The sequence below is a fragment of the Pseudoalteromonas sp. GABNS16E genome (assembly GCF_028598715.1).
GTDB lineage: Bacteria > Pseudomonadota > Gammaproteobacteria > Enterobacterales > Alteromonadaceae > Pseudoalteromonas > Pseudoalteromonas atlantica.
The window spans coordinates 1-115,343 of the sequence record NZ_JAQREZ010000006.1 but is presented as its reverse complement, the minus strand read 5'-3'; the positions used below and the strand labels follow the sequence as shown (position 1 = coordinate 115,343).

General features: G+C 41.8%; 95 protein-coding genes, 13 tRNA genes, 1 other RNA gene and 4 pseudogenes (1 of these 113 running past the window's edge). 47 read left to right on the top strand and 66 right to left on the bottom strand.

Annotation, left to right across the window (positions count from 1 at the left end):
- From lolB to PSI06_RS04430, 14 genes are all read left to right on the top strand, one after another.
- A protein-coding gene (lolB, locus tag PSI06_RS04495; protein ID WP_004588834.1) for a lipoprotein insertase outer membrane protein LolB crosses the window boundary here: on the top strand, positions 1 to 234 show its 3' end. The gene continues 354 nt to the left of window position 1, outside the view; 234 of the gene's 588 nt are visible here — the last part of the coding sequence; its start codon lies off the left edge, out of view; it ends in the stop codon at positions 232 to 234.
- Positions 235 to 236: 2 nt separating this feature from the next.
- Positions 237 to 1,094: a 4-(cytidine 5'-diphospho)-2-C-methyl-D-erythritol kinase gene (gene ispE, locus PSI06_RS04490; RefSeq protein WP_004588833.1), complete on the top strand. Its 858-nt coding sequence runs from the start codon at positions 237 to 239 to the stop codon at positions 1,092 to 1,094.
- A 90-nt stretch (positions 1,095 to 1,184) separates the two neighbouring features.
- The gene (locus tag PSI06_RS04485) at positions 1,185 to 2,132 is read left to right on the top strand and encodes a ribose-phosphate pyrophosphokinase (protein WP_004588832.1); all 948 of its coding nucleotides are present in this window, start codon (positions 1,185 to 1,187) and stop codon (positions 2,130 to 2,132) included.
- A gap of 151 nt (positions 2,133 to 2,283) precedes the next feature.
- Entirely contained in the window at positions 2,284 to 2,898 is a 615-nt protein-coding gene (locus PSI06_RS04480) for a 50S ribosomal protein L25/general stress protein Ctc (RefSeq protein ID WP_004588831.1), read from the top strand.
- A gap of 18 nt (positions 2,899 to 2,916) precedes the next feature.
- Positions 2,917 to 3,501: an aminoacyl-tRNA hydrolase gene (pth, locus tag PSI06_RS04475; protein ID WP_024033868.1), complete on the top strand. Its 585-nt coding sequence runs from the start codon at positions 2,917 to 2,919 to the stop codon at positions 3,499 to 3,501.
- 33 nt (positions 3,502 to 3,534) lie between these two features.
- Positions 3,535 to 4,626 carry a redox-regulated ATPase YchF gene (ychF, locus tag PSI06_RS04470; RefSeq protein ID WP_004588829.1) on the top strand — a complete coding sequence of 364 codons (1,092 nt, stop codon included), beginning with the start codon at positions 3,535 to 3,537 and terminating at the stop codon, positions 4,624 to 4,626.
- A gap of 748 nt (positions 4,627 to 5,374) precedes the next feature.
- Positions 5,375 to 5,451, top strand: a tRNA-Met gene (locus tag PSI06_RS04465).
- Between the two features lie 67 nt (positions 5,452 to 5,518).
- Positions 5,519 to 5,603: transfer RNA gene (locus tag PSI06_RS04460), tRNA-Leu, on the top strand.
- A 36-nt stretch (positions 5,604 to 5,639) separates the two neighbouring features.
- Positions 5,640 to 5,714 (top strand) — tRNA-Gln (locus tag PSI06_RS04455).
- Between the two features lie 5 nt (positions 5,715 to 5,719).
- Positions 5,720 to 5,796: transfer RNA gene (locus tag PSI06_RS04450), tRNA-Met, on the top strand.
- A gap of 94 nt (positions 5,797 to 5,890) precedes the next feature.
- A tRNA-Leu gene (locus PSI06_RS04445) sits at positions 5,891 to 5,975 on the top strand.
- Between the two features lie 40 nt (positions 5,976 to 6,015).
- Positions 6,016 to 6,090, top strand: a tRNA-Gln gene (locus tag PSI06_RS04440).
- Positions 6,091 to 6,213: 123 nt separating this feature from the next.
- Positions 6,214 to 6,298, top strand: a tRNA-Leu gene (locus tag PSI06_RS04435).
- Positions 6,299 to 6,337: 39 nt separating this feature from the next.
- Positions 6,338 to 6,412, top strand: a tRNA-Gln gene (locus PSI06_RS04430).
- Between the two features lie 4 nt (positions 6,413 to 6,416).
- Here PSI06_RS04430 and PSI06_RS04425 read toward each other — a convergent pair.
- From PSI06_RS04425 to PSI06_RS04415, 3 genes and pseudogenes are all read right to left on the bottom strand, one after another.
- Positions 6,417 to 7,331: an EAL domain-containing protein gene (locus tag PSI06_RS04425; RefSeq protein WP_337943950.1), complete on the bottom strand. Its 915-nt coding sequence runs from the start codon at positions 7,329 to 7,331 to the stop codon at positions 6,417 to 6,419.
- Positions 7,305 to 7,807: pseudogene (locus tag PSI06_RS04420) on the bottom strand (GGDEF domain-containing protein); the annotation flags it as partial. The pseudogene PSI06_RS04420 and the gene PSI06_RS04425, both read right to left, overlap by 27 nt.
- A gap of 354 nt (positions 7,808 to 8,161) precedes the next feature.
- Positions 8,162 to 9,343, bottom strand: coding sequence for an FAD-dependent monooxygenase (locus tag PSI06_RS04415; protein ID WP_273603212.1), 1,182 nt, complete (start codon positions 9,341 to 9,343; stop codon positions 8,162 to 8,164).
- A 244-nt stretch (positions 9,344 to 9,587) separates the two neighbouring features.
- Here PSI06_RS04415 and miaB point away from each other — a divergent pair, with 244 nt between their 5' ends.
- The 5 genes from miaB to lnt are packed head-to-tail and all read left to right on the top strand — an operon-like array spanning position 9,588 to position 15,053.
- Positions 9,588 to 11,036 (top strand): tRNA (N6-isopentenyl adenosine(37)-C2)-methylthiotransferase MiaB, encoded by a 1,449-nt coding sequence (gene miaB / locus PSI06_RS04410; protein ID WP_029774570.1) that lies wholly within the window; start codon positions 9,588 to 9,590, stop codon positions 11,034 to 11,036.
- A gap of 57 nt (positions 11,037 to 11,093) precedes the next feature.
- On the top strand, positions 11,094 to 12,152 hold the full coding sequence (locus PSI06_RS04405) for a PhoH family protein (protein WP_055253090.1): 1,059 nt from the start codon (positions 11,094 to 11,096) through the stop codon (positions 12,150 to 12,152).
- Positions 12,153 to 12,156: 4 nt separating this feature from the next.
- Positions 12,157 to 12,615, top strand: a complete 459-nt coding sequence (gene ybeY / locus PSI06_RS04400) for an rRNA maturation RNase YbeY (protein ID WP_024033864.1) — start codon at positions 12,157 to 12,159, stop codon at positions 12,613 to 12,615.
- A gap of 22 nt (positions 12,616 to 12,637) precedes the next feature.
- Positions 12,638 to 13,522: a CNNM family magnesium/cobalt transport protein CorC gene (gene corC, locus PSI06_RS04395; protein WP_004589463.1), complete on the top strand. Its 885-nt coding sequence runs from the start codon at positions 12,638 to 12,640 to the stop codon at positions 13,520 to 13,522.
- Positions 13,503 to 15,053: an apolipoprotein N-acyltransferase gene (lnt, locus tag PSI06_RS04390; RefSeq protein ID WP_273604986.1), complete on the top strand. Its 1,551-nt coding sequence runs from the start codon at positions 13,503 to 13,505 to the stop codon at positions 15,051 to 15,053. Before corC ends, lnt begins: the two co-directional genes overlap by 20 nt.
- A gap of 89 nt (positions 15,054 to 15,142) precedes the next feature.
- On the opposite strand, the gene PSI06_RS04385 is transcribed toward lnt, so the two are convergent.
- The 7 genes and pseudogenes from PSI06_RS04385 to PSI06_RS04355 form a co-directional block, all read right to left on the bottom strand.
- On the bottom strand, positions 15,143 to 15,487 hold the full coding sequence (locus PSI06_RS04385; RefSeq protein ID WP_126007659.1) for a 2OG-Fe(II) oxygenase: 345 nt from the start codon (positions 15,485 to 15,487) through the stop codon (positions 15,143 to 15,145).
- Positions 15,488 to 15,530: 43 nt separating this feature from the next.
- Positions 15,531 to 15,872, bottom strand: a complete 342-nt coding sequence (locus tag PSI06_RS04380; protein WP_273603209.1) for an FxLYD domain-containing protein — start codon at positions 15,870 to 15,872, stop codon at positions 15,531 to 15,533.
- Positions 15,873 to 16,066: 194 nt separating this feature from the next.
- Complete coding sequence (locus tag PSI06_RS04375; RefSeq protein ID WP_273603208.1) at positions 16,067 to 16,918, bottom strand: alpha/beta hydrolase; 852 nt, start codon at positions 16,916 to 16,918, stop codon at positions 16,067 to 16,069.
- 82 nt (positions 16,919 to 17,000) lie between these two features.
- A complete protein-coding gene (locus PSI06_RS04370) occupies positions 17,001 to 17,291 on the bottom strand; it encodes a type II toxin-antitoxin system RelE family toxin (RefSeq protein ID WP_064386099.1) in 291 nt (96 codons plus the stop codon).
- Positions 17,281 to 17,532 carry a type II toxin-antitoxin system Phd/YefM family antitoxin gene (locus tag PSI06_RS04365; RefSeq protein ID WP_004586953.1) on the bottom strand — a complete coding sequence of 84 codons (252 nt, stop codon included), beginning with the start codon at positions 17,530 to 17,532 and terminating at the stop codon, positions 17,281 to 17,283. The genes PSI06_RS04370 and PSI06_RS04365 overlap by 11 nt, the downstream gene beginning before the upstream one ends.
- Positions 17,533 to 17,615: 83 nt before the next feature.
- Positions 17,616 to 18,697: pseudogene (locus PSI06_RS04360) on the bottom strand (RDD family protein).
- A gap of 186 nt (positions 18,698 to 18,883) precedes the next feature.
- Complete coding sequence (locus PSI06_RS04355; RefSeq protein WP_273603207.1) at positions 18,884 to 19,969, bottom strand: alkene reductase; 1,086 nt, start codon at positions 19,967 to 19,969, stop codon at positions 18,884 to 18,886.
- Between the two features lie 216 nt (positions 19,970 to 20,185).
- Between PSI06_RS04355 and zigA the strand changes: the two genes are divergently transcribed.
- Both zigA and PSI06_RS04345 read left to right on the top strand, forming a co-directional pair.
- Positions 20,186 to 21,385, top strand: a complete 1,200-nt coding sequence (zigA, locus tag PSI06_RS04350; RefSeq protein WP_273603206.1) for a zinc metallochaperone GTPase ZigA — start codon at positions 20,186 to 20,188, stop codon at positions 21,383 to 21,385.
- An 86-nt stretch (positions 21,386 to 21,471) separates the two neighbouring features.
- Positions 21,472 to 22,074: pseudogene (locus tag PSI06_RS04345) on the top strand (DUF1826 domain-containing protein).
- Between the two features lie 26 nt (positions 22,075 to 22,100).
- Here the strand turns inward: PSI06_RS04345 and PSI06_RS04340 are convergent.
- The 3 genes from PSI06_RS04340 to PSI06_RS04330 form a co-directional block, all read right to left on the bottom strand.
- Complete coding sequence (locus tag PSI06_RS04340; RefSeq protein WP_273603205.1) at positions 22,101 to 24,860, bottom strand: response regulator; 2,760 nt, start codon at positions 24,858 to 24,860, stop codon at positions 22,101 to 22,103.
- Between the two features lie 562 nt (positions 24,861 to 25,422).
- An RNA gene (gene ffs, locus PSI06_RS04335) (signal recognition particle sRNA small type) lies at positions 25,423 to 25,519 on the bottom strand.
- Between the two features lie 138 nt (positions 25,520 to 25,657).
- Entirely contained in the window at positions 25,658 to 26,533 is an 876-nt protein-coding gene (locus PSI06_RS04330) for a DUF3014 domain-containing protein (protein ID WP_273604985.1), read from the bottom strand.
- Between the two features lie 222 nt (positions 26,534 to 26,755).
- Between PSI06_RS04330 and PSI06_RS04325 the strand changes: the two genes are divergently transcribed.
- Positions 26,756 to 27,901, top strand: coding sequence for a patatin-like phospholipase family protein (locus tag PSI06_RS04325; protein ID WP_004586945.1), 1,146 nt, complete (start codon positions 26,756 to 26,758; stop codon positions 27,899 to 27,901).
- A gap of 135 nt (positions 27,902 to 28,036) precedes the next feature.
- Here the strand turns inward: PSI06_RS04325 and PSI06_RS04320 are convergent.
- Positions 28,037 to 30,010 (bottom strand): annotated as a pseudogene (locus tag PSI06_RS04320) (monovalent cation:proton antiporter-2 (CPA2) family protein).
- A 133-nt stretch (positions 30,011 to 30,143) separates the two neighbouring features.
- On the opposite strand from PSI06_RS04320, the gene PSI06_RS04315 reads away from it, so the two are divergent.
- Positions 30,144 to 31,040 carry a GGDEF domain-containing protein gene (locus PSI06_RS04315; RefSeq protein WP_273603204.1) on the top strand — a complete coding sequence of 299 codons (897 nt, stop codon included), beginning with the start codon at positions 30,144 to 30,146 and terminating at the stop codon, positions 31,038 to 31,040.
- Between the two features lie 67 nt (positions 31,041 to 31,107).
- Here the strand turns inward: PSI06_RS04315 and PSI06_RS04310 are convergent, their stop codons facing one another.
- From PSI06_RS04310 to lpxB, 6 genes are all read right to left on the bottom strand, one after another.
- On the bottom strand, positions 31,108 to 31,446 hold the full coding sequence (locus tag PSI06_RS04310) for a hypothetical protein (RefSeq protein WP_055253102.1): 339 nt from the start codon (positions 31,444 to 31,446) through the stop codon (positions 31,108 to 31,110).
- The gene (tilS, locus tag PSI06_RS04305) at positions 31,447 to 32,751 is read right to left on the bottom strand and encodes a tRNA lysidine(34) synthetase TilS (protein WP_273603203.1); all 1,305 of its coding nucleotides are present in this window, start codon (positions 32,749 to 32,751) and stop codon (positions 31,447 to 31,449) included.
- A gap of 91 nt (positions 32,752 to 32,842) precedes the next feature.
- Complete coding sequence (gene accA / locus PSI06_RS04300; protein WP_273603202.1) at positions 32,843 to 33,799, bottom strand: acetyl-CoA carboxylase carboxyl transferase subunit alpha; 957 nt, start codon at positions 33,797 to 33,799, stop codon at positions 32,843 to 32,845.
- A 16-nt stretch (positions 33,800 to 33,815) separates the two neighbouring features.
- Positions 33,816 to 37,307 (bottom strand): DNA polymerase III subunit alpha, encoded by a 3,492-nt coding sequence (dnaE, locus tag PSI06_RS04295; RefSeq protein ID WP_273603201.1) that lies wholly within the window; start codon positions 37,305 to 37,307, stop codon positions 33,816 to 33,818.
- A gap of 3 nt (positions 37,308 to 37,310) precedes the next feature.
- Entirely contained in the window at positions 37,311 to 37,913 is a 603-nt protein-coding gene (gene rnhB, locus PSI06_RS04290; protein ID WP_273603200.1) for a ribonuclease HII, read from the bottom strand.
- Positions 37,903 to 39,060, bottom strand: a complete 1,158-nt coding sequence (gene lpxB / locus PSI06_RS04285) for a lipid-A-disaccharide synthase (protein ID WP_024033822.1) — start codon at positions 39,058 to 39,060, stop codon at positions 37,903 to 37,905. Before lpxB ends, rnhB begins: the two co-directional genes overlap by 11 nt.
- Positions 39,061 to 39,351: 291 nt before the next feature.
- On the opposite strand from lpxB, the gene PSI06_RS04280 reads away from it, so the two are divergent.
- From PSI06_RS04280 to cydC, 5 genes are read left to right on the top strand one after another with little or no spacing between them, the layout of a single operon-like run.
- Positions 39,352 to 40,935: a cytochrome ubiquinol oxidase subunit I gene (locus PSI06_RS04280; protein WP_004586936.1), complete on the top strand. Its 1,584-nt coding sequence runs from the start codon at positions 39,352 to 39,354 to the stop codon at positions 40,933 to 40,935.
- Entirely contained in the window at positions 40,932 to 42,071 is a 1,140-nt protein-coding gene (gene cydB, locus PSI06_RS04275; RefSeq protein ID WP_024033821.1) for a cytochrome d ubiquinol oxidase subunit II, read from the top strand. Before PSI06_RS04280 ends, cydB begins: the two co-directional genes overlap by 4 nt.
- Positions 42,072 to 42,083: 12 nt before the next feature.
- Complete coding sequence (cydX, locus tag PSI06_RS04270; protein WP_004586934.1) at positions 42,084 to 42,248, top strand: cytochrome bd-I oxidase subunit CydX; 165 nt, start codon at positions 42,084 to 42,086, stop codon at positions 42,246 to 42,248.
- A complete protein-coding gene (gene cydD / locus PSI06_RS04265; RefSeq protein ID WP_273603199.1) occupies positions 42,238 to 44,010 on the top strand; it encodes a thiol reductant ABC exporter subunit CydD in 1,773 nt (590 codons plus the stop codon). Before cydX ends, cydD begins: the two co-directional genes overlap by 11 nt.
- Positions 44,003 to 45,745 carry a thiol reductant ABC exporter subunit CydC gene (cydC, locus tag PSI06_RS04260; RefSeq protein WP_004586932.1) on the top strand — a complete coding sequence of 581 codons (1,743 nt, stop codon included), beginning with the start codon at positions 44,003 to 44,005 and terminating at the stop codon, positions 45,743 to 45,745. The genes cydD and cydC overlap by 8 nt, the downstream gene beginning before the upstream one ends.
- On the opposite strand, the gene PSI06_RS04255 is transcribed toward cydC, so the two are convergent.
- From PSI06_RS04255 to rpsB, 14 genes are all read right to left on the bottom strand, one after another.
- Positions 45,728 to 46,120, bottom strand: a complete 393-nt coding sequence (locus tag PSI06_RS04255; RefSeq protein WP_004586931.1) for a septal ring lytic transglycosylase RlpA family protein — start codon at positions 46,118 to 46,120, stop codon at positions 45,728 to 45,730. The genes cydC and PSI06_RS04255 overlap by 18 nt on opposite strands.
- Positions 46,121 to 46,258: 138 nt before the next feature.
- Positions 46,259 to 47,029: an acyl-ACP--UDP-N-acetylglucosamine O-acyltransferase gene (lpxA, locus tag PSI06_RS04250; protein WP_004586930.1), complete on the bottom strand. Its 771-nt coding sequence runs from the start codon at positions 47,027 to 47,029 to the stop codon at positions 46,259 to 46,261.
- Between the two features lie 2 nt (positions 47,030 to 47,031).
- Complete coding sequence (fabZ, locus tag PSI06_RS04245) at positions 47,032 to 47,484, bottom strand: 3-hydroxyacyl-ACP dehydratase FabZ (protein WP_004586929.1); 453 nt, start codon at positions 47,482 to 47,484, stop codon at positions 47,032 to 47,034.
- A gap of 26 nt (positions 47,485 to 47,510) precedes the next feature.
- The gene (gene lpxD, locus PSI06_RS04240) at positions 47,511 to 48,533 is read right to left on the bottom strand and encodes a UDP-3-O-(3-hydroxymyristoyl)glucosamine N-acyltransferase (RefSeq protein WP_004586928.1); all 1,023 of its coding nucleotides are present in this window, start codon (positions 48,531 to 48,533) and stop codon (positions 47,511 to 47,513) included.
- Between the two features lie 7 nt (positions 48,534 to 48,540).
- Positions 48,541 to 49,059, bottom strand: a complete 519-nt coding sequence (locus PSI06_RS04235) for an OmpH family outer membrane protein (RefSeq protein WP_004586927.1) — start codon at positions 49,057 to 49,059, stop codon at positions 48,541 to 48,543.
- 11 nt (positions 49,060 to 49,070) lie between these two features.
- Positions 49,071 to 51,542 carry an outer membrane protein assembly factor BamA gene (gene bamA, locus PSI06_RS04230; RefSeq protein ID WP_024033814.1) on the bottom strand — a complete coding sequence of 824 codons (2,472 nt, stop codon included), beginning with the start codon at positions 51,540 to 51,542 and terminating at the stop codon, positions 49,071 to 49,073.
- 102 nt (positions 51,543 to 51,644) lie between these two features.
- A complete protein-coding gene (gene rseP, locus PSI06_RS04225) occupies positions 51,645 to 52,997 on the bottom strand; it encodes a sigma E protease regulator RseP (RefSeq protein WP_273603198.1) in 1,353 nt (450 codons plus the stop codon).
- A gap of 1 nt (position 52,998) precedes the next feature.
- Entirely contained in the window at positions 52,999 to 54,204 is a 1,206-nt protein-coding gene (ispC, locus tag PSI06_RS04220) for a 1-deoxy-D-xylulose-5-phosphate reductoisomerase (protein WP_273603211.1), read from the bottom strand.
- On the bottom strand, positions 54,201 to 55,067 hold the full coding sequence (locus tag PSI06_RS04215; RefSeq protein ID WP_004586923.1) for a phosphatidate cytidylyltransferase: 867 nt from the start codon (positions 55,065 to 55,067) through the stop codon (positions 54,201 to 54,203). The genes ispC and PSI06_RS04215 overlap by 4 nt, the downstream gene beginning before the upstream one ends.
- 21 nt (positions 55,068 to 55,088) lie before the next feature.
- Entirely contained in the window at positions 55,089 to 55,868 is a 780-nt protein-coding gene (locus tag PSI06_RS04210; RefSeq protein WP_273603197.1) for an isoprenyl transferase, read from the bottom strand.
- An 81-nt stretch (positions 55,869 to 55,949) separates the two neighbouring features.
- Complete coding sequence (gene frr, locus PSI06_RS04205) at positions 55,950 to 56,507, bottom strand: ribosome recycling factor (protein ID WP_004586921.1); 558 nt, start codon at positions 56,505 to 56,507, stop codon at positions 55,950 to 55,952.
- A 13-nt stretch (positions 56,508 to 56,520) separates the two neighbouring features.
- On the bottom strand, positions 56,521 to 57,270 hold the full coding sequence (gene pyrH, locus PSI06_RS04200) for a UMP kinase (RefSeq protein ID WP_039972186.1): 750 nt from the start codon (positions 57,268 to 57,270) through the stop codon (positions 56,521 to 56,523).
- A gap of 159 nt (positions 57,271 to 57,429) precedes the next feature.
- The gene (tsf, locus tag PSI06_RS04195; protein ID WP_004586919.1) at positions 57,430 to 58,281 is read right to left on the bottom strand and encodes a translation elongation factor Ts; all 852 of its coding nucleotides are present in this window, start codon (positions 58,279 to 58,281) and stop codon (positions 57,430 to 57,432) included.
- Between the two features lie 105 nt (positions 58,282 to 58,386).
- A complete protein-coding gene (gene rpsB / locus PSI06_RS04190; protein WP_004586918.1) occupies positions 58,387 to 59,115 on the bottom strand; it encodes a 30S ribosomal protein S2 in 729 nt (242 codons plus the stop codon).
- A gap of 238 nt (positions 59,116 to 59,353) precedes the next feature.
- Here rpsB and map point away from each other — a divergent pair, with 238 nt between their 5' ends.
- The 4 genes from map to PSI06_RS04170 all read left to right on the top strand — a co-directional run bounded on the left by map (position 59,354) and on the right by PSI06_RS04170 (position 66,254).
- Positions 59,354 to 60,172: a type I methionyl aminopeptidase gene (map, locus tag PSI06_RS04185; RefSeq protein ID WP_223230592.1), complete on the top strand. Its 819-nt coding sequence runs from the start codon at positions 59,354 to 59,356 to the stop codon at positions 60,170 to 60,172.
- 267 nt (positions 60,173 to 60,439) lie between these two features.
- Entirely contained in the window at positions 60,440 to 63,058 is a 2,619-nt protein-coding gene (gene glnD / locus PSI06_RS04180) for a [protein-PII] uridylyltransferase (RefSeq protein WP_273603196.1), read from the top strand.
- A 9-nt stretch (positions 63,059 to 63,067) separates the two neighbouring features.
- A complete protein-coding gene (dapD, locus tag PSI06_RS04175; RefSeq protein ID WP_064386073.1) occupies positions 63,068 to 63,895 on the top strand; it encodes a 2,3,4,5-tetrahydropyridine-2,6-dicarboxylate N-succinyltransferase in 828 nt (275 codons plus the stop codon).
- Between the two features lie 328 nt (positions 63,896 to 64,223).
- Complete coding sequence (locus PSI06_RS04170) at positions 64,224 to 66,254, top strand: BCCT family transporter (protein ID WP_004586914.1); 2,031 nt, start codon at positions 64,224 to 64,226, stop codon at positions 66,252 to 66,254.
- Positions 66,255 to 66,341: 87 nt separating this feature from the next.
- On the opposite strand, the gene PSI06_RS04165 is transcribed toward PSI06_RS04170, so the two are convergent.
- The 8 genes from PSI06_RS04165 to pspA all read right to left on the bottom strand — a co-directional run bounded on the left by PSI06_RS04165 (position 66,342) and on the right by pspA (position 72,952).
- Entirely contained in the window at positions 66,342 to 66,686 is a 345-nt protein-coding gene (locus tag PSI06_RS04165) for a 4a-hydroxytetrahydrobiopterin dehydratase (RefSeq protein ID WP_004586913.1), read from the bottom strand.
- A 38-nt stretch (positions 66,687 to 66,724) separates the two neighbouring features.
- Entirely contained in the window at positions 66,725 to 67,522 is a 798-nt protein-coding gene (phhA, locus tag PSI06_RS04160) for a phenylalanine 4-monooxygenase (RefSeq protein ID WP_004586912.1), read from the bottom strand.
- 237 nt (positions 67,523 to 67,759) lie between these two features.
- Complete coding sequence (megL, locus tag PSI06_RS04155) at positions 67,760 to 68,941, bottom strand: methionine gamma-lyase (RefSeq protein WP_273603194.1); 1,182 nt, start codon at positions 68,939 to 68,941, stop codon at positions 67,760 to 67,762.
- A 145-nt stretch (positions 68,942 to 69,086) separates the two neighbouring features.
- On the bottom strand, positions 69,087 to 70,115 hold the full coding sequence (locus PSI06_RS04150; RefSeq protein WP_273603193.1) for a YcjF family protein: 1,029 nt from the start codon (positions 70,113 to 70,115) through the stop codon (positions 69,087 to 69,089).
- A complete protein-coding gene (locus PSI06_RS04145; protein ID WP_273603192.1) occupies positions 70,112 to 71,536 on the bottom strand; it encodes a YcjX family protein in 1,425 nt (474 codons plus the stop codon). The genes PSI06_RS04150 and PSI06_RS04145 overlap by 4 nt, the downstream gene beginning before the upstream one ends.
- Before the next feature lie 57 nt (positions 71,537 to 71,593).
- On the bottom strand, positions 71,594 to 71,995 hold the full coding sequence (gene pspC / locus PSI06_RS04140) for an envelope stress response membrane protein PspC (protein ID WP_273603191.1): 402 nt from the start codon (positions 71,993 to 71,995) through the stop codon (positions 71,594 to 71,596).
- Positions 71,992 to 72,225 carry an envelope stress response membrane protein PspB gene (gene pspB / locus PSI06_RS04135; RefSeq protein WP_004586907.1) on the bottom strand — a complete coding sequence of 78 codons (234 nt, stop codon included), beginning with the start codon at positions 72,223 to 72,225 and terminating at the stop codon, positions 71,992 to 71,994. Before pspB ends, pspC begins: the two co-directional genes overlap by 4 nt.
- A gap of 67 nt (positions 72,226 to 72,292) precedes the next feature.
- The gene (gene pspA, locus PSI06_RS04130; RefSeq protein WP_004586906.1) at positions 72,293 to 72,952 is read right to left on the bottom strand and encodes a phage shock protein PspA; all 660 of its coding nucleotides are present in this window, start codon (positions 72,950 to 72,952) and stop codon (positions 72,293 to 72,295) included.
- Positions 72,953 to 73,138: 186 nt separating this feature from the next.
- Here pspA and pspF point away from each other — a divergent pair, with 186 nt between their 5' ends.
- From pspF to PSI06_RS04100, 6 genes are read left to right on the top strand one after another with little or no spacing between them, the layout of a single operon-like run.
- Positions 73,139 to 74,203 (top strand): phage shock protein operon transcriptional activator, encoded by a 1,065-nt coding sequence (pspF, locus tag PSI06_RS04125; protein ID WP_055253116.1) that lies wholly within the window; start codon positions 73,139 to 73,141, stop codon positions 74,201 to 74,203.
- A 15-nt stretch (positions 74,204 to 74,218) separates the two neighbouring features.
- Entirely contained in the window at positions 74,219 to 75,826 is a 1,608-nt protein-coding gene (locus tag PSI06_RS04120; protein ID WP_273603190.1) for an ABC transporter substrate-binding protein, read from the top strand.
- Entirely contained in the window at positions 75,826 to 76,860 is a 1,035-nt protein-coding gene (locus PSI06_RS04115) for an ABC transporter permease (protein WP_004586903.1), read from the top strand. Before PSI06_RS04120 ends, PSI06_RS04115 begins: the two co-directional genes overlap by 1 nt.
- The gene (locus tag PSI06_RS04110; protein WP_024033801.1) at positions 76,847 to 77,740 is read left to right on the top strand and encodes an ABC transporter permease subunit; all 894 of its coding nucleotides are present in this window, start codon (positions 76,847 to 76,849) and stop codon (positions 77,738 to 77,740) included. The genes PSI06_RS04115 and PSI06_RS04110 overlap by 14 nt, the downstream gene beginning before the upstream one ends.
- Positions 77,741 to 78,733 (top strand): peptide ABC transporter ATP-binding protein, encoded by a 993-nt coding sequence (locus PSI06_RS04105; protein WP_004586901.1) that lies wholly within the window; start codon positions 77,741 to 77,743, stop codon positions 78,731 to 78,733. It abuts the gene before it with no gap.
- On the top strand, positions 78,733 to 79,494 hold the full coding sequence (locus tag PSI06_RS04100) for an ATP-binding cassette domain-containing protein (protein WP_004586900.1): 762 nt from the start codon (positions 78,733 to 78,735) through the stop codon (positions 79,492 to 79,494). Before PSI06_RS04105 ends, PSI06_RS04100 begins: the two co-directional genes overlap by 1 nt.
- A gap of 113 nt (positions 79,495 to 79,607) precedes the next feature.
- Here PSI06_RS04100 and PSI06_RS04095 read toward each other — a convergent pair whose 3' ends face one another.
- The 11 genes from PSI06_RS04095 to PSI06_RS04045 all read right to left on the bottom strand — a co-directional run bounded on the left by PSI06_RS04095 (position 79,608) and on the right by PSI06_RS04045 (position 89,063).
- Positions 79,608 to 81,509 carry a SurA N-terminal domain-containing protein gene (locus tag PSI06_RS04095; protein ID WP_273603189.1) on the bottom strand — a complete coding sequence of 634 codons (1,902 nt, stop codon included), beginning with the start codon at positions 81,507 to 81,509 and terminating at the stop codon, positions 79,608 to 79,610.
- Positions 81,510 to 81,681: 172 nt separating this feature from the next.
- Positions 81,682 to 81,981 carry an HU family DNA-binding protein gene (locus PSI06_RS04090; RefSeq protein WP_286247754.1) on the bottom strand — a complete coding sequence of 100 codons (300 nt, stop codon included), beginning with the start codon at positions 81,979 to 81,981 and terminating at the stop codon, positions 81,682 to 81,684.
- A gap of 183 nt (positions 81,982 to 82,164) precedes the next feature.
- The gene (gene lon / locus PSI06_RS04085; protein ID WP_004586897.1) at positions 82,165 to 84,525 is read right to left on the bottom strand and encodes an endopeptidase La; all 2,361 of its coding nucleotides are present in this window, start codon (positions 84,523 to 84,525) and stop codon (positions 82,165 to 82,167) included.
- 150 nt (positions 84,526 to 84,675) lie between these two features.
- A complete protein-coding gene (gene clpX, locus PSI06_RS04080) occupies positions 84,676 to 85,959 on the bottom strand; it encodes an ATP-dependent protease ATP-binding subunit ClpX (protein WP_004586896.1) in 1,284 nt (427 codons plus the stop codon).
- A gap of 135 nt (positions 85,960 to 86,094) precedes the next feature.
- A complete protein-coding gene (clpP, locus tag PSI06_RS04075; protein WP_055253119.1) occupies positions 86,095 to 86,712 on the bottom strand; it encodes an ATP-dependent Clp endopeptidase proteolytic subunit ClpP in 618 nt (205 codons plus the stop codon).
- Positions 86,713 to 86,875: 163 nt separating this feature from the next.
- Positions 86,876 to 88,180 carry a trigger factor gene (gene tig / locus PSI06_RS04070; protein WP_004586894.1) on the bottom strand — a complete coding sequence of 435 codons (1,305 nt, stop codon included), beginning with the start codon at positions 88,178 to 88,180 and terminating at the stop codon, positions 86,876 to 86,878.
- Positions 88,181 to 88,535: 355 nt separating this feature from the next.
- Positions 88,536 to 88,612: transfer RNA gene (locus PSI06_RS04065), tRNA-Pro, on the bottom strand.
- Positions 88,613 to 88,663: 51 nt separating this feature from the next.
- A tRNA-Pro gene (locus PSI06_RS04060) sits at positions 88,664 to 88,740 on the bottom strand.
- A gap of 15 nt (positions 88,741 to 88,755) precedes the next feature.
- Positions 88,756 to 88,831 (bottom strand) — tRNA-His (locus tag PSI06_RS04055).
- Positions 88,832 to 88,855: 24 nt separating this feature from the next.
- Positions 88,856 to 88,932: transfer RNA gene (locus tag PSI06_RS04050), tRNA-Arg, on the bottom strand.
- 54 nt (positions 88,933 to 88,986) lie between these two features.
- Positions 88,987 to 89,063, bottom strand: a tRNA-Pro gene (locus tag PSI06_RS04045).
- Positions 89,064 to 89,404: 341 nt separating this feature from the next.
- On the opposite strand from PSI06_RS04045, the gene folD reads away from it, so the two are divergent.
- Positions 89,405 to 90,259, top strand: coding sequence for a bifunctional methylenetetrahydrofolate dehydrogenase/methenyltetrahydrofolate cyclohydrolase FolD (gene folD / locus PSI06_RS04040; RefSeq protein WP_273603188.1), 855 nt, complete (start codon positions 89,405 to 89,407; stop codon positions 90,257 to 90,259).
- 72 nt (positions 90,260 to 90,331) lie between these two features.
- Here folD and cysS read toward each other — a convergent pair whose 3' ends face one another.
- Complete coding sequence (gene cysS, locus PSI06_RS04035) at positions 90,332 to 91,711, bottom strand: cysteine--tRNA ligase (RefSeq protein ID WP_256851488.1); 1,380 nt, start codon at positions 91,709 to 91,711, stop codon at positions 90,332 to 90,334.
- A 100-nt stretch (positions 91,712 to 91,811) separates the two neighbouring features.
- Complete coding sequence (locus PSI06_RS21645; protein ID WP_353848405.1) at positions 91,812 to 91,976, bottom strand: hypothetical protein; 165 nt, start codon at positions 91,974 to 91,976, stop codon at positions 91,812 to 91,814.
- Positions 91,977 to 92,124: 148 nt separating this feature from the next.
- On the opposite strand from PSI06_RS21645, the gene PSI06_RS04030 reads away from it, so the two are divergent.
- From PSI06_RS04030 to PSI06_RS04020, 3 genes are all read left to right on the top strand, one after another.
- Complete coding sequence (locus tag PSI06_RS04030; RefSeq protein WP_024032242.1) at positions 92,125 to 92,616, top strand: peptidylprolyl isomerase; 492 nt, start codon at positions 92,125 to 92,127, stop codon at positions 92,614 to 92,616.
- An 84-nt stretch (positions 92,617 to 92,700) separates the two neighbouring features.
- Entirely contained in the window at positions 92,701 to 93,438 is a 738-nt protein-coding gene (locus PSI06_RS04025; RefSeq protein ID WP_055253121.1) for a UDP-2,3-diacylglucosamine diphosphatase, read from the top strand.
- Positions 93,439 to 93,490: 52 nt separating this feature from the next.
- Positions 93,491 to 94,291, top strand: coding sequence for a substrate-binding periplasmic protein (locus tag PSI06_RS04020; protein WP_004586889.1), 801 nt, complete (start codon positions 93,491 to 93,493; stop codon positions 94,289 to 94,291).
- A 32-nt stretch (positions 94,292 to 94,323) separates the two neighbouring features.
- On the opposite strand, the gene miaE is transcribed toward PSI06_RS04020, so the two are convergent.
- Positions 94,324 to 95,094 (bottom strand): tRNA isopentenyl-2-thiomethyl-A-37 hydroxylase MiaE, encoded by a 771-nt coding sequence (miaE, locus tag PSI06_RS04015; RefSeq protein ID WP_064386050.1) that lies wholly within the window; start codon positions 95,092 to 95,094, stop codon positions 94,324 to 94,326.
- A gap of 215 nt (positions 95,095 to 95,309) precedes the next feature.
- Here miaE and PSI06_RS04010 point away from each other — a divergent pair, with 215 nt between their 5' ends.
- Positions 95,310 to 95,909 (top strand): Yip1 family protein, encoded by a 600-nt coding sequence (locus PSI06_RS04010; protein ID WP_004586887.1) that lies wholly within the window; start codon positions 95,310 to 95,312, stop codon positions 95,907 to 95,909.
- 98 nt (positions 95,910 to 96,007) lie between these two features.
- Here PSI06_RS04010 and purF read toward each other — a convergent pair whose 3' ends face one another.
- From purF to fabB, 10 genes are all read right to left on the bottom strand, one after another.
- Positions 96,008 to 97,534: an amidophosphoribosyltransferase gene (purF, locus tag PSI06_RS04005; protein WP_004586886.1), complete on the bottom strand. Its 1,527-nt coding sequence runs from the start codon at positions 97,532 to 97,534 to the stop codon at positions 96,008 to 96,010.
- Positions 97,535 to 97,552: 18 nt separating this feature from the next.
- A complete protein-coding gene (locus PSI06_RS04000; RefSeq protein ID WP_004586885.1) occupies positions 97,553 to 98,047 on the bottom strand; it encodes a CvpA family protein in 495 nt (164 codons plus the stop codon).
- A 171-nt stretch (positions 98,048 to 98,218) separates the two neighbouring features.
- Positions 98,219 to 98,854, bottom strand: a complete 636-nt coding sequence (locus PSI06_RS03995; RefSeq protein WP_273603187.1) for an SPOR domain-containing protein — start codon at positions 98,852 to 98,854, stop codon at positions 98,219 to 98,221.
- A gap of 11 nt (positions 98,855 to 98,865) precedes the next feature.
- Positions 98,866 to 100,131, bottom strand: coding sequence for a bifunctional tetrahydrofolate synthase/dihydrofolate synthase (gene folC / locus PSI06_RS03990; RefSeq protein WP_055253124.1), 1,266 nt, complete (start codon positions 100,129 to 100,131; stop codon positions 98,866 to 98,868).
- A gap of 25 nt (positions 100,132 to 100,156) precedes the next feature.
- Entirely contained in the window at positions 100,157 to 101,032 is an 876-nt protein-coding gene (accD, locus tag PSI06_RS03985) for an acetyl-CoA carboxylase, carboxyltransferase subunit beta (protein ID WP_273604984.1), read from the bottom strand.
- 140 nt (positions 101,033 to 101,172) lie between these two features.
- Positions 101,173 to 101,967 (bottom strand): tRNA pseudouridine(38-40) synthase TruA, encoded by a 795-nt coding sequence (gene truA / locus PSI06_RS03980; RefSeq protein ID WP_055253125.1) that lies wholly within the window; start codon positions 101,965 to 101,967, stop codon positions 101,173 to 101,175.
- Between the two features lie 271 nt (positions 101,968 to 102,238).
- Positions 102,239 to 106,357: a FimV/HubP family polar landmark protein gene (locus PSI06_RS03975; protein ID WP_273603186.1), complete on the bottom strand. Its 4,119-nt coding sequence runs from the start codon at positions 106,355 to 106,357 to the stop codon at positions 102,239 to 102,241.
- 352 nt (positions 106,358 to 106,709) lie between these two features.
- Positions 106,710 to 107,726 (bottom strand): aspartate-semialdehyde dehydrogenase, encoded by a 1,017-nt coding sequence (locus tag PSI06_RS03970; RefSeq protein ID WP_273603185.1) that lies wholly within the window; start codon positions 107,724 to 107,726, stop codon positions 106,710 to 106,712.
- A 45-nt stretch (positions 107,727 to 107,771) separates the two neighbouring features.
- Entirely contained in the window at positions 107,772 to 108,893 is a 1,122-nt protein-coding gene (locus PSI06_RS03965) for a 4-phosphoerythronate dehydrogenase (RefSeq protein WP_004588394.1), read from the bottom strand.
- 112 nt (positions 108,894 to 109,005) lie between these two features.
- The gene (gene fabB, locus PSI06_RS03960; protein WP_004588393.1) at positions 109,006 to 110,220 is read right to left on the bottom strand and encodes a beta-ketoacyl-ACP synthase I; all 1,215 of its coding nucleotides are present in this window, start codon (positions 110,218 to 110,220) and stop codon (positions 109,006 to 109,008) included.
- A 181-nt stretch (positions 110,221 to 110,401) separates the two neighbouring features.
- Here fabB and mnmC point away from each other — a divergent pair, with 181 nt between their 5' ends.
- From mnmC to PSI06_RS03940, 4 genes are all read left to right on the top strand, one after another.
- Positions 110,402 to 112,411: a bifunctional tRNA (5-methylaminomethyl-2-thiouridine)(34)-methyltransferase MnmD/FAD-dependent 5-carboxymethylaminomethyl-2-thiouridine(34) oxidoreductase MnmC gene (gene mnmC, locus PSI06_RS03955; RefSeq protein WP_273603184.1), complete on the top strand. Its 2,010-nt coding sequence runs from the start codon at positions 110,402 to 110,404 to the stop codon at positions 112,409 to 112,411.
- A 269-nt stretch (positions 112,412 to 112,680) separates the two neighbouring features.
- The gene (locus PSI06_RS03950) at positions 112,681 to 113,004 is read left to right on the top strand and encodes a hypothetical protein (RefSeq protein ID WP_029772569.1); all 324 of its coding nucleotides are present in this window, start codon (positions 112,681 to 112,683) and stop codon (positions 113,002 to 113,004) included.
- A 169-nt stretch (positions 113,005 to 113,173) separates the two neighbouring features.
- Positions 113,174 to 113,809: an NAD(P)-binding oxidoreductase gene (locus tag PSI06_RS03945; RefSeq protein WP_055253132.1), complete on the top strand. Its 636-nt coding sequence runs from the start codon at positions 113,174 to 113,176 to the stop codon at positions 113,807 to 113,809.
- Positions 113,810 to 114,164: 355 nt separating this feature from the next.
- On the top strand, positions 114,165 to 115,253 hold the full coding sequence (locus PSI06_RS03940; RefSeq protein ID WP_273603183.1) for a hypothetical protein: 1,089 nt from the start codon (positions 114,165 to 114,167) through the stop codon (positions 115,251 to 115,253).
- Positions 115,254 to 115,343 lie beyond the last annotated feature (90 nt).

The following is a 115,343-nucleotide window of genomic DNA, read 5'->3' as shown; positions in this document are numbered from 1 at the left end:
CCAGTTGATAACGCCGATAACTGGTTAAAAGGCACATTAACGTCGCAAACATTAAAAGTAGACGAACTTGGCCGTGCACAACAAGTTATTTGGTACGATAACAGCAATAAAAAGTGGCAAATAACGTATTCAAATTATAAACAGCAAGGTGGCTTTTGGGTTCCTGGCAATGTCACGCTAAAACATCAGCAAATTAAAATCAAAATTCAACTCTACAATTGGCAATTTAATTAAGTATGAATACTAAAACAGCTTTTTCGGTCATTGCACCGGCAAAACTTAACTTATTTTTACACATCAATGCGCGCCGTGATGACGGTTATCACGAACTAGAAACCTTATTTACCTTTTTAAATTTTGGCGACACACTCGACTTTTCAGTTAACGAAGCGCCCACTATTTTAATAACGGGTGATACGAAAGGCATAGCAGATTGCGATAATCTCATCTATAAAGCCGCGTTATTGCTTAAAAATCACTGTGGCATTTCATCAGGTGTAAAAATAAATCTCACTAAACGTTTACCTATGGGTGGCGGTGTAGGAGGCGGCTCATCTGATGCAGCCACCACGTTACTTGCACTTAATAAAATGTGGAATACACAACTAAATATTGATGAATTAGCAAACTTAGGCCTGCAATTAGGCGCCGACGTGCCGGTATTTATTCGTGGTAAAAGCGCCATAGCACACGGTATTGGCGAACAATTGGTTGACGTAGAGCTTGAACAAAAATGGTATTGCGTTGTGCACCCTAATCAGCATGTCAGTACCGCTAAAATATTCACTCACCCAGATTTAAAACGCGATACACCAAAAATTTCAGGTGATTGGCGAACCCATAAATTAACCAACGATTGTGAGCCTTTAGTTAAAAAGCTCTGCCCCGAGGTTGAAAAAACCCTGCAGTGGTTGCTAAAATACGCCCCGTCGAAGATGACCGGAACAGGTTCATGTTGTTTTGTCGAATTTGCTAGCCAAGTTCAAGCACAAGATGTACTTGATAACCTCCCCCATACTTGGCAGGGTTTTGTTGCTTCTAGCGCAAATGTCTCACCTGCTCATACGGAGCTTGCCGCCATATTCGATCAATGAAGTAACGTACAAGTAATCATAAGTTAACGCGTAGTGGGTTTTACCTATTTACCCGTTAGTCCAAAAATTCAGTGCCTGAGGAACCCTACCGTGCCTGACATGAAGCTCTTCGCTGGTAACGCAACACCTGAGTTAGCTCAAAAAGTTGCAAAACGTTTGTATATTGAATTAGGCGATGCTGTTGTTGGCCGTTTTAGCGACGGTGAGATCAGTGTTCAAATAAATGAAAATGTTCGTGGCTCGGATGTTTTTATCTTGCAATCAACCTGTGCCCCTACTAACGATAACCTAATGGAACTTATCGTTATGGTTGATGCTCTACGTCGTGCATCAGCAGGTCGTATTACTGCCGTCATTCCTTATTTTGGTTATGCACGTCAAGACCGTCGAGTACGTTCTGCGCGCGTTCCAATTACCGCTAAAGTTGTTGCCGATTTCTTATCAAGTGTAGGTGTTGACCGCGTTCTTACGGTTGATTTACACGCTGAGCAAATACAAGGTTTCTTTGACGTACCAGTAGATAACGTATTTGGTAGCCCTGTATTACTTGAAGATATGGAAGAGCGTGAGTTTGAAGACGTTGTTGTAGTATCACCAGATATTGGTGGTGTAGTACGTGCCCGTGCTATTGCAAAATTACTTCACGACACAGACCTTGCTATCATTGATAAACGTCGCCCTCAAGCTAACGTTTCTCAAGTAATGCATATTATTGGTGATGTTGAAGGCCGCGACTGTATTATCGTAGATGATATGATTGATACCGGTGGTACTTTATGTAAAGCCGCAGAAGCACTTAAAGAACACGGTGCTAAACGCGTATTTGCCTATGCAACGCACCCTATTTTATCTGGCAAAGCTGCAGAGAACATTCGTAACTCAGTAATTGATGAAGTAATTGTAACTGACTCAATTCCGTTATCTGATGAATTAAAAGCGCTTGATAAAGTAAAAGTACTAACTCTTGCTGACATGTTAGCCGAAACAATTCGTCGCATCAGCAATGAAGAATCTATTTCAGCGATGTTTGAACACTAAAATCATACATTCGCTGGAACATATAAGCGCCTTTTGGCGCTTTTTTTGTATATGTTGTTTATTTTATCGGGGGGCGGTGTTATGATAGCGCGCCTTTTGGGTAGGGACCTTGGTCGCAAAGGCCCTAACACTTTTAATTATTGGAGACATTATGTCTAACGAAACTTATACTTACAACGCTGAACTTCGCGTAGAAACTGGTACTGGTGCGAGCCGCCGCCTACGTCGCGAAGACAAAGTACCTGCTATCCTTTACGGTGCAGATAAAGAAGCGGTATCGCTTACTCTTGCTCATAAAGACATGATCAAAGCACAAGAAAGCGAAGGTTTTTACACGCACATTCTTACGCTAAATGTTGGCGGCGAGTCTGTTGAAGCTATCTTAAAAGATATTCAACGTCACCCATTCAAGCCAAAAATCACTCACCTTGATTTCCAACGTGTAGATGCAACTCACAAATTAGTAACTAAAGTTCCTCTTCACTTCATCGGTGAAGAAGCAGTTACTAAAGCTGGCGCAACTGTTGTTCACCAGTTAACTGAAGTTGAGATTTCTTGTCTTCCTAAAGCACTTCCAGAATTCGTTGAAGTTAACGTTTCTAATTTAGTAGTTGGTGATTCAGTTCACATTTCTGACCTTGAACTTCCTTCAGGTGTTCAGTCTGTTGAACTAGGTAAAGGCGAAGGCCACGACCTGTCAGTAGTTACAATCAAAGCTAACAAAGCAGCTCCTACTGAAGAAGAAGCTTCAGACGCTGCTGAATAATATTTAAGGTCTTGCACCTTGAATTCTATTCAAATGCTTGTGGGCCTGGCTAATCCAGGCCCCGAATACGCAAACACACGCCACAATGCAGGTGCTTGGTTCATTGAAGAACTCGCAGCACGCTACAACTGCACGCTCAAACACGATCCTAAATATCACGGCCTAACTGGCAAAGTGATCATCCAAGGCCAAGAATTCAAATTATTGATCCCCACCACCTACATGAACTTAAGTGGTAAAGCGGTCGGTAGTTTAGCCAATTTTTTCAAAATCCCCGTGGAAAACATACTTGTTGCCCATGACGAAATGGATTTAGACCCAGGCGTTGCCAAACTTAAAAAAGGTGGCGGTCATGGCGGTCATAATGGCTTAAAAGACATTATTGCAAAAATGGCAAACCAAAAAGATTTTATGCGTTTACGCATAGGTATCGGTCATCCAGGGCATCGTGAAATGGTTACCGGTTGGGTGCTTGGAAAAGCAGCCAAAGAAGACCAAGAAAAAATGGATGCAGCGGTTGATGAAGCAGTTCGTTGTATGGAAATACTTGCAAAAGATGGTGTGTTAAAAGCACAAAACAGACTACATTCTTTTAAACCATAATCGTTTAAACGAATCTTAACAAGGTATCTTACTATGGGTTTTAAATGTGGCATCGTTGGCTTGCCTAATGTTGGTAAATCAACGCTTTTTAATGCACTAACTAAAGCGGGTATTGAAGCCGCTAACTTTCCTTTTTGTACCATCGAACCTAACACAGGTGTAGTACCGGTACCCGATCCTCGCTTAGACGAGCTAGCAAAAATTGTAAATCCTCAACGTATTCTACCTACCAGTATGGAATTTGTTGATATTGCTGGTTTAGTAAAAGGCGCATCAAAAGGTGAAGGTTTAGGAAACCAATTTTTAGCAAACATTCGTGAAACGGATGCAATTGGCCATGTAGTTCGCTGTTTTGAAGACGAAAACGTAATTCACGTTGCAGGTACTATTGACCCTGCTGACGATATTGACGTTATCAATACCGAATTAGTACTTGCCGATATGGACAGCGCTGATAAAGCAATTTTCCGTAACGCTAAAAAAGCGAAAGGCGGCGATAAAGACGCTAAAGAGCAAAATGCAGTACTTGAAAAAGTAAAAGTACACTTAGACGAAGGGTTAACACTTCGCTCTTTAGAGCTTACTAAAGAAGAAAAAGCAGCAATTAGCTCAATTAACTTCTTAACTATTAAGCCTACTATGTACATTGCTAACGTAGCTGAAGATGGCTTTGAAAATAACCCACACCTTGACCGTGTACGTGCTATTGCAGAGTCTGAAGATGCTGTAGTAATTCCGGTGTGTGCTGCAATCGAATCTGAGCTTTCTGAACTAGATGAAGAAGACAAGCTTGAATTTATGGCAGACCTAGGTTTAGAAGAACCAGGCCTAAACCGTGTTATTCGCGGTGGTTACGAGCTATTACATTTACAAACCTACTTCACTGCAGGTGTAAAAGAAGTACGCGCGTGGACTATTCCAGTAGGTGCAACTGCGCCGCAAGCGGCTGGTAAAATTCACACCGACTTTGAACGTGGCTTTATTCGCGCACAAACCATTGCTTATGACGACTACATTGCCTTTAATGGCGAAGGTGGCGCTAAAGAAGCCGGTAAAATGCGTCAAGAAGGTAAAGAGTACATTGTTAAAGATGGCGATGTAATGAACTTCTTGTTCAACGTATAATTACGCCTAAACAATCTGTTTATAAAAGCCCGCTTAATGCGGGTTTTTTTATGCCTTTATCCAAATAAGTTTTATCCCAAAAGATAAATGGCCTTAATCACTCTTAGCCTTTTATAGCAATCCGCATAATTAAGCGATCTATTTTGAGAATAGAAAAACCTGTTGATAGCTAGAAAAAATTCGCTATTTAGTTGTTCTGAATGAGAATTTTTTAACACAGATAGCGACATGTTTAGTCCCGCAAAATGATATAAGTATTATTACGGATTGGTATGATACTAACGAGCTAAGCTAAATACTTTATTTAACGTAAGAAATACGCATCAGTAATAAGCAAATTACCCTACCAACTACCCCCACGCGGTGATTAATATGTAATTTTTAACGCAACTAGCGCAAGTTATGCCTACTTAAAATGATTGCATAACCTGGTTATTAAGTATCATAGCTTCATTCAATAGCTAAAATACTCAATAAACTCGGTTTTAATACAACTTGATCACAAAGCGACTGCATAAATACTCAGCAGTTTTTATATTAACGGTTTTAAGTTGTTATTACTTAGTGTACTTTGACAGTTGATTTACAGTTAAAAAAACAGCAAATTTATTAAAATTTAGCCTCTTAGCTTAATTTTCCTGCAAACAAACCCTGTTAAGTGTTTTTTTGCAAAAAAGGTGTTGACGGATTTGGGTCATATCAGCATAATACGCCCCGCACTCAGCGATGAAGTGATAACAAAAGAGATGGCTAAGTAGCTCAGCTGGTTAGAGCACATCACTCATAATGATGGGGTCACAGGTTCAAATCCCGTCTTAGCCACCATTTTTCTTTTGTTGCTCAATGAAGAGTTTAAAATAATTACCTTCCTTTGATTATTCAAAGTGAAAATGCGGGAGTGGCGGAATTGGTAGACGCGCTGGATTTAGGTTCCAGTATCTTAGGATGTGAGAGTTCAAGTCTCTCCTTCCGCACCATGTTCTGATATGAACTAAACTATCAATTTTTTCTGTTGGGATATCGCCAAGCGGTAAGGCACCAGGTTTTGATCCTGGCATTCCCAGGTTCAAATCCTGGTATCCCAGCCAACAATGGCTAAGTAGCTCAGCTGGTTAGAGCACATCACTCATAATGATGGGGTCACAGGTTCAAATCCCGTCTTAGCCACCATTTCTTTTTTAGAAGTGGCTCTGCAAGAGTTAAATTGCAGCTCAATGAAGAGTTTAAAATAACTACCTTTCTTTGATTATTCAAAGTAAAAAATGCGGGAGTGGCGGAATTGGTAGACGCGCTGGATTTAGGTTCCAGTATCTTAGGATGTGAGAGTTCAAGTCTCTCCTTCCGCACCATGTTCTCGATAAGAACTAAAATAATCAGCTAATTCTTTGTTGGGATATCGCCAAGCGGTAAGGCACCAGGTTTTGATCCTGGCATTCCCAGGTTCAAATCCTGGTATCCCAGCCAATTTCTTCTACCAAAGAAATTGCTATAAAGAATGACCATATGCGGGAGTATCGGAATTAGCAGTTGTCTTGAATAAGACACTGGATTTAGGTTCCAATACATTAACACCTGTGTATGTTAAATGCGGGAGTGGCGGAATTGGTAGACGCGCTGGATTTAGGTTCCAGTATCTTAGGATGTGAGAGTTCAAGTCTCTCCTTCCGCACCATGTTCTTACCTAGAACTAAAACTATTCCAAATTTAGCGTTGGGATATCGCCAAGCGGTAAGGCACCAGGTTTTGATCCTGGCATTCCCAGGTTCAAATCCTGGTATCCCAGCCAATTTCTATATTATCCTGTACTCTTCCTCATTAGCATATTTGTGTATAAACTCATTAATGTTTACTGGCTTGCTAAAATAATACCCTTGCAAATAATCACAATCCATTAGCGTTAATGTTTGTTTAAGATCGTTATCTTCTATTCCCTCTGCCACCACTTTACAATTAAGTCGTGTCGCTAAAAACAATGTCGATTCAACAATCGCATAATCTGCTATTTGAGTCAGCATGTCTTTTATAAATGATTGATCTATTTTTATTTGGCTTATTGGTAATTCTCGCAGTAATACCAAAGAAGAAAAACCCGTACCAAAATCATCTACACTAAATTCAAACCCTCTGCTATTTAGTTTTTGCATCATAGTGCGGGCGGCTTCTAGGTTTGTCATCATGGCGCATTCGGTTATTTCAAAAATAATTGCGTCGCTTAACGTTGGGTCATGCTTTACTAGTTCTTCAACAAACTCATAAAACTCCGGGCTTTCTAAATCTTTAGTAGAAAGGTTTACATGCAACGAACCTATAAACCCAGCTGCTTTTAACACCTTTAAATGCTTTATTGTTTCTAGTAGCACCCATTTAGAAATATTTAATATCAACCCACTTTGCTCGGCAATGCCAATAAATACCTCGGGGCTAATAAAAGAGCCATCACTTTGCGGCCAGCGTATTAACGCCTCTGCTCCATGTACTTCATCGGCTCTGGCATCAAAAATAGGCTGTAAATAAAGCTCAAATTCGTGGTTTTTAATGGCGTGCTTAATACGTGAGGTCATATTTGAAAGCTCATTTGCTCGGGTGCTCAGCGCCTCAAAGTAATGTACATACAGTTGCTGTGTGTCTTTAGCCTCATGCAGTGCTAAGTCTGCTTGCTTTAATAGCTCATTAGCGTGCGACGAGTGATTCGCAAAGGTTGTTATTCCCACAGTCACGTGTACACGTAAGCTATGCTCGTAAATATGAAATGGGTGTTTAGTTGATTTTTTATGGCTTCAATACATAAATTAACTGCCTCGTTGGCTGAGTTATCAACAATAAGTGCAAATTCATCGCCGCCTAAACGGTACAGCTTGGCTATCCCCACAATATTATGGCTGAGAGTTTTTGAAAAAATGCTTAACAGCATATCCCCTACTTTATTGCCGTATGAGTCATTAATCGATTTAAAGCGGTTTAAATCTATAAGCATTAAATAAAACGAAGGCTCGTACTTAACTTGTTTGTTAAGCACCTGAAAAAACTTTTTTCGATTAGGGAGGCCGGTTAAGCTGTCGTTTTCGGCAAGGGTTCGTTGACGTTTTGCAAAGCGGTCTATTTTTAAAATACTTTTATAACTGAGCTGAATAACTAAATAAACAAAAGCGCCGCCGCCAAATAAAATAAGCGATACGCTCATAGCAATAAATCCGGCTATATCGTTATTTACAAAATAATAAAGTACATACCAATAACCCACTATAAAGCTAAAAATAAGCGCCAGTAGCAAAATCCACGAAACACGGTTAGTTTTTTTACAAATTTTTATTGTTGGCACAATGCTCAGCGTTAGTAGCAAAGCGCCAACAATGAGTATAAAAATAAAAAAATTATCCACAAACACACAACTTTTAATTGGTTAGTAGTTTGAGTATGGCAAAAAAACGCAATAACGGAATAAATTAATAGTGACAACTATGCAGGTGCCCAAGTGGCATAAGAAAGGGAGTGACTGGCTGTGCATTTATTAATTTAGCCAATCACTTAAGTAAATTTAATTAAGCTCCCCACTAATAGCGTATTTTAATACCCAGTTTTTTAACGGACCGGTATTGTTTGCCATTTTTAAAAACTGGCTGCGTGCCCATTTTAGTGGCGTAATTTGGTTAGAAAAACCAAAGTAACACGCATCCATCATGCTCATCATTAATAGGTTGGCTTTACGGCGGCTTCGCTCGTATTCTTTTAGTTTTAGCGGGCAACTAATATCATCAGCGTCTTCAAGTGCCTGTGCGAGTGCTACCACATCTTGAAAGCCTAAATTAACGCCCTGCCCAGCCAGTGGGTTAATTGTGTGCGCCGCATCGCCCACTAACACCAAACGCCCATTAGAGTAATTATTTGCATGCTGACGGGTAAGCGGAAATACCGCATGGCTTTGCACCTCAAAATCCCCTGCAAGAAGCGGAAACTTATTTAAAACATGCGCTTTTATTTGAGCAGCCGTTAACCCTTTAAAGTTTTGTAAGGTATTGGCGCTGTCGTACCAAATTAAATTAGCGTATGGCGCCTGCATAGGTAAAAAGGCTAACGGGCCTGTAGGGGTAAATTGTTGCCACGTTTTTACTTGCTGCGGCGCATCTAGCTTTATTAGTACGCCCATGCAGTGCTGCTGATACTGCCACCCTGTTACACCAATATTTGCCTTTGCACGTAGCTGCGATTGCCCGCCATCGGCTGCAATAACTAAATCAGCAGTGTAACGGGTATCGCCATAAATGAGGGTGATTGACGTTGTGTCTTGCTCAATAGCGCTTAAAGGTGCTGATTGTTCAATAACCTCAATATTATAATGTGCAAACTGCTGCCAAAGGCTTGCTTGTATTAAATTGTTTTCAATTAAATGACCTAAGTGCGAAGTATTAATATCAGCGCAATCAAATAATAGGTTGTCGCCACCGCGCTCAAATGCTTCTAACTGCGTGTAAGGTGCTAATCGGTTTTGCCTTAAAATAGGCATAGCCCCTAGCTCGTCCAGCAGGTTTTCTGAAAAACGGTTAATAGCCGATACCCGTATACCTACCTGATCACTTGCTAAAATGGCGTCGGCGTTAATCAGTTTTTTTTCTATTATTTGTACTGACTTTCCTTGCTGTGCAAGCTTTATGGCCATGGCCGCACCGACCATCCCAGCGCCTACAACAATCACTTTGTTTTGAGTCATGTTTTTCATCATTTGGTTAATACGTGAAACTGTTTTGATTGTACCGTAACTCGCCGCATTAGTGCGAGAGTATATAACTATCACGCTATTAAACTGCCTGTGTATTGATTTGAGATCACAAACATGAAAACTATACTTGGATCTGGGCGGGTATCCAGCTAAAATACGCGTCCTTTAAGTGAGCAACCTTGCTCCTTAATCCCGTTTTAAGCACATTTTTGTGCCACTACCGAATTGAACACGAGGCTATATTTCAATGAGCAAAAAGCTGCATATCAAAACTTGGGGTTGTCAGATGAACGAGTACGACTCTCAGAAGATGGCTGATCTTTTAGATGCAACCAACGGCTACCAGCTAACGGAAGAAGCAGCAGACGCCGACGTTATTTTACTTAACACCTGTTCAATTCGTGAAAAAGCGCAAGAAAAAGTATTTCACCAATTAGGTCGCTGGAAGTTATTAAAAGACGACAAGCCAGATTTAATTATTGGTGTAGGTGGTTGTGTTGCCTCTCAAGAAGGTGACTCTATTCGCCAGCGCGCACCGTTTGTTGATGTTATTTTTGGCCCACAAACATTGCACCGTTTACCAGAAATGATTAAACAAGTGCAAGGCGACAAAGGCTCATCGGTGGTTGATATTTCGTTCCCAGAAATTGAAAAGTTTGACCGTTTACCAGAGCCAAAAGCAGAAGGCCCGTCTGCATTTGTATCAATAATGGAAGGTTGTTCTAAGTACTGTACTTTTTGTGTTGTACCTTACACCCGTGGTGAAGAAGTTAGCCGCCCATTAGATGACGTATTATTAGAAGTTGCGCAACTTGCTGAGCAAGGCGTACGTGAAGTAAATCTGCTTGGTCAAAACGTAAACGCATACCGCGGTGAAACACACGATGGCGAAATTTGTTACTTCTCAGATTTAATCCGTTATGTAGCAGCGATTGATGGCATTGACCGTATTCGTTACACCACCTCGCACCCGGTAGAGTTTACGCCAGATATTATTGATGCGTACGCTGATGTACCAGAGCTTGTTGATCACTTACACCTACCTGTGCAAAGTGGTTCAGACCGTATTCTTAATTTAATGAAACGCGGCCATACAGCGCTTGAGTACAAATCAACAATACGTAAGCTGCGTAAAATTCGCCCTAACTTAAGCATGTCGTCAGACTTCATTATTGGTTTCCCAGGTGAAAGCAAAACAGACTTTGAAGCCACTATGAACCTGATTAACGACATTGGCTTTGATATGAGCTTTAGCTTTATTTACAGTGCGCGTCCAGGTACGCCTGCCGCCGACTTACCTGATGACGTATCAGAGCAAGAGAAAAAAGAGCGCTTATACCTACTACAAAACCGTATTACACAAATGGCACAACAAATTAGCCGCCAAATGTTTGATACAGAGCAACGTATCTTAGTTGAGGGGCCTTCTAAAAAGAACCCAATGGAATTACGTGGCCGCACCGAAAACAACCGTGTAGTTAACTTTGTTGGCCCACACACAGTGATCGGCCAGTTTGTTGATGTACGTATTACCGAAGCGTTACCAAACTCTTTACGTGGCGATTTAATTCGTACAGAATCAGAAATGAACTTACGTCGTGATATTGCTCCTTCAGCTATTTTAACAAAAGCTGCAAGCGTTGAGCCAAAAATCGATACAACCAACGAAATTGGCGTAGCTACTTTCGTACCCTAGTTGTATAAATTCATTGCGCCAGTAACCCTTACTGGCGCACCCGAATAGGAAGTAATTTTGAGTAATCAGTTAAAAACATTAGAGATTTATTTAGAACCTGCCGACAACAAACGCCTTTCTTCTTTATGTGGCCCGTTTGACGAAAACATCAAACAAATTGAACGCCGCCTAGGTGTTGAAATAATCCACCGCGACAACTTTTTTAAAGTAACAGGTAAACTGCACTCAAGTGCCGCGGCCGTAGAAATTTTAAAAAACCTTTATGTTGATACTCAACCTGTTCGTGGCGAAATTGGTGAAATAGAGCCCGACAACGTACATTTAGCCATTACCGAATCAAAAGCCCTAGAACAAGAAGTGCCACAAAGTGCGTACGGCAAAGAAATGTTTATTAAAACCCGCCGTGGCGTAATTAAACCGCGTAACGACAACCAAGGTTTGTATGTTGCTAATATTTTGCATCACGACATTACCTTTGGGATTGGCCCTGCCGGTACAGGTAAAACATACCTAGCAGTTGCAGCCGCAGTAGATGCCCTAGAGCGCCAAGAAATACGTCGTATATTACTTACCCGCCCAGCGGTAGAAGCAGGTGAAAAACTGGGCTTTTTACCAGGCGATTTAAGCCAAAAGGTAGACCCATACCTGCGCCCTCTTTACGATGCGCTATTTGAAATGCTTGGCTTTGAAAAAGTAGAAAAGCTTATTGAAAAACACATTATTGAAATTGCCCCACTTGCTTACATGCGTGGCCGTACACTAAATGATGCGTTTATTATTTTAGATGAAAGCCAAAATACCACCGCCGAGCAAATGAAAATGTTTTTAACCCGTATAGGCTTTAACTCTAAAGCAGTAATAACGGGCGATATAACACAAGTTGATTTACCACGCGGTGCGCGCTCAGGCCTTCGTCATGCAATAGAAGTACTTAGCGATGTTGAAGAAATTAGCTTTAACTTTTTCCAATCGCACGACATTGTTCGCCACCCTGTTGTTGGCCGTATTGTTGAAGCCTACGAGCGCAATGACGAAAGCGAGCGACTAAAACGTATAGAAAAACAAAAAGCCAAAGAGCAACTTGCCGCTCAACAGCCGCCTTCAACTAAAGAGTAATACCGTGAGCACCGAATTAGATTTACAAATAGCGTGTGAGTTTGACAACCTCCCAAGCGAAGAACAATTTGCACTGTGGGCCGATAAAGCCCTGAGCAAGTTTCGTGATGAGTCGGAGCTGAGCATCGTTATAAGCGATGAAGCCCAATCACAACAATTAAACAACGACTACCGTGGTAAAAATAAACCAACCAACGTGTTGTCGTTCGAATTTGAAGCACCGCCAGGCATTGATTTGCCATTAGTAGGTGATTTAATAATTTGCCCAGCCATTGTACTGGCCGAGGCAATCGAGCAAGAAAAGTCATTTCATGACCACTTTGCCCATATGGTTATTCATGGATGCTTGCATTTACTTGGATTTGACCATATAAAGAGTGAAGACGCTTTTGAGATGGAAAGCATAGAAAAGCAATTACTTGCAGAGCTAAACATAGCTGACCCATACCGGGACGAAATTTAAATTAACGGAGCATTTAGACGCAATGAGCGACGATAACTCGCAATCTAGCCAGGGTTCTTCTGGCAAAACGTGGATGGGCCGCATAGCCCAAATGTTGCAAGGGGAACCCCAGAATAGAGAAGAGCTGGTTGAAGTAATTGCCGACGCGCAAGAGCGTGACGTAATCGACCCAGAAACCAAAGAAATGATTGAAGGTGTGCTTGGTGTATCCAAGCTTAAAGTTCGCGATATAATGATCCCGCGCTCACAAATGGTCACACTTGAGGTCGACAGCCCCCTTGAAGATTTGATCCCCATGATGGTCGACTCCACCCACTCGCGTTTTCCGGTGGTGTGTGAAGACAAAGACCACGTTGAAGGTATTTTGCTCGCAAAAGACTTGCTGCCGCTTATTTTAAATAAAGATGAGCACCTACCCTCACTGCGCGAATATTTACGCCCAGCCATGGTAGTGCCAGAAAGCAAGCGCGTAGACACCCTACTAAATGAATTTCGTCAGCAACGCTACCACATGGCTATCGTCATTGACGAATACGGCGGTGTATCGGGACTTGTAACCATTGAAGATATTCTTGAAATAATTGTCGGCGAAATCGAAGATGAACACGACGAAGAAGAAGATCAACAAGATATTCGCCAACTTGCTAAGCATGTATACGTAGTACAAGCGCTCACCCCTGTAGATGACTTTAACGAGTACTTTAAAACAGGTTACAGCACCGATGAAGCCGATACCATTGGCGGCACGGTACTACACGCATTTGGCCATATGCCAAGTCGCGGCGAAACAATTGAAATAGACGACTATCAGTTTAAAGTAACTAATTCTGATAACCGTCGTATTTTACAACTGCAAGTCACCGTTCCTAAGGTTGATGAAAACGACAGTGAAGAAACTACTAACTAAACTCACCCTGTTAGTAAAAGATAAAAAAGCATGGCTCGCACTGGTTGCGGGCCTTATTTTAACTTTTGGCTACGCCCCTTACCAAATTTGGCCCATCGCATTTTTTAGCATTGCCGCCATTATTTTTTGTATTAACCCAAACAACACAGGCAAAGCGCACGCAAAAAGCGCCGCTAAATATGGCTTTATATTTGGCTTAGGTTGGTTTGGCGCGGGTATTAGCTGGGTGCATGTATCTATTGCCACCTTTGGCGGCATGCCGCTTATAGCATCGCTCTCGTTAATGGCTTTACTGTGCTCATATTTAGCCCTGTTTCCGGCGCTGGCGTTTTGGGCTGCAACTCGCTTTGCAAGTGGCCCTAAAAGCATGGGGGCACTTCTAATTGCCACTATAGCCATTAGTGAATATTTACGTGGACACTTACTGACTGGCTTTCCGTGGCTAAGTTTTGGCTATACACAAACAGATGGCCCGCTTAGGCTGCTTGCCCCTTATATTGGCGAATTTGGCTTAACGCTTACCTGTGTTGCCATTGGTTTTGCCATTTACAGGCTCACCCAAAAAGATTTTAAAACCCCATTAATAAGCGCAGCCGCTTTAGCGTTACTTATTATTGGTGCATTAAATACCGGTAATAATCACTACTCGGGCAAAGAAATGTCGACCTTATTGGTGCAAGGTAATATTAAACAACACCTGCGATTTGAACCCAGTGAGTTTTGGACCACCATGAGCAAATACCAAGACCTAACACGCCCACATTGGGATGCCGACCTAGTGGTATGGCCCGAAGCCGCCGTGCCCGAAATAGAAGCCCTTGCCGACACGTACTTAGCCAATTTAGACAGCGCGGCCTCGTTTAATAAAACCGCATTAGTTACCGGTATTGTTGACTACCAGCTCGACACCAAAACCATTTACAACACCCTTATTGTGGTAGGTAATAAAGAGCACAACGACGAGCGCGGCCATTATCGCTACCTAGACAAAAACCGCTACCGTAAGCACCAGTTGTTACCTATCGGCGAATTTGTACCATTTCAGGATATATTGCGCCCTATAGCGCCATTGTTTGATTTACCTATGTCATCGTTTACCCGTGGCGATAGAGTGCAAAACAACTTACGCGCCAATGGCTTTAACCTGCTACCTGCGATTTGCTACGAAATAGTATTTGCCGATTTAGTACGCGGTAATTACCAAAGCGACTCTGACTTGCTGTTTACCGTAAGTAACGACGCGTGGTTTGGTGATTCAATTGGGCCATTACAACACATGCAAATAGCTCGTATGCGCGCTTTAGAGTTACAGCGCCCACTGGTACGCGTTACTAACAACGGCGTAAGCGCCGTATACGACCCACTGAACCACACACAACAAACCATGCCACAGTTTGAAGCTGCGACCATGAAAGCCGATATAAAGCTTATACAAGGCGACAGCGTGTACAGTCAGTACGGCAATGTGTTTGTATGGGGATTTGTGTTGTTGCTGGGAGTTGGTGGATTTGGGGTTAGGTTTAGGAAATAAAATAGGGTTGGTAGCTGTGTAAAAAACAGCTATTAAAAAGAAAGGTGTTTTTTGTTGGGTTTCGCTTCGCTCTACCCAACCTACAATAATTACTTTTTGATCCAACCTATGCTTAAAATATAGCGAGTACCTTGCTCTATTTTTAATACTTGATGCCGCTCAATATCGGGCCTGAAAAGTTTAATTCGACTGTAATTTATAATCGGGTTTTCACACATAAACTCACCACCCCTAGCGGCATGCTTCAATACAACATTAAGCCTAAAGTGCCTGCCAGTTTTAACTTCATCGGTATGCGGCTTTATTTCACTGCCCTGCGGGAATTTAATTAAGTATGCATCCAATTTAAAAGGGAAAAGCATGTAGCACAATAACATTTTATCGTAACCCGACTTTTGTCGCCCACGTTGCCAACTAAATAATTTATTTGCCATAAACTACACTTTCACTTGTTCTGAAAATCCCTTAGAAAGAATATCAAAACCACTTAAATTTCAGTTTGGCAGAGTGTACTCTGCTCGCCTGTGGTCTTAGTAGATTGCAGTGAATATCAATATAGCTACTCTTATTTGATTCTATAAATGTGTCATCGCTTTTACCTAAACAATTACCAACAAATTTGCCATTCTTATCAAATGTAGAAGCAATTACTCCAGCAGCATATATGCTTTCGTTGGTTATATTTTTTAGCTCTGCAGTTATTCTTACGCGGCCATTTTCTTTAAAAATATCAGAAAGGGTAAGTTTGTAATCATTACTTAAATCAGACGTGCTATCTAATGTTTTATTAGAAACCTGCTCTTTAAATCCACTCTCCACCTCAGCAGCTATTGTGAGCGCGTATACACTGATGCCACCTAGAGTTGCTATTACAAACCCTGCTCCCCAAAAAAACCCTTTATAATCTCATTAAAATTATTACTCATTTAATTCCCTTTTAATTTTCCCACTGAATTTAGTAAATAATATACCCAAAGCAACTCTTTTTTCTTACCAAGTTTATAAGTTAAGGTTTACCTTTTTAATAAGCTTTTTAACCCATAATACCAACTAAGCGCAGCGACTGTGCCATGAGTTTCACCTTTAAAGTAACGTTGATTTATAATTAGATTATTGCTTGGGTGCGCTTTTAACTTTTTAGCAAACGCTACACCCCATTGATAATTTGCTTTACCAATTTCGCCAAACGCTTCGTCATTATTTGCAAAGGTAAAATATACATTGCCATTAAGCGGCTTATTTATAAGTTGTTTCTCATCAAAATAACAGTTTAGGTAGTTATTGTCCCACAGGTAGGTTGCATCAATTATTAAGTAATCTGTAAATAGCGCATGGTTGCTAAGCAATACATAGCTGGCAAACAAGCCACCGAAGGACTCACCTATTAATACGCGTTTAGTTGATGTTCGATAATTTTTATTAATGAGAGGAATAAGTTCTTTTTCAAAAAAGGCACTGTAATTTGCGGCGTTGCCAATATTTTCAAACTTTTCAAGAAGCTCACCGTTAAATGTCCAATCAACATTGGTTGGGGTAAAGTCACGCTCTCTTATCGCATTTTGACTATTAGGAATTGCTACTATAATTGTTTGTTGTATTTGCTGCTCAAGCCGCTGAGTACTAAGTGCCTCGACTAGCCCGGCGACAGCTTTTAGATGTGTTAGGTCACCATCGAGCAAGTAAATAACTGGGTATGACTGATTAGGGTTTTCATTGTAGCTTGGCGGTAAATAAACGCTAAAACTGCGTTGTTCACCTAAAATAACGGATTTAAGCTGATAGGTTTTGGCTAAAGTGATAGGCTCTGAGGCATTTACATTTATTGTAAAAAATAAATATAAAAATATTATTGATAAGACTTTCATACATATCCTTGTATTAAATTAATAGCAAACCAAGAAGAAGCGCCCTTCTTTCAACAATCAAAACACCGCTTTTATTACTAAGCTATTCCTTAGCTCTTGAGGCTAACTTTTTATATATTGCATCTTTATCGCGTTTACCAATTGCGAGTACATACACCACAACTTCGTCATCAATAACTTCGTAAGCAAGGCGGTACCCTGCCGTACGCAATTTTATTTTATAAACATTATCAAAGCCGCGTAATTTAGAGGCTGGGACATGCGGATTATCTAAGCGCTCAGCAAGTTTCTTTTTAAACTGGCTTTTAAGTGGTGGCGCAAGTTTTTCCCACTCTTTTAAGGCTGCTGGTAAAAACTTTAACTTATAAGTCATCTATACTAACTTCAACCGCTTGAGATAAATCGCCTCTGCGGCTCTCAACAACTTTAGTTAGTTCATAATCATCCAATTGTTCCATAAGTTGCTCATACATTTGTGCAGGCACCAAGTAAGCTGCAGGTTTATTATGATTTAATATGGCTATTGCAGCGCCATCAGCTTCATTTAAAAGCGCGGTTGGGTTTTTTTTAAGTTCTGAAATACTTGCCGAACAATCAGCTAAAACCTGTCTCATATAACACCTATAAAGAACTAAATTAAGACCTTATTTTAGCCCTTTTTTTATCTAAAGCTATATATTTTATAATTGCTTATTTTCTAAGTAATTTTTAAATTCTCTTCTACCGTTTTCACATTTACAACTTGATTCACACTGCCCTGAATAACCACCGTGGCTGATATTTTATCTTGAATAGCTTGCCTGTTTGGATCCCAATACACTTGTAAAAAGCCTAATAAGCCCGTGGCAAAACCGGCGCCGTAACCGCCGTATCTGCCAAAACAATCAAGCATACCTAGTGGCTCGCCATTTAGTGAGACACCCGAATATTACATACTTTTTTACCAGGGGTTTGCCCGCGCCATAATAACGAGAACAACGTAAAGTATACGGCCGCCCAGCCAAAACCAAGGCCTAGGTCTTGAATAATGCCTTTACCCCACTGCAAAATGCTGGTGACAGGTTTGGTTTGCTCGCTTTTAGTTTCAGCTTTTTCAGTGATATTGCTTTTATGAGTTATTTCGCCCGAAATGCTTTCTAGCTCTGTCTCATTATTTTTAAAATCATCTGCCGCAACGGGCTCATCATCAGATATGGCCATTAAGTGCAATAATGTGCGCGTAACTTCAATCCCTCCTACGTTTTGCATTTCAGCAAGCGCTGGTAATTGGCCAACTAAATTAGCTCGAGCAACGCTTTGACAAGCATCATCACAGTTTTTATCGTCGTCTGTTTGCGTTAAATAGGTGCGTATTATTGCTTTATCATGCTCGCTTAGCTCATCGTTTTGCTGTGTTTTTTCTATTTGAGGTGTTTGTATAGCGGTATCGCCATCAAAAAAATCAATCGCTAGCGAGAGTACGGTTAATGAACTTACAAATAAAAAACTTGCGGCAAAAAGCTTTAAGGCTCTGCGCCAAAACGACGACATTTTTGGAAGATATTGCTGCGCAGTGCCTTTATAAAAAGCCATGGCAGCCACAAAGGCAATTAAAGTGGCGCTTAACTTAGCGGCCATAAATATTAAAGTGACATCAATAGTCATCGCCAATGCACGTTTAATTGGGCTCGCTAATGGAATACCTAATAACGCTTGGTCAATTTTAAAGGCATACGGGGTGATCACGTCTTTGGTTTCAGAGTCTGATAACGCGAGTTGCTCTATCTCTTTGGTTTTCATTTTTATTTTTATGTTTTTAAAATGGGTAAGCTATTTAACTTACGCGCTTTTTATTTTTATATCAATCCGCTTAATTAAGTGATCTATTTTGCTGATTGGTATTAGCTCAAGTTAAAGCTATTGGTTTATCAGCATAAAAAAAGGGCTGCATACATGCAGCCCTTAAAATACTTTATTTATAAATAATTAAGCGGTTGGGTAATCGGTATAGCCTTGCTCTGCACCACCAAATAAGGTGTCGGGGTTGTGGCTATTTAGCGGTTTACCTTGCTCTAAACGTGCTGGTAAATCTGGGTTAGACACAAACGGGCGACCAAAGCCAATCATGTCGGCCCAGCCTTGTGCTAGGGCTTCATCGGCACGTTCTTTAGTGTACTTACCTGCATAAATTAATACGCCGCTGTACGCTTTACGAATAGCCTGTTTAAATTCAACGCTCATTAAAGGGGCATCATCCCAGTCGGCTTCAGCAATGTGCATGTAGCCCACGCCAGCGTCGTTTAGTTCTTGAGCAACGGCTAAATATGTTTGCTCTGGGTTATCATCAACCGTGCCGTTAAGCGTGGTAAGTGGTGCAAGCCTTACACCTACTTTTTGACTACCAATTTCATCGCTTACTGCATTTACAACCTCTGTTAAAAAACGCAAACGATTTTGCACACTGCCGCCATGTTCATCAGTACGGGCATTTGATTGCGAGTCTAAAAATTGGTTAATTAAATACCCGTTAGCAGCGTGTAGCTCTATGCCGTCAAAGCCTGCGTCTACTGCATTCTTAGCTGCTTGGCGAAATTCGCCTAGTACATTTTCAATATCTTGCTTGCTCATTTCGCGCGGTAACTGAGTCTCAACAAAGCCTGGCTCGCCGTTTGTATCTACAAATACTTTTACGTCTTTTGCAGCAATGGCCGATGCTGATATAGGCTGCACACCGCCTGTGTTATCGCTGTGAGTTACGCGCCCTACATGCCAAAGCTGCGCAAACATAACGCCACCAGCATCGTGCACTTTGTTGGTCACTGTGCGCCAACCTGCTACTTGCTCGTTTGTGTAAATACCTGGTGTCCAGGCATAGCCTTTACCCAGCTCACTTATTTGTGTGCCTTCGCTTACTATTAACCCAGCACTTGCTCGCTGCGCATAATAAGTGGCCATTAAATCATTGGCAATGTCGCCAGGCTGCGTTGAGCGCGAGCGAGTCATTGGTGGCATAACAATACGGTTTTTTAAAGTTTTACCTGCAAGTTCTATGGGTGAGAAAAGTAACGTCATAATGCCTCCTAAGTTTGATGGCGCTCATAATAGCGCAGCTATATAAATTCAAAAATAGCAAAAAACACAAAATAGCTTTGTTGTATTTGCAAAAGTGTCTACTTATTCTTCTGCTGAGCATTACATACAAACCATTTAAAAAGTCATGCTAGTGCTAGAAAATTAAATTAATACAATATAACATACCAATAAATACCTATTAGTAAGTAAAATTAAATGATCAATAAACTGCCCGTCACAGTGTTATCAGGCTTTTTAGGCGCAGGTAAAACAACCGTACTTAGCCATATTCTTAATAACCGACAAGGAAAAAAAGTGGCTGTTATAGTCAACGATATGAGCGACATAAACATAGATGCAGCCACAATTAAAAACGATGTATCGCTCAATCACAGCAACGAAAAACTCGTCGAAATGAGCAATGGTTGTATTTGCTGCACACTACGAGAAGATTTACTTGTTGAAGTGGGTAAACTTGCCAAAGATGGCCGTTTTGATTATCTCGTCATTGAATCAACAGGTATTTCAGAACCTCTACCGGTTGCCGAAACATTTACCTTTGCCGACGAAAACGGTGTTTCTCTTGGTGATGTTGCCACCCTCGATACCATGGTAACCGTGGTTGATGCGGTTAACTTTTTAACCGACTACGAACAAGCAAACGATTTACAAGATACTGGCGAATCGTTAGGAGAAGACGACGAGCGAAGCGTGGCCGACCTACTTGTTGATCAAGTTGAATTTGCCGATGTAATTTTAATTAGTAAAACTGATTTAGTCACCAATGAACAGCTCAATAAGCTTATTGCCATTTTAAATACGCTTAATACTCAAGCTAAAATGATTCCTATATCAAACGGCAATATTAATATTAACGAAGTGCTCAACACGGGCTTATTTAATTTTGCACGCGCCCAACAAGCGCCAGGTTGGCTTAAAGAAATGCGTGGTGAACACATTCCCGAGACCGAAGAGTATGGTATTAGCAGCTTTAATTATACGGCGCGCCGCCCATTTAACCCTGAGAAGTTTTATCACTTTTTGCACAACACCGAGCAATTTGGCAAGCTCATTCGCTCTAAAGGGTATTTTTGGCTCGCAACGCGCCCTTTGTTTTGCGCGCAGTGGAGCCAAGCCGGCGGTATAGCTCATTACGGGTTTGCTGGCATGTTTTATAAAGCAATTCCTAAAAAAGACTGGCCCACAGATCCCGAGCTACTTGCTGATATAAACAGTAAATGGGTAGAGCCCTTTGGTGATATGCGTCAAGAACTTGTATTTATTGGTCAGTCGTTAAATAAACAAGCCATGATTGAGGCGCTTGATGACTGCCTACTGCCAGAAGAAGCTGTGCTTAAAGGTAAAGATTTTTGGAAAACCTATAACGACCCGTTTCCTATTTGGGAGGAAGTGTAATGAATGCCCTAGCTCCAATAACGGCGCAAATAAAACCCACTGAGCAACTCCACCGAAGAGCAGCTAAATAAAGTAACGCCAATGTATTGCCACACATTTATGACCAAAACACTAACATCGTTATTTGGCAAAGAGACCTTGAACAAGCATTAACAAATGCCGTTAATACACTCATTAGCACTAATGCTATAAAACCACTTGAGCTTGCGGTATCACCCGATGATGCGTTTGATAAGTTAGTTACTGCACTTAAACCAGATGATAACAACCGCGTTGAAACTCATGCGCTGTGTAAAGACATAGCATTATTAGTTGAAATGTTTTGCTGCCTATTTGATTTAAAACGCGCCGGTTTAAGGCTAAAAATATTAGATAAACCTATGTGCCCGCGTTTTCATGTAGACAAAATTCCATGCTGATTAGTGACAACTTACCAAGGCGTTGCAACGCAGTGGTTAAATCACAGCGATGTAGACCGCTCAAAGCTTGGAACTGGTAATTTAGGTAAGCCCGATGAAGAGTCTGGCTTATTTAAAAGCCTAAATAATATTAATCAACTCCAGCAAGGCGATGTTGCGCTACTTAAAGGCGAGTACTGGGATGAAAACGAAGGCGCAGGGCTTGTACATCGCTCGCCACCGGTGGCTGCAAACGAGCAACGCTTGTTGCTCACCCTTGATTTTATTTAAAGTTTGTTATGGTGATAAACGCTGCACTAATGGGCGTTTATCACCCTCGCGATTACTTCGTACAACCCTTGTGTATTTACCGGTTTAGATACAAAGTCATCCATGCCTACACTCAAACAGCGCTGCTTATCATCTTCATAGGCGTTTGCGGTAATAGCAACAATGGGCACATGTGCCTTTGTGTTTACCTCGTTAGCCCGTATTGTTTGGGTGCACTCGTAGCCATCCATATTAGGCATTTGGCAATCCATTAAAATTAAATCAAAGCGATTACCTTCAAGTACTTTTAGCGCTTCTATGCCATCGGTTGCCATCACTAAGTTTACCTTTGTAGGCTCTAGCATTTTTGCAATTACTTGGCGGTTAATGGGGTTATCTTCAACCAGTAAAAGTGTTTTATCACTTAAATTAGGCAACGACTTCGGCTGTTTAACTGGCTCTGGTTTGTTGGACTGTGCTTTAGGTGCACTTACGTAAAATTTAAGTACGCTGCCTTTGCCTGGTTCGCTGTTGAGGGTAATTTCACCCTGCATTTTTTTAATTAACCCTTGGCTAATTGCTAAACCTAAGCCTGTGCCACCATACTTACGTGCCACACCTACATCTGCTTGCGTAAACTCACTAAATAACAACGACTGCTGATCTTTTTCAATACCAATGCCGCTATCGGCTACGCTTATTAAAAGTTGCTCGTTTTCGTAATCAAACGATAAACGCACAAAACCACGTTCGGTAAACTTATACGCATTAGAGAGCAAGTTAATAATGACTTGGTTTAAACGTAGGTCGTCTACTTTTACGCAATCTGGCAGCCTGTCGCTTTGACTAACAATAAACTCGACGTGATCAGAACTTACAATGGGAGAAAACAACGACTTTATATTGGCAATAAACGGCGCAAGGTTAGTCGCCCTAGGGCTAATTTCCATGGCGTTAGCTTCTATTTTAGAAAAATCTAAAATATCGTTTAAAATTTTCAGTAAATTTTGTGCGCTTTTTTGCTGCGTATTTAATAGCTCCCGCTGCTCATCGGTTAATGAATTATCGCGCAATAAAACCTCTCCCATGCCTAAAATACCGTTCATAGGGGTGCGTAGCTCGTGGCTCATATTGGCTAAAAATTGCGACTTAGCAACATTGGCTAAATTAGCCCTATTTACCGCTTTTTTAAGCTCTGTGGTTTGCTCTGCTACTTTGCCCTCTAGCTGCTGATTAAATTCGCTCAGCTGGGTATTTAACCCTTGGTTTCTGATATTAGAGGCTTGTAGGTTTTCTATTGAACGCTGCAGCGCATTAGCTAGTAATTCAAATTGCTGTTGTAGTTGCAATACCTCATGCCAGCTTGAGTCTGTATTAAACTTATGTGTTTTGGTTTTACCAAAGCTTTGCATTAGCGTAGTTAAGCTAGTGATTGGCTGCACTAATAAATTAGCAAGTTGGTGTATAAAAATAACCACCATAAGCATCAATATCGCACTTAACAAAATAGTGGGTAGCCAAGCTTTTGCCACCGACATACTTAAATGCTTACGATTATAAAAGGTAATAACTTGCCAGTGGTTTTGTGGATCAATGTACCTAGAGCTGTGGTACACCTCGTTTTTGGTTGAACGAAATAGGTTTTTATCACCTAAATTACTGGTATTAAAGCCCTCACCGTTAAAATGGCTCAGTATTTTAAATTCATCAAGGGAGCTAAATACCACTTTTTGCTGCGCATCTAGCACCACTAAATCGCCCGTGTACTCAAATAAGTTAGGTATAAAGCGCTCTAAGCGGTCTAACTTTAACGAGCCCTCTACCACACCATAAAACGTATTGTTACGGTATATAGGTGCCGACAGCGCCACTATGGCTTCGTTACCTAGGCCGCGACCTTGAAACACGCCACTGGTATAGCCCAGAGGGAACTGCTGAGCTTGAGTAAAATATGCTCGGTCTTTAACACTACGCTGCGCAAGGCTAAGCCCCTCTATTAAATCGCTGGGCGAGCTAAGCTCTACAAAGCCATCTGGGTTTGCATACAAGCTGGTTGTAAAGCCTGGAAATAACGACATTAATCGTTTGAGCTGCACATCGCTTGCAGTGCCCGCACTTATTGCGTCGCTACTCATAACAATGGCGTTTTTATGAAATGCTAAATAATCATTTAATTGCGTGCTAATAGATTCCGCTTTTTCTTTTAGTTGAGCGTTTACTTCATACTCTAAGCGCGCATGATGATCGTTTACTAAAATTACACTGGTTAGCAATACCACTAAAATAATAATGACACTAACCACATAGCTTAAAATTTTTGCCAGTGGCCTCCCCTGATACGCACGGCTAGCGTAAGGTACAAATACACTAACTAAATCAACCACCGCCAAGCTTATTAGCGCGTTAATTAAGTACTTTGATATCGCTACTATTAGCGTTAACCAGGCCAAGCCAATAACAAATTGGCCTATAACCCATACAAAGGGTAAACCAATACATAGCCAAAATACGCTACCCAGAGGAAGAATAGGTTTAGAGCGGCGTAAGCAAAAAGCATAAAGCCAACAAAGCTCGAGTAAATACACAATACTCGGCCAACAATGGCCCCACCTATAAAGTAAAAAACCAGAAACAATGGCAAGGCTTAGGCACGCGTAACGCAGCCCAGTAAATACTAAGCTGCATAAAACAAACAATTGCCCAAACAAAAATTCGGAGCTGTCGAAAAAATACAATGGCGAGAGATTTACTAACCCGCCTAATAACCCTAATAAAACAGCGAGTGTCCACTTACTTCTTTGCGGCATTAATCAACCTTGGGGCACTTTGTTAACATTTTACATGTCAAAATTAATGTAATTTTTACATTATTACGTACAAGGCAAGGGTTGTCTAGCAGCAATAAAACAGGAACAGATAAACATTACCCCCTGTCAAAAAGCGTGTTATGTGTTTTTACACTTACTCTTTTTATGACTGCCACTTAAATTTAACTTAATATCCTTAAGCATAGGCTTAGCATTTGCGATTGCTAAATAGGCATTAGCTAACGCTTCTGGAGCTGCGCAATAATCTACAATAAGTATTACTGTTGAAACATTGAGTGACTGCAATTTATTGCCAAGCTCAGTAGATGTGAGTTTTGCTTTAGCGTTGCTAATTAAGTAATTTGATTTTTTTACATAAATAGTGAATGTTTCATCTGCTAGTGCAGTAAACGGCAATAATAAAAACAGTGTGAATGTAAAAATGAGGTAGAGCGGTAATAGTGTAAAATCGACACTCGAAATATTAAATATTTTACGGTATTACTAAGGAATAATTTAAAAAGGAATGTATTTTCACCCAAATGAGGAATTTGGGTGGCAGTCTTACCAGCCACATCTCGGCACACACGTCACAAACTGTGGCTGCTCCCTTCCGGGCCTGACCAGGTTCGCCTGCTAGTGTTGCGAGAGGACCAATAAGACTACCATTGAGGGCCTTGGTTGGCGCGGGAAGGATTATCTCTACTTTTGGTGTGTTATTCAAGGGAAAATCAAAAAAGAAAGTGCGATTGCATACTTCATATACAATCGCGGTTAAAAACAGCCTTTAATGCCTATTAATTACGCTCTAACTCGGCTTTAACTTTACGCAGTGCTGCTTTTACTTTTTTCATGTTTTCTGGGCCCATACGTAACAGCTGTTTTTGTGCAGCTGGTAATTGCTCCCATTCAGAAAACGCATACTGATAAGTAACCGAGTCACGCAGTAGCGGTAACTCGCCTTCTGGCTCCGGTGTATCAAGTAATAACTCAATAGCATCTTCTAGCGTTTGATTAAATTCATCATCGCCGTAACCAATTTCACTGTACGCGTTGTTGATTAATGGCTTGTACTGCTCGTACATACGCACAGCTTGGGCGGCGCTCAAGCTCGTAAATACTTTTACATACGGTGTATAGCGCTCGTAGCTGTTAGGGTCAATTGTTAAAATGTCTCCTTCGTTTACGCTAAATTCTTCTTCAGGTTTAACCACTGGCGTATGCTTTTTAGCAATTTTGCCTTTGGCTATATTGTCTATAAATACGACGCCACGGCGAATTACATCGTCGGTTACCATTAGGCTCATTACCGAGTCGCTTAGGTATTCATCCATTTTGGCAACCACTACGGTGTCGCTTTCATCAAGCGTTGGTAATGGCTCTACAACCGGCTCTGGCTCAGCTGGGCGCTGAGCAGGCACGCTTAGCTCAGCTGGCTTTTCAGGCTTAACTGATGGCGCATCTACCACAGGGTCGTTTTCTGGCTTTAACTCCATCACTGGCTGTTCTTTTGGTGTTTGCTCTACCTCTGTGCGAGTTTCTGGCTCGTCAATGGGCGATAGCAGGACGAACGCAGCGGCACACACTAAAATAATTAAAATAATAACGGCGAATAAAAAATTGTTTTTAGGCGGACGTTTTTGAACATCTGACGCTTCTGGTTTATCTGACATACAAACTCCATAAATTTAAATGCATATTACTCAGAGTACGCTGAGTGGAAAAAATTCACTATCGGTAATCACTATTACTTTAAATATAGGCTTTACAACATAAACCTACACTTACTAATTAGAACAACGAGCCATAGTAACTCAGTTATTCTTTGATTCTTCTAGCTTAAAGACTTAAAGTTGATAAATAAAGAAAAGACGTTAAGCAGTTCAAAAACCACTATGAAAATCCAGCAAGTTGACCCACATAAACCTAAAATAGCCCTATTACTTACAGGTGGTGGCGCTCGCGCTGCTTATCAAGTGGGCGTGCTTAAAGCGCTTGCTCATAGTATGCCCCGCACCGCGCCTTTGCCATTTAGAATTATTAACGGCACTTCTGCAGGCGCGATTAATTCTGCAGCTTTGGCCTGTTATGCCTCGTGTGCACATTTGGCCGTGCGTAAACTTGAGTCTGTTTGGAAAAACTTTTCAACATCTATGGTTTACAAAAGCGACTTTTTAAGTGTGTTTGGCCATATTGCGCGTAATATTTTAACCAGTTTTCAGTCTGAACACATAAACCACCCACCAGGCAGTTTGCTAAATAACCGCCCTTTGCGCGGTTTATTAAACGAAATTTTAGACCTGCACCGCATTGAGCGTAATTTACACCGTAATTATTTAGAAGCGATTTCAATTACCGCTTCAAGCTATACAACCGGTGACTCTGTTGCTTTTTTTCAGTCAAACACACAAACACCTTGGCAACGCGCCAAACGCGAAGGCCGCCCTATGCGCATTAACGTTGAGCATTTAATGGCATCAAGCGCCATTCCTATGGTGTTTCCAAGTGTTAATGTATTTAACCACTATTTTGGCGATGGCTCCATTCACCAGCTTTCACCGCTTAGCCCGTCTATTCATTTAGGCGCCGAAAAAATATTTATTATAGGGGTAGACCAACCAAAAGAGTCGCATCCGGCGGGTTACTCGCCCCACTACCCTGGGCTTTCTGCGGTTGCTGGGCATTTACTCGATAGTGTATTTAGCGACACCATGCAAGCCGACCTTGAGCGCCTTGAGCGTGTAAATCGCACTTTAGGGCTGCTTCCGGCGCGCGACAAACATCAAGAGCTGAAACAAATAGAGACGTGTATTATTAATCCATCAAAAAACTTTAACGATATTGCCGCTCAATACTACAGCGATATGCCGTGGGCAATTAAGTTGCTGCTGCGCACAATTGGGGTAAAAAAACATTCGCAATCGAGTTTAACCAGCTATTTATTGTTTGAAAAACGCTACACTCAGCACCTAATTCAAATTGGCTATGAAGATGGCATGAAAAAACTACCCGAAATACGCCAATTTTTAGAGCTCGATTAACTAATGTTGGCCTTTGCTAATTAAAACTTGTTCTATGGGCTATTTAATCGCAGAGCAAGCTTTAAAACCAACTGAGCTGGACAACTACCTGTGTTATTTTAATAACTTGCATCTATGTCAGTAAAAAAATGCTTTTTATTCAAGCCCATCGAGTAGGTAATGCTCTACTCGCTCTACCCGCCTAGGCTTACCTTGCAATACCAATACATCGTTTGCGCACAATGTGGTGCTGGTTGATGGGTCGTCTATTTCTTGCCCCTCTCGGCGCAAAGCTTTTACAGTCACGCGGCGTTTAGATAAGTTAAGCTCGTCTATTGTTTTATCCACCGCATAGGCTTGATCTGGCAACGCGACTACGTGTAGATATTCTAAGCGCTCAGAGGAGGTTTCTTCGTTATCTTTAAAGTAACCGGCGTAAAAACTTTGCATAAGCGGGTAGCGATTACGGCGCTCTTTACTAACACGGCGCACAATACGTGTCATCGGTACACCCGACATCGACAACACATGCGAAACCAACATTAAGCTTGCCTCTAACGACTCAGGCACCACCTCAGTAACCCCCAACTCTTTTAAGTTGTTTAATTGGCTGTCGTCGCGGGTTCTTATTAGTATTTTAACGTTGGGTGCAAGCTGCTTTATGGCGTCTATTACCACGTGGGCATGCTCAAGCTCTGTAAAGGTAATAATCACTAGGCGTGCTCGCTCTACCCCTGCGCACTTTAAAATATCTTTTTGTTTTACATAGCCAAATATTACTGGCTCACCTGCGGCTTTGCCCTCTTGTACTAAAATAGGGTTACTTTCTATGGCAACGTAATCTATGGCTTCGGGTTTTAAAAATCGCGCTATAGTTTGTCCTACGCGTGAAAAGCCACAAATAACCACGTGATCGTTATATAAGGTGCTACTTTTAGGCTCGCTCTCCCTCGCCATACTGGGGTGATCTAAAATACCTAATTGCTTTAAAATTAGTGGGGTTTTATCAATTAAAAACGGGGTTAGCGCCATCGAAAGCACCCCTAAGGCAATTAAAAACGAGGCTTGCTCTGAATTGAGCAACGCATGCTGACTTGCCAAAGCAATAAGCACAAACCCAAATTCTCCCATTTGCCACAGCATAACGCCGCAGGCTAGCGAGTCTTGATTGCGCTCATGCATTAATCTGGCACTTAATGCCAGCACGGTAATTTTTAATATTAACAAGCCAAATAAAGCACCAATAATCACAAAACCATGCGAAAGCACAAATAAAATATCGAGCTGCATCCCCACAGTTACAAAAAACAGCCCCATTAAAATATCGCGAAATGGCCTAATATCAGCCTCTAGTTGATGGCGGTAATGGCTCTCTCCTAGCATCATGCCGGCTAAAAATGCCCCAAGGGCCATTGATAAACCAAACATGTAAGTTAAAAAGCCGGCAAATAACGCCACCAAAATTGTGGTAAGCACAAACAGCTCATCGGTTCGTACCTGCGCTATTTCTTTAAATACCTTAGGCAGCACCCATTTACCAATCGCCCACAGTAATAAGCACACAAACGCGCCTTTTGTAAGCGCAAATGCCAGCGCCCAACTAATACTTTGCGAATCGCTTGAGGCAAACAATGGCAAAATAATAAGTAGGGGCACAACGGCAATATCTTGAAACAGTAATACGCCCACCGCCAGCTGCCCACGGCGCTGGTTTAGTTCGCCAGTTTCTTTTAATAGCTTAACCACTACCGCGGTTGAAGAAAGCGCCATAATTGTGCCAATGGTAAAACTAGTGAGTAAGCTAAAATTTAAGCAATATAAAATAATAATGAAGAGCAAGCTGGTAACACCAACTTGTAACGAGCCCAGTCCAAACACAATATTGCGCATGGCCATTAGCCGCGATATAGAAAACTCGAGCCCTAAACTAAACAGTAAAAATACGATGCCCAGCTCAGCAATAAACTCTATTTCGTGAGATTGCGCAAGCCAACCAATGCCATGGCTGCCCGCTAAAACGCCTGTTGCTAAATACGCCAAAATAGGCGGCAAGCCAATGCGCTTAAAAAACTATACAAAAAGCACCGCCGCCACTAACAAGCCAAAAATTTGAGCGTTTATACTTTGCAAATTCGGCCTCCAGCGTCAATTAAACTACGGAATGAACTTTAAATATAGCAACCATATGTTTATCAAGCAATTTTAAAATATGGCATAAAAATAGCTTAGTTATTGCAAAGTAACACCCTGGGGGAAGATTTTAATGGAAAATGTCCATATTTTGACACAACGCGTGTCTGGGCGCGGCGATTTTTTGCCGTTTTCGGCAGAGCAAACACACACAAACGAAACAGCGGCAACGCACGATTTAGTTACCGAGCTACAAACAAGCCTAGTAATAGAAGATGTGTTGGCTATTTATGCAAAATTTGCCAAACAGCTACTTAACTTTTCAGGGCTGCAGTTTCAATCAACGCTCGGCACTGCACAAACCTCAGATAGCAACACAAGCACTAGCCCGTATTCTTACGATTTAGCTATTGGTCGCGAGCACTTAGGACAGCTAATTTACTTTAGCCAATACCCTATTAGTAAAGCGATTGAAAACAAATTACGTGCCCTACACAGCGCCCTTGTGTACCCACTGCGTAACGCAATGATGTACAGCCGAGTGTTAAAACTTGCCACAAAAGATGCGCTCACTGGGTTAAATAATCGTAGCCAATTTAATGACATGTTATCGCAAAAGCTCGAAAACTGCCGCCGTTACCAGCGCCCTTTTAGTTTAATGCTGCTTGATTTAGATAACTTTAAGCAAGTAAACGACAACTATGGTCATAAAGTAGGTGACGATGTTTTAAAAGAGTTTTCGCAGGTACTTTGCAGCAGTATACGCGGCACCGACTCCGTGTTTAGATTTGGTGGCGATGAGTTTTCGCTGATTATTGAAGACCCGGAGTTTACAACAAACAAAGTGGTTGCTGAGCGCATTATGCACTTAGTCAGAAGCTCAAGTTTAATGTCTAAATACAAAGTAACCACCAGCATTGGCTTTACCCTAGCCAATAGCCAAGATTGCGAAACAGCAATATTTGCTAGAGCCGATAAAGGCTTATATAAGGCAAAAGCCTCTGGGCGCAACTGCGCAAAAGCATATTAGTATTTATATAACTGTATTATTTATAAAAGCTTAGCTTCCCCCGCTAAGCTTTTTTATTACAAATTAATTATTTATTAGCCAGTAATTTATAAACAAACAAGGCTGCACAAAAGCCAAAAAAGAAGCCGCTCACTAAATTAAGCAATGCTGTTATGCTTGCAAGCGGGGTAAATAACACTAAAACCAATGGTAAACTTACACCTAAAATAAAAAATAACCCGCCTTTACCTAACCAGTAGGCAAGCAGTAATACCGCCGATATCACCCCGCCCACAACGGCATAACCTAACGTAATAATATTAAGCTCTAGTAATACATTGGCTATAACAGCTACTAACGCTGTTATTAACATACCCATTGGCGCTTTGCTAACTAGCGATAAGCCTACATGTGGCTGATCTTTCATTTATTTACACTCCCAAAAAATGCCGTTTTCGTCTTGGTGTTTTTCACTTACAAAATAACCAACAACTTGCACAAGCTCGTCGTTATAAAATATTAAAGGCACGCGCTCCCTTAACCACGGGGCTACTTTTGCATCTTTAAACCAGTGTTTAAGCGTATTGCTGCCTGGCTTTTTTAACGGCTTTATACGCGCACTATTACAATTAAAGCGCACGGTGACTTGCTCGTTTGGCAGTGGGGCACGTAGGCCTTTACCTTGTTGCTTTATTAATACACGCCCATCATTAAGCGCAAGCTCATTGCTCGTTAGCGCTTCATCGGTTAACAGCGTGTGTGGTGTAACAAAATACAAACGCCCTTGATGGCGTCGTATTTGCCCCTCGCTTAAATCAACCTGCATTTGCGCATCAGCCTGCGCATTTATGGCTTGGTTAATTATTTGCAAAAGCTGCTTTTGAGAGGGCATTACTTGGGTAAATAAGCTAAGCCATGCACGAACCACATTGGTTATGCGCACGTCGCTGTAGGTGGTTAGTTGGCTAACGCTCAGTGCTTGATGGGCATTTATGCTTTGTTTTAAATCAAGTTCAGTGTACTCATCAAGTAGCGCTTGTTGTTGCTGTAGTAACTCAATGCTGCGCCCAGCACAGTGTTCAAAACCTTTAAAACGCTTTGCAAGTAAAGGCACTACACGCGCACGTAAAAAGTTACGATCAAAACGCTCATCGGTATTTGAGTCATCAGTTATGTGCGTAATATTAAACTCTGTGGCAAAGTGCTCTATATCACTGCGCGTTATGTTTAAAAGCGGTCTGTAGCATATTCGCCCGCTTTGTAGTTCACGCATTTTTTGCATTGCGCCTAACCCTTTTAAGCCAGATCCGCGCTTTAACCGCAGTAAAAACGTTTCTATTTGATCGTTTAAATGCTGACCCAGCAAAATAACACTGCCCGCGGGGCTTAGTTCATCAAGTGCTTTGTAACGCGCCTCACGTGCCTGCGCTTCAAGGCTTGTTCGTGTTTGCGGGTTTATTGTTACCTGCGCGGCATTAAACGGTACATTTAGCTCAGCGCACAAGTTTTGGCAAAAGCGCTGCCAGTCATTCGCGTATTGGCTTAAACCATGATTAACATAAATCGCGTTTACGTTTAGCTTTGGTTGCGCTTGTTTTAATAAGTGCATTACATGAAGCAATACCACCGAATCCACGCCACCCGAAAGCGCCACCGTAAAGTTATACTGCTGGTGCTTAAAAAAGTGCTCAAGGGCGTGTTTAACGTGCTGATAAATAGGTGATGCTTGCATGGATACGCTATAAATTTAATGTTTGCAGTATTTTAAAACAAAAAAGCCGCATAAGCGGCCTTTTTTAACAATAAATGTGTTGGTTAGCTAATTAGCAGTAACCAAACGACATTAAACGTTTGTAGCGTTGATCTAGCATGTCTTCAATCGATAGCGCTTGTAAGTCAGCAAGGTCACGTTTTAAACGTGTTTTTAAGTTACGTGCCATTGCATCGTAATTGCGGTGTGCGCCGCCTAAAGGCTCTTCAACTAAGTTATTAATTAAATCGAGCTCTTTAACACGCTCTGCAGTTACACCCATTGCCTCTGCGGCAAGTGGTGCTTTATCGGCGCTTTTCCATAAAATTGAAGCACAGCCTTCTGGCGAAATTACTGAGTACGTGCTGTATTGCAACATGTTAACTCTGTCGCCAACACCAATAGCTAATGCACCACCAGAGCCGCCTTCGCCAATAACCGTACAAATTGTGGGTACTTTAAGTGCCGCCATTACTTTTAGGTTACGTGCAATTGCCTCAGACTGACCGCGCTCTTCAGCGCCCACACCTGGGTATGCCCCTGGGGTGTCGATAAAGGTCATAATTGGCATTTTAAAACGCTCGGCCATTTCCATTAAACGTAGCGCTTTGCGGTAGCCTTCTGGTTTTGGCATACCAAAGTTACGTTTAATTTTTTCAGCTGTATCGCGCCCTTTTTGCTGACCAATCACCATTACTGGTTCGCCATCTAAACGTGCAACACCGCCTAAAATAGCCGGATCGTTAGCAAAAGTACGATCGCCTGCAAACTCGTCAAATTCCGTGAAAATGCGCTCGATATAATCTCGAGTGTAAGGACGCAACGGATGACGCGCTAACTGCGATACTTGCCAAGCGCCTAAATTTGAGAATATTTCCTCTTTTTGCTTAGCGCTTTTTTCTTTTAATTTGCTGACTTCCTCTTCTAACTCAAGGTCTAATTCGCCAGCGCGGCTTATGCTTTGTAATTCTTCAATTTTTGCTTCTAATTCTGCAATCGGAAGCTCAAAATCAAGATAATTGAGGCTCATGCTCTAAACTACCTAATCAGTTAAATTCTAGTTCTACATCTTGTGCCGCCATGAGTGATAACTTATGAATTAAGTCGTCGCTCGGCGTAACACACCATTCGATCCCTAGGGTTAATTGAGCCAACGCATCGGGGCGCTGGTAATAAACCTTGATCGGACACGTTCCCATTTTATAAGGTTCGAGTACTTTTTGTAATTTATCGAAGAAACCTGCCTCGATTTGCACCATGTTCAGCGTCATTTTAATCGCTTTAATGCGTTTTTCACGCGCTTGAGCAATGGTGTTTATTTCTCTGGCGGTCATTGTAATGCCACCGGAGAAGTTATCAAAGCTGACCTGTCCAGATATTACCAAGATATTGTTTACTTGAAGCATTTCTTGGTACATTTCGAACTGTTCAGGAAACAAGCGTACATCAATACGGGCGCTCTTGTCATCTAAAGTTATTAAGCCCCAACGATTTCCTTTTTTATTAATTAAGGTCCGCGCTGAAATAACTAAACCCGCCGCCGTAGAGAGTACATCACGATTTGTTGGCTGTAAATCCACCAGCTTGCCGCTGGTGTAATGTCTAAGTTCACGGCGATACTGATTTATCGGATGCCCTGTTAAATAAAGGCCTAGCGTGTCTTTTTCGCCATCAAGCCATTGGTTATCAGTAAGCGGTGTGGCTTTAATAAAGGCTTGCTCAACTTCATCAGGCTCGATGGCCAGTAAGCCAAATAAATCGCTTTGCCCAAGTTGCTCAGCTTTGTTGTGCTGATCGGCAGCGCGCATGGCATCTTTTAAACTTGCCAGTAATGTTGCACGCCCTGCTTGGGTTTTCTCTGGCCCGAGTTGATCAAGTGCACCGGCGTAAATTAATTTTTCGGTCACACGTTTATTTAAGCGTTTTAAATCTACACGGGCACAAAAATCAAATAAATCTTTAAATGGGCCGCCTTTTGCGCGCGCTTCTAAAATGGCCTCTACCGGCGCTTCACCTACGCCTTTAATAGCACCAATACCGTAAACAATTTCACCTTGCAGGTTTACCGTAAACTTAAATTCTCCGGCGTTTACATCAGGCGGTAATAAGGTGAGCTTCATGTTTTCACATTCATCCACCAAGATAACTATTTTGTCGGTGTTATCCATATCGGCCGACATTACCGCAGCCATAAACTCTGCCGGATGGTGCGTTTTCATCCACAGCGTTTGGTACGAAACCAGTGCATACGCTGCCGAGTGAGATTTATTAAAACCATAACCTGCGAATTTTTCTACCAGGTCGAAAATTTTAATCGCCAGTTCGCCGTCTATACCATTATTGCGTGCACCTTCTTCAAAGGTTGAACGCTGCTTGGCCATTTCTTCGGGTTTTTTCTTACCCATTGCACGACGTAGCATGTCGGCGCCACCAAGCGTATAGCCTGCTAGTACTTGGGCAATTTGCATTACTTGTTCTTGATACAAAATAATGCCGTAAGTAGGCTCAAGTATGGGCTTTAAGCTTTCGTGTTGGTATTGAGCATCTGGGTATGAAATTTCTTCTCGGCCAAGCTTACGGTCGATGAAGTTATCTACCATGCCTGATTGCAGTGGGCCTGGGCGGAACAAGGCTACCAATGCAATCATATCTTCAAAGCAATCGGGCTTTAATCGGCGTACTAGGTCTTTCATGCCGCGCGATTCTAGCTGGAATACCGCGGTTGTTTCGGCGCGAAGTAATAGCTCTATACTTTTTTTATCATCCAGTGGAATGGTATTTATATCAACGGGCGCTTTGCCTTCGCGCTTCATGCGCTCGTTGGTCATATCCACAGCCCATTGCAAAATGGTCAAGGTACGTAAGCCCAAGAAATCGAACTTAACAAGGCCTGCGGTTTCTACGTCGTTTTTATCAAACTGTGTTACCGGAAACTTACCTTCGTCATCGCAATAAAGTGCAGCAAAGTCGGTAATGGTCGTCGGCGATATTACAACACCACCGGCGTGTTTACCGGCATTACGTGTACACCCTTCTAGGATGCGACACATATCGATTAAATCTTTTACCTCTGAGTCGCCATCGTAGGCTTCTTGTAAACGCGGCTCTACCTCAAACGCTTTGGCAAGCGTCATGCCGGGATCCCCTGGGATCAGCTTAGAAATTCGCTCAACAAAACCATAAGGGTGGCCAAGTACACGCCCTACATCGCGTATTACCGCTTTTGCAGCCATGGTACCAAAGGTAATAATTTGTGATACCGCGTCCCGCCCATACAATGCCGATACATGGTCAATTACCTCATCACGCCTGTCCATACAAAAATCGACATCGAAATCGGGCATTGATACACGTTCAGGGTTTAGAAATCGCTCAAAAAGTAGGTCAAATTCAAGCGGATCAAGGTCGGTAATTTTTAGGGCATACGCCACTAATGAACCCGCACCCGAACCACGCCCTGGCCCCACTGGAATATTGTTATCTTTACTCCACTGAATAAACTCCATTACGATTAAGAAGTAGCCTGGAAAACCCATTTGGTTAATTACACCAAGCTCTACTTTTAAGCGCTCGTCGTATTCGCCTCGTTTTTCTTGTCGCTCTTGTTCATCGGGGAATAAAAACTGCAGGCGCTCTTCAAGGCCATCTTCTGAAACCTTAACTAAAAAGTCTTCAATTTTTAACGAGCCTGTTGGGTAATCAGGCAAAAAGTAAGTGCCTAGTTGCACCGTTACGTTACAGCGTTTGGCTATTTCTACCGTATTTTGCAGCGCTTCAGGAATATCGCTAAATAGCTCTGCCATTTGCTCAGGCGTTTTTAGGTATTGCTCTTGTGAGAATCGTTTAGGGCGGCGTTTATCATCAAGGGTATAACCGTCAAAAATAGCCACACGAATTTCGTGCGCTTCAAAATTTTCGGGCTTTAAAAAAACCACTTCGTTTGTGGCAACAACGGGCAGTTGCTCTTTAGCTGCAAGCTCTACCGCCATATGCAGGTAGTCTTCTTCAAGCGGGCGGTCGGTGCGAATAAGCTCTAAATAGTAATGATCGCTAAAATGCTGCTTATAAAAGCTCACTACAGATTCAATAACGCCTGGGTTATTTTTTAATAACGCTTTACCTAAATCACCATCTTTTGCGCCTGAGAGAATAATAAGCCCTTCTTTGTGCTTAACTAGCCATTCTCGGTCAATCACCGGGCGATGAAATATATGCCCGCGTTGGTAAGCTTCGGATATTAATAAGGTAATATTTTTATAACCGTCGTTGTTTTTAGCTAGCAACGTAATACGGCTTGGCTCATCTGGAAACTCTGGGCTGCGCAACCAAAAATCGGCTCCCACTATGGGTTTAATACCGGCACTGTGGGTTGCGCCATAAAAACGCACTAAACCACAAAAGTTCATTTGATCGGTAATTGCCAGCGCGGGCATTCCAAGCTCTTGCGCTTTAGCAACAATAGGCTTGGTTTTAGCTAAGCCATCGACCATCGAAAAGTCTGAGTGAACCCGTAAATGTACAAAATCTGGAGCGGCCATTATTTATGCCTCGCCCTTTGCTTGCATTAGCACACGTTGTACCGGCTTAAAGCTTTTACGGTGCTCATCAATAGCGCCGTATTGCTCAAGCGCTGCAAAATGTGCTTTAGTTGGGTATCCTTTGTGTCCTGCAAACCCGTATTGCGGGTAGCGTGTATCAAGCTCAAGCATTTCATCATCACGCGCTACTTTGGCTAAAATAGAGGCTGCTGAAATTTCAGCCACTAAACTGTCGCCTTTAACAACCGCTTGAGCCGGCATAGCTAATTTAGGTAAGCGGTTACCATCTACAAATACAAAATCTGGTTGCGTACTTAACCCCTCAACTGCACGCGTCATTGCAAGCATAGTTGCATGCAAAATGTTTAATTCGTCAATTTCTGTTGGGCTACAACGACCAATGGCATAACACAGCGCTTTTTGTTTTATTTCTATAGCCAGTGCTTGGCGCTTTTTGTCGGTTAGCTTTTTAGAGTCAGCTAAACCTGCAATAGGATTCGCTGGGTCAAGTATTACCGCAGCGGTAACAACATCGCCGACAAGCGGGCCACGCCCTACTTCATCTACACCGGCAATTAAGGTTACGTTGGGTCGTTCAATTTGCATTTATTAACTCCGCCACAGCCTTGGCTGCTTGTTTGCTGGCATTTAATCTAATTTTTTCGTGGATGGCTAAAAAGCGTGCTTTTAGTTCTTTATTATCGGTATTTAGCATAGGCGTAAGTGCGCCCGTTAAATTAGCCACGTTACATTCACTTTGTAAAAACTCCGGCACTAGCTCTTCATCGGCTAATAAGTTTGGCAGTGAAAAATATTTAATGTTAAAGGTAAACAAGGTTTTAAAAATCCAATAACTCATTGGCTTAATTTTATAACCCACCACCATAGGCTTTTTATACAGCATGCCTTCGAGCGTTGCTGTGCCTGATGCAAGTAAAATGGCATCGGCTGCTTGCATGGCTAGTTTTGACTGACCATCGAGTAGGTTTACATTTAAATTTGGCGCAGTGGCATTTAAAATTTCACTAAATTGCGCTTTGCGTTTTTCGTTAACCAGCGGCACCACTATTTTAAGATCTGGGTTTTGCGCTTGTAACTGCGCAGCTGTATTTATATAGGTTTCGCTGAGCAAGCCTACTTCTGAGCCACGGCTACCTGGCAGTAAAGCCAGTACTTTGTCGTCGGTATTTAGGCCAAGTTCTTGGCGAGCTTGGCTATCGTCGTGCTCAAGCGCTATATCGTCAGCTAAGGTGTGCCCTACAAATGTGCACGGTACTTGGTGCTTATCGTAAAATTCTTTTTCAAACGGCAGCAAAGCAAGCACTAAATTTGTGGCAGCACTAATGGTATGAATGCGTTTTTCACGCCATGCCCAAACCGACGGGCTTACGTATTGAATGGTTTTAATACCGGCATCTTTTAAAGGCTTTTCTACGCGTAGGTTAAAATCGGGCGCATCAATACCTATAAATACATCGGGTGGGTTATCTTTAAAGTGCTGCACCAGCTGCTTACGTATTTTAAGTAAACGCGGTAAACGCCCTAATACTTCAACCAGCCCCATTACCGAGAGCTCGTCCATGTCGTAAAGCGTTTTACAGCCTTGCGCCTGCATTTTTGGCCCTGCAATGCCTTCAAATATGGCATCTGGAAAGTGCGTTTTAAGTGCTTTAATTAAGCCTTCGCCTAAAATATCGCCCGACAGCTCACCTGCCACAATACCAATACGTAGTTGTTTTTTCTCTTTATTCATTCGACTTTATTTATCAGGCGTTCATAGCGGTTAGTTTACCGTGTTTTAATGTTTGGTTAAACGCTTTAAATTAACGATTATTTGTAACTAATTTAGTACCAAACGATTGTTTGTATTTCATACTGATGTAGCATGGTGAATATATATTAACTTTTTCTAATATGTTTATTGACAAAAATTGTGCAAACGTAAATAATATTCCAAACTTTCAGTAATTACTGAAAGTTCATTAATTTTAACTTTGCCAATTATTAATTGCCTTGTTAACCCGTCACCCTCAAGGAGCCAAAAATGATAGATGAAACCTTTGTGGATCTATCGCGATTGCAGTTTGCTGTTACCGCACTCTTCCATTTCTTATTCGTACCTTTAACCATAGGTATGACCTGGATTTTAGTTATTATGGAATCGGTTTATGTTATGACCGGTCGCGAAATTTATCGTGATATGACTAAGTTTTGGGGAAAATTGTTTGGTATTAACTTTGCTATTGGGGTGGCAACGGGCCTGACCATGGAGTTTGAGTTTGGTACTAACTGGTCTTATTACTCGCATTACGTAGGCGATGTATTTGGCGCCCCGCTCGCTATTGAAGGCTTAATGGCGTTCTTTTTAGAGTCGACCTTTGTGGGTATGTTCTTTTTAGGCTGGGATAGGTTAACTAAACGCCAACATTTGGGCGCTACATTTTTAATGGCGCTAGGTACTAATATGTCGGCGCTGTGGATATTAATAGCTAACGGGTGGATGCAAAACCCAGTAGGGGCAGAGTTTAATTATCAAACCATGCGCATGGAAATGACCAGCTTTGCAGAGCTTGTATTTAACCCTGTGGCGCAGGTTAAGTTTATTCATACGGTATCGGCAGGTTACGTAGCCGCTTCTATGTTTGTACTGGGCATTAGTAGTTGGTACATATTAAAAGGTCGCGATTTAGCCTTTGCTAAGCGCTCGTTCTCGGTGGCATCGGGCTTTGGTTTAGCATCCATATTGTGTGTCATTTTATTAGGTGACGAATCAGGCTACGAAGTAGGCGAAGTTCAAAAAGTAAAACTTGCCACTATAGAAGCTGAATGGCATACCGAAGAAGCACCCGCTGCGTTTACCGCGCTTGGTTTTCCTGACTCAGATGAGCAGGTAACTCATGCAGCAGTAAAAATACCTTACGCACTGGGTATTATTGCTACCCGCTCTTTAGATGAGCAAGTTATTGGTATTTCTGATTTAGAGAAAAAACACGAGGTACGCATTCGTAACGGCATGATAGCGTACGAATACCTCCAAAAGCTAAGAAATGGCGATGACAGCGAAGAAAACATAGCTAAATTTGATTCTCTTAAAGCCGATTTAGGTTATGGCTTGCTGCTTAAGCGCTATACCCCCAATGTGGTAGATGCCACAGAAGAGCACATTCAAATGGCAGTTAAAGACTCGTTCCCTAAAGTGGGGCCTATGTTTTGGTCGTTTAGGATTATGGTGGCCTGTGGTGTAGCTATGCTGGCCGTGTTTGTATTGGCATTTTATTACAACGCACACCGTATTATTGAGCAAAAACGTTGGCTACTGTGGGCTGCAGTATTAAGTATTCCACTTCCATGGATTGCAATAGAATTTGGTTGGATCGTTGCCGAATATGGTCGCCAGCCTTGGGCTATATCAGAAATATTACCGACCTTTTTAGCGACCTCGTCACTGACGGTAAACGATATTTTAATTAGCTTAACTGGGTTTATTATTTTTTACACTGGCCTTGCTATTGTAGAAGGTTGGTTAATGGTGCGCTTTATTAAACAAGGCCCAAGCTCGTTACATACAGGTAAGTATCACTTTGAGTTACCAAACAAAGCAGATAAAGACGCAGGAGAGCAATTATGATTTTTGATTATGAAACATTAAAAATGCTGTGGTGGTTGCTCATTGGCGTACTACTAATAGGCTTTGCAATTACCGATGGCATGGATATGGGCGTAGCGATGCTGCTTCGCCTAGTTGGTAAAACAGACTCAGAGCGCCGCACGGTAATAAACACCATTGGCGCCCACTGGGACGGTAACCAAGTATGGTTTATTACCGCAGGCGGCGCTTTATTTGCAGCGTGGCCTATGGTGTATGCCGCTGCATTTTCGGGCTTTTACTTTGCCATGATGCTGGTATTGTTTGCGTTATTTTTTAGACCTTTAGGTTTTGATTACCGCTCAAAAATAGACTCTAAACGCTGGCGTAATAACTGGGATTGGGGCCTATTTGCAGGCAGCGCCATTCCGGCTTTAGTATTTGGTGTGGCATTTGGTAACTTATTTTTAGGTGTACCGTTTAATATTGATAACTTACTGCGTGTAAGTTACCAAGGCTCGTTTTTTGGCTTACTCAACCCATTTGGCCTACTGGCAGGTTTAATTAGTATCACCATGTTAATTGCCCATGCAGGCATGTGGCTACAACTGCGCACAGCAGATGCCGTTGCAGAGCGCTCAGCGCAATATGGCCGCTACGCATTAGTGGTATTTATTGTACTGTTTGCGGCTGCTGGTTTTTGGGTAGCAAACATAAATGGCTACCAAATTGTTTCTATGCCTGATACACAAAGCCATGCAGATCCGTTGGCAAAAGTTGTAAGCACAGCGCAAGGTGCGTGGCTTAATAATTACAGCGAGCGCCCATGGACAATGACCTTCCCTATTTTAGGCTTTGTTATGGCACTCAGTGCTTTACTGTTCTCTAAACTAAACAAGCCGGCGCTAGGGCTTATTTCAACCAGCATTATGTTAATTGGCGTTATTATGACGGCGGGTGTGTCGCTGTTCCCATTTATTATGCCATCTGTTAATAACCCAGATATTAGCTTAACTATTTGGGATGCGGTGTCGAGCCACAGAACGCTTAATATTATGTTTGTTGCTGTTGTTATATTTATTCCGTTAATTTTGGCCTACACCACCTGGTGTTACGTAAAAATGTGGCGCAGAGTAACGGTAGACGAAATTGAAAACAACACGCACGGTAGCTACTAAGGAGACTAAATTATGTGGTATTTCGCTTGGATTTTAGGTGTACTTTTAGCCTGTACCTTAGGTGTTATAAATGTAATGTGGTACGAGTTTCATCAAAATAAAAACAGCATAGCTGATGATGAACAACCGATGCACGATTTACTAAACGAAGCTAACAACACAAAAGATGACGACTAATCCCCGACCAAATCGCGCGCAGCAGCAATCTCTGCGCGCTTTTTTAAAACGGCAAAGTAAGCCTGCGGGTGCATGGCTAAAGTTAAGTATTGCACTGGGCACATTTAACGCTATTTTAATGATTGCAGGTGCCTATTTACTGGCACAAACTATTCATAACGTTATGTTTGAAGGTGCAAGCCTTAACCAAGTAACCCATTTACTTTGGCCACTTGCGGGTATTATTTTACTCAGAGCCCTGTTTTTAGCTATCAGTGAAAGGCTCAGTGCTTATGCGGCACTTAAAATAAAGTCGGCTATGCGCCAAACCTTATTAACCAAATTAACGCAACTTGGCCCAAGTTATATTGAACAACACGGCCAAGGAGCCACGCTCAACACCGTGCACGATGGCGTTGAAGCACTACACGACTACTTCGCTAAATACTTGCCTGGCGTTACTTATAGCGCGCTTATTCCGCTGGCAATATTGCTGGTTATTTTTCCAACCGACTATAAAGCAGGCTTAATATTTTTATTAACCGCCCCGCTTATTCCGTTTTTTATGATTTTGGTGGGCTCAAAGGCCGAGGCGTTAAATCAAAAAAGATGGCAGCAACTAGCCGTACTAGGTAATTACTTTTTTGACCGCGTACAAGGTTTAACACAACTTAAATTGTTTAACGCAACACAAAAAGAGCTTAAACAAATAGCCAAAATTTCTGATGACTTTAGGCACGCTACACTCGGTGTGTTAAAAATTGCCTTTTTATCATCATTTGCGCTGGAATTTTTAGCCACAATTAGTGTGGCGCTGGTGGCGGTAATCATTGGTTTTAGACTGTTTTTTGGCACGCTTGATTTTGCAACCGGCTTTGTTGTTTTACTACTTGCCCCAGAATTTTACTTACCACTGCGCCAATTAGGCAGCCACTACCATGCCCGCTTGCAAGGTATAAGCGCAGCGGCCGATATGGTCACTATTTTAAATGCCCCACTTCCTGAGCAATCACAGCAACATGAAACAAAGTTTGAGGAGCATATAAGCTCAATAAACATAAACAACTTAAACTTTACCTACCCAAACAGTAACGAAGGCATAAAAAATATAAACCTTACGCTACCCGCTAAAGGATTAGTGGCAGTAGTAGGTGCTAGTGGCTCAGGTAAAAGTACTTTATTTGATTGTTTATTAGGGTTTCATCCGCAGGTGATTGAACAAATAAGCATTAATAATAAACCACTTGATGCTACAAGCATTAGCACATTACAAAACGCAATTGCGTGGATCCCACAAACCCCAACGCTTTTTTACCAAAGCATTAGCGATAACATAAAAATAGCCAAGCCAGCCGCTACGCAACTAGAGCTTGAGCAAGCCGCACACCAAGCGGGCGCCTTAGATTTTATAAAGACGTTAGAGAATGGGTTCGACACCCTGATAGGTGAGCAAGGTGAAGGGCTCTCTGGCGGTCAAAAGCAGCGTATAGCCCTCGCGCGGGCGTTTTTAAAACAAGAGCCTATTTTAGTGCTTGACGAACCGACAGCCCACCTTGATAGCCAAACCGAGCAGCTTATTCAGCAGGCTATAAATAATTACGCTAAAAACCACTTAGTGTTGGTCATTGCCCACCGGCTAAATACAGTCAAAAACGCAAGCAATATCCTTGTTATGCAAAATGGCGAAATAGCACAGCAAGGTACTTACAGCCAACTTGAGCAACAACAAGGCGCATTTAAATCACTCCTTAATTTACAAGCGCAAGGAGCAAACAATGACTAATTTTATAAGGCTATTAAAGCTTTGCCGCCCGCATTATAAAGCCATGCTACTGGGTACTTTTTTAGCAACGCTAACGGTACTTGCAAACGTGGGCTTATTAGCTATATCGGGGTGGTTTTTAGCCTCAATGGCGGCAGCGGGTATCGCAGGCGTACAAATGAATTACTTTACACCTGCAGGAACCATTCGATTTTTAGCGATTGTACGAACTGCATCACGCTATGGTGAGCGCTTAGTAACACATAACGCGACGTTTTTATTACTTAGTGAAATACGCGTTAATATGTTTGCCACGCTAAGTAAGCTAAACAATGTAGATTTAGCAATGAGCCGCAGCGCCGATTTAGTTAACCGCTTACAAAATGACGTGGATGCGCTTGATAAGTTTTACTTAAACATATTACTGCCAATGCTGGTAGCGCTGTTGAGTGTGCCCATAATTATGGTGTTTATGGCGGCTTATAACGCCAATGTTGCGCTTATTTGTTTTATAGGCATTTTATTAATTGGTGTTGTTTTACCTGCGCTGTTAAGTGCTAAATTAAATAAAAATAGCCATAAAGAAACACAGCTCAGTGCACAACTTAGAGCTGAGCTTTCTGACACCCTAACCGGCCTTAGAGAGCTGAGTATTTATCAGGCACGTGCTGGGCAAATTTCAAAATGTAATGAACTAAATGAGCAATATAACCAACAACTTTATAGTCGCCATAAAGCACTCGCAAATAGCGACGGTTTAAGTTTGCTGGTTGTGCAGCTAGCTATGCTTGGCGCCATAGTCACTATTGTGCCTTTGGTTTACAGCGGCGCTATGGTAAATGTTGAGCTTGCTATGTTAAGCCTATTTGTATTAGCAAGCTTTGAAACTGTATTGCTGTTGCCAAATGCATTTATAGAGCTGCCCACTGTACTCAAAGCCGCTGAGCGGCTATTTACACTGGAAGATAAAGTCACAGCGCAAGAAGCTAATAGCGCTGAGTTAATTGAGATGCAGTTTGATAAAAACAATACAACTTTGGCGCTTAATAACATTGGCTATAAATACCAGGAGCACAGTGCTTTAACTAATATCAGCTTTACCCTTAAAGCACAGCAAAAAGTAGCGATTGTAGGCAGAAGCGGCAGTGGTAAAAGCACCTTGGTTAATTTACTCACAGGGTTATGGCCAGTGCAGCAAGGCAGTATTAGGCTAAGCGATGAAAATAACGCAGAAGAACTCCACGCACTAAGCAGCAACACCCGCGCAAGCGTTATTAATATACTCGCGCAGCAGCATCATATTTTTGATGGCACATTAAGTGAAAACTTACGCTATGCAAAGCCAAGCGCCACAAAAGAAGAAATGCTTGAAGCCATTAACCTTGCACAGCTAAAACCTTGGTTTAATGAGCTACAAGATGGATTAAAAACCCGTTTAGGCACAGGTGGGAGAAGTGTTTCTCAAGGCCAATCAAGGCGCATAGCCATTGCGCAAGCTTTATTACAAAACCCAGCTATTTTAGTCCTTGATGAGCCTACAGAAGGGCTTGATAACCAATCTAAGCAAACGGTAATGAGCGCTATTATGCAGGTAATGAGTAACGCAAGCGTACTTACCATTACCCACGACCCTGCTCTTTTAGCGCAAATGGATAACATTATTTGGCTAGAAAATGGCAGCCTTGTAGCGCAAGGCACTCATAAAGAGCTTAGCGAAACATATACCGATTATGTTGCCTTAACTACTCGGTTCTAATACGCTGATTGATACATCTATAACGCCGACTTTAGGGTCGGCAATTTTTTTAAACATACCTAACGATAAATCAATAACCCGCCCTCTAACGTACGGGCCTCTATCGTTTATTCGCACGATCACCGATTTGTTATTTGCCAAGTTTGTAACCTTCACTTTTGTACCAAAGGGTAATTCTAAATGCGCAGCAGTGGATGCGTTTTGGCTAAATGTTTCGCCGTTTGCTGTTGTGCGACCATGGTATTTATTAGCGTAATAAGAGGCTTTACCTAACTGAGTACGCTCGCCATTAGTAGAGGTAACTATAGGTTGGCTGCTACACGCAGCTAAAATTGATAAAAAACTGAGGGTAAAAATTAACTTAGTAAAAGACATAGATGCGCTTTAATTATAAAAATTCGCGCAAAGGTTAACCTTACGTGGCTGAGTGTGTACTGAATTAAAATATTTTATAGGCAATAAAAAACCACCGTCGATTACTCTTAGGTGGTTTTTTTAAAAAGCATAAGGCGTTTATCTTACGATACCGCGCTCAGAGCTTTTCACAAAATCAATCATGGTTTGTACTGCAGGGTACTTAGCGGCATCTTCATTTAGTGAGGCAATTGCTTCGTCCACACTTAAGCTCTTACGATAAAACGCTTTATAAGCACGGCGTACGGCCATAATTTCGTCGCTTTCAAAGCCACGACGCTTCATACCTTCTTTATTGGTCGCTGCAGGGCCTGCTGGCATACCAATGGTGGTTACAAATGGCGGTACGTCTTTATTAACACCTGAGTACATGCCAATAAATGCGTGTTCACCAATTTTACAAAATTGATGCACACCTGAGTTACCACCTAAAATAACCCAATCGCCTACATGCACGTGCCCTGCAACGCTTGCGTTATTAGCAAATATAACGTTATTACCAATTACGGCATCGTGAGCAACGTGGGTATACGCCATAAATAAGTTATTGCTACCAATTTTAGTCACACCTTGGTCTTGAATAGTACCACGGTGAATGGTTGCACACTCACGTATAACGTTGTTATCGCCCATAATAAGAGTGGTTGGTTCGTTGTTATATTTTTTGTCTTGGCAGGCTTCGCCTACTGACGCAAATTGAAAAATATGATTGCCAGAGCCAATAGTAGATGGCCCTTTAATAACAACGTGAGACTCAATAATACAGTCATCACCGATCACAACATCATTGCCAATATAGCTATATGGACCAACTGAGACATTGTTGCCTAGTTTAGCGCCAGGTTCGATTATTGCTGTAGAATGGATCACTATTAAAACTCTCTTCTCGCACACATAATTTCGGCACTACATACAACCTTGCCGTCGACTCTTGCTTCAGCGGCAAATTTCCATATATTGCGACGCTCTTTTAAAAACTCTACATGCAAATGCATTGTATCGCCCGGTATAACTGGCTGTTTAAAACGTGCGTTATCTACTGCAGCAAATAAGTAAAGCTCGTTATCGCTACGGTTTTCTACTGTTTTAAATCCTAATAAACCGGTGGCTTGCGCCATGGCTTCTAATATTAGCACACCAGGGAAAATTGGCTGATTTGGAAAGTGGCCAGTAAAAATAGGCTCGTTAACCGATACATTTTTAATCGCATGAAGTGACTCGCCAGGCGTAAAGTCAATTACACGATCAATTAAAAGCATCGGGTAGCGGTGTGGTAATAAACTTAAAATTTCTTGAATATCAAGGCTATTTAATTCGTTTGCCAAAATAGCATCCTTATTAGTGTTCAACGTTATGACTTAGCCAATGCTTCAAGCGCTTTGAGACGTGATTTCATGTCTGAAAGATTACGCAAGTGGGCAATTGATTTACGCCATTCTTTATTAGTTGTATGGGGCATACCAGATGAGTAAATACCCGGCTCGGTGATCGATTTAGTCACCATACTCATGCCGGTAATTATAACACCATCACATACTGACATGTGACCATTAATTGCGGTCATGCCACCTATTTGGCAGTTTTTACCAATGGTTACACTACCTGCTAGTACAGTACAGCCTGCAATTGCAGTACCCGAGTTAACTTCAACGTTGTGTGCTATTTGACATTGGTTATCGATGATCACATTACTATGAATAATCGTGTTATCGAGTGCGCCGCGGTCAATTGTTGTGCTTGCGCCCACTTCTACCTTGTCGCCGATAATCACAGAGCCTAGCTGAGGAATTTTAACCCACTGCCCGCGCTCGTTTGCATAGCCAAATCCGTCACTGCCAACCACACTGTTTGCTTGAAATAAACAATCAGCGCCAATTTCAACATCGTGATAAATAGTCACACTCGGCCAAAGCTTTGTGCCAGAGCCTATTTTAACACGTTCACCGATGAAACTGTTCGGACCAATTTGTGCGTTATCACCAATTACAGCACCGGCTTCTATAACAACATTTGCGCCAATGGCAGCACTTGTGCTTACCGTTGCATTTGGGTGAATAGTCGCACTAGCGTGTATACCTTGCTGCGCCGCTTGCGGGGTTGTATCCATAAATTGTGCAAGCTTTGCGTAGCTCACATACGGATTTCCAACAATGATTTTTGCGCCACTAAAATACGGTGCATCAGCTTCGCTAAGAATCACTGCGCTGGCTTGTGTGGTTTCAAGCTGCGTACGATATTTTGAGTTCGCTAAAAATGCAATATGCCCAGAACGGGCATTTGCAAGTGTAGCTATTTTTGTAATTTCTAAAGCGCCATCACCTTGAAGTTCGGCGCCTAGAAGTTCCGCAATGTGCGAAAGCGTATAATTTTGCATAGAGTGATTATTTCTTACTAACTGCTGATACAACTTTGCTTGAAAGATCAGTTACTTCTTTAGGGTTAAAGTAAATAGTAGTGTCTTTAACTTTAACTTCATCGAAGTCGCCATCTTTAGCAATTTCTTCAATTGTTTTAATAATTAAACCCTGAACTTTAGCAAGTTCTTGGTTTTGACGTGCTTTGATTTCTTGCTCTAAAGGACGACCTTTTTCAGCAAGGTTTTGTTGCATGCCTTGAATTTTATCACGTAGTGCATCTTTTTGAGCTTGGCTCATTGTAGTGCTTTCACGCTTAAATTTTTCTGCTTCAAAGCGAATGTCGCCTTGTAGTTTTTCAAGCTCTTGACGACGCTCAGCAAACTCAGTTTGTAAAGACTGCTCAATTTTAGCCATTTGAGGAATTTGCTTGTAGATCTCTTGCATATCAACAATGCCTACTTTGTGGGCAAATGCACTTGCAGAGGTGCCCATCATCAATGTTGCTAACACGGCTACTGCTGTTGATTTAAATAATTTTTTCACAAAAAACTCCTTTAGAAAGTGTTACTAATATTAAAGCTGATGGTCTTTGTATCGTCATCTTCTTCTTTTTGCAATGGATACGCAAAACTAATCAGCATTGGACCCATTGGAGAGATCCATTGTAAAGATAAACCGGTTGATACCCTAAAGCGCATTGGATCAGAGTAATCATCTAACTTAGCACGCTCATCTGGCGCTAAGTTTTGGAAACGGTCAACGTTAAATTCAGTATCCCATACGTTGGCAGCATCTACAAAGAAACTGGTACGTACAGAGCTGGTATTTTCTTCATCTAAGAACGGCGTAGGTACAATGAGCTCCATACCTGCAACCGCTTTTGCATTACCACCAATACGCCCTTGCGGTACTAAAATATCAAACTCATCAGAGCCACCGATGCTACCGGTTGTAGTACCATCAGCACCTGGCGTACCAGGGATTGATAAAGGAACACGTGATACAGCACGCGGCAGTATAGTATTACGGTCAAAGCCACGTAGTTCCATTTCCGTTATACGGAAGAACTCTTGGAATGGCAGGGTTTGTTCATAACCATTGGTTGACCCATAACCATTACCGTAACCAAGCGCTGCTCGTGTTGAGAACACCCAACGGTGGTCATTAGATATTGGCCAGTAAAAACGCGAATCGTAGTTCAGTTTAAAATACTGAAGGTCAGAGTTAGGCGTTGTGGCTGTTAAATTTAATGTTTGGCGCGAACCCGCTGTTGGGAATAAACCGCGGTTAACTGTGATACGCGACCAACCAACGCTTAGCTCATATTTAGTAAAGTCAAAGCCAGCATCTGGGTTTTCTTCATCTAAGAAGGTTTCGCGTAGTACACGTGTTTGTTCGTACTCGGCAATTTCTGAAAGTTCTTCTTGAATCCAACGTACGCCAAAGTTAACACGGTTTACCGCATCAATTGGGAAGCCAATATTGGTACCAATACCGTAACTTGTTGATTTATAATCTACCAAGCTAAACTTACTGGCATCGTAGTTGTTGTAAAAAATACTGCTGCCTTGCGATACACCATCTGGCGTAAAGTAAGGGTCGGTGTACGACAAGCTAATGCTTTCAGAGCCAGTAGAGGTATTTAAGTTTAAGCCAATTTGATTACCCGTACCTAAAAAGTTAGATTCGGTCACACCAATATTAAACTGAAGGCCTGCGTATGAGCCATACGCTAAGCCCGCGTTAAAACTACCGGCCGATTGCTCTTTTACTGTAAAGTCTACGTCTACTTGGTCATCTACACCCGGTACTGGTACTACGTTAAAATCAACAGTTTCCATGTACGGTAAACGTTGAATTTGCAGCTTTGAGCGCTCAAGATTTTGATTAGATAACCACGCACCTTCAAGTTGTGTCATTTCGCGGCGAAGTACTTCATCAGCTGTATTTTGGTTACCACCAACGATGATACGACGTACGTACACACGCTTGCCCGGATTTACCGACAGCGTAAGTTGCACTTCTTGTTTTTCATCATCAATTTCTGGAATTGTGCGTACTTCGGCATTGGCATAACCAAAGCGCGCTAAGTAGCTTTTGATAAACTCTTCAGATGAGGTCACCACTGAGCCATTGTAAAGCTCGCCGGCGCGAAGCGGGATAACGCTTTTGATTAGCTCTTCTCGGCCAAGTAAATCACCGATAAAGTCAAAACCTTTAACTGTGTACTTAACACCTTCTGTTAAGTTAGCAGTTACATACACAGATTCGCGCTCAGGACTTACTGATACTTGCGTAGAATCTATATTAAAACGTAAGTAACCGCGGTCTAAGTAAAAGCTGCGAATTTTTTCTAAATCGCCTTCAATGGTTTGTTTTTGGTAACGGTCGCTACCCATAAACTGCCACCACGGTAAATCTTGTTGCGATTCAGCAAGCTTTAAAAGCTCTTCGTTAGAGAATAATTCGTTACCCACTAAGTTGATTTGACGAATAGAGGCGGCTTCGCCTTCGTCAAATTCTAGCTTAAGCTTTACACGGTTACGCGGCAGCTTAGTTACGCTAATATCAACGGTGGCATTGTATTTACCAATACTGTGGAAAAACTCAACCAACCCTTTTTCGATATTATCGATAACGGTTTTATCAAGCGGTTCACCTTGGCGAATATCTTGCTGATCGAGCGATTCGTTAAGCTGCTCGTCTTTTATATCTTTATTGCCTTCAAACTCAATAAAGCTAATAGTAGGACGCTCAGTCACTTTAAAAATAACGTTATTACCATCGCGTAACGCTTTGATGTTGTCAAAGTGACCTGAACGATAAAGTGACTTTATTGTTTTTGAAATCGTATAGTCATCAACGTTATCGCCCACATTGATAGGAACATGCGTTAGTGCTGCACCAAGTGCTACACGTTGCAAACCTTCAATTTTTAAATCTTCAACAATAAAGGAGTTTTGGCCCAGGGCTGCAAAACTTGCACCCAATAAACTTGAAACTGCCAAATGTTTTTTTATAGCCATTTTATTATCTTTATCCTTTACAACTGTATTACCGCTTAACATCAAAACTAATAATTAGTGATGCTTACAATCGTGTTCTAATTAGTAATTGTCACGCTGTAACTACAAACGCGATACATCATTGAACAAAGCGAAACATGTTAAAAATATGAGCAGCAAGGCGCCCACTTTAAAACCAAATTCTTGTGTCTTTTCAGAGACCGGCTTTTTACGGAAAAGTTCAATTATGTAATACATTAAGTGTCCACCATCAAGCACTGGCAGAGGTAATAAATTAAATACACCCAAGTTAACGCTTATTAGCGCTAAAAAGCTTAAAAAGGCGACTAGCCCGTAGCTTACGCTAGTTCCTGCACCAACTGCAATGCCCACAGGGCCACTTAAATTTTTAACCGAAACCTGACCTGTAATTAAATTACCAATCATGTCAAAGCTAAGCGTTATAAGGCGGCAGGTCTCTTGGGAACCACGAGCAATACTATCAAGCGGACCAAAGCTTCGGGTTTCAACATAGCCCTCAGGCCAAGGTTGAACAACCGGCGCAACACCTAAAAACCCTTGTTCAATACCGTGCTCATTAATGCGCGATTTAGGCGTTACTGTTACGCTATTTATACTATCTTGTCTTTTTACACTAAATTGTAAAGATTTGTTAGCCGATTGCGTAATAAGATTAACTAATTGCTGCCAATCGCTTATTGTTTCACCATTTACAGCGATAATCGTATCGTTAACCTGCAAATTAGCCAGTTCGGCTGCTGAATTTTTAGTAATAGCCGCAATGGTTAATGTGGCTTGCGGTCTAAACGGTACAATACCCAACGAACTCAGTGGCGGCACGTCTTGCTGATCGAGCTTCCAACCCTCTACGTTAAGCATTTTTGTTTGCTCTTGGTAATTTTCGTTACGCACTACTACGGGCACGCTTTGCTCACCTAAGCTCGACATAAGTGCAAAAGTTGCATCTTGCCAGGTGGCAATCGTGTCATCACCAATTTTAATAATTTGTTCAGAGGGCATAATGCCCGCCTGGTCTGCTCTGCTACCTTCGGTAATACTCCCCACTACAGGTTTTACCGATTGCACTCCCACCATGTACATAGCCGCCAGCGCTACAATAGCAAATAAAAAATTAGCCAGCGGGCCGGCTGCCACTATGGCTATACGGGCCTGAACCGATTTAGCGTTAAATGACAAATGGCGCTCATTTTCAGGTACCTCATCCACGCGTTCATCCAGCATTTTAACGTAGCCACCCAGCGGAATAGCGGCAATTACGTATTCTGTATTGTATTTATCGTGCCACTTTAAAAGCGGTTTACCAAAACCAATCGAAAAGCGCAGCACTTTAACACCCATTTTACGGGCCACCCAAAAGTGCCCATATTCATGAATAGCAACTAAAATGCCCAGCGCTAAAATAAACGAGCCAAGATTCCAAAAAAAATCTAACATATTAATGAGTCTCTTTTGTTATTAGGTCCGCTGCACGTTGGCGGGCTTGTTGGTCACACGCTAATATTTCATCTAGGCTTTGTACGTTAGTGAATGTGGCCGCATCAAGCGTTTGTGCATTAATTTTATAAATGTCAGTAAAGCCAATTTGGCCTTTTAAAAATGCCGCAACCGCTATTTCGTTTGCTGCATTTACCGTTGTGGTTGCGCCTTGCCCTGCGCTGCACGCATCAATAGCAAGTTGTAAATTTGGATAACGCGCAAAATCAGGTTTTGTGAACGAAAAATCACAAATATCCGAAAAGTTGAGTGGTTTTACACCCGCGTTAATTCGATCTGGGTAAGCGAGTGCGTGTGCAATAGGTGTGCGCATATCGGGGTTACCCATTTGCGCTAAAATGGAGCCATCGTGGTATTGCACCATAGAATGAATAATACTTTGCGGGTGGATCACCACATCAATATCGCTGGTGTCACAATTAAACAGCCATTTAGCTTCAATAAATTCAAGCCCTTTGTTCATCATGGTGGCTGAATCTACCGATATTTTTTGCCCCATAGACCAATTAGGGTGAGCGACGGCTTCACTTACTGTTACTTCTTTTAAGGTATTTATATCGCGCGTTAAAAATGGCCCACCAGAGCCGGTAAGCAATATTTTACTTACGCCATGCTCTTGTAAATTTTGATCTGCATTTGCGTTTTGGAGTGAATGAGGTAAGCACTGAAAAATAGCGTTATGCTCGCTATCAATAGGTAACAACGTGGCTTTATGCTGTTTTACTTTATCAATAAACAACTGCCCTGACATAACCAACGATTCTTTATTGGCAAGCAGTACTTTTTTACCTGCTTCAACGGCGCTTAGTGTGGGCAGTAAGCCGGCAGCGCCAACAATAGCTGACATGACGGTATCGACATCGGGATGCGCACATAAATCGCTCATAGCCTGCTGTGAATGCATTACTAAGGTTTGGCATGGCGTATTATTTAAATACGATGATAATTGCTCTGCAGCGCTTTGTGTGGCCATAACCGCATATAACGGTTCGTGCTCAATACACAGCTCAGCCATTTTTTTTGCATTGTGGCCTGCAGTGAGGGCAAATACGTTAAATAGCGCTTTGTTTCGCGCTATAACATCTAATGTACTTAACCCAATTGAACCTGTAGCGCCTAAAATAACAAGTTGTTGCTGTTGGCTCATAAACTCAAGGTCCATGCATAGCACATTACAAACATTGGGGCTGCTGCGGTTAAGCTGTCAATTCTATCTAAAATGCCGCCGTGGCCGGGTAAACAGCGACCACTGTCTTTTAGGCCGGCTTCACGTTTAAACATGCTTTCGAGTAAATCACCGACAGCCGAAAACAAAGCTATAAAGGCGGTCATTACGGCATAAATAGGCCATACAGCAAAATCCACACCGGTAAAGTGACAAAAAGCTAAAACAAATATAATCGATGCAACCACACCGCCTGCTAGGCCTTCGATGGTTTTATTTGGGCTCACCTTTGGCATGAGCTTGTGCTTACCAAAACTTTTGCCTGTAAAATAAGCCCCTACATCGGCGCTCCACACAATACCAAGTACCACTAAAATCAGTACCGAGCCAAAGTGCGTTGATTCAGCGTATTGCGCGCTACGTAAGGTATTGAGTGCAAGCCAAAGTGGAATTAAAGTAAGCAGCCCGGCAATGCCGCGCATTACCAAGCCTTCGTTCCATGCTTTGGCCATGGCTGGGTAGCGCCAAATTAAATAACTGGCCACAATCCACCAAGCAAACGAGAGCGTAAATAAGTAATTTGCATCCCCGACCAGCTGGCCGTTTTGCCACAGTGATTCAATCGGCCAATGTAAATTTAGCAGCGCCAATAACGCGCCAATTAACACCACAAACGCACCACGTTTTAATTTTGTGCATAGGCCCATAAAAGCAGACCACTCCCACGCGCCAAGTAAAACAATAATACCGGCAAAATAACTAAACAATGTTAGTGGAGTATAAAAAACCAAGGCTAGCGCTAACGGCGCTAATACAACCGAGGTTAAAATTCGTTGTTTTAACAAAATAGTGACCCTTATTCTATTTTAGGTTTGAGCGAGTAATTGTTTTATTTGTTCGCCCGTACAACCAAAACGTCGCTCTCTGGCAACGTAACATGCAATGGCCTCAGCAAATGCTGCTTCATTAAAATCAGGCCAAAGAGTTTCGGTAAAGTAAAGTTCCGCATAAGCAGCTTGCCATAGTAAAAAGTTACTAATACGAACATCACCACCCGTGCGAATTAGTAAATCCGGCTCCGCTTGGTCTGCCATGCTCATATGCTGTGCTAAGCGCTCTTCTGTAACATCCTCTGCCTTGAGTTGTCCGTTTGCAACTTGAAGTGCTAGTTGCTTTGCTGCATTTACCATATCCCATCTACCGCCATAATTAGCGGCCACGTTTAAATGCAAACCGGTGTTATCTGCTGTTAGCTCATGCGCAGCGTTTACTTTGCTACGTAAACTTTCAGAGAATCGTGATAAATCTCCAATAATGGTCAGTTTTACATTATTTTTATGAAGCTTTTTTACTTCCTTTGTTAAAACAAACAAAAAAAGCTCCATTAAAGTGTTTACTTCGTCTTCGGGGCGGCGCCAGTTTTCACTACTAAAAGCAAATAAGGTTAACGATTGTATCCCTAATTTAGTACAAAACTGAACAGATTGACGAACTGCGTCCACGCCTTTTTTATGCCCGAACACACGAGGTCTATTTCTAGCTTGCGCCCAACGCCCGTTACCATCCATGATGATGGCGACATGTTTAGGTAAACATTGCTGTGAAATTGTATCAGCGTCTAGAACCATAAATATTGAGTATTCCATAAAAAAACGCCGCCTAGTATACCCTAGACGGCGTTTCAAAACTAATATATTTCATAACCTGCATTGAGGTTATTTAGCTGTTTAGATTTCCATCAATTCAGCTTCTTTCGCTGTTAGTTGTGCATCCATTTCTTTGATAAATTTATCTGTAAGCTTTTGAATTGTATCTTCTGCTTGACGCGCTTCATCTTCAGAAATTTCTTTATCTTTTAATAAAGATTTTACATCGCCATTAGCGTCACGACGAATGTTACGCACAGCAACACGGCCGCTTTCAACTTCGCCACGTACAATTTTAATTAAATCTTTACGACGCTCTTCTGTAAGCGGAGGAAGTGGTACGCGAATTACTGTACCAGCAGACATAGGGTTTAAACCTAAGTCAGACGCCATAATTGCTTTTTCTACAGCTTGCGCTAAAGACTTATCGAATACGCCGATAGCCAGCGTACGAGAGTCTTCAATCGTTACATTAGCCACTTGGTTAAGCGGTGTATCAGCACCGTAGTACGATACCATAATGCCGTCTAAAATTGCTGGGTGAGCACGACCTGTACGAATTTTTGATAGTTGACTACCTAGTGCTGCTACACTTTTTTGCATGCGCTCTTGCGCATCTTTTTGAATATCGTTAATCACGGTTTAATCCTAATTATTTGATTACTTCATCTGAGGCTTGTGAAGAGATAAGTGTGCCTTCTTCTTCACCCATAATTACGCGTTTTAAGGCGCCTGATTTATTCATGTTAAATACGCTCAATGGCATATTATGATCGCGAGCGAGTGTAAACGCCGCTAAATCCATTACTTTTAGTTCTTTATCAATAATTTCATTGTAGCTTAAGTGACGGTAAAGCGTGGCTTCTGGGTTTTTAACCGGATCATCACTAAATACGCCATCAACCTTAGTCGCTTTAATTACAGTGTCGGCTTCAATTTCAATACCGCGTAAACACGCAGCAGAATCGGTAGTGAAGAACGGGTTACCCGTACCTGCTGCAAAAATAACAACGCGGCCAGATTTTAATAAGCTAATTGCCTCAGCCCAGTTGTATGCATCACATACACCGTTTAGAGGGATTGCCGACATTAAACGACAATTAACAAATGCACGGTGTAGTGCATCACGCATTGCAAGGCCGTTCATTACGGTTGCAAGCATACCCATGTGGTCACCAACTACGCGGTTCATGCCAGCTTCTGCTAGTGATCCGCCACGTAAAAAGTTACCACCGCCGATAACCAAACCCACTTCTACGTCGAGTTCTACCAGCTCTTTAATTTCTTGGGCCATACGATCTAGCACTTTTGGGTCGATGCCGAAGCCTTCGTCTCCCATTAAAGCTTCACCACTTAATTTGAGAAGAACACGTCTAAAAATAGGTTTACGATTGATAGTCATAGTATTGGGGCCAACTTTTTATTAAATTATGGGTAAAAAATAACCGCGCTTATGATAAACATAAAAGCGCGGTTATTTTAAAGAATTTCTAAGCGTGACGCAAAAGCAAATAGTACTTTAATGGCATCTAATTTCCTTATGCATCACAAATAGTTAATCTTACTCGCCTTTTGCAGCTGCAATTTGAGCAGCAACTTCAGCAGCAAAATCTTCTTCTTTCTTCTCGATACCTTCACCAACTTCTACACGTGCGAAGCTAGTAACTGTTGCGTTTTTCTCTTTAAGAATTTCGCCAACAGATTTTTTAGGCTCCATGATGAAAGCTTGACCAGTAAGAGAAACCTCACCAGTAAATTTCTTCATGCGGCCAACAACCATTTTTTCAGCGATTTCAGCAGGCTTGCCTTCGTTCATCGCGATGTCGATTTGAACTTGCTTTTCTTTTTCTACAACGTCAGCAGGTACATCTTCAGGCGTTAAGTACTCTGGGTTTGAAGCAGCAACGTGCATTGCAATGTGCTTAAGTGTTTCTTCATCAGCAACACCTGCAACAACAACACCAATACGCTCACCGTGACGGTATTCAACAAGTGTTTCACCAGTGATGTACTGAAGACGACGTACGTTAATGTTTTCACCAATTTTAGTTACTAGCTCAACACGGTCTTCTTCAAACTTAGCTTGTAAATCTTCGATAGTGATTGTTTCAGCGATAGCAGCGTCAGCAACTTTGTTAGCAAACGCTAAGAAGCTTTCGTCTTTTGCTACGAAGTCAGTTTGACAGTTAACTTCTACTAGTACTGCAACACCATCGTTTTGCTTGATGATGATAGTACCTTCAGCAGCAATGTTACCTGCTTTCTTAGCAGCCTTTGCAGCACCGCTCTTACGCATGTTTTCAATCGCTAACTCGATGTCGCCATCAGTTTCAGTTAACGCTTTTTTACAATCCATCATGCCAGCGCCAGTACGCTCGCGTAATTCTTTAACTAGGGCAGTAGTTACAGCCATTAGTAAATCCTCAAATCTGAAATCAGGTATTAGATAAGCGGGTAAACCGCTCTACAAGAATAGCAAGTCTTCACCTTAAAAAGATGAAGACTTGATGACAGCTAATTACTCAGCTTCTACAAAGTCGTCTTTCTCAGCTTGAGCAACGATGTTGTTCTCACGACCTTCAGTGATAGCAGCTGCAACAGAGCTAGTGTAAAGGTTGATTGCACGGATAGCATCATCGTTACCAGGTACGATGTAATCAACACCGTCTGGGTTAGAGTTAGTATCAACGATTGCAACAACTGGAATACCTAGGTTGTTTGCTTCACGGATAGCAATGTGCTCGTGATCAGCATCGATAACGAAGATAGCGTCTGGAAGGCCACCCATGTTTTTGATACCGCCAAGGCTCTTTTCAAGCTTTTCCATTTCGCGAGTAAGCATTAACGCTTCTTTCTTAGTTAACTTCTCGAAAGTACCGTCTTGGCTTTGAGCTTCAAGATCTTTAAGACGCTTGATTGACTGACGAACTGTTTTCCAGTTAGTTAACATACCACCTAACCAGCGGTGGTTAACGAAGAACTGGTCGCTTTGTAAAGCAGCTTCTTTAACTGCTTCGCTTGCTGCGCGCTTAGTACCAACGAAAAGAACTTTACCTTTGTTTGCAGCAGCACTTGATAAAAACTTAAGTGCGTCGTTGAACATTGGTACTGTTTGCTCAAGGTTGATGATATGTACACGGTTACGTGCGCCGAAGATGAAAGGCTTCATCTTAGGGTTCCAGTAACGTGCTTGGTGACCAAAGTGAACACCAGCTTGAAGCATATCGCGCATTGAAACGTTTGCCATTTTGTAAATCCTCTATGTAGTTTAGGGTTAGGCCTCCACATATCCCATAGCACCAACACCGAAGTATTTAAACTTCAAATGCACCCAAGTGTATGTGACGATACGTGTGTGTGTTAAAATAAAATTGTGTTTGCCTTAAATACAAAAAATCATTTAAGAATTTATTTGTAAAAAGACGGCGCGCTTTATACCATATTAAAATTAAATACTCAACGTCGCGTGCAAAATTTGTGCGACGATAAATGTTAAAAAACGCAACTTTGGAGCCTCAATGAGCGCTGTGATCAAGACCCCTGAAGAAATTGAAAAAATGCGTGTAGCCGGGCGTTTAGCGGCAGACGTACTTGAAATGATTGAACCACATGTAGTGCCAGGTGTGACTACTGATGAGCTAAATACAATTTGTCATGATTATATTGTAAATGTGCAAGATGCCATACCTGCGCCACTAAATTACCACGGTTTTCCTAAGTCGGTTTGTACCTCTGTAAATCATGTAATTTGCCACGGTATTCCAAATGACAAACCGCTAAAAGATGGCGATAGCGTCAACATTGATGTAACCGTAATTAAAGACGGTTACCACGGCGACACCTCAAAGATGTTTCATGTAGGTACGCCTAACATTCAAGGTAAACGCCTTGCACAAGTAACACAAGAAAGCTTATACCTTGCCATTAAAATGGTAAAACCAGGTGTGCGCTTAGGCGATATTGGTGAAGCAATTCAAAAATACGCAGAGAGCTTTAACTACTCAATTGTACGTGAATACTGCGGCCACGGTATTGGTAGCGAATTTCACGAAGAGCCTCAAGTAATGCACTACGGTAAAGCAGGTACTGGCGAAACACTTAAAGCCGGTATGTGTTTAACAATAGAGCCAATGGTTAACGCAGGTAAGCGCCAGTGTAAACTTTTAAAAGATGAGTGGACTGTAGTTACACGCGACCGCAGTTTGTCTGCACAGTGGGAACACACCCTATTAGTGACTGAAAATGGTGTTGAAATTTTAACGCTGCGATCAGATGATACTATCGACAGGATTATCGAACACTAATAAATACCGAGCCACTTGATAAAAGTATTTAACCTCTAATCGGGTTAATATATTTAATAACATACTGAATTATATGTAATATTTATTTTATTATTCCCAAGCTGGAGATTTTCAGTGAAAACAAATCGAATTGACGCGCCAAATAGCGAGCCTATTTGCAAGTCGATTCAACACTGTTAACACTGAAAATAGCCGCTGGGGATTGACTTATTACTTAACGTTCAGGTTATTTATCAATGCTAACGGTTCAATAAGGAGCCAGCCCACGTGGCATTACCCAACAAAGTAAAAAATTTGCTTAGCGATGCTGAGCAACTGAGCGATTATCGCGATTGTTCTAGCTATTTTTATAAGTGGTTACATAACGAATTTTCTAAGCAACCAGTTGGTAATTTAATTAATGCCCGGGCTGAGTTTATAGACCGCCTGCTAATTAAACTGTTTCATGTTTACGATTTAGCTCACGAGCCTGATCTTGCCCTTATTGCCGTGGGCGGGTACGGCCGTGGCGAGCTACACCCCTACTCCGACATTGACTTTTTATTGCTTGTTACGCAGCCGCCTAGCGAGCAAATATGCGAAAAAATAGGCCAGTTTGTTACCATGCTATGGGATCTCAATTTAGAGATAGGCCACAGTGTGCGTACTATTGAACAAGCCATAGAGCAAAAACGTGAAGACGTTACCTTTGCCACCAGCTTGCTCGAAAGCAGGCTCATTTTTGGTAATCACATTGAGTTTGAAAAACTTAAAACGCATATTATAGAAACCCCGGTTTGGCGCTCAGGCGAGTTTTTTGTAGCCAAAGTGCAAGAGCAAAACCTACGCCATAAAAAGTGCCACGGTACTGCTTACAACCTAGAGCCAAACATAAAAGAAAACCCCGGTGGCCTTCGCGATTTACAAACCATTATTTGGGTTGCTAAAAAGCACTTTAGAGCCGAAACCCTACAAGAGCTAATTAGCCACGGCTACTTAACGCATGAAGAGTTTCAGGAGCTTTCGGAGTGCCTAGAAAACCTTTGGAATATTCGCTTTGCACTGCATTTAGCCGCTGGGCGCTCAGAAAACCGTTTGTTGTTTGACCATCAACCACACACAGCTGAAATACTTGGCTTTGGTAGCGATGGTAAAGCCTCGGTTGAGCGTATGATGAAACGCTTATTTAGAATAATGAGCCGCGTACGCGAGCTTAACCAAATGCTGCTATCGTACTTTGAAGAAAGTATTATGCCAGAGAGCAGCGAAGCGCCAGTGATTGAATTAGACAAAGACTTTGAACGCGTTGGGCACCAAATTAGGGTTAAAAACCCATCGGTATTTTTTAGACGCGATCAACTTTTTGTTTTGTTTGAGCATATTGCCGACAACCCCGAAATTACCCATATTTACCCAAGTACTATTCGTACCATTAGGCAAGTACGCAGGCGCCTATTAGGTGACTTACAAGATTACGCAGCGTGCCGCGAGGCATTTATGCGTATAGTAAAACACCCTAACGGCATGGGCCGCGCATTCACGCTCATGCACAAACATGGCATGTTGGCCGCGTATTTACCACAATGGCGTAATATATTTGGGCAAATGCAATTTGACTTATTTCATGCCTACACAGTAGATGAGCACACCCATAAATTAATCAATAATATTTACCAATATTTTGATAAATCTAAAGTGAGCGAGTTTCCTATTTGTAGTGAAATAGTAACCCGAATGGATAAGCCTGAGCTGCTTTATTTAGCGGGTATTTTTCATGATATTGCTAAAGGGCGTGGCGGCGATCACTCAGAGCTAGGCTCAGTGGATGCCATTGCTTTTTCTAAATTACATGGCTTCCCATCATCTGATGGCAAGCTTATATCGTGGCTAGTTGGTAACCATTTACTTATGTCGGTTACTGCGCAGCGTAAAGACATAAATGACCCAGGTGTTATTAAAGACTTTGCCTCGCGCGTAAAAACAGAGCGCCAACTCGATTACCTCTATTGTTTAACCGTTGCCGATATACGCGCGACCAACGACAACTTATGGAATGATTGGAAAAACACTCTACTACGCGAGTTATACTTACATACTCAGCGCGCATTACGCCTAGGGCTTGAAAACCCGATGGATCAACGCGACCAAATACGCGATAAAAAACACCAAGCTAAACAGCGCTTACTTAATTTGGGCTACCTAGAAAACCAAATTGATTTAATTTGGAGCCGCTTTAAAGCCAATTACTTTACTGCCTTTAGCGAGCAGCAAATATCATGGCAAACCGAGCACTTATTAAAATGCGCAGACTTAAGCCTACCCAGTGTCATTGTTTCTGATAAAGCAATGCATGGTGGCACGCAAGTGTTTGCTTATAGCCCATATTCTGGGCCGTTATTCGCTCGTTTAGTTAGCGTAATTGGTTCTAAAAAGGCGCAAATACAACACGCTCAAGTGCTTACTACCAAAGATGGCTACGCCCTATTTAACTTTGTAATACTTGAAGTGAGCGGCGACCCTATTGCAAGTAGCCGTGCTCAGTCAATTAAACGTGGGCTTGAGCAAGCACTTAGCGAACCACGTAAAAAAATACGCTTTAAAAAGAATCGCTCGCAACGATTTAAAGACTTTAATATTAAACCTAAAATAGTGCTGCGCCCTCATGCCCGTAAAGATCGCAGCCTAATAGAAATTCAAGCTGTTGATATACCTGGTTTACTTACTAAAATTGCCGAAGTTTTCCAAGCGCATTTATTACACATTCACGCAGCCCGTATTACAACGGTAGGTGAACGTGCAGAGGATTTCTTTGTCGTATCAAATAACGAATACCAAGCGCTGACTGATGAAGAGCAAGCCAAAATTCATCAGGCATTACGTAAAAAATTCAACGCCGAAACAGAATAAGGACACACCATGTCAGATTTAAAAACCATGATAGAAAACGCCTGGGATAACCGCGATAGCATTAGCCCAAGCAGCGTATCTAGCGATGTAAAACAAGCGATTATTGACGCACTAGAGCTTCTTGATAGCGGCGCAGCCCGTGTTGCTGAAAAAATATCAGGCGAATGGGTCGTACACCAATGGCTTAAAAAAGCCGTTTTATTATCGTTCCGTATTCGCGATAACCAACCAATGAACGACGGCGTAAACCAGTTTTACGATAAAGTACCGCTTAAATTTAGCGACTACACACCGGAGCAATTTCAGCAAGGTGGCATGCGCGTAGTGCCAAATGCTGTAGCACGTAAAGGCAGCTTTGTAGGTAAAAACGTCGTACTTATGCCATCGTATGTGAACATTGGGGCATTTGTAGATGAAGGCACCATGGTTGATACATGGGCAACTGTTGGCTCGTGTGCACAAATTGGTAAGAACGTACACTTATCGGGCGGCGTGGGCATAGGCGGCGTTTTAGAGCCACTACAAGCTAACCCTACCATCATTGAAGACAACTGCTTTATTGGCGCACGCTCTGAAATTGTTGAAGGTGTAGTAGTAGAGGAAGGCGCTGTTATTTCAATGGGCGTTTACATTAGCCAAAGCACCCGTATTTACGACCGTGAAACCGGCGAAATTCACTACGGCCGCGTACCTGCAGGCGCTGTAGTTGTGCCAGGTGCATTACCATCAAAAGATGGCACTCACAGCCTATACGCTGCAATTATCGTGAAAAAGGTAGATCAACAAACACGCGAAAAAGTAGGCATCAACGCCCTACTACGCTCAATTGATGATTAAAAGAAGCGATAAGCTTTTAGCTGTAAGCCCTAAGCTGATTGGTGTTAAACGTAGGTTGGGTTGAGTGAAACGAAACCCAACGACACATTAAAGCTTAGTGTTTTAGCAAAATTAAGAAAGCTCTAAGCCCTTTGGGTTTAGAGCTTTTCTGTTTAGATTAGAGTTTATCTCTTAAATAGCTAAACCGTTGGGTTTCTCTGTGCTCAACTCAACCTTAATTCAAAGCAATATACGTTTACAAACAAACGACTGAATTAGCCAACACACCCAAGATATAATAAGGTAGTAAAGCATACTTGAAAGTTAGCAATTAATATTAAGGATTAATATGACAAAAACTGCTTTACGCTCAACTATTTTGCTACCGGTATTTTTGCCCGCGGTATTTATTATTCTGCTTTTGGTCATTGGTACAAGTAGCAACCCTGAACTGGCAGGGCAAGCATTCAGTGTCGCCCTCAAGTGGATAACAGAAACCTTTGGCTGGTTTTATATGTTATCAGTTGCCATCTTCTTAGTTTTCATCGTTTGTGTTGCCGCCTCCAGCTGGGGAAATATCAAGCTGGGGCCTGATCATGCGCAACCGCAATACAGCTTTGGCGAATGGTTTGCCATGCTATTTTCGGCCGGTTACGGAGTCGCATTACTTTATTTTGGTGTAGCAGAACCCGTGCTCCATTATGCATCTCCGCCCGCGGGCGCCGCAGAAACCGTTGATGCCGCTAAGCAGGCTATGCAAATTGCATTTTTTCATTGGGGTTTTCATATATGGGCAATTTATGGGATTGTTGGTTTAGTGCTTGCTTACTTTGCATTTCGCCACGGCCTTCCGCTGTCTATTCGCTCAGCCTTGTATCCACTTATTGGTGATAAAATATATGGCCCTATTGGACACACTGTTGATGTGTTTGCCATATTAGGCACGCTATTTGGTATTGCCACAACGTTAGGGCTTTCGGTTACTCAAATTAATGCCGGGTTGCACTACTTATGGCCAAGCATCCCTATTAATACCACGGTACAAATTACCGCTATTGTTATTATTACCGCAGCGGCAACGCTTTCTGTGGTGGCAGGTATGGATAAAGGAGTGAAGCGTTTATCTATAATAAACATGACACTCGCCGTATCATTAATGGCCTTTGTGTTTTTTATTGGCCCGACTATTCATATTCTTGAATCGTTTTTACAAAATACCGGCAGCTACCTCAGTGGTATTGTTGAGCGTACTTTTAATTTACAAGCCTATAGCCGTAGTGATTGGATTGGTAACTGGACCCTATTTATATTTGGCTGGACTATAGCGTGGGCACCCTTTGTTGGTATGTTTATCGCTAAAATTAGCCGCGGCAGAACCATTAGGCAATTTGTTGTGGGCGTGATGCTAGTTCCGACTATTTTTACCTTTTTATGGTTTTCTGTATTTGGCGATACCGCGCTAAATTTAATAATGAATGAAGGGTTTAATACTTTAATAACCGATGTTCAAGCAAACCATGCCGTTGCGCTATTTCAATTATTTGAAGTGCTACCGTTATCGTTTATTATTTCGCTACTAACGGTTATCTTAATTATTACCTTTTTTGTAACCTCATCTGACTCGGGCTCGTTAGTTATTGACTCCCTCGCCTCTGGCGGGAGTATTGATACGCCTGCATGGCAACGGGTGTTTTGGGCTGTGCTTGAAGGCGCTGTGGCTGCTGTTTTATTAGTAGCAGGTGGGCTAAGTGCACTACAAACTATGACAATAGCCAGTGCCCTACCCTTTGCTATTATTATGCTTATTGCAACCGCGGGACTTTGGCGCGCACTTACCATTGAAGGCCATCGCGATACGAGCTTACAAGCACATGCGCTCAATAGCCGTAATGTTAACCTATCTCATTGGAAGCGCCGGTTAGCCGCTATGGTTAATTATCCGAATAAGGAAAAAGTGCATACCTTCATCAGTAGTGTGGTGGTACAAGCAATGCAAGCTGTACAAGCAGAATTAAAAGCGCGCCAGTGGCATGCCGAGGTAGATTTTGATACTGACTTAGGCCGCGCCCATTTAACCGTACTACGCCATGAACATGTTGATTTTGTGTATGATATTCGCCTTACTGAGCACCCAATGCCAAGCTTTGCCTATACAGAGCTAAAACCGGATGCTGATAACTCCGAGATGTATTACAAGGCAGATGTTTTCTTACGCCGCGGTGGGTTATCTTACGATGTATATGGCTACAGTGAAGATGATATTGTGAAGGACATTCTTGATCAATTTGAGAATTACTTGCACTTTTTAGGTAACAGCCCAGGGGAACTTCCGTGGGATATGGCCGAACACGATGACATGTTAAATAGCGACAAACCTTAAATAAGCGCTTTATTTAACAGCGCAATTTTGATGCAATAAAAAAGGCACTGAAAAGTGCCTTTTTAGTCTGCTCAATTAATTTTTTAATTACAGCGCGTTAAATACGTCGTCTGTTTTAGCTGCGCAAATAAAATCGTTTTTGTGCAGGCCTTTAATTGAATGGCTCCACCACGTTACGGTTACTTTGCCCCACTCGGTTAATAAACCAGGGTGATGGCCTTCATCTTCTGCCATATCACCTACTTTATTGGTAAACGCCATAGCTTGTTTAAAGTTTTTAAACTTATAAACACGCTCAAGTTGCATAATGCCGTCGCGTACCTCTGGTACCCAGTCTGGAATTTTTGTAATAAGTTGGGCAAGCTCTTCCTCAGATACCTTTGGCGCATCTACGTGACAGGCTTCGCATTTTTGTTCACTTAATGAAGACATTTTAAATCCTTACTTTAGCGTTTCTTTTTAAATTAAAGTTAACCGGCTAATTTTTCTTTAGGTGGAAATTTTGGGTCGTGCAAACCAAGCGCTTTAGCTTGCTCAACCAAAGTCATAATATCCATTTGCGATATATCAAACAGATCATGAATCGAATTTATGGTGTAGTACTGTGGTTGCATAATATCAATGCGGTACGGCGTACGCAGCACATCAATTACGCTCATAGGCGTTATCTCTGGAGTATCTGAATACACGTACTGGGTTTCACCTGGGCTTGATAATATACCACCGCCATATATACGCAGGCCGTTTTCGGCTTGCATTAAACCAAACTCAACCGTAAACCAATACATACGTGCAAGGTATACACGATCTTTTTTCTGCGCTGCATACCCTAACTTGCCGTATTTGTGTGTGAATTCGGCAAAGTCAGGGTTTGTTAGCATAGCGCAGTGGCCAAATATTTCATGGAAAATGTCAGGCTCTTGCAGGTAGTCAAACTCTTCTCGACTACGAATAAACGTCGCTACCGGAAATTGTTTGTTTGCCAATAACCTAAAAAATTCATCAAAATCGATAAGCGCAGGTACAGGCGCTACTTGCCAACCGGTGGTGGCAAGAAGCACTTCGTTAAGTTCGCTTAACTGCGGAATACGATCGTGTGGTAGGTTTATTTTTTTAAGCCCATCCATGTACTCATCACAAGCTTTGCCTTCTATGCACGCAAGTTGGCGCGTAACAAGCTCAGACCAAATTTTGTTTTCTTCTTCGCTCCAATGAATAACACCGTTTTCATCGGGTGTTTTAGAGGTGTATTTACTTGCTTTAGCCATAATAACCTTCTTGGGGTTAAGCCCTAAATGTGTGTCAGTGTGATACTCAAGATTAGTGAATATCTAATGCTGCCATACTATGCAAAAGTGAAGAAAAGTTTAATAGTTAGGCGGATATCTACATTTAGCACGATCCCCTAAAGTGTACATATAAAATTACACCACCGGCATTAATATTATACAACCAATAAAATGAAGGCGTTAAGGGTAAATTTATCTGTACAGAAATAAATACACCTAACAAATTAATGTAAAAGCTTGGTTTAAGTCGTCAATAATATCGTTAACATCTTCAAGCCCTACAGAGAGTCTTATTAAGCCATCACTTATGCCTGCGGCTGCTCGCTCCTCGGGTGTGTAAGGAGAATGCGTCATTGATGCGGGGTGCTGAATAAGCGTTTCGGCATCACCTAAACTTACAGCAAGTGTGCAAAGCTTCATGCTATCTATAAACTGCGCTCCTTGAGCAAGGCTGCCTTTAATTTCAAATGCAATAACGCCGCCTGCGGCTTTCATTTGCTTGCCTATATATTTGTTGCCGGGGTGCGATTTAAGTCCAGGGTAATAAACAATATTAACCTGTGGGTGCGTCTCTAAATATTCGGCAACCGATTGCGCGCTTTGGCAATGGCGCTCCATGCGTATAGCTAAAGTTTTTAATCCGCGATTAATAAGCCATGCGTCGTGCGGGCTTATGGTGGCACCAATATCTTTAAGTACCGTCATTTTTATTAAGGTAATGTGCTCATGCGTTCCACACACAAGCCCCGCTACTACATCGCCATGGCCGTTTAAGTACTTAGTGGCACTGTGTACAATAATATCTATGCCGTACTGCTTAGGTGATTGCAGCAGTGGCGTTAAAAAGGTGTTGTCGACCACACTAATTAAATTATGTTGCTTAGCGAACGCGCCAATTAAGGCTAAATCAATGACTGCCATTGTGGGGTTGATTGGCGTTTCTACAAATATCATTTTTGAATTAGGTTTTATAGCAGCGCGAAGCTCGCCCTCGTTGGTCATATCAACAAAAGTTACTTCAATTCCCCAGCGCGGTAACATGTGAGCAAAAAACGCAAAAGTACATCCATATAATGCACTTGATGCAATTAAATGATCGCCCTGCGATAAAAAGCTTAATACCGACGCCGATACAGCCCCCATACCTGTGGCGGTAGCAGCAGCAGCTTCGCAGCCCTCTAACTGTGCTACTTTTTGCTCAAGTTCGGTGGTGGTTGGGTTACCCAGGCGGGTATAAATATAACCATGCTCATCGCCTGCAAAACGCGCGGAACCTTGTGCTGCATTTTCAAAATGAAAGGTAGAGGTTTGATACAAAGGCGACGTGAGTGCGCCATGCGGATCGTTTGCTTTTTGCGGGCCATGAATACATTGGGTATTAATATGCTGCTTGCTCATTGTGTGCTCTCGTTTTTATTATGTGTGTCAATTACATAAATAAAACGCACCGCAGTTTAAATCACAAGCATGCCGGATGCACAGATGGCTATTTGTGCAAAAACCGCTCAGCGCGGTTTTGTACACAAATATTGCCACTGCTACTTTAGGTCGATGGCTCGGCCTTTTTACGGCTCATGATTTTGCTGGCAATACTTTGCACTGTGCCTTTTAACAAGCTGCGTTTGTTTTCAAGCCGTGGTAATGGGCGGCTAAGCTCCATTGCTTTGTAACCAATACGTGCTGTAAAAATACCAGCGCTTACACCTTGCGCTGCACGTCCCGAGAGCTTACCTAAAAGCTCAGCACTGAGCGCTGTGGCTGCTAAATCAGATACAAGCTCAGCACTGCCTACAAACATAACTTGTTTTATTAGCATACGGTAGAGCTTAATGCGGCTTGCGTAACCAAAACCAATGCCATAAATTTTACCAATTTGCTCTATTAATTTAGTACCGCGCCAAAGTACCGCCATCATGTCCATCAGCGCAAGGGGGCTTAGGGCAACAAGCAACGCTGACTCTGTCGCAAAGCGGTTTATAAGCTTTTTAGCTTGCGTGTCTTGCGTTATAAGCAAGCTATTTGCGTAAAGGGTCATTATTTCTTTATCGCTATGGTGTGTAGCCACTTGGTTTTTAAACACGTCGAAGTTGTCGAGCTGCTGGTGCTTGTTTAGTTTTTCAAGCCAGGGTAATGCGCCACCTACTTGCTCGCTATTTAAGAGTCTGTCGGCTTCTTGGCGGTGTAACTGATTACGCTTTAAACTGCGCAGCATTCTGTATTCGCGCCATAGCATGCGTCCAATTAGCAACACACCGCTTACCACCGCCGTTAAATACACGCCGCCTAAAATGACCGACTGCTGAAACGCAAACACTAGCGAATAAGCAAACTCAAGTAGCACTAACACTAAAAAGCTTACAGCAAACACCCCTTTAAGCGTTTGCCATTTAGACTTTTTATATACCGGCTCTAGGTCTATTTCTTCATCAAGTAGTTCATCTTCAGGCTCTTCAATGTATTCACTTTGACCCTGGGTAATTATTTTTGCAGGAGCAAGCGTCGTATCAACCTGCTCATCAGCTTGGCTATCAATTCGCCTACCTGCTTGAAAAGTTTGCTGTGTGTCGTTCATGATAATTTGTCTCCTAACAAGTACTGCATCACATGATCAAGGCGAATATGCTTAAGTTGCTTATCGGGGTTTGGCATAGGCGCAAACGATAAAAACTCAAAACCCTGCGCTGGCCACTCATTTTTATTAAGCATGCGCTTTGGTGGCTGTGGGGGTAAATAAGTAAGCCAATCTTGCTCGTTTAATGGTTTACCATAAATACAATCAAGCGTTTGGCCTTTATCGGCCACTTGGCGCGGCTGCGTTGCTGCAATTGACGACATTGCCATGGTTTCTATTTGTACGCCATCAAACTTTAAGTGATTACTTTGCTCATGCACTAGCGAGTCAAGTAGTAGTGCTAGGTCTTTATGGTGCTTTGCACTTATATGATCTGACTTATTTGCAGCAAACAGTATTTTATCGATATTGGGTTTAAATAAACGCTTAAAAAAGCCCGACTCGCCATAATTAAAATGTGCGAGTAATTGGTTTATTACACTACTTTGCTCTTGGAGTGTTTCGTGGCCTTCATTTAAAGCGCTGAGTACGTCTACCAACACAATTTGGCGGTCAAAGTGTTTAAAGTGCTCATTATAAAATGGCTTAACCACCTCTTTTACATAGGCGTTAAAGCGCTTAATCAAATGCGCTAAGTTAGAGCCTGGCACTACCTCATCACTTTTTATATGCTGCGCATTTACCGGAAAAAACAACAAAAGCGGCGCACCTTGTAAGTCGCCAGGCATTAGCATGCGCCCAGGTTGTAACATGGCAAGCTTAGTATCTTTTTTAAGGCCCACCAGCATACTTTGATAAAGCGCTGCAATGTGTGCAAGTAAGCCTTCATCTACAGGGGCATTTAAATCAAGCTGTTCAAGCGCGTTTAAAAATTCTGTAGAGGTATTCACACGTGGGTGCTGTAGTAACAGCGGGTATTGTTGCTCGCACCACTGACTATAGCTTTGCTCAAGCATAGGTAAATCAAGTAGCCACTCACCAGGGTAGTCAATAATATCTAAATACAGCGTAGATTGCGGCGAAAAATGCCCACGCAACCCAGATGCGCTTTGGTATTTAATCGCTAAACGCAGGGTATTAATGCGCTCGGTTGATGCAGGCCATGTAGGCTCCCCATCGCTTGGGAGCAAGGCATTAAGCGCCCGCGTATAGTCAAACGTAGGAACTTTTAACGCCTCTTGCGGCACCACTTTGGTGGCTATATGGCGGTGCTCTCGCATTACATCAAAAAACGGTAAGTTTTTATCATCGCTTTGTGTTGTAAGGTGCTTAACAAGTGCGGTAATAAACGCGGTTTTACCACTGCCACTTAGACCGGTTACGGCCAATTTTACGTGTTGATCTAAACTGCGATGAAGGGCTTTTTGGGCTGAACCTTTAATACTTTTAAAGGTTTTTTTGGCAAATGAAGTGCTACTCATAATGGGCTAGCACTTCATTGATGCTGTTAATCACCGAAAAAAGTGCTATTAAATCCTTTAAAGTTTGTTGATTTCACGGCTAACCGTAAACTCGCTTGAAGTAACATGGCGCTCCATATCTTGAAGACGCGTGTCTATTCGCGTTAAACGCTCTTTTAAGTCTTGCAATGCGCGGCGCGGTGGCTCGCCTTTTTGCCATACTTTAAATTTAACTTCTAGCGGATCGTCAGTTTTAGTTGAGCTACTAGTATGTATAGTTGTGGGGTCTTTTTTATCTAAAATAAACCACGCTGCAATATACGCTACCACAAATAATGGGCCACCCGTTAGCAGTACCGCACTAACAAAAATAATGCGAACTAACCATAACTCCATATTAAAGTAGTCACTTAATCCCGCACATACACCGGCGATTTTACCGCGCCGTGGGTCTCTTAATAATTCGCGTTTGGCACTCATACTTTGCGTCTCCATTGTGGTGACTCTTGATCGAGTAATGCTTCAAGGGTTTCTACTCTATCAGCCATTTTTTCGGCCTTATGGGCAAGTTCCAATAACTGGCGATGTTCATGCTCACTTAACCCTTGGCTCACTTGCTTTTTGCTACGGTAGTGCAAAATTAACCACAGTGGCGCAACAAAAATCATGAACAAGATAAATGGTGCAATTAGTATCTCTGGATCAAACATAATCCTCTCCTGACAATCCGTAATCGATGTTTTAAGCAGTGGGGCACTTTAAGTACCCCTTTATAAGTTATTTATCAGCTAGCTTCTTTTTAAGTTCGGCAAGCTCATCATCTATCTTTTCATTTTTTTGTAGGTCGGCAATTTCATCTGCAAGCGACTTTTTACCTAAATCGTAAGACTCTATTTGAGATTCTAGTCCATCAATTTTAGTTTCGTAGCGCTCAAAGCGATTAAGTGCATCTTCTACTTTAGAGCTATCAAGGGCTTTTTTCACTTCAAGGCGCGACTCAGCCGAACGTTGACGTAAAATAATTGCCTTTTGACGTGCTTTAGCATCGGCTAGCTTTTCTTGTAGAGTAGTGACTTCTTGCTGAAGTTTCTCAATATGAGACTCTACATGCTCAAGCTCAGACTCTACTGCTGCGACTGCTTCTGCCGACTTTTGCTTTTCAAGTAACGCTGAACGCGCTAAATCGTCGCGGTCTTTACTTAATGCAAGCTCTGCTTTGTCTTGCCAATCACTTACTTGTGCTTTTAGTGTGTCTACACGACGTACTAATTCTTTTTTCTCAGCCAGTGTTTTAGCTGACGTAGAGCGCACCTCTACCAATGTGTCTTCCATCTCTTGGATAATAAGACGAACCATTTTTTCTGGGTCTTCTGCTTTATCTAAAATGGCATTGATATTAGAATTAACAATGTCTGCAAAACGCGAAAAAATTCCCATAACATTTACCTCTGTAATATAAACTTAGTTGGTCTGCTGTAACTAGTATCAATATGCTTGCCAACTTTTTAAATTCTAAAATACACTTTATTTTCATTAAGTTAAACTAAATATACAAATTCCTTTAGTTATCCCTGATTATGAAATACACTAACTGTTAGCAAAAATGACCAAGAGTTAGGAAAAATGAGCCAATATCGCCAACAGGATAATTTACTCGGCCAATCTGATAGCTTTTTAGCTGTACTTGATCAGGTATCGCAGTTAGCTAATTTAGATAAGCCAGTGCTTATTATTGGCGAGCGAGGAACCGGTAAAGAACTTATAGCTGCCCGTTTACACTTTTTATCAAAGCGCTGGGATCAAAACTACGTAAAGCTTAACTGTGCAGCCCTTAACGAAAACCTCCTTGAAAGTGAATTATTTGGTCATGAAAGTGGGGCTTTTACCGGGGCAAGTAAACGTCACGAAGGTCGCTTTGAGCGCGCTAACAGCGGTACCTTATTTTTAGATGAATTGGCTAATACATCAGCTATGGTACAAGAAAAGCTTCTGCGCGTTATAGAATACGGTGAATTTGAGCGAGTCGGTGGTAAACACACCGTAAAGGTAGATACTCGTTTAGTGTGTGCCACCAACGAAGATTTACCCCACCTTGCTGAACAGGGCGAATTTAGAAGTGACTTACTTGACCGCTTAGCCTTTGATGTAATTACCCTGCCACCACTGCGCGAACGTCAAGACGATATTATGCTACTTGCTGAGCAATTTGCCATGAATATGGCACGCGATTTAGAGTGGGAGTTATTTAGTGGCTTTACCCGCAGCGCCACCGAAACCCTGCTAAATTACGATTGGCCGGGTAATATACGCGAGCTTAAAAATGTAGTTGAGCGAAGCTTGTATCGTCATGGTAATGAACATATTCCCGTTCACCAGATTATTTTAGACCCATTTGAAAGCCGTTTTAGACCCAAAGCACGCATTAAAGCTCCTATTGCAACACCGGTTGCCCCAGCTGAGCCTACAACACTAGCCACACCTGTTAGCGAGCTTAGTAACGAGCTTAGCGCCCCAATTGAATTTCCGTGTAGCTTAAAAGAGCGCTCTAACGAATTTGAAATAAATATGATTAATAAAGCCCTTGAGCATAGCCAATTTAATCAAAAGAAAACTGCAGAAGTACTCGGTTTAACGTATCATCAATTACGTGGTTATCTTAAAAAATACAATTTATTAGAAGATAAATAGTTAGAGGTTATGCGAGTGCATAAAATACTACTTGTTTTACTAGCCAGCACCTTAACAGGCTGCTTTGATAGTAAAGAAGAAATTATAGAAGAGAAAAACCAAGGCCTCGTTTATTGCGCCGAAGCGAACCCTGTGTCGTTTAATCCGCAAGTAACAACCACTGGCTCAACTATTGATATTATTGCTAATCAGTTATTTGACCGTTTAATTAGTATTGACCCCGTTACTGCAGATTTTAAAAGTGAGCTGGCAACCGATTGGAAAATTAGCAACGATGGAAAGTCGGTTACCTTTACGCTACGTAGAGGCGTAAAATTTCATTCTACCTCGTACTTTACCCCTACTCGCGATTTTAACGCTGATGATGTTATTTTTACCTTTAGCCGATTATTTGACGTGTACAACCCGTACCATTTTGTAGGCGATGCAAACTACCCGTATTTTCAAAGTGTGGGGCTCGATCAACTTATTCGTAAAATTGTACGCGTGTCTGACTATCAAGTGCGCTTTGAGCTATTTCACCCAGAAAGCAGTTTTTTAACGAACATGGCCACCGACTTTGCCGTGGTGCTGTCGCAAGAATACGCAATGCAATTAAAAGCGCGAGATCAAACTAATTTATTTGATCAGTACCCTATTGGCACAGGCCCCTACATTTATAAAGAGTACCGACGCGATCACTTAGTGCGCTTTTACCGCAACCCTCTTTATTGGAAGCACGATGTTGCCCTTGAACAGCTGGTTTACGACATTACGACAAACGGCACTACGCGCATAGCAAAAATGCTCACTAAAGAGTGCGATGTAACCGCGCACCCAAGTAGCGCACAACTGAGTATTTTAGCGCAACGAGACGATATAAACGTTGAAAAAGAAACCAATTTAAATATTGGTTATTGGGCCTTTAATACTGAGCGAGCCCCTTTTGATGACATTAGAGTGCGCAGAGCCCTTGCGCATGCAATTGATATAGACAAAATAATGCAAGCCGTTTATTACGGTAATGGTATACGCGCGCAATCTATTTTACCGCCGACTTCGTGGGGCTTTGAACCACAAGAAAACATGCCTATGTTTGACCCAGAGCTGGCTAAAAAACTACTCATAGAAGCGGGGTTACCTAATGGCTTTGATATGACCATTTGGGCAATGCCGGTGAGTCGAATATACAATCCTAATGCCCGCAAAATGGCTGAGCTGATGCAAAGCGATTTACGCAAAATAGGTGTTAATGTAAGTATTGTTGAATACGAGTGGAATACTTTTATTCAGCGTATAGGTGAGCACCGCCACGATAGCGTATTACTCGGCTGGGCTGCCGATACCCCCGATCCAGATAACTTTTTTAGCCCATTGCTAAGCTGCACCGCCACTTTTAGCGGTAAAAACCCAGCCAATTGGTGTAACCCACAGTTTGACTTATTGCTTACCCAAGCGCTCGACACCACCGATTTAAGCTTACGCAAGCAGTATTACGATCAGGTTCAAGCGCTCATTGTTGATCAGCTCCCGTTAGTGCCTATTGCTCATGGTATGCGTTTTCAAGCAAATAGTGCCGATGTAGAAGGGATAACCCTTGGCCCATTTGGGGCGATTTCACTCGCAAATGCGAGGAAAAAATAATGATACTTGACTATATATTACGCCGCCTTGGCTTATTTTTGTTTATGATTTTAATGCTAAGCATATTTACCTTTTCGCTTAGCTACTTGTTCCCAGGGGATCCGCTTAGCAACCTAAGTGGCATTCCTAGCGGTAATTTTTCTCAGCACAGTGAGCTTGAAGATAAATACATGTATGACAGCAACTACGTTATGCAGTATTTAGCGTTTTTAGGGCGTATATTTCAAGGTGATTGGGGCGTGTCGTTTGCCTCGGGAGATAACGTTTTTCAGCACATTTTAGATTTAATTCCAGCAACTTTAGAACTGTGTGTTTATGCGCTTATTGTATCGGTTGTGGTAGGTGTACCAGCGGGCATTTTGGCTTCAGCATACACACGCCGTTGGCCAGATAAATTAATTAGCTCTACCACCATGATTGGTTACTCTATTCCGGTTTTTTGGTTAGCGCTGTTACTTATTATGATTTTTTCGCTCAAGCTGGGCTGGTTTCCTATGTCGGGTAGAATGGGGTTACTATTTGAAATACCGCCTAATACCGGGTTTATATTAATCGATATTATGCTCGCAGGCTTCCCGTACAAAGGTGAAGCATTTATAGATGCACTGCATCACTTAACATTGCCGACCATAGTACTGGCCATGTTTCCTACCACTGTTTTAGTGCGCTTTACCCGCGACTCTATGCTTAAAGTAATGGATCAAAGCTTTATAAAAACAGCCAGGGCAAAAGGCCTTAATCGCCGCCAATTAATCATGCATCATGCGCTGCGCAATGCGCTATTGCCGGTAATAAAACAAATAGGGCTGCAATTTAGTACGCTTATTACGCTTGCCATGATAACCGAAGTTATTTTTTCTTGGCCGGGTATTGGCCGTTGGCTAATCGATAGTATTTACCAACGAGACTACCCTGCTATTCAAGGCGGTTTAATGGCGGTGTCTATGTTTGTTATTATTGCCACTATTGTTGCCGAGCTTACATATACTCTGTTCGACCCAATTTCGCGGAATCAGGCACATGGTAAAGTTTAAATTATTTTCTGAAGAGTCGAATAAATCGCCGCTAGCGCGTTTTTGGCGCAAATTTAAAAACAATCACCCCGCCTTGGTGGGGTTATGGATTTTTATGGCGTTTGCGTTATTGGCCGCCAGTGCGCCCTTTTTAGCGCCGTATGGAGTTAACCAGCAACATAGCGATGCTTTACTTATACCGCCATCATGGCGAGAAATGGGCGATGTGCGCTTTATTTTAGGCACCGATGATTTAGGACGCGATGTACTATCGCGCTTGATGAATGGCGCAACCTACACGTTTGGCTTATCGGTGGTGGCTGCATTTATTACCACCATTATTGGTGTGCTCGTAGGCACCTTTGCCGGCATTAGCCGCGGCCTTCGTTCAAGCTTTTTAAATCACTTGCTTGATATCACGCTCTCTATTCCGTCTTTGCTATTGGCGATTATTATTATCGCAGTGCTTGGGCCGGGCTTAATGAATACAGTGTGGGCTATTATATTGGCGTTATTACCGCAATTTATTCACTCTATTCGTAATTTAATTGTTGATGAGCTAAGCAAAGACTACATTACTGCTTTTAGGCTTGATGGTGCCTCTAACTGGCATATTTTGTCGCGGGGTATTTTTCCTAATATTTATGAGCACATTGTGGTTATTTTTACCACCGCGCTTTCTACTGCTATTTTAGATATTGCCGCCTTAGGCTTTTTAAAACTAGGTGCACAGCCCCCTACTACCGAATGGGGCGCCATACTGGCTGAGAATTTAGGCCTTATATATTTAGCACCTTGGACCGTTGCGCTACCGGGTGTATTATTATTTTTAGCGGTTTTGTCTACCAATTTAGTAGGTGATGGCCTACGAAAAGTGCTTAAAGCACGTAAGGCTGATTAAATGCAATTACTCGACGTTAGAAATTTAACCATAGAGCTGCGTACCTCAGAAACGGTAATTCGCGCTGTAGACAGAGTCAGCTTTAGCCTAAAAGAAGGTGAAGTACATGGCTTGGTGGGTGAGTCGGGCTCTGGTAAAAGCTTAATAGCCAAAGCCATTGTTGGAGTACTTAACGAACGCTGGCATATAACAGCCGATAGAATGCATTGGCGCGGTGTTGATTTAATGCGCTTAACCCCAGAGCAACGCAGAAAAACAGTCAGCCAAGACATTGCGATGATTTACCAAGACCCTAGCCGCTGCCTTGACCCGACCGCTAAAATATTTGACCAAATAGCCGAAACACTGCCTGAAACATCCACTAAAGGCTTTTTTTTAAAGCGCAATAGAGAACGTAAAGACCGCGTAAAAGCACTTATCCATAAAGTGGGTATTAAAAACCACGACGCTGTGCTTGATAGTTACCCGCACGAGCTCTCAGAAGGCGTGTGCCAAAAGGTGATGATTGCCATGGCCATAGCGCGCACTCCTAAGCTACTAATTGCTGATGAGCCGACTACAGCGCTTGAAAGCACCACCCGTGCACAGGTATTTAGGTTGCTAAAAAGCTTAAATCAATTAAAAAACATGTCTATTTTGATGATTTCTCATGAGCTTGAAGAAATAGCCGACTGGTCGCACGGTATTCATGTTTTATATTGTGGGCAAATGGTTGAAGCCGGCCCAACGCAACGTATTTTTCGCCAGCCTCGCCACCCTTACACGCAAGCGTTATTAAAAAGCTTACCCAATTATGAGCAAGGCTTGGCACACAAAGAACCCTTTTATGCACTTAAAGGCACTATCCCTACTTTGCAACATTTACCTATAGGTTGCCGATTAGGCCCACGCTGCCCTCAAGCACAAAAAGAATGTGTAATTACCCCTGCACTTACTAAGCACCATGGGCACAGCTATGCGTGTCATTTTCCGCTTATTAAGGAGATGAAGTAATGCAACCGGTATTAAAAGTACAAGCGCTTTGTAAAACCTTTAACATACGTGCCGGTTTATTTAGCCGCAAAAAATTTGAGGTACTAAAAAATATCTCTTTTTGTGTGGGCAAAGGCGAAACAATCGCAGTAATCGGTGAAACCGGTGCGGGTAAAAGTACACTCGCTAAATTACTCGCAGGGGCAGATAGCGCCGACAGTGGGCAAATTTTATTAGAAAGTAATATTATTGAAGATGACGGCGTGCGCGATGATCAATGTCGACATATCCGCATGATATTCCAAGACTCCGCTGCCTCGCTCAATCCGGGTCTCACCATAGGTGATATGCTAGATGATTGCTTGCAGTATAATACCGATTCAGACCAACTGGCTCGCCAAGAAAAAATAGATGCCACGCTTTCTAAAGTGGGGCTGCTAATCGATCATCAACATTATTACCCTCACATGTTTAGTGTAGGCCAATTGCAGCGTGTAGCGTTGGCGCGGGCGCTCATTTTAGACCCTAAAGTGGTGGTGCTTGATGAAGCACTGTCGGCTTTAGATCCCTCCGTTCGTGCGCAAACAGTTAACTTATTACTTAAGCTGCAAAAAGAAACCGGTTTAACTTATGTACTCATTACGCACCATTTAAGTTTAGTGCGCCATATCAGCGATCAGCTAGTAGTGCTTGAAAAAGGTGAGGTAGTAGAATATGGGCGTACCGAAGAGGTGTTTCAAAATCCGCAATCAAAAGTAACACAGCGCCTAATATGCTGTTAATTCTAAGCTTATATTTATAAAACAATACTGCCTAATCATTTTACTAAGCACATTGAAGTTATAAAAAAGGCGCGTTACTTATAAAGTAACGCGCCTTTTTTAATGTATCGCGATTATTCTGCTGCTTGCTCTACCACGGGTAGATTTAGCTCAGCTTTAGCCTTTAAAGACTCAATAAACGCTAAGTAGTTTTTGTTAGCTTGCGCCATAGTAATGTTTTGCTGTACTTGCGGGTCGATATTTGCGGTTACTTGCGCATCGCTTACCGATTTAAGTGCAACAATTGCCGCATCACCGTTGTTTAAATCAACCACGTCTGTGCTTGGTGCATCATTAGGACGAGGCATTTTAAACGCTTGCGTTACAATAGCAGGCGAAACCGTGTAGCTTTGACGCGTTAAGCTCGCTTCTTCACGTACCGTTAGGTTTTGCTCACTGGCCACATCGCTTAGCGTTTTACCTGCTTGAACTTGTGCAAATAACTCACGAGCTTTTTCTTTAGCAAGTGTTGATGCTTTTTCATTAACTAAACGTGTTTTGATTTGCTCACTCACTTGTGCAAGCGGTTTAGTTGCAGATGGCTCGTATTTATTTACACGTACTACAATAACGTGCTCATCACCTAGCTCAATCACTTCTGAGTTTACTTTATCTTCAAGTAATTCTACTGAGAACAACTGAGAAATTACCGCAGGTGTATTAAGTGGCTCTGGCAATGCATTACGTGCAACAAGTGGCGTGGTTTTAACTTCAACGTCTGCCACTTCTGCTACATCGTCTAAACGGTCAGAAATCTCAAATGCTAAGGCACCCATTTCTGTTTGCTTTTCGTAAAACGCATCTACTTTTTCAGTTTGCTCAAGCTCTGCACGTAAGTCGGCTTTTACGTCGTCATACGCTTTCACTTGCTCTGGCTGTAAGTCAGTAAGTTTAATAATGTGATAACCAAACTCTGATGCTACAACCTCTGAAATATCACCTTTGTTTTGAAGCGCAAATGCAGCATCTTCAAAAGCAGGGTCCATTACATCGCGCTCAATCCACTCTAGGTCGCCGCCCATTTCGCCACTCACAACATCATCAGATGATGACTCTGCAAGCTGTGCAAAATCAGCACCTTGTTCTAACTGCTCATGTAATGCGTTGGCTTTTTCAAACGCGGCATCATCATCTTCGCTGTTATCAATTAAAATGTGTGATACACGGCGTTTTTCAGGCTCGATGTATTGTGCTTTATTTTGCTCATAATACGCTTTTACGTCGTCTTCTGTTACCGACTCTACGGTGATATCTTGTGCTTTGAGCTCAATGTAATCAACCGATACACGCTCTGGCGATAAAAATTGTGATGCGTTTAGCTCGTAGTAATCAGCAATTTCTTGCTCAGATACGTCTACGTTTGCTTGTAACGCTTCTTTGCTTAAAACAAGGTAGTCTATGCTACGCGTTTGCTGCTGCAGGGCTGCAGCGCGTTTAAGCTCGTTTTCAAGTGCAAACTCAGTACCAGCAACCGCAGACACTAATTGGCTGCGTGTCATATCTTTACGTAAGTACTCACGAAAAGCATCTGGTTGAAAGTTCATTTGACGAATTACTTGTAGGTAACGGTCGTTATTAAATTTTTCACCAATTTGAAAGTACGGTAGTTCTAAAATTGTTTTACGTACGCTGTCGTCGCTTACGCGAAGGCCTAAATCTGCCGCTAATTGTGATTGCAATTCTTGTTGTACTAAGCGGTCAATTACACCTTGACGAATTTGCGCCATGTAATTTGGATCTGCACTGATTTGTGCAAAGTATTCGCCAAATTGTTGCTCTAAACGGCTACGTTCGTTTTGATAAGCACGATTAAATTCGGTTTGGCTAATTTTAATTCCATTTACTTCAGCAACGGGTTGTTCTGGGGTTTGACCTAAGTAACTACCGATCCCTGCTAAGGCAAAAGATAAAATCACCGCGCCTAAAATTATTTTGGCTACAGGACCCTGTGAGCCCTCTCTGATTTTCTCAAGCATTTGTTTATCTCTTATTGATCAAGGTATTTTACCTTGTCATATGTAAAAAAAGCGTATCTTACCAGATACGCTTTTTCACTTGAAGTAACTGGCGGTGAAGTTACTTAATTCATCGATTAGAATAATTAAGCTTATATACACTCGCCATAACTAATCTGTATTTAAACAGTGATTAGTTTACTGCGTCTTTCAGCGCTTTACCGGCTTTGAAAGAAGGAATATTTGCCGCAGCGATTTGGATAGTTTCACCAGTTTGTGGGTTACGGCCTGAACGAGCAGCACGCTCGCGTACTGAGAAAGTACCAAAACCTACAAGTGCAACTGAATCGCCATCTTTAAGCGCTCCAGATACAGACTCGATGAATGAATCTAGTGCACGACCTGCAGCCGCTTTAGAAATGTCAGCGTCAGCTGCGATTTGATCGATTAATTGAGATTTATTCACAATATCATCCTCTTTCATTGTTATTATCAAGAGCGATTGTTTTTTAAACTAACATCACTTTTTTGAAAATTTTAGAGCAAACTTTTAATGCTCACATGATTATATTTTTCTTAAGCCTAGGCCCCATAAGGGCTAGGCTCGAAAACCAGTGCTTAACTTATCATACCGATTAGATTTGAAAAGCCCTTTAAAGCACTTTTTTTGGGTTTTTTATTGGTTTTTCGGTGTTTCGACTGAAAAACTCTCAACAGGATGCACTAAAGCTAACTTTAATACTTCATCAATCCACGTAACTGGGTGAACATCTAAGCCTGCCAGTACGTTATCTGGGATCTCTTTTAAGTCACGTTCGTTAATTTTAGGAATGATGACTGTTTTAATTCCACCACGGTGTGCAGCAAGTAGTTTCTCTTTTAAACCACCAATAGGCAGTACTTCACCGCGCAGTGTTATTTCACCTGTCATTGCTACATCGGCTTTAACGGGGTTACCTGTTAAACTCGATACTAAACCCGTTACCATTGCTGCACCGGCACTTGGGCCATCTTTAGGGGTCGCACCCTCTGGTACATGCACATGAATGTCGCGTTTTTCGTAAAAATCGTTATTAATACGGAACGTATCAGCACGATTACGAACCACCGTCATGGCCGCTTGTATCGACTCTTGCATTACATCGCCCAGTGAGCCTGTGTAGCTTAATTTGCCTTTACCTGGCACAGCCGCACATTCAATGGTCAGTAAATCGCCGCCTACTTCGGTCCACGCCAAGCCTGTTACCTGACCAATGCGATCGCCGTCTTCAGCTTTACCGTAGTCGTAGCGCTGTACACCTAAAAACTCTTCTAGGTTATCTTGATTGATAGTGACTGTTTTAGTCTCTTTATCAAGTAAGATATTTTTAACGGCTTTACGACAGAGTTTAGATACTTCGCGCTCTAAATTACGTACGCCCGCTTCACGCGTGTAGTAACGAATAATGCCAATAATTGCACTGTCTTCTATTACTAGCTCAGAAGGTTTTAAACCATTGCGTTTAACTTGCTTAGTAATTAAGTGCTCTTTTGCAATGTTTAGCTTTTCATCTTCGGTGTAACCCGATAAGCGAATAACTTCCATTCTGTCCAATAGTGGACCAGGGATATTAAAGCTGTTTGATGTTGCTACAAACATTACATCCGATAAATCGTAATCAACTTCTAAGTAGTGATCAGCAAAGTGGCTGTTTTGCTCCGGATCGAGCACCTCTAATAATGCTGATGCTGGGTCGCCGCGCATATCAGATGACATTTTGTCGATTTCATCTAACAAGAATAATGGGTTTTTAACGCCCACTTTTGTCATGTTTTGAATCAGCTTACCTGGCATAGAGCCAATGTAAGTACGACGATGGCCACGAATTTCAGCTTCGTCACGTACACCACCTAACGCCATACGAACATATTTACGACCCGTAGAGCGTGCAATAGACTGCCCTAGTGACGTTTTACCTACACCCGGTGGTCCTACTAAACATAAAATAGGCCCTTTAAGCTTATTAGTACGTTGTTGCACCGCGAGGTATTCAATTATGCGTTCTTTAACTTTATCTAAGCCGTGGTGATCGCTATCAAGAATTTTTTGCGCGCCTGCTAAGTCTTTTTTCACTTTAGAGCGTTTTTTCCATGGTACGTTAATTAACGTATCAATGTATGAACGCACTACAGTGGCCTCTGCAGACATTGGCGACATCATTTTAAGCTTATTAAGCTCAGCTGATGCTTTTTCTTTCGCTTCTTCTGGCATACCTGATTCTTCAATACGCTTTTTAAGCGCTTCAAATTCGTCAGGTACATCATCAAGCTCACCAAGTTCTTTTTGAATGGCTTTCATTTGCTCGTTGAGGTAGTACTCGCGCTGAGACTTTTCCATCTGCTTTTTCACGCGGGTACGAATTTTTTTCTCAACTTGCAATAAGTCTATTTCACCTTCCATCAGTGCCATTAAGTATTCTAAGCGCTCTGTAACGCTTGAAATTTCTAACACTTTTTGTTTTTCAGGCACTTTTAATGGCATATGCGCTGCCATTGTATCGGCAAGGCGTGCTGGCTCATCAATGCCTGAAACAGAGGTTAATACCTCAGGTGGAATTTTTTTATTAAGTTTTACATAGCCTTCAAACTGGCTAACAGCGCTGCGGATGAAAATATCTTGCTCTTGCTCATCCACTGAATCAGATTCGATGAACTGAGCATTCGCTACAAAAAACTCATCGTTATCTACAAATTCTTCAATTTGTGCGCGCTGCGTACCTTCAACTAAAACTTTAACTGTACCGTCTGGTAACTTTAATAACTGAAGTACAGTAGCAATAGTACCGATACGGTAAATATCGTCTTGCTCAGGTTCGTCTACAGTTGCATCTTTTTGTGCAACCAAGAAAATTTGTTTGTCTTTATCCATTGCCGCTTCGAGGCATTTTATTGATTTTTCACGGCCTACAAAAAGCGGGATCACCATATGCGGATATACCACAACATCGCGCAGTGCTAACACTGGGATTTCGACTCGATCGGTTCTCTCAAGCGTCATTATAGTTTCTCTTCGCACTTCATTTATTTAAAAGATTACTCAAGTATATGGGGATAATCTAATTAAAGTTCAACAATTTTCCCCAACTCGTTCAAATTAATTATAAAAAAAGGAGCCTAAGGCTCCTTTTTTATACAAATAGCTTAAAAACTACTCTGATGCAGCTTTATCTTGATTATTGTTTTCATAAATCAAGATTGGGTCAGATTCACCTTTAATCACGGTTTCATCTATAACCACTTTGCTTACATCATCCATTGATGGCAGCTCATACATAGTATCAAGGAGTACGCCTTCAACAATTGAGCGAAGTCCGCGAGCACCTGTTTTACGCTCCATTGCTTTGTGAGCAATAGCGCTTAGTGCATCATCACGGAACTCTAATTCAACGTCTTCCATACCAAACAATACAGAGAACTGTTTAGTAATGGCGTTTTTAGGTTCACTTAATATTTGTACAAGTGCCGCTTCATCAAGCTCAGTTAATGTAGCAACAACAGGTAAACGACCAATAAACTCAGGAATTAAGCCGTACTTAACTAAATCTTCTGGCTCTACGTCTTTAAATGTTTCGCTTAAAGAGCGGCTCGACGCTGACTCTTTAACGTTAACACCAAAGCCAATTCCGGTATTTTTATGGCTACGCTGTTCGATTACTTTATCTAGGCCTGCAAAGGCACCACCACAGATAAATAAAATCTTAGAGGTATCAACCTGTAAAAACTCTTGCTGCGGGTGCTTACGACCACCTTGTGGTGGTACTGAGGCAACCGTGCCTTCAATTAGTTTAAGCAGCGCTTGTTGTACGCCCTCACCCGACACGTCGCGTGTAATAGATGGGTTATCTGATTTACGTGAAATTTTGTCAATTTCATCAATGTAAACAATACCACGTTGCGCTTTTTCTACGTCGTAGTCACATTTTTGTAGCAGTTTTTGAATGATGTTTTCTACATCTTCACCTACATAACCGGCTTCGGTTAGTGTAGTTGCATCTGCCATAGTAAACGGTACATCAAGTAAACGCGCAAGTGTTTCTGCCAGTAATGTTTTACCACTACCTGTAGGGCCAATAAGCAAAATGTTACTTTTACCTAGTTCTACTTCTTGCTTTGTAGATTGGTTGCGTAGGCGCTTGTAGTGATTGTATACCGCTACAGACAATACTTTTTTAGCATGGTCTTGACCAATTACGTAGTCATCTAAGTGATTACGAATTTCTTTTGGCACAGGTAGTTTATCAGACGAATTATGCTTAGGAGCAATGTCTTTGATTTCTTCCCTGATAATATCGTTACACAGCTCTACACATTCATCACAAATGTATACTGAAGGACCTGCAATTAATTTACGCACTTCGTGTTGGCTTTTGCCACAAAAAGAGCAGTATAACAATTTATTACTTTTGTCGCCGTCTGTAGGAGTGTCAGACATTCAGCTACCTCTTTTATACGTTGGCTGCCAAATAAGGTTGGCAACTATTTCAAATTCGCTTTTAACTATACCAAAATTTACTGGTTTTCGCATAGTAACTCAAAGTGGCAAGCAATTATTTGCTTGCCTACACGCTTACTTGCTTTCGCGACTTGTAAACACTGAGTCAACCAGGCCGTAATCTACAGCTTGTGATGCACTCATAAAGTTATCACGGTCAGTATCGCGTGAAATAACATCTAATGGCTGGCCTGTATGCTCTGCCATTAAGCGGTTAAGTTTGTCTTTAATAGACAGAATTTCTTTAGCGTGTATTTCAAAGTCAGATGCTTGACCTTGGAAACCACCTAACGGTTGGTGAATCATTACACGTGAGTTTGGTAAACAAAAACGCTTACCTTTAGCGCCAGCAGTAAGCAAAAATGCGCCCATGCTTGCCGCTTGGCCAACACAAATTGTACTTACATCTGGTTTGATGAAGTTCATTGTATCGTAAATTGCCATACCAGCGGTTACCGAACCACCTGGTGAATTAATATATAAAAAGATATCTTTTTCAGGGTTCTCTGATTCTAAAAATAGCATTTGCGCTAAAATTAGGTTTGCCATGTTGTCTTCAACTTGGCCCGTTAAAAAGATAATTCGCTCTTTTAATAGACGCGAATAAATGTCATACGAGCGCTCACCTTTAGCTGTTTGTTCAACAACCATAGGGACTAATGCATTTAGGGGATCTGTCATACCAGTGTTCATACTTTTTTAATTCCTTATGCGCTTATGCTTTTTCTTACTAAAGGAAGCATAGTTATCATTTTTCGCAAATTATGGGGCACAAACTAAAATGGCCCGGGCACACTGCATAAACAGAGTAACACGAGCCATTTAATCGTTAGCGAGCGCTTAAGTCAATGACTTATTAAGCACCTTGCTGAGGATTCATGATGTCATCAAATGCTTTTTCAACGTCAGACACGTTTGCTTTAGCTAAAATAGCTTCAACAGCTTGCTCTTCCATTGCAACATTACGCATTTGCTGCATAAGTTGATCATTTGCTTTGTAGTATTCTACTACTTCAGTTGGATCTTCATAAGCAGATGCAACTGTAGCAATTAATGCTTCAACTTTTTCATCATCAACTTTGATATCGTTTGCTTTGATCACTTCACCTAGTAATAGGCCAGTTTTAACGCGAGTTACAGCTTGCTCGTGGAACAATTCAGCTGGAAGCTCAGGCATGTTTTTAGCATCGCCACCAAAACGTTGAGCTGCTTGCTGACGTAGTGCGTCAACTTCTTGATCAATAAGTGCTTTAGGCACTTCGATTTCGTTGTTTTCTAAAAGACCTTTAATCGCTTGGTCTTTCACGTTAGCTTTAACCGCTTGGTCTAACTCACGTGTCATGTTCTTTTTAACTTCTTCTTTAAGCGCGTCTACGCCGCCTTCGGTAACACCGAACTTAGTTGCAAACTCTTCGCTTAATTCAGGTAGCTCTTGTGCTTCAACTTTTTTCACTGTGATAGTGAATTGAGCCGCTTTACCTTTCAGGTTTTCAGCGTGGTAATCTTCAGGGAAAGTTACATCAGCAACTACTTCTTCGCCTGCTTTTTTACCAACGATGTTGTCTTCAAAACCTGGGATCATACGACCTTGGCCAAGCTCAAGTGGGAAGTCTTCAGCTTTGCCGCCTTCAAACTCTTCACCGTCGATAGTACCTACGAAATCAACTGTTACACGGTCGTTTTCGCCAGCAGCTGCGTCAACATCAGCCCAAGAAGCGTGTTGCTTACGAAGTGTTTCTAGCATGTTTGCTAAGTCTTCGTCAGTTACTGTTACTGCTGGTTTTTCTACTGCAATTTTGTCTAAACCTTGAACTTCAACTTCAGGGTATACTTCAAACGTTGCTGTAAACTCTAAATCTTTACCTGCTTCAAGTGATTTAGGTGCAAATGATGGTGCGCCAGCAGGGTTAATTTTTTCAGCAACAATTGCTTCAATGTAGTTACGCTGCATTACTTCGCCAGCTACTTCTTGACGAACCGCAGGTCCAAAACGCTTGTTAATTACTGAAACTGGTACTTTACCAGCACGGAAGCCATCGATACGCTGCGTTTTTGACAGTTGTTGTAAGCGTTTTTTTACTTCGGTCTCAACGTTCTCTGCAGGAACGGTGATGGTCAGACGGCGCTCAAGGCCTTGAGTCGTCTCAACAGAAACTTGCATGATTTACCTCAATATTCAATTTTGGCGACTGTTCGCCTTCCTTACAAACAAAGTAATCTTCATGAGTCTTGATAAATTTTAAAGCGATTTTTCACTAAAAAGCATCCGTCACTACCATGAGATCCCATTGCTGCTCTGCCCTTCGGGCACTATGTTAAACAATAGACGCGGCATTATAACCTAATAATTATGATAGTCGAGTGTAGGGGGCAATTATTTGGACTAGTTTAGCTACGATCGAGACCAACTGCGTAAAAAACAGACTAACTGGTACGTTAAAGCGATATTTTAGTAGGAAGTAAATAGAAGTTATTGCTGAGTGATTACTCGTTTACTTTCTTTAAGGTTAAGAAAGTGGTCGGCGATGCAGGATTTGAACCTGCGACCCCTTGGACCCAAACCAAGTGCGCTACCAAACTGCGCTAATCGCCGATAATCGTGTTGAATACTTAAATGTTGAATTTAAGACCACTTATGAGAAAGTGGTCGGCGATGCAGGATTTGAACCTGCGACCCCTTGGACCCAAACCAAGTGCGCTACCAAACTGCGCTAATCGCCGATACTCGAAGTAAATTGGGGTGACTGATGGGGCTCGAACCCACGACAACCGGAATCACAATCCGGGGCTCTACCAACTGAGCTACAATCACCACGGTATTTACTTTGTTTTCAAATGGCGCACCCGGAAGGATTCGAACCTTCGACCAACGCCTTAGAAGGGCGTTGCTCTATCCAGCTGAGCTACGGGCGCATCGAAAACTTCATAGTTTGCCTGTAAGCTATTCTATTATAAAAATAAAAGAAGTGGTCGGCGATGCAGGATTTGAACCTGCGACCCCTTGGACCCAAACCAAGTGCGCTACCAAACTGCGCTAATCGCCGATGCTTACGATTGCCTGCGAGTGACCTCGTTGACAACGGGGTGCATAATAGTGATTTGCCAGGGAGAGGTCAAACGTTTTTTGCATAAAATAAATCAATCGGTCATTTTTAGTTCATAATGGTTAAATATTGCAAAACTAAGCTGAAATTTAGACGCTTTTTTTGAAAACACCTGTTTATAACCTAAAAGCAACTTGGCGCTTCGGGCCTTTTCTGCGAAAATAGCCTGCATATTAAAAAAGCATTAATAAAATTAATTTTTTGCATACACCCCTCTTTATATGCAGATGCTTTTAAAATATAAGTATCGAAGTTTATTTAACCCCAATTAAAGGTCCCCCATGACGGCAAACATCATTGATGGTAAGGCAATCGCAAAACAAGTACGTAGTGCAGTGGCTGAGCGCGTAAGCGAACGCGTTGCAAACGGTTTACGTGCACCCGGTTTAGCAGTAGTACTGGTAGGGCTTGACCCTGCAAGCCAAGTTTACGTTGGCTCTAAGCGTAAAGCGTGTGAAGAAGTAGGATTTATTTCAAAGTCATTTGATTTACCAGCGCAAACCAGCGAAGAAGAACTACTAGCATTAATTGATGAGCTAAATAACGATGGCGAAGTAGATGGTATTTTGGTGCAACTACCGCTACCTGAAGGCCTAGATGCTGAAAAGATTTTAGAACGTATTACACCACATAAAGATGTAGACGGTTTTCACCCTTACAATATTGGCCGCTTAGCGCAACGTATGCCGGCGCTGCGCCCATGTACACCCAAAGGGATTATTACCTTATTAGATTCAACGGGCGTGCGTTACAAAGGGATGCATGCGGTAGTTGTTGGTGCCTCTAATATTGTTGGTCGCCCTATGTCGCTTGAGTTATTACTTGCCGGTTGTACTACAACGGTATGTCACAAATTTACACAAGACTTAGAAACCCATGTGCGCCGCGCAGACTTATTAGTAGTGGCCGTAGGTAAACCTGAATTTATACCTGGTGAGTGGGTAAAAGAAGGTGCGATTGTGATTGATGTAGGTATTAACCGTTTAGATACAGGCAAGTTAGTGGGCGATGTTCAGTACAGTACTGCAGAGCAAAAAGCTGATTTTATTACTCCTGTACCGGGTGGCGTTGGCCCAATGACTGTAGCAAGTTTAATTGAAAATACCCTCGAAGCATGTGAAAAATACCACAGTTAATTTAATGCCTTAGTATTAAAAAAGGGTTGCCAACTGGCAACCCTTTTTAGTTTAAAAGCTACTTTAACGCATTTACGCTTTACGCCATGTTGTTTTACCTGCTGAGTCTTCAAGCACGACACCGAGTGCATTAAGTGCATCACGTGCTTCATCTGCAGCGGCCCAATCTTTGTTTGCGCGCGCTTCATTACGTTTTACAATCAGCGATTCGATAGTGGCCACTTCATCATCATCTTGCCCGCCTTGCAAAAACGATTCAGGTGCTTGCTGGGCAACACCAAGCACTTCGCCTATGCTGCGTAGCACAAATGCTAATTGCCCTGCTTGCTGTGTATCGGTGTCTTTAACACGGTTTAGCTCTTTAGCCAGTTCAAATAAAACCGGTAACGCCTCTGGTGTATTAAAGTCATCATTCATGGCTTTTCTAAATTTAGCCACGTACTCATTGTTTTCAATATCGCACGTTATTGGCTCAACACCACGAAGTGCTGTGTAAATACGTTCAAGCGATGAACGTGCTTGATCTAAATTCTCTTGCGAGTAATTTAGCTGGCTACGGTAATGCCCAGAGATTAAAAAGTAACGAACTGATTCAGCGTCATATGTTTTTAATACCTCACGCACAGTAAAAAAGTTGTCTAATGATTTAGACATTTTTTCTTTATTTACTTGTACCATGCCTGTATGGATCCACGTATTTACATACTTGCCATTGTTTGCACAGCATGATTGCGCAATTTCGTTTTCGTGATGCGGAAACTGTAAATCAGAGCCGCCACCGTGAATATCAAAATGCTCGCCTAAATGCTTTGAGCTCATTGCTGAACATTCTATATGCCAACCCGGACGCCCTTCTCCCCACGGAGATGACCAAGAAGGCTCGCCTGCTTTTGCTTTTTTCCACAATACAAAATCAAGCGGATCGTCTTTATCTTGTGCAACCTCTACGCGAGAGCCTGCTTGGAGCATACTTAAATCTTGCTGCGATAGTGCGCCGTACTGCTCAAACGTAGAAACATCAAAAAGCACGTCGCCGTCGTTTGCTACGTATGCATGGCCCTTTGCAATTAAGCGCTCAACCATTTCGATAATTTCATCCATATGGTTTGTAACCGTAGGTTCAATATCTGGGCGCAGCATGTTTAGGCTATCAAAGTCTTCGTGCATGGCTTGGGTCATACGCAAAGTTAGGTCATTAATTGACTCGCCATTTTCGTTTGCGCGTTTAATTATTTTATCATCTACGTCGGTAATATTACGTACGTATTTTAAGTCGTAACCAAGGTGGCGAAGGTAGCGGACAATAACATCAAACCCGACAAATGTACGCGCATGACCGATATGACAAAAATCATAAATGGTGATACCACACACATACATGTCGATTTTGCCTTCGACCATAGGTTTAAACTGCTCTTTTTGTCGCGTGAGTGTGTTGTATATTTGTACCATTTACTTTTAGTCCTTGACTGTTTGCTGAGTTGGCTATGTTAACACTTGAAAAGCCCCCGCTCTAGCGCTTTTTATACCCAAACCACCTCAATGCGCGTGTTTAAGTTGGAATTAAAACCAATTTTGGCGAGGTCTTGATTGTGTGTAATAGAGGTTCTGTTGTTAAAATTAATAACACTGTAAAAATCAGTTTTAAACCACTCTGTTTATTGCTTAACAGGCTCTTGCTCTGTGCATGGTTATATATTGAGAGAAAATACCACAACGGCAAAATACCGCCACGACATTAACCCCCTGTAAAACGCACAAGTATATACCTTGGGCAGCTTTGGATATATTGAACAAGCACTTTGTTTATCTTAGTTAACTAAGATAAAATAGCGCGACTAATTAAACCAGATATAGGAAACCACATGGTTGTTCTACACACTAACTTTGGTGACATCACCATTAAAATGTTTGAGCAAGAAGCTCCAAACACAGTTAAAAACTTTTTAGAGTACGCAAACTCAGGTTTTTACAACGGCACTATTTTTCACCGCGTAATTGACGGCTTTATGGTGCAAGGCGGTGGATTTGTACCTGGTATGGAACAAAAAGACGTTAACGACCCAATTCAAAACGAAGCAAATAATGGCCTATCTAATAAAGTAGGTACATTAGCAATGGCGCGTACACCTGATCCACATTCAGCAACAGCCCAATTTTTTATTAACGTTAACGACAACGACTTTTTAAACCACAGCAGCGAAACTTCGCAAGGCTGGGGTTACTGTGTATTTGCTGAAGTAGTTGAAGGCATGGACGTAGTAAATAAAATTAAAGGTGTAGCAACAGGCAGCGCTGGTTTTCACCAAGACGTACCGCTTGAAAATGTAATCATCGAAAACGTTACTGTAAGCTAAACGTTTACTCATACACTGAGTAATTAAGCGGGCATGGTACATTATGTATGCGCCCGCTTTTATTTAACCTAACTAGATGCCTCTATGACTTCTCAAACCTACTTTATTGCAGACTTACACCTAAGTGAAAACCGCCCAGATATTAGCGAGGCTTTTTATCGCTTTATAAATACACACATTATTGGTAAGCCCGTAGATGCACTGTATATTTTAGGTGATTTTTTTGAAGTATGGGTTGGGGATGACTACGTAACAGAATTGGCTAGTGAGGTTGCAAAGCATTTAAAAGCCGTTAAAGATGGCGGTACACCAGTGTACTTTATACACGGTAATCGCGATTTTATTATGCGTGAGCAATACGCTAAACGCGCAGGTATGGTATTGCTAAACGAGCAAACGGTTATAGATTTATATGGCACTCCCACTGTTATTTTGCACGGTGATGAAATGTGTACTCAAGATATTGAGTATCAAAAGTTTCGTAAAAAAAGTCGCGGTTGGTGGTGGCCTAAATTAATGTTAGCAATGCCACTATGGTACAGAAAAAAAATTGCTCGCAATGCCAGAGAAAAAAGCAAATTAAGCCAAGCCGACAAACCCATAGAAATTTTAGACGTAGTAGATGACGCCGTACTAGCGATGTTTGCCAAGTATAATGTAAGCAACATGATACACGGCCACACCCACCGCCCTAACGTACACACTTACACTGTAGGTAAGCAAACACTAACACGCACTGTGCTTGGTGATTGGTATACTCAAGGCTCATATTTAGTGGTTACTCCACAAGGTCAAAAACTCATTAATACGCCCTTCGCATAATCTCAAATCCTGACTATTATTTAAGTACTTTTTGGTAATAGGATAAGGATATATGTATAAAGCTATTTATTGTTTGGTGCTTTGTTGCATTTTTTCCAAAGGGTACGCCTCAGAAAATTGGCAGCTTGTCGCCGAAAACTCCCCACCCTATATTGGTGAGCGCTTAATTGATAACGGCTGGGTTACTGCCTTAACTAAAGCGGCCTTAGCTAATCAAAATATTAATAACGACATAGAGTTTACCAGCTGGAACAGAGCGCTGGAGCTTACCAAAATAAATAAAAAAGATGCAATTTTAGGCGCTTTTTATACAAAGTCGCGTACTGATCTTTTTTATTATTCGCGCCCACTTGCTAACGTATACGTTGGACTATTTAAGCTCAAAGACAGACAAATAAACTATGACGGCAGTATGGACTCTTTACAGCCATACAGTATTTGTAAAGGCGTTGGCTACGCAGTAAGTGAAGTTTTTTCTGAAAGTAATGGCCTGGCAGTAACCTCAACTCGCGGGTTAATTAACAGTTTATATATGCTTCAAAAAGGACGAATAGACTTAGTAGCAGGCACTAAAGAAGTGGGTGAATACTGGTTAAAAAACACCGAAAAGCTTAATGAACCCGGCGCGCCACAAGTTGAATATATTTCGCCCGATTTAGAGCATCATCAACTGCATGTTATGTTTCCAAAGTCTGACCCTGATGCAAAACAAAAAAGAGACGCGCTTGAACAAGGCTTTTCTACTATTTTATACAATGGCACCGCAAAAGAGCTATTAGTAAAACATGGCTTTTCTCAAAGCACGGCGCTTGAGCTCATAGACTTTATAGAAAGAAGTAGCACACCTAACTAACCGGTGTGCTTGAAGAGCTAAATAACACTGCTTTAATTAGTAACTAGTGCAGGAGCGCCACTGTGAAATTTAAAGTCTTCATCAGGGCTAGTGATCAAATCAGCCTCAATTTTACCAAAAAAGTCGACTCGCTCAGTAATATCAAAATCAGCAATTTCTTGTGCCAGTGTTAAGTAATCTTGATAATGGCGCGCCTCAGAGCGAAGCAATGAAATATAAAAATCGCCTAAGCGTTTATCAACATGTGGAGCAAGTGCAGCAAAACGCTCACATGAGCGAGCCTCAATATAAGCACCTACAATTAGTTTATCGACTAATGCATTAGGCTCAAACGTTTTAACGTTACGTAGCATCCCTTTAGCGTAACGACACGGTGTAATACTGCGGTACTCTACTCCATACTCGTCCATTATTTCGAGCACTTGGTAAAAGTGATGTAATTCTTCTTTTATTAGCATCACCATTTTATCTATTAAATCTTGCCCGTAAGGTGAGTTAGACTTTGGGATAATAGATTTTGTAAGTTTATTTTTAGCCGCTAAATCACGCCAATTACCTTCGCGTTTATAAATAAGTGTTTCAAAGGGCTTTAGCCATTCAAGTAATGCATCGCTGCTGTCTTTATCTACCGCGTACTTACGAATTAAAAACATTGCACTTTGCGCTGCTTTTAACTCACAAATTAAGTGATCGATTAAAATAACCGATAAATTTTCTTTTTTTACTGCCTCAATAACCCATTCATTTGGGGTTTCACACAATAAAAAATTATTAATAGGGGCTAAAAGTTCGCTATGTGGCACAGGGCTGCTCGTTACTTCAAATAATAAAAAGCCATTTTAACACGAAAAATAACGAAGAATAAAACGAGCTAAAACAACCTCTTTAAAATGTTAATAAGCAGTTAACTTGACTTTGTATATGAACTAAACCATAAATATAGATACTGTATAAAAAACAAACTAACTAAAACTAAATTATAACCAACAGTAATACGTTCCTTTTATGGAGTACCGCTATGATACTGAACCACCTGTGGGGCATTTATGCCCACCCACTCGAAGAATGGCAAACAATAGATAACCGCCACGAAAGCCTGACTTATAGCCTGTCGCATATTTTACTTATTGCATTATTTCCATCGATTATGGGGTATTACTCATCGGTGTATTTAGGCTGGAGTATTGGTGCGGGCAACCCAGTATTTTTAACACATGAAAGCGCACTGCTAATTGCCGTGGCTATGTATGGTGCGTTAATAGCCGGTGTGTTTGCACTGGCCTATTTAGCCCATTGGATGGCCGTTACATTTGGTGCTAAACCTACCTTTACACAAACGCTAGAGCTTGCCGCTTATACTGCCACACCCGTGTTTATGTCGGCCTTAGCCGCTTTTTTACCTGAGCTGTGGTTTGTTGTTTGCGTAGGCATGATTGCCCTAGCCTACTCGGTGTACTTGCTTTATACAGGCGTGCCAATACTAATGCATATTCCACAAGAGCGCGGCTTTATTTATGCCAGCTCTGTTGTTACCTGCGGGCTAATTTTATTGGTAATAATTTTAGCTGTAACCGCAATACTTTGGACTAACGGCATTGTGAGTCCAATGTTTACCTAATCAACCACGTTGTTTGATATGAAGTGTTCCCTTTCTTTCCTTCGCAAAAAAGGAGCTAATTAGCTCCTTTTTTATGTCTGATTATGTTTAATCACACATTAATCAGCTTCGTTGGCATCTTGATTGTGTATTTCAAGGCCTGATGACATGGCGTTTTCGCGGTTACTTTTAGCCGAGTCGTTACGCAATTGATCAATATGGTTTAAGTAATCTTGATCGATATCACCGGTAATGTATTGCCCATCAAATACAGAGGTTTCAAACTTAGTAATTTCTGGGTTTTCTTGGCTTACAGCGGCAATTAAATCGTTTAGCGATTGAAAAATTAAGCCATCAGCACTGATGCTTTGGTTAATGTCTTCAACTTCGCGCCCATGCGCAATAAGCTCTGCGGCAGATGGCATATCAATACCATACACATTAGGAAAACGAATTTCTGGTGCTGCTGAGGCAAAATACACATTTTTTGCTCCGGCTTCACGGGCCATTTCTACAATTTGTGCCGAGGTTGTACCGCGTACAATTGAATCATCAACCAGTAAAACGTTTTTACCTTTAAACTCACGGTCAATCGCATTTAGCTTTTGACGCACTGACTTTTTACGCATTTCTTGGCCAGGCATGATAAATGTACGACCAATATAACGGTTTTTAACAAAGCCTTGGCGGTAAGGTAAATCAAGCATGCGGGCAATTTCTAACGCCACATCGCATGATGTTTCAGGAATTGGGATAACAACATCAATGTCTTTATCGCTCCACTCACGCGCAATTTTTTCACCCAGTTTAGTACCCATATTTACACGCGTTGCGTAAACCGACATACGATCGATGGTTGAATCTGGGCGAGCAAAATAAACAAACTCAAAAATACACGGCGCATAAGAAGCTTTTTCAGCACAGCTTTGTGAATGAAATTGGCCATCTTCAGTTACGTAAATCGCTTCACCTGGTGCAACGTCACGCACAAATTCAAAGCCGTCTGGCTTTAATGCTACGCTTTCTGAGGCAAACATGTACTCAGTGCCTTTAGGGGTTTCACGCTTACCAAATACCAAAGGACGGATACCATTAGGGTCACGAAATGCTAAAACACCGTGGCCAATAATCATCGCAATAGCGGCGTAGCCACCGGTTACTTTGTTGTTTACTTCGGTTACTGCAGTGAAGATGTCTTCAGCGTCTAAATGTAATTTGTCAGACTTACTTAGCTCATGTGCCATGATATTAAGTAGTATTTCTGAGTCAGACGTTGTATTAACGTGACGACGCGCTTCTGAGAACAGTTGCTGCTTTAGAGTTTCAGCATTGGTTAAATTACCATTGTGCGCAAGCGCAATACCGAATGGTGAATTAACATAAAACGGCTGCGCTTCAGATGAACTTGACGAGCCTGCAGTAGGGTAACGTACGTGGCCAATACCAATTGTGCCTTGTAGTCGTTTCATATGGCGGGTGTGAAACACATCCTTTACTAGGCCATTTGCTTTGCGTAAGCTAAACGTATTGTTTTCAATGGTAATGATGCCCGCGGCATCTTGACCTCGGTGCTGCAAAACAGTTAAGCCATCATAAATCGCCTGATTAACAGGAGATGTTCCGACTATCCCAACGATACCACACATGTAATTTATCCTCGCCGATTAACGGTTTACTGAATTTAAAAAGCTCGAGTTGTTTTCTAGGTACGAAAAGAACCATTCAACAACAAAGCCAAATTCTGGAATCAAAATAGAATTGCCCCACCAGTGCGTGTTTGGTGCACCAGTAAAAGCATCAAGAAAGAAGAGTAACGCGCTCACGACCAACACGCCTCGTAACGCACCAAAAACAATGCCGAAGACACGATCGGTGCCAGATAAACCAGTACGTTGTACAAGCTCACCTAAAATGTAGTTTAGTAAACCGCCTAACAGTAGCGTCGCAAAGAAGAGTATGGCAATGGCCGCCGCATTTCTTAAAAGGGGTTCAGAAATACTTGTTAGGAAGGAAGCTAAATATTGGTAAAACAAACTAGAGATGATAAATGCGCAAGCCCATACTGCTAATGACATAGCTTCTTTAACAAAGCCGCGTATTAAACCGATGATGGTAGACAGTGCAATGATGCCAAGAATGGCGTAATCAACCCAGATCATATTAACCAATTAGTCGCTATTTTGGGGCGCATTCTATACCCAAACCTCGTTAATATGCAAGTTAAAGCGGGAGATAACCAGCAACTAGCACGTACAAAAACTTATCACTTTAACGGCTATTTTTAGCCCTTAAAAACAAAAAAAGCCTTACTATAGTAAGGCCTTTTAAAATCAATTAGAGACGCTGTATTGAGTGACTTTGCCGTTTAACTTGGTAAGCGTTTTAAGCTCGGGTAACTTTTTGGTCAGCTCCCCCTTATCAAGCGAGGGCCCAACAAACACTTTAGTCAATGTACCGTTTGGCGTTTTAATTGGTTTTGTAAACGTTTTAAAACCTTTCGCTTTAAGCTTAGCTTGTAAGGCCTTAACATTGGCGGCATGGGAAAAACTACCTAGCTGAATTACATAGGCCATATCAGTGAGGTTTTCTTCACTTTTACGTGGTGCAATAGGTTTTGCTTTTACCGGCTCTGGCGCTTTAGCTATAGGCTTTTGCGCAGTTTGAGGCTCTATGCTTGCTTCGACTATTTCAGGCTCAGCTGCGTATTGGCTTTGTTTGCTTGTCAGCACATCGTCATCGGCAGCTATGTCTTCAATTTGCTCTTGTTTTAAAGGCTCAGCCTGCGCTACTTTTTCATCTATAGACTCTTGAAGGTCAATAGTTTTAAACTCAGAGCGTTCAGGGATAGCTTTAAAGCCCTCTTTGTAGTGGACCTTTTCGCCATCGAGTATATTAGGAATAAACACAATTGCTGCGATCACCACAATACTGGTTCCGACTAAACGATTTATAAAACCTGAGTTCACCGACTTTCTCTCTATTTTTTAAAGTAGTTTATAGCATCTGCAACAGTAAAAAATGACCCAAACACAATTAAAAGCGTATCACTTTGCTGTGTAGGCATAATTACATTAAGTGCATCGTGCACACTATTATAGCGTTCATGCGTGCCTGTATGAGGTATAGTTTGCAACGCCGCGGCCATATTTTCAACGTTATCGCCACGAGGTATGTGCAAGCTAGTAAGAGACCAGTGATCAATTACATGGCTTACCTCTTTAAGTACACCCGCTTTATCTTTATCAGCAAGCATAGCGACTAATGCATGAATTTTAAAGCCTTTATCTTTATAGCTTGCAAGCTTTAGTGCTAAATAACGAGCAGATTCGGGATTGTGAGCTACATCGGTAAACACTAAAGGTGCAGTGCTTAACTGCTCAAAGCGTCCCTCAACAACTAAGTTAGCTAAACAATGCTTAATTACCTCATCACTTGGCAATAAATTTAGCACAGCTAAGGTTGTTAAGGCCGTTGCTGCATTTTGTGCAGGGATCGCTGGCTTATCTAACAGCAAATTATGATTTTTATATTGCCATGTAAAATGCGCTTCGTGCTCTTTGAATATAAAATCAGTACCGGATATAACCATGCCTGCTTTAATATCGGCACCGTAATCGGTCATTGTATGTGGTATGTTTAAATCACCAATAATAGCCGGCGTGTTTTGACGAAATATGCCTGCCTTATCATAAGCAACTAACTCTCGTGTATCGCCTAGGTATTCTTTATGATCTAAATCTATGGTGGTGATCACGCTTGCATAAGGTGTAACAATATTGGTGGCATCAAAGCGCCCGCCCAAACCAACCTCAAGCAGCACATAATCAACCTCAAAGCGTTTAAAAATAGCCAGCGCACCTAGGGTGCCATATTCGAAATACGTAAGCGCCGTATTAGCGCGACCTTGCTCTAGCGTGTTAAAGGCATCAACATGGTATTGATCATCAAGCTCTTGGCCATTTATGCGCACACGCTCGTTGTATCTAATTAAATGAGGAGAGGCATACGTACCTACGCTGTAACCTTGCGCAAGTAATAGCGATTCTAAACAGCGTGCAGTTGTGCCTTTGCCGTTTGTGCCGCCAATAAGAATAATTTTGCTGGAAGTGTTTAATAAGCCAATGTTATTTGCAACAGTAGCAACGCGTTCGAGTCCCATTTCAATATTTGCAGGGTGAACACTCTCTAAATAACAAAGCCAATCATCAAGGCTTGATGATTGGCTAGGAATTGTATTTGTCATAGCGTGTAATCAGTAAAGCTGAAATTTACGCTACTCTATGCTCTTGTTCGGTAGAAGGCAAGTTCATAAATTTAGCAAGTACGCGTGCTAATGTGTCGCGCATTTCACGACGGTCAATAATCATATCAATTGCACCGTGCTCTAATAAGAACTCACTGCGTTGAAAACCTCCTGGCAAGGTTTCACGCACTGTTTGCTCAATTACGCGCGGACCCGCAAAGCCAATTAAAGCTTTTGGCTCAGCTACGTTAATATCACCTAACATCGCTAATGATGCAGATACACCACCCATGGTTGGGTCGGTCATTACTGATATAAACGGCAGGCCTTTTTCGCTCATTTTAGCAAGCGCAGCGCTGGTTTTAGCCATTTGCATTAGCGACATAAGCGCTTCTTGCATACGTGCACCACCTGAGGCAGAAAAACACACTAATGGCATGTTGTGCTCTAAACATTGGTCTACGGCATCAACAAAACGTGCGCCTACAACCGAGGCCATTGAACCACCCATAAATGAGAATTCAAAAGCAACCGCAGCAACAGGAATACCTTTTAAGCGGCCCTTCATTGCTACTAACGCGTCTTTTTCGCCACTTGATTTTTGGGCTGCGCTAATACGGTCTGAGTATTTTTTAGAGTCTTTAAACTTTAATACATCTTTAGGCTCGTGCTCAGTGCCAAGCTCCGTGCGGTCACCCTCATCTAAAAAGTGCTCTAAACGTTTACGGCCGCTCACACGCATGTGATGGTCGCATTTAGGACATACGTTTAATGATTTTTCTAGTTCAGCTTTATATAAAATTGAATCGCAAGCTGTACATTTAGCCCAAACGCCTTCTGGAATTTCTTTACGACCTGACGACTTAGTCGTTTTAGGTAAGATTTTTTCTAACCAACTCATTTGCAACTCTCTTAATGCTGTTCTGTGTCGCGAGTCTGCTAATAAGTAGCAGACAGATTTTTTCAATTAAAACATGAATTACACAAACACGGTATAAAAAACTGGTCTTAGTAGTTAGATAAACGCTTATAAATTCAACACTAACATTCCGAGTCAGGTAAAAATAATGGCCCTAGTGGGGTTTTAGGAATATTAAAGTGTTCTGGGTAATCTACATCTACTAAATAAAGACCCGCGGCTTTTGCTGTGGCACTGGCTTTAGCACGTTCTTTTAAATCTAATAGCTCTTTTAACCATACAGGTTGGTGCTTGTGTAGGCCTATATCCATTAAACAGCCGGTAATATTTCGCACCATATGGTGTAAAAAAGCGTTCGCTTTAATATCAATAATAACGTAATCGCCCTGGCGATGTACCGATAAATGATGAATAGTTCTGTTTGCTGTATTAGCTTGGCAATGCAGCGCTCTAAAAGAGGTAAAGTCGTGCTCGCCAATTAAGTACTGACACGCCTCTTGCATTTTTGTTTCATCAAGTGGGTGATGAAAATGCGTAACGCCTTCATTCATAACTGCGCCTCTATAAGCGTAATTATAAATAACATAACGATAACGACGCGCTGTTGCGCTAAAGCGTGCATGAAAGTCTTCACTAACAGGTTGTGCAAAACGAATCGCTATATCTTTAGGGAGTAACGTGTTCATTCCCATAGTAAATGCAACCATCTCACGGGGAGCATGGGTTTCAAAGTGTACAACTTGACCAGTGCCATGCACACCTGCATCTGTGCGGCCCGCACACACTATTTCAACCGGATGATTACAAATGCTCGACAACGCTTTTTCTACTTCTTGTTGTACGCTATTTACATGAGACTGACGTTGCCAACCACTGTAACGTGCGCCGTTGTATTCAACTCCAAGTGCTACTCGCATAATTACTGCTTTACCTACTGTGCTAATGAACGGGGCATTTTATGCTATCTCGCGGTGCAATAAAAGTAACCTCGTCTATTTATAGTTATTCGCAAAATTAAGTAATTTATTTTACCCCAATAAAACACAGCGATAAGTTAGTGAGCTTTTAACATCCTGGGTTTAATAAACGTCTAAAACTAATTAAGTGCTTTTTATAGGTTAGAGTTATTCGTACCTATAAAAAAACCGCATTAACAAAGCTAATGCGGTTTTTATAATCATGGATGCTCTAGTTAAGTTTAGCTTTTAAACTTTGCGCTTCTTCTTGTACATCTTCAGGGCCACTTTCAATAACATCTTCAATCACTTTAAGGGCTGAGTCAAAGTCGTCAATTTCAATGTATGCTCTTGCCAAATCAAGCTTGGCAGAATAACCACCGCTTTCTAAGTCAACATCTGTTGGGTTATCGCCTGCAAGTAACGAATCAAAGTCACTTAACCCTACGTCCATATTAACCTCGTCATAGGGCTCGTGCTCAAGTACTGAGTCATCGCTTTGTTCAAGTAGCGCGTCAATATCAACAAAGTCATCGGTTGTAGCCTGCTGTTCACTTGGCGAAGGCTCTTCTTGTACCGCTTTCGCTTCAACTTCAGTGTCTAAGTCTTCGTTTAATAGGCTATCAAAGTCGACATCAAATTCGCTGCTATCTTCTAAATTTAACTCATCCGGTTCACCTAACTCACTAAGCAACGCATCAAAATCGGTTTGCGTTAAGTCAGCCATAAATTCATCGTCTAGCTGCTCGTCGGGTATAACGTCTTCATTAGTTTGATCATCAGCAGCCTGTGTTAGCTCGGCTTCTAATTGCGAATTTGTTATTTCATCTTCAACATCTTCTGAAAGTGCTTGTTCTAAAATTGCATCGTCAAAATCAGGTTGTTCCTGCGCACTATCCGTTGCTTGCGCTTCACCTAGAGGTTCCTCCTGCGGTAAAGGCGCATCAAGCTCATCGTCAATCAGCGGCTCGTCATCTAGGTCGGCTTCTAACGCATCAATACCAGTGTTACCAGCAAGTGCATTTGCTAAGTCTTGCTCAGCTTGGCTTGGCGCCATTCCGCTTGCTTGTCCATCAAGTTCATCACCTTGTAACTCTTGCGGACTATATGATTGCTGATCATCTAAATCAATTTCGTCATCGTTATCAAGCTCTAACTCAGGGTACTCGTCAAGTTCTTCACTTGGAGTTACTTGCTCATCTAATAAAGCATTGAGCTCGTCGTCTAACTCATCAACGCTTTGCAATAAATCATCATCGAAAACCCCTTCGTCTTCATCCGTATTTTCAGATAAATCTAGCTCGCTTTCATCATCAGTTAATTCATCTAGTGATGACGGCACTTGAGCGTGGTTATCATCTGCACCTATATCATCGGTATGCTTCGGCTCAAGCTCTGGCTCTGAAAAATCGTTATCAATGAGTAACTCATCATCAAAGTCGTCTTCTAAGCTATCTAATTCACTGCCTGAAAGTGCGTTTGCTAAGTCTTGTTCAGCTTGGCTTGGCTGCATGCCTGTTGCATCACCATCAAGCTCATCTCCCAATAACTCATCAGGAAGATATTGCTGTTGCTCTGTTACATCTAACGTCTCGGGCTTATCATCTGAAAAGTCTATATCATCACTAAGCGTATCATTTACAACATCATTTTCAGGTTGAGTATCTAAAAGCGGACTCACTGGTTTTTCTTGTGAATCAAGCGGATCGTCACCTAAATCAACCTCTACCTCTTCAATGTCATCATCAAGATCATCTAACGCCCAATCAGGGTTTTCAACATAGTCTTCGTCTGTAGCCTGCTGTAGCTCGTTGAGTAATTCATCAACACTTTTTAGGGTATCGTCGGTGTACTCTTCCTGTGCATCCTCTGGGTCGAGTAACGTTTCTGAACTATCTGTAAAGTCAGTGTTTTCAAGCAAGTCAGCATCAAGCTCTGGTTCCTCGCGAAGTTCTGGCTCGTCTGCAAGCTCAGGCTCATCTTCAAGCTCTGGCTCATCTTCAAGCTCTGGTTTTTCTTCGAGTTCAGGCTCTTCTTCGAGCTCTGGTTCTTCTTCAAGTTCAGGTTCTTCTACAAGTTCAGGTTCTTCTACAAGTTCAGGTTCTTCTACAAGTTCAGGCTCTTCTACAAGTTCAGGCTCTTCTACAAGTTCTGGCTCTCCTACAAGTTCAGGCTCTTCTTCAAGTTCAGGCTCTTCTTCAAGTTCTGGCTCTTCTACAAGCTCAGGCTCTTCTACAAGCTCAGGCTCTTCTACAAGTTCAGGCTCTTCTTCGAGCTCTGGCTCTTCTACAAGCTCTGGCTCATCAATAAGTGAAGACGCTAATGTTTCAATATCATCTTCGTCAAAATCTTCCTGTGCATCAGCTAGATCTTCGACTGAATCAGCTAATGCGCTATCAATATTTCGCTCAGTATTATTATCTGTTGCTACTTGAGCGACAGATGAATCTTCAACTTCATCAATTAAGCTGTCTATGTCGTCTAAATCAAAGTCATCGCTTTCTTCAACTAGCGCATCAGCAGGAGCTTCTTCGGTTGTATCGCCGGCTTTATCAATTAAGCTGTCTATGTCGTCTAAATCAAAGTCATCGCTTTCTTCAACTAGCGCATCAGCAGGGGTTTCTTCGGTTGTATCGCCCGCTTCATCAATTAAGCTGTCTATGTCGTCTAAATCAAAGTCATCGCTTTCTTCAACTAGCGCATCAGCAGGGGTTTCATCAGGTGTACCGCCCGCTTCATCAATTAAGCTGTCTATGTCGTCTAAATCAAAGTCATCGTTTTCTTCAACCAGCGCATCAGCAGGGGTTTCATCAGGTGTATCGCCGGCTTCATCAATTAAGCTGTCTATGTCGTCTAAATCAAAGTCATCGTCTTTTGGTGATTCTTTATCAGCTTGTTGATCTAATAATTCATCAATATCAAAGTCATCATCCTCTTCTTGGGCTAGCTCTTCGCTTAAGGCGGCCAACTCATCATTGCTTTCTAAGCTGCTATCCGCGGTAGGCTGCTCAACCCCAGGCAAGTCAATTTCAGGCAGGCTATCGTCCTCGTCAAATAAATCGTCTAGGTCGTCACTGCTTAAAATATCGTCTGAATCTTTTGTATCATCTAAATCAAGGTCAATTTCATCATCTTGTTTTTCATCTACAGGTTCATCAAAGCCCTGCTGCATGAAAACGTCTAACTCGTCCCCTTCACTGCCTTCGTCATCAAAAACAATATCATCACTTAATAGGCTTTCTAATTCGTCTTGATCGAGCAAGTTTTCTGAATCAGAAAATTCATCGTCTAACGCATCATCGAGAGAATCATCAAATGCAATATCCTCCTCTGGCAAAATATCGTTGCTATGATTGTCATCTAATTGAATATCTAAATCATCAAGAGGGTCAGGAATGATTGGATCGTCTAACGCATCATTACTTTGCGGCTCGTCTTCGGTAAAGCTGGGCGTTTGTGGCAGAAAATCATCGTCATCTTGAGCTTCTTCGTCTTTGTTGGCGCGCTTTCGTAAAAACATCACCACAGCAAAAATAATTAATAACGCAGGAATGGTCATTAATAAAATAAGCACAAGTGGGTTAGACATTAAAGCGCCTAGGTCAAAAGGTTCTTCTTTTGGTACTTCTTGCACTTTTTGCTGAGCTATTATTTCGTTTTGTTTTTCTATTAGCTCTTTTAGCTGTTTTTGAATTTCGCTGTCTTGGCCTAGCTGTTCTTTTACATTGGCAAGCTCTTTTGAAATACCCGACAATTGTTTTTTGAGATTATTATTCTCAGCTAATATTTCTTCTACATTATTAACCGAGCTTTTAAATTGCTGCTGCAGCTCTACAAGCTTATTACCTTGCTGCGTTTTTATTTCATTTAATTCTTTTTGAATTTCTTTTTTAGCGTCGTCAACATCGGCTTTACGAGCTTGTGTTACTTTAGTTTGCGCGGCGTTAATTTCACTGGTGGTTAGTGTGCCATTTTTCTTTTTTTCCCACAGCGCGTCATCTTGCTCTGAGCGTTGTTTAGCAAGCTGTGGATTTACGCGTCTAATTTCCGCTAAGGTGGGTATTTTTAAATATGCACCACTTTGCATGTGGTTTAGGTTTTGTTCTAAAAAAGAATTAGGATTTTTGTTATACAAGGCTTGCATAACTTGGTAAATACTAACTGAGTTATCTGGGCGTACTTTGGCAGCAATACGCCATAGTGTATCGGTTGGCTTTATAGGCCCTATTGATCGCCCTTGCGCACCATAGTCAGCGCCTTTTGGCCCCTTTAATTGGGTGCTGTCTTGAGAGTAAATTGGAGTTACTACCAATGCAGACGCTAATATAATAAGTGAAGCTAAACCGCGCATGCTGATCCTTTAATGTGTAAATGTTAAATGCTTTGCTATTTATTTAGCTGCTCAACATTAATTATTCTTGCCGTAACCAGCCAAATAGCTGATCTACATTTGTTATTACAATCTATTTTTATTGCAAGCTCTATTCCAGTTACAAACTATAAACCAGTTGCGGCCTAATATCCATTGCAACGCTTTGAAAATAAATACCTTAAAACTTTATTCTTAATACTATTTTATCGTGATAGATCAAGGCGTTTAGTTTAGTAGCAACGCTAAGCGGCAATAATTTGGCTCCCTTAAATACAAAAGCGGCAAACTATAAAAGTTTGCCGCTTAATTTACACACAATATTAGCGGGTATTTATAAGTAGTTAGCGATTAACTCTTCTGCTATTTGCACACTATTAGTGGCAGCCCCTTTGCGGGTGTTATCACTTACAACCCACATATTTAAACCATGAGGGTGCGAAATATCAGCGCGTAAGCGGCCTACGTAAACTGTATCATTACCACTGGCATCTGAAACCGCGGTTGGGTAATCGCCCTCATCTTCAATAAGCTCGACTCCTGGGGCATCATTTAAAAGCTGTTTAACGTGCTCAAAGTCATACTGCATGCGTGTTTCAATGTTGATTGACTCAGAGTGGCCAAAAAATACAGGTACACGTACACAGGTTGGGTTAACAGCAATAGTGGTATCACCCAAAATTTTATGCGTTTCGTTTACCATTTTCATTTCTTCGCGCGTGTAGCCGTTATCTTCAAAGGTATCTATTTGAGGAATAACGTTAAATGCAATTTGCTTAGGAAAAATTTCGTTTTCCATTGGGCGAGCATTCATTAAATTAGCTGTTTGTTTTGCTAGTTCATCTACGGCTTCTTTGCCTGCACCAGATACGGCTTGGTATGTAGATACATTAATGCGGTCAATACCATAAGCATCGTAAATTGGTTTAAGCGCTAGCATCATTTGAATAGTAGAGCAGTTAGGGTTTGCAATAATATTGCGATTTCTAAAGTCTTCAAGGCTTGCTGCATTAACTTCTGGTACCACTAGCGGTACTTCAAAATCATTTCTAAAATGTGAGGTGTTATCAATTACAACACAGCCCGCATCGGCTGCAATTGGCGCGTATTTTTCTGATACACTGCCACCAGCTGAAAACAAACCTATGTGTGCTTGGCTAAAGTCAAAGCCTTCTACGTCTTGCACTTCAATGGTTTCACCACGAAACTTTATGTCTTCACCTGCGCTGCGGCTACTGGCTAGTAAAAAAAGTTGGTCTACCGGAAATTTACGATCTTCCAGGGTTTCAATAATTTGACGACCTACTAAGCCTGTAGCGCCAAGTACAGCAACGTTATATTTTTGCGACATATTTTATCCTCTTTAAGCAGTGTTAAAACAACACTACTAGTTAAATTAGTTTGCGGTGTTAAAGCCAAGCTGAGCGAGTGCATCTGTATGCTGTGCACTCCCTTTTACCGTTAAAGTGCTAAACTCACGCCTGACTGGGTAGTTTTTACGTAAACTATCAAACCCGTCTTTTGCTAAGTTACGCAGCAAAATGCCATCATCACGGCGTACGTCGTAAATTAAATGCACTAAACGCGCAATATCAGCCTCAGTAAAGCTGCTTTGTAAACTTAGGCTTGTAACAGCAGGTTGTGGTAAAAAATCAGCAAGAGATTTTTCTGCGGTTACGCCTTTTAATTTACACAATGCTTGGTACAGCATTTGTGTGCCGCGGGCTTTTCCTTCAAGGGTATGGCCGGCAATGTGCACGCTGGCATAGCGCACATGATCAAGCAATGGAATTAAAATGTTAGGCTCGTTTTCCCAAACATCCAAAACTAAATCTAAGTCTGCCCCTTGCTCCATAACCGATAACAAAGCTTGATTATCAATTACTTCTCCGCGGCTCGCATTTATAACTGCTAACCCAGGCTTTAACGCTTTAAGGCGTTTTTCATCAATTAAATGATGCGTTTTGTGCTCACCGGTTTTAATCAGCGGTACATGAAAGGTAACCGCATCTACGCGCTCAAGTAGTTCGTCAAGCTCAACATGCTCGGCTAATAAGCCCTGCTCATGTTTAATTGGGTCACATAATAAAACATCAACATTAAGTGCTTTTAGTTTTTGTGCTAAACAGCTGCCAATGTTACCCACCCCAACAATACCTATTGTTTGACCACTTAAAGGGGCTGCGTTTTCTTGGCTTAAGGCAAACAAGCTACTTATTACATACTCAGCCACCGCCACTGCATTGCAACCTGGGGCACTACTAAAGGCAATGCCTTTATCGTTTAGTAACTGAGTATCTATATGATCAACACCAATAGTGGCGGTACCTACAAAGCTTAATTTATTAGCGTGGGCAAGCAAGTCACTGTTTACTTTAGTAACCGAACGCGTAAGTAATACATCAACATCAATTAACGCATCGGGTGTTAAGTTTCGTCCATCAAAGCGCGTTACCTCACCAAAGTCTGCAAAATACTGCTCAACTAAAGGCATGTTTTGATCGGCAAGAATCTTCATTGGGGAGTCCGTATGGCAAAATGAGGCGCTATTGTAACGAACAACCGAGCCATTACACAAACTAAAAAGCCGAGCAATGCTCGGCTTTTAATCACTATAAAGAGAAAACGAATTAACCTTTATATTTGCTCATAACTAATGTGGCGTTTGTACCACCAAAACCAAAGCTATTAGACATAACAGTATTAAGCTGTGCATCACGGCGCTCAGTTACAATGTTAAGGCCTTGTGCTTGCTCATCTAGCTCATCTACGTTAATAGATGGCGCTACAAAGTCGTTTTCCATCATTAAAATTGAGAAAATAGCTTCGTGAACACCCGCAGCACCTAGTGCGTGACCCGTTAAAGATTTAGTTGCACTAATAAGCGGCGAGTTACCACCAAACACTTCTTGAATAGCGCCTAGCTCTTTAACATCCCCTACTGGCGTAGACGTACCGTGCGTGTTTAAATAATCAATTGGTGTATCAACACCTTGCATTGCTTGGCGCATACAGCGTACTGCGCCTTCACCTGAAGGTGCTACCATGTCGTAGCCATCAGATGTAGCACCGTAGCCTACAATTTCTGCGTAAATATGTGCGCCACGAGCAAGTGCATGCTCAAGCTCCTCTACTACAACAATACCGCCACCAGCAGAAATAACAAAACCATCGCGGTTTGCATCGTACGTACGAGATGCTTTTTCTGGTGTTTCGTTATATTTGGTAGATAACGCGCCCATTGCGTCAAATTCCATTGCAAGAGTCCAGTGGAGCTCTTCACCACCACCGGCAAAAATAACATCTTGCTTGCCTAATTGAATTTGCTCAACAGCGTGGCCAATACAATGTGCAGATGTTGCACACGCAGAACTTATAGAATAATTAACGCCTTTAATTTTAAATGGCGTTGCTAAACAAGCCGATGTCGTGCTTGCCATCGTACGCGGAACCATATAAGGACCTACACGCTTTACGCCTTTTTCGCGCAAAATATCGGCCGCTTCTACTTGCCACTTTGAAGAGCCACCACCAGAGCCAACTAATAAACCCGTGCGCTCATTAGATACTTGCTCATCAGATAAGCCAGCATCTTCAATTGCTTGCTTCATAGAAATATAAGAGTAAGCAGCAGCATCACCCATAAAGCGCATTGCTTTACGGTCTACGTGTTCTTTAACATCAATATCAATTTTGCCCGATACATTACTACGTAAGTTGTAATCGGCAAATTCTTGGTTAAAAGCAATACCGCTTTTGCCCGCTTTTAGTGACTCTAATACTTCTTGTTTGTTATTACCGATGCTTGATACAACACCGATACCCGTAATTACGGCTCTTCTCATGGGTAATTCCCTTAGCTTGATACTAAATTACTGTGTATTTTACGCTGTTTTTAGGTGTTAAGTGGTCAGCTTTCTAGCGTACACCTGTACTCTGAATTTAATAGCTTATAAATAACGCCAGACTATTTCAAAGAAAACCCGTAAAATAATTAAAAAATACTGTCTAAAAATTTAATAAGTCATGATAAAAAACGCCCAAATACACTTTAATGAAGTAGGCACACCGGTAGCCGATAACTTTGACGATGTTTATTTTTCTAATGACGACGGCCTTGCTGAATCGCATTACGTGTTTTATCAACAAAACAATATACAGGCGCGGTTACAAAATCATGACCAAACGCATTTTGTTATTGCCGAAACCGGTTTTGGTACTGGTTTAAACTTTTTAAATGCATGGCAACACTTTAATGACCACCTTGCCAATCAACAAGTTCAAAATCAAGTAGACAAACGGGTTAAGCGGTTGCATTTTATTTCGTTTGAAAAATACCCGCTTAATGCTGATGATCTAAAAAAAGCACTGCAAGCGTGGCCAACATTAAACAAGCTTAGTGACGAATTAATAACGCACTACCCTATAAACTTAGGCGGCTGTCATCGTATAGAATTTAATAACGGCCAAGTTATTCTTGATTTGTATTTTGGCGACGTGCTTGATTCAATAAATGCAATGAGCTACCCGCAATCAGGGATAGTCGATGCGTGGTTTTTAGATGGCTTTGCACCAAGTAAAAACCCTGACATGTGGCAACAAAGTGTGTTTAATGCCATGGTTGATATATCGCGCAAGCATGCAACACTTGCCACATTTACCGCTGCTGGCTTTGTACGCCGAGGCTTAATAGCTGCAGGCTTTAGCATGCAAAAAGCGAAAGGCTTTGGGCGTAAACGCGAAATGCTGATAGGCCAATTAGCACACGCTAATAGTGCACAGTCATCACCCCCATACTTTGAACAACCCCCTGCCAAGCTAGAGCATGTTGCTGTAATTGGCGGAGGGATTGCGAGTAGCTGTATTTTGCACAGTTTGGCTAAGCGTGGCATTAAAAGTAGCCTATTTTGTCAAGATGAAAAACCAGCTATGGGCGCTTCACATAACGTACAAGGCGCGGTTTACCCCCATCTGCAAGCTAAAAACTCACCTCATAGTGAATTATTTGCGCACAGTTTTTTATACGCTAAACGCAGTTACCAACAACTACTAAAAAACGGCTTTAATTTTGATTATAGCTGGTGCGGTGTACTGCAACATGCGGTAAAAAAGCCTCTTGCCGATAAACATCAAAACTTAGAACAAAAACAGTTATGGCCTCAAGCCTTAATGCGCAATGTAACTGTAGAGCAAGGAGATAAACTGGCGGGCGTAAAAACCGGCTACCCCGGCGTTTATTTTGAGCAAGGCGGTTGGGTAAACCCACCCCAGCTAGTTGAGGCAATGCTAAAAGCGGCCAATAGCCTTAATTCCGTTAATAGCTATTTTAATTGCCATATACAGCAGCTTACTAAAACCGATGCAGGCTGGTATTTAACCCACAAGCATACCCAATATGGCCCTTTTAGTGATGTAATAATATGTGCAGGTGAGCATAGCGATGCGTTTGAACAAACAAACGCATTACCTATTGTAGGGGTACGTGGTCAAGTATCGCATATTCAAGCGAGTGAACAATCTAAGCAGCTTAAAACCGTGTTGTGCCATAAAGGTTATTTTACCCCCGCCTATTTAGGTAAACACTGTATGGGCGCTACATTTGAAAAAAACACAAAAAGTCGCGCCGTTACAGACAAAGACAACCAGCTAAACCATGAGCAACTACTTAGCTTTTACCATCAAAGCGACTTTGCCACCACATTAGGTGACATTACCTGTGCTAAAGCAGCTGTGCGCTGCACGTTTATAGATCACTTACCAATGGCAGGACAATGGTGTGAGCAAAGCGATTACAGCACCGCCTTTGCTAATTTACGCTTAGGTAAACGCTATCAATACTCACCTCTATGCAAGCCACAACAAGGCTTACATATTTTTACCGGATTTGGAGCGCGCGCATTATGCAGCGCACCGTTATTAAGCGAGCACTTTATTAGCACGTTAAATAATGAACCACGCCCACTCAGCGAGCGTGTAAGCCAGGCCATTCACCCTGCGCGTTTTATAGTACGTGATTTAATACGAAATAAAATTTAAATGACATCATTCATTTTTTGCGTAAAATAATAACCATAAAAGGAATTTATACCAATCCGCTTAATTAAGTGATCAATTTTGAGGCTGGAAAAACCTGTTGATGGCTAAGAAAAAAGTTCGCTATTTAGTTGTTCTAAATAAGAATTTTTTAAAACAGGTAGCGACACGGTTAGCACCGCAAAATGATTAAGTATTATTGCGCACTGGTATTATATAACCAATGCGCACCATATGTATGAATGCGGATGGGTATCAATAAAAGGATCACAATGAAAGCTTTAACCTGTGCTGTAACATTACTCGCCGCTATATCGTTTAACACATTTAGCCAAGACGTAACCGCCATCCCCTTACCTGAAGAATTCATCACCACCATGGATGTAACTGGCGAATACCCACTGGTTAGAACAGGGTATTTAGCTGCTTCTATTGATGCTATTTCTAAATTTTATCAGCAGGCCCTTGGTGACCCCATTAACAGCAAAGGCGATAATAACTACCGCACCCTTTACTATAACTACCAAAACCATGCTGTTCGCATCAGTTTATACCATCATAATTATGTTACCGAAGTCAGCATAATGATTGAATAAACACAGTAAAAAGCGGCTAATTTTCATGCTCAGTTCAGACTCAATTTTTATTTACTTTTAAATAACCACTTTGTAGAGAAAAACAGCGTTTTACCCTTTAAAAACGAATGCCTACCCCAAGGTCTATTTGTACTAAATACCTTTACACTAAATTGAGAAGGAATTAATTATGAGTAAGACCCTAATTATTGGCGCTAGCGGACAAATTGGTAAAATGGCAACCAAGTTGCTTTTAAACAATGAGCAAAATGTATCTGCATTAGTGCGTGATAAAAGTAAGTTAGATGATTTAGATAGTCCATTTTTAACCATTGTGGAGCAAGATCTCGAAGGAGATTTTTCTGATGCGTTAAAAGATTGCGATCAAGTTATTTTTGCTGCTGGCTCTGGCGGAAGTACAGGCACAGATAAAACCGTGCTTATTGATTTATGGGCAGCCACCAAAGCAGCAACGTATGCTAAAGAGCATGGCGTAAAGCATTTTATTATGATTAGCTCTATTGGCGCTGACGATCCAGACTCAATTGAAAGCGACTTAAAACCTTACTTAGTTGCCAAACATATGGCCGATGAGCACCTTATCAACAGTGGCTTAAACTACACCATAGTGCGCCCAGGTGGGCTGACCGATGAAAGCGCCTCAATGAAAGTAACCACCGAGCGTCCAAACGATCGTTCTAAAGCTAAAATTAGCCGCGAAAACGTTGCCAATGCCCTATTACATATTGCTACTAACGCATTTAATGGCAACCGCGTTTTTGAACTATTTGACGGCGAAACGCCCATTAAAGCAGCTGTAAAATAAACACTCTGGTTGCCCTTTGTAAACCCCCTTGCAAAGGGCAACGTATTTAAATGCTAAATCGCACGCGCCCTCCCTTGCTTCACTATATTTATTAAATGTAAACAACACGTTTAAATCGCTTTATAAAAGCCTACACACCGCGTTCCTAATAAAACAACATGAAAAACAAGCACTTCCACTAAAATCACCACAAAACAATGCGTTAAAAACTCAACAGAGCAAATTTTGTTCAGGCTTTTTTACTAGTTTAATAAGGCTAAATACTAGAAACCCCTTATTTTATCTGGTAAATTAACAGCGTGTTAAAACAATAATAAAAATTCCTCAATGGACGTTGCACGAATAAGGACATAGCGTGAGCGCCTCATTTAAAATTATTTTTAATGGTCAGTTACACCAAAATGCTGACATTAGTACCGTACAAGAGCAACTCTGTCAGTTTTTAAAAATTCCCCATAATGTCGCTGTAAAGTTATTTGATGGCCGAGCCTACGCACTCGTCAAAGACCTATCGAGTATTGATGCAGTTAAAACAGAATCTAAACTAAAAAGTTTTGGTTTAATCACCAAGGTAGAACCGCACGCAAGTGTAAGGGCGCCTCAAAATGCCGCGGGTACTAAACTGGTTGTTGCTCACAATGAGCCTGCTGTAAAAAACATAGCTAATACAATAACCAGCATTAAAAAATCCGGCGTAAATAGCCCAACCGCCTTGCCCAAATTAGCACTGCAAAGCGCATTATTTTTTTGTTATAGCTTATTATTCATCTGCCTTATTTGCTCAGCAGTAATAAGCTTTAACACACTTAAAATGAGTATGATAGACAGCTCATCAGCTTCGCCCTCAACAACATTAAATTACGTTCATTATAAGCAGTACTTAGCAAATCAAAAAAAGCACCCAGAAGTCACCTTGCCTAACACCCACAACACAGATGAGCTTAACCAAGGGGCGCAGAAAAAAATTGATAGCTATTTTGCTCGTTTTTCAACGCATATAAACAGTTACGCAAAAACTCTAGAGCAACCAAATATAAACAGCATGGGCGCAGAAAGGTTAAAGCAGCACCTACAAGAAATAGATGCGCTAGGCACTGAACATGTATTTTGGGAGCAGTTAATTAACCTTGCTAAATCGCTTAATAACGACGCCTATGTAATGAGCAAGCTTGGTAATGATAACCCTGATAAAATTCAGTGGATCAACGCCGTTGATTGGATAAGCCAAAGCTACATTAGGCAACAACAAAATAAGCCTGACGCTTTGCCCGTCACACCTACAAACACACAACTCGCCAAGTCACCGATATTAGATTTAACTCTACTAATTAGCTTAATGTCGTTTTTAACGCTTATTATTATTAGTATTAAAATGAAAGTAAGGTCGATAAAAATGAAGCTAGCCACGGTAATCCCCCCGAAAAATAATAGATGCCAAACGTAGAATTTTCTCTTATTGTAAACACAGGAGAAAATTATGAAAAAAGCACATTTTACAGACAGTCAGATCCTCACTATTTTGAAGCAAGCTGAA

What these genes read in the sequence shown, in the direction of transcription:
- ispE (WP_004588833.1), top strand. Translation starts at nt 237, where the DNA reads ATGAATACTAAAACAGCTTTTTCGGTCATTGCACCGGCAAAACTTAAC.
- PSI06_RS04480 (WP_004588831.1), top strand. Translation starts at nt 2,284, where the DNA reads ATGTCTAACGAAACTTATACTTACAACGCTGAACTTCGCGTAGAAACT.
- ychF (WP_004588829.1), top strand. Translation starts at nt 3,535, where the DNA reads ATGGGTTTTAAATGTGGCATCGTTGGCTTGCCTAATGTTGGTAAATCA.
- PSI06_RS04415 (WP_273603212.1), bottom strand. Translation starts at nt 9,343, where the DNA reads ATGATGAAAAACATGACTCAAAACAAAGTGATTGTTGTAGGCGCTGGG.
- miaB (WP_029774570.1), top strand. Translation starts at nt 9,588, where the DNA reads ATGAGCAAAAAGCTGCATATCAAAACTTGGGGTTGTCAGATGAACGAG.
- corC (WP_004589463.1), top strand. Translation starts at nt 12,638, where the DNA reads ATGAGCGACGATAACTCGCAATCTAGCCAGGGTTCTTCTGGCAAAACG.
- PSI06_RS04385 (WP_126007659.1), bottom strand. Translation starts at nt 15,487, where the DNA reads ATGGCAAATAAATTATTTAGTTGGCAACGTGGGCGACAAAAGTCGGGT.
- PSI06_RS04375 (WP_273603208.1), bottom strand. Translation starts at nt 16,918, where the DNA reads ATGAAAGTCTTATCAATAATATTTTTATATTTATTTTTTACAATAAAT.
- PSI06_RS04370 (WP_064386099.1), bottom strand. Translation starts at nt 17,291, where the DNA reads ATGACTTATAAGTTAAAGTTTTTACCAGCAGCCTTAAAAGAGTGGGAA.
- PSI06_RS04365 (WP_004586953.1), bottom strand. Translation starts at nt 17,532, where the DNA reads ATGAGACAGGTTTTAGCTGATTGTTCGGCAAGTATTTCAGAACTTAAA.
- PSI06_RS04355 (WP_273603207.1), bottom strand. Translation starts at nt 19,969, where the DNA reads ATGACGTTACTTTTCTCACCCATAGAACTTGCAGGTAAAACTTTAAAA.
- zigA (WP_273603206.1), top strand. Translation starts at nt 20,186, where the DNA reads ATGATCAATAAACTGCCCGTCACAGTGTTATCAGGCTTTTTAGGCGCA.
- PSI06_RS04340 (WP_273603205.1), bottom strand. Translation starts at nt 24,860, where the DNA reads ATGCCGCAAAGAAGTAAGTGGACACTCGCTGTTTTATTAGGGTTATTA.
- PSI06_RS04330 (WP_273604985.1), bottom strand. Translation starts at nt 26,533, where the DNA reads ATGTCAGATAAACCAGAAGCGTCAGATGTTCAAAAACGTCCGCCTAAA.
- PSI06_RS04325 (WP_004586945.1), top strand. Translation starts at nt 26,756, where the DNA reads ATGAAAATCCAGCAAGTTGACCCACATAAACCTAAAATAGCCCTATTA.
- PSI06_RS04315 (WP_273603204.1), top strand. Translation starts at nt 30,144, where the DNA reads ATGGAAAATGTCCATATTTTGACACAACGCGTGTCTGGGCGCGGCGAT.
- PSI06_RS04310 (WP_055253102.1), bottom strand. Translation starts at nt 31,446, where the DNA reads ATGAAAGATCAGCCACATGTAGGCTTATCGCTAGTTAGCAAAGCGCCA.
- tilS (WP_273603203.1), bottom strand. Translation starts at nt 32,751, where the DNA reads ATGCAAGCATCACCTATTTATCAGCACGTTAAACACGCCCTTGAGCAC.
- accA (WP_273603202.1), bottom strand. Translation starts at nt 33,799, where the DNA reads ATGAGCCTCAATTATCTTGATTTTGAGCTTCCGATTGCAGAATTAGAA.
- dnaE (WP_273603201.1), bottom strand. Translation starts at nt 37,307, where the DNA reads ATGGCCGCTCCAGATTTTGTACATTTACGGGTTCACTCAGACTTTTCG.
- rnhB (WP_273603200.1), bottom strand. Translation starts at nt 37,913, where the DNA reads ATGCAAATTGAACGACCCAACGTAACCTTAATTGCCGGTGTAGATGAA.
- lpxB (WP_024033822.1), bottom strand. Translation starts at nt 39,060, where the DNA reads ATGAATAAAGAGAAAAAACAACTACGTATTGGTATTGTGGCAGGTGAG.
- PSI06_RS04280 (WP_004586936.1), top strand. Translation starts at nt 39,352, where the DNA reads ATGATAGATGAAACCTTTGTGGATCTATCGCGATTGCAGTTTGCTGTT.
- cydB (WP_024033821.1), top strand. Translation starts at nt 40,932, where the DNA reads ATGATTTTTGATTATGAAACATTAAAAATGCTGTGGTGGTTGCTCATT.
- cydX (WP_004586934.1), top strand. Translation starts at nt 42,084, where the DNA reads ATGTGGTATTTCGCTTGGATTTTAGGTGTACTTTTAGCCTGTACCTTA.
- cydD (WP_273603199.1), top strand. Translation starts at nt 42,238, where the DNA reads ATGACGACTAATCCCCGACCAAATCGCGCGCAGCAGCAATCTCTGCGC.
- cydC (WP_004586932.1), top strand. Translation starts at nt 44,003, where the DNA reads ATGACTAATTTTATAAGGCTATTAAAGCTTTGCCGCCCGCATTATAAA.
- PSI06_RS04255 (WP_004586931.1), bottom strand. Translation starts at nt 46,120, where the DNA reads ATGTCTTTTACTAAGTTAATTTTTACCCTCAGTTTTTTATCAATTTTA.
- lpxD (WP_004586928.1), bottom strand. Translation starts at nt 48,533, where the DNA reads ATGCAAAATTATACGCTTTCGCACATTGCGGAACTTCTAGGCGCCGAA.
- bamA (WP_024033814.1), bottom strand. Translation starts at nt 51,542, where the DNA reads ATGGCTATAAAAAAACATTTGGCAGTTTCAAGTTTATTGGGTGCAAGT.
- rseP (WP_273603198.1), bottom strand. Translation starts at nt 52,997, where the DNA reads ATGTTAGATTTTTTTTGGAATCTTGGCTCGTTTATTTTAGCGCTGGGC.
- ispC (WP_273603211.1), bottom strand. Translation starts at nt 54,204, where the DNA reads ATGAGCCAACAGCAACAACTTGTTATTTTAGGCGCTACAGGTTCAATT.
- PSI06_RS04210 (WP_273603197.1), bottom strand. Translation starts at nt 55,868, where the DNA reads ATGGAATACTCAATATTTATGGTTCTAGACGCTGATACAATTTCACAG.
- pyrH (WP_039972186.1), bottom strand. Translation starts at nt 57,270, where the DNA reads ATGACTATCAATCGTAAACCTATTTTTAGACGTGTTCTTCTCAAATTA.
- tsf (WP_004586919.1), bottom strand. Translation starts at nt 58,281, where the DNA reads ATGGCTGTAACTACTGCCCTAGTTAAAGAATTACGCGAGCGTACTGGC.
- rpsB (WP_004586918.1), bottom strand. Translation starts at nt 59,115, where the DNA reads ATGGCAAACGTTTCAATGCGCGATATGCTTCAAGCTGGTGTTCACTTT.
- dapD (WP_064386073.1), top strand. Translation starts at nt 63,068, where the DNA reads ATGTCAGATTTAAAAACCATGATAGAAAACGCCTGGGATAACCGCGAT.
- PSI06_RS04170 (WP_004586914.1), top strand. Translation starts at nt 64,224, where the DNA reads ATGACAAAAACTGCTTTACGCTCAACTATTTTGCTACCGGTATTTTTG.
- PSI06_RS04165 (WP_004586913.1), bottom strand. Translation starts at nt 66,686, where the DNA reads ATGTCTTCATTAAGTGAACAAAAATGCGAAGCCTGTCACGTAGATGCG.
- phhA (WP_004586912.1), bottom strand. Translation starts at nt 67,522, where the DNA reads ATGGCTAAAGCAAGTAAATACACCTCTAAAACACCCGATGAAAACGGT.
- megL (WP_273603194.1), bottom strand. Translation starts at nt 68,941, where the DNA reads ATGAGCAAGCAGCATATTAATACCCAATGTATTCATGGCCCGCAAAAA.
- PSI06_RS04150 (WP_273603193.1), bottom strand. Translation starts at nt 70,115, where the DNA reads ATGAACGACACACAGCAAACTTTTCAAGCAGGTAGGCGAATTGATAGC.
- PSI06_RS04145 (WP_273603192.1), bottom strand. Translation starts at nt 71,536, where the DNA reads ATGAGTAGCACTTCATTTGCCAAAAAAACCTTTAAAAGTATTAAAGGT.
- pspC (WP_273603191.1), bottom strand. Translation starts at nt 71,995, where the DNA reads ATGAGTGCCAAACGCGAATTATTAAGAGACCCACGGCGCGGTAAAATC.
- pspB (WP_004586907.1), bottom strand. Translation starts at nt 72,225, where the DNA reads ATGTTTGATCCAGAGATACTAATTGCACCATTTATCTTGTTCATGATT.
- pspA (WP_004586906.1), bottom strand. Translation starts at nt 72,952, where the DNA reads ATGGGAATTTTTTCGCGTTTTGCAGACATTGTTAATTCTAATATCAAT.
- pspF (WP_055253116.1), top strand. Translation starts at nt 73,139, where the DNA reads ATGAGCCAATATCGCCAACAGGATAATTTACTCGGCCAATCTGATAGC.
- PSI06_RS04115 (WP_004586903.1), top strand. Translation starts at nt 75,826, where the DNA reads ATGATACTTGACTATATATTACGCCGCCTTGGCTTATTTTTGTTTATG.
- PSI06_RS04110 (WP_024033801.1), top strand. Translation starts at nt 76,847, where the DNA reads ATGGTAAAGTTTAAATTATTTTCTGAAGAGTCGAATAAATCGCCGCTA.
- PSI06_RS04105 (WP_004586901.1), top strand. Translation starts at nt 77,741, where the DNA reads ATGCAATTACTCGACGTTAGAAATTTAACCATAGAGCTGCGTACCTCA.
- PSI06_RS04100 (WP_004586900.1), top strand. Translation starts at nt 78,733, where the DNA reads ATGCAACCGGTATTAAAAGTACAAGCGCTTTGTAAAACCTTTAACATA.
- PSI06_RS04095 (WP_273603189.1), bottom strand. Translation starts at nt 81,509, where the DNA reads ATGCTTGAGAAAATCAGAGAGGGCTCACAGGGTCCTGTAGCCAAAATA.
- lon (WP_004586897.1), bottom strand. Translation starts at nt 84,525, where the DNA reads ATGACGCTTGAGAGAACCGATCGAGTCGAAATCCCAGTGTTAGCACTG.
- clpX (WP_004586896.1), bottom strand. Translation starts at nt 85,959, where the DNA reads ATGTCTGACACTCCTACAGACGGCGACAAAAGTAATAAATTGTTATAC.
- clpP (WP_055253119.1), bottom strand. Translation starts at nt 86,712, where the DNA reads ATGAACACTGGTATGACAGATCCCCTAAATGCATTAGTCCCTATGGTT.
- tig (WP_004586894.1), bottom strand. Translation starts at nt 88,180, where the DNA reads ATGCAAGTTTCTGTTGAGACGACTCAAGGCCTTGAGCGCCGTCTGACC.
- folD (WP_273603188.1), top strand. Translation starts at nt 89,405, where the DNA reads ATGACGGCAAACATCATTGATGGTAAGGCAATCGCAAAACAAGTACGT.
- cysS (WP_256851488.1), bottom strand. Translation starts at nt 91,711, where the DNA reads ATGGTACAAATATACAACACACTCACGCGACAAAAAGAGCAGTTTAAA.
- PSI06_RS04030 (WP_024032242.1), top strand. Translation starts at nt 92,125, where the DNA reads ATGGTTGTTCTACACACTAACTTTGGTGACATCACCATTAAAATGTTT.
- PSI06_RS04025 (WP_055253121.1), top strand. Translation starts at nt 92,701, where the DNA reads ATGACTTCTCAAACCTACTTTATTGCAGACTTACACCTAAGTGAAAAC.
- PSI06_RS04020 (WP_004586889.1), top strand. Translation starts at nt 93,491, where the DNA reads ATGTATAAAGCTATTTATTGTTTGGTGCTTTGTTGCATTTTTTCCAAA.
- PSI06_RS04010 (WP_004586887.1), top strand. Translation starts at nt 95,310, where the DNA reads ATGATACTGAACCACCTGTGGGGCATTTATGCCCACCCACTCGAAGAA.
- purF (WP_004586886.1), bottom strand. Translation starts at nt 97,534, where the DNA reads ATGTGTGGTATCGTTGGGATAGTCGGAACATCTCCTGTTAATCAGGCG.
- PSI06_RS04000 (WP_004586885.1), bottom strand. Translation starts at nt 98,047, where the DNA reads ATGATCTGGGTTGATTACGCCATTCTTGGCATCATTGCACTGTCTACC.
- folC (WP_055253124.1), bottom strand. Translation starts at nt 100,131, where the DNA reads ATGACAAATACAATTCCTAGCCAATCATCAAGCCTTGATGATTGGCTT.
- accD (WP_273604984.1), bottom strand. Translation starts at nt 101,032, where the DNA reads ATGAGTTGGTTAGAAAAAATCTTACCTAAAACGACTAAGTCGTCAGGT.
- truA (WP_055253125.1), bottom strand. Translation starts at nt 101,967, where the DNA reads ATGCGAGTAGCACTTGGAGTTGAATACAACGGCGCACGTTACAGTGGT.
- PSI06_RS03975 (WP_273603186.1), bottom strand. Translation starts at nt 106,357, where the DNA reads ATGCGCGGTTTAGCTTCACTTATTATATTAGCGTCTGCATTGGTAGTA.
- PSI06_RS03970 (WP_273603185.1), bottom strand. Translation starts at nt 107,726, where the DNA reads ATGTCGCAAAAATATAACGTTGCTGTACTTGGCGCTACAGGCTTAGTA.
- PSI06_RS03965 (WP_004588394.1), bottom strand. Translation starts at nt 108,893, where the DNA reads ATGAAGATTCTTGCCGATCAAAACATGCCTTTAGTTGAGCAGTATTTT.
- fabB (WP_004588393.1), bottom strand. Translation starts at nt 110,220, where the DNA reads ATGAGAAGAGCCGTAATTACGGGTATCGGTGTTGTATCAAGCATCGGT.
- mnmC (WP_273603184.1), top strand. Translation starts at nt 110,402, where the DNA reads ATGATAAAAAACGCCCAAATACACTTTAATGAAGTAGGCACACCGGTA.
- PSI06_RS03950 (WP_029772569.1), top strand. Translation starts at nt 112,681, where the DNA reads ATGAAAGCTTTAACCTGTGCTGTAACATTACTCGCCGCTATATCGTTT.
- PSI06_RS03945 (WP_055253132.1), top strand. Translation starts at nt 113,174, where the DNA reads ATGAGTAAGACCCTAATTATTGGCGCTAGCGGACAAATTGGTAAAATG.